A 94311-nucleotide genomic window follows, 5' to 3' on the forward strand; every position below is an offset into this window, starting at 1 on the left:
CCGCGTCCCGCGACCTGCGTCCCGGCAGGATCGTGGGCTTCGAGACGCTGGCCGACGCCGCCATCGCCCGCTCCGCCCGGATCGGCACAGGTGCGGGGGCGGGTCTCGGCGGGGGCGAACCGACGATGGCGCACCTCGCCAACCGGAGGGGCGACACTGTCCACATCGATGTCATCGACCGCTGGGGCACGATGGTCTCGGCCACTCCCTCGGGCGGCTGGCTCCAGTCGAACCCGGTCGTGCCGGGCCTCGGCGTGCCGCTGAACAGCCGGGCGCAGATGTTCTGGCTGGACGAGGGGCTGCCCACGACGCTTGCGCCCGGACGCAGGCCCCGCACGACGCTGTCGCCCTCGATGGCGCGCGCGCCGGACGGGACGCGGATGGCTTATGGCACGCCGGGCGGCGATCAGCAGGACCAGTGGCAGCTGACCTTCATCCTGCGGATGATCCACCACGGCATGACGCCGCAGCAGGCCATCGACGGGCCGCTGTTCCACACCGGTCACCTGCAGGCCAGCTTCTATCCGCGCGGACTGAAACCCGCGCACCTGATGATCGAGCCGGCCTTCGCCCAGGCCACCCTCGAGGCGCTGCGCGCGCGCGGCCACGCGGTCGAGGTCTCGGAACCCTGGGCGGTCGGCCGCCTGACCGCCGCGCTGCGCCGTCCGGACGGGGTGATCTCGGCCGCTGCCACGCCGCGGCTGATGCAGGCCTACGCCATTGGACGTTGACCTGTCGTTCCTCGGCAGTGCGATGGAGCTTTTCTCGGTGCCCGCGCTTCTTGGCATCGCGGCAGCAAGCTTCATCGGGTCCTTCATCACCGTGGCGCTCGGCATCGGAGGCGGCGCGCTGATGCTGGCCGCGCTGGCGAGCCTGATGCCGCCCGCGGCCCTGATCCCGGTCCACGGCGCGATCCAGATCGGGTCGAACCTGTTCCGCGCTGGCATCCTTCTCGGCCATGTCTACTGGCCACCGTTCCTCGCCTTCACCATAGGCTCGGTCATCGGCGCAGTGGCGGGCGGGTCGATCGTCGTCAACCTGCCGCCGCCCTACGTCCAGATCGGCGTCGGCGCCTTCGTCATCTGGAGCGTGCTGTCGAAACCGCCCGCCTGGCTGTCGCGCTGGCCGGGCCTGACCGGGGGCATCTCCAGCTTCCTGACGATGTTCTTCGGCGCGACGGGCCTTTTCGTCGCGAACTTCACCAAGTCGCTCAACCTCCCCCGCCAGAGCCACGTCGCAACCCATGCCTCGCTGATGACGCTGCAACACGTGCTGAAGGTGGCGATCTTCGCCATCCTCGGCTTCGCCTTCGGCCCGTGGCTTGGGTTCATCGTGGTGATGGTGCTCGCTGGTCTCGCGGGAACGCTGGCGGGGAAACTTCTGCTGAACCGGATGACCGACCACGGCTTCAAACGCGCGCTCGACGTGATCCTGATCCTCGTGTCGCTGCGGCTGATCTGGACCGGCGTCGCGGCGCTCTGAGCGTCAGACCGAGGCGCGTACGACCAGGGGGCAGTCGACCTTGACCTGGATCGGCACCGTGTTGTGGCCGCCCGCCATGTCGATCAGGATCTCTGCCGCGATCTCTCCCATTTCATAGTGCGGCAGGACCATGGTCGTCAGCGGCGGGTGCATGTCCTTGGCGATCTCGCGGTCGTCGAAGCCGATGACGGAGATGTCGTCGGGAATTTTCAGCCCCGCCTCGCGGATCGCCTCGTAGCAGCCGAAGGCCATGGGGTCGTTGGCGCAGAAGATCGCGTCGGGCCGGGTTTCGAGCGCCAGAAGCGCCTTCGTCTCCTCATAGCCCGAGCGCGCCTCCCAGTTGCCGTCGCGGACGAGAACGGGGTCGAACGGGATTTCGCGCGAGGCCAGCGCCTGGCGATAGCCCCGGGCGCGGTCCTGCGTCGCCTCGAGCCCCTCAAGCCCGTTGATGAGCGCGATCCGCGTCCGGCCCCTGTCCAGAAGATGTTCGACTGCAGTGCGGCCTCCAAGCGCGTCCCCGGGCACAACCGAATGAAGCGAACGATCCTTGTCCCAGCCGTTCAGAAGGACGGTCGGGTGCCGCGTGACCTGCGCGGATGGCCGGACCTGCCGCGTGAGGATGGTGCCGTAGATGATCCCCGCCAGCGGCGTCGACTGGAACTGCTCCATCACCACCGCTTCGTTCTCGGCGTCTGCGGCCACGGCGAGGACGGCGTTCAGCCCGAACTCCAGCGCCTTCTTCTGCGCGCCGTCGAAGGCGGCGGTCATCCAGGGATCCGAGGAAATCTCGTCGGCGAGGAACAGAAGCACGGGCTGGGTGTCGGGAAGCTTGCGCGACTTCCGCCGCGGCAGGCTGTAGCCCAGATCGCGCGCGGCCGTGCGCACCCTCTCGCGCGTTGTCTCGGCCAGCTTGACGTCGGGGCTGCCGTTCAGGACCAGGGACACCGTCGCCTGCGAGACGCCGGCAAGTTCGGCGACATCCATCATCGTTGCGCGCGACTTCTTCCGGCCTTTCGGCGTAGCGTCCATTCGTGTCCGTCCCATTCGGCGAAAGTTTCGCTAAAGATTTTCGCTCTCGGATGCAAGTCTTTGCATATGCGGCTCACATCTCAACATGAAGGGTTGAAAATGTTGTCATTTCGTCTCATCCCGAGCGCCCTTGCCGAGGCAGAGGCGCTTCTCATTCCCTATTCCGCGCGTTAGGTGACGTAGCGGAGGCGGCGCGGGGCAGCGCCCAGAAGAAGGCGGCGACCGTGACCACGACACTCGATCTCATCACCATCGGCCGGTCATCGGTGGACCTTTACGGCGGCCAGGTCGGCGGGCGGCTCGAGGACATGCGGTCCTTCGACAAGTACATCGGCGGCTCGCCCACCAACATCGCCTGCGGCACCGCGCGGCTGGGTCTGAAGTCGGCCGTCATCACGGGTGTGGGCGACGAGCACATGGGTCGCTTCATCCGCGAGGAGCTGGAGCGTGAGGGCGTCGACACGCGCGGCGTCAAGACCGACCCCGAGCGGCTGACGGCGCTGGTGCTTCTGGGCATCCGCGACCAGGAGCGGTTTCCGCTGATCTTCTACCGTGAGAACTGCGCCGACATGGGTCTGACCGAAGCCGACATCGACCCCGACTTCATCCTTGAGGCGCGCGCCGTCGTTGCCACGGGCACGCACCTGTCGCACCCCCGCGTCGAGGCCGCGACGCTGAAGGCGCTGAAGATCGCACGAGAGGCGGGGCGCAGGACGGCGCTCGACATCGACTATCGCCCGAACCTCTGGGGCGTCGCCGGGCATGGCGAGGGCGAAAGCCGCTTCGTCGAAAGCCAAGCGGTCACCGACAAGCTGCAATCGACGCTGCATCTCTTCGACCTGATCGTGGGCACCGAGGAAGAGTTCCACATCGCGGGCGGCTCGACCGATACGGTCGCGGCCCTTCGTGCGGTGCGGGAGGTGTCGGCGGCGACGCTCGTCTGCAAGCGCGGTGCGCGAGGCGCGGTGGCCTTCACCGGCGCCATCCCCGACAGCCTCGACGACGGCGAGGCGGGTCCCGGGTTCCCGATCGAGGTGTTCAACGTCCTCGGCGCGGGCGACGGCTTCATGTCCGGGCTGCTGAAGGGCTGGCTCGACGACGAGGACTGGCCGATTGCGCTGAAGTACGCCAACGCCTGCGGCGCTTTCGCCGTGTCACGACACGGCTGCACGCCGGCCTATCCGTCGTGGGAGGAGCTTCAGTTCTTCTTCCGCCGCGGGATCGAGCGGCCCGACCTTCGCAACGACGAGGAGCTGGAGCAGGTCCACTGGGCCACGAACCGCCACCCCGACTGGCCGGCGGTGCGCGTCTTCGCCTTCGATCACCGCGCGCAGATGGAGGCGCTGGAAGGTGCGACGGACGAGCGGATCGGGCGCTTCAAGGAGCTGTGCCTCGACGCCACGCTCGCGGTCGCGCAGGGTCAGCCGGGTTACGGGCTTCTCTGCGACGCTCGCCTGGGACGCGACGCGCTTTACCGCGCGGCGGGGCAGGGCCTGTGGATCGGGCGTCCGGTGGAATGGCCGGGGTCGCGTCCCCTGACGCTCGAGCCCGAGCTGGGGCCGGACTTCGGTGGGTTGGCGGAGTGGCCGCGCGAGCATGTCGTCAAGGTGCTGTGCTTCTGCCATCCGAACGACAAGGCCGCGACCTGGGCCGACCAGGAAGCGACGATCCTGAGGCTCTACCACGCCTGCCGCCGCAACCGGCTGGAGTTCCTGCTGGAAGTCATCCCGTCGAAGGTCGGACCCGTGGGCGACGACACCACGGCGTGGCTCGTCGAGCGCTTCTACGACCTGGGCGTGCGGCCGGACTGGTGGAAGCTCGAACCGATGCGCTCGGAAGCGGCGTGGGACGCGACGGTCGAGGCGATCGAGCGCAACGATCCGCACACGCGCGGCATCGTCATCCTCGGCCTCGGCGAAAGCGAGGAGGTGCTGGCGGAGAGCTTTCGCGTCGCCGCGAGCTATCCTCTGGTCAAGGGCTTCGCGGTCGGTCGCACCATCTTCGGCGATGCCGCGAGCGACTGGATGGCGGGCCGCATCGGCGACGACGAGGCTGTTCGCAGCATGACCGACACCTACGCGCGGCTCTGTTCCGTGTGGGACGACGCGCGCGCTGCAGCCCAGGCCCGCGCCTGACGAAAGGACGACACGATGCCCGATCTTCTCCTCCGCCCCTTTGGCACCCGCGGCAAGGTTCACGAGGTCACGCCCCAGACCGCCGGTTGGCGCTATGTGGGCTTCGGGCTCTATCGCCTGCGAGCAGGCGATACGGCGTCCGAGGTCACGGGCTCGAACGAGGTGATCCTCGTCGTGGTCGAGGGCAAGGTCCGGATCGAGGGTGGGGGACAGGACTGGGGTGTCCTCGGCGAGAGGATGGACGTCTTCGAGAAGACGCCGCCGCATTCGCTTTATCTCCCGAACGGCGCGGAGTGGACGGCCACGGCCGAGACCGACTGCGTTCTTGCCGTCTGCGCCGCCCCCGGCAAGGGCGGCCACGAGGCGCGGAAGATCGGGCCCGATGGCATCGACCTCGTCACGCGGGGCAAGGGCACCAACACGCGCCACATCAACAACGTGGCGATGGAGAACGAGGATTACGCCGACGCGCTCCTGGTCACCGAGGTGTTCACGCCTGCCGGCCACTGGTCGTCCTACCCGTCCCACCGGCATGACGAGGACGACTTCCCGCGCGTGACCTACCTGGAAGAGGTCTATTATCACCGCCTGAATCCTTCGTCGGGCTTCGGGGTTCAGCGCGTCTACACCGACGACGGCAAGCTCGACGAGACGATGGCGGTGTCGGACGGCGACGTGGTGCTGGTGCCGCGCGGGCATCATCCATGCGGTGCGCCCTACGGGTTCGAGATGTACTACCTCAACGTCATGGCGGGGCCGCTGCGCAAGTGGCGCTTCGTGCCCGCGCCCGAGGTCGAATGGATCATGGAGCGCGACAAGTAGGCCGGCGTCAGGCGAGCGTCGAGTCGTAGCCTGCGGACTTGATCGCCGCCGCGATTTCAGTGGCCGAACGCTCGGACGCGACCGTGACGGTGTTGGTCGCGAGGTCTGTCTGCACCGTCGCATTCGGATCGACGTCGGCAATGCCCTTGGTGATGGCAGCGGTGCAATGCCCGCAATCCATGCCCGGAACGTTGAATTTCATCTTGGACTCCCTGCTTATTCAAGTGTTTTGAGGCTTCCAGCGGGTGGAACGTCAAGATCTTTCGGAAGACCCCTTGAGCTTCCAGTGACTGGAAGCTCTATATCCTGTTCCGACTCGGAAATCGGGAGATTGCCATGACTGGCGCAGACAAGGTGACGTTGCACGTTGAGGGGATGAGTTGCGCGTCCTGCGTCGGGCGCGTCGACCGGACGCTCGCGGCGCTCGACGGCGTGACGGACGTCTCGGTGAACCTCGCCGCAGAGACGGCGAGCTTCCGCGTTTCAGACGTTTCGCGCGTGAGTGATGCGGCGCAGGCACTCGAAGTCGCGGGATATCCCGCGCGACGGACGCGCGTGACCTTCGACATCGAGGGCATGTCCTGCGCCTCCTGTGTCGGACGCGTTGACCGGACGCTGGCGGCAATGCCGGGCGTCCTGTCGGTGTCCGTGAACCTCGCCGCCGAGACGGCGACGGTGGAGTATCTGGAAGGGGCCACGACACCTTCCGATCTGGCTGCGGCCTCGTCCGCCATCGGCTACCCCGCGAGAGCGGCGCTGGCCGACGCGACGCAAGGCCGGGCCGAACGCAAGGCCGACGAGGCCCGCGCCTTCGCCCGCCGCGCCGCCGTGGCTGGGGCGCTGACCTTGCCGGTCTTCGTCTTGGAGATGGGTGCGCACATGGTGCCGGCCTTCCATCACCTCATCGCGCGGACCATCGGAACCGAGGCCTCCTGGATCATCCAGTTCCTGCTGGCGACGGCCGTTCTCTTCGGTCCCGGACGACAGTTTTTCGAAAAGGGCGTGCCTGCGCTTCTGAAGGGCGCGCCCGACATGAATAGCCTGGTGGCGGTCGGCACGGGTGCGGCGTGGGGCTATTCGGTGGTCGCGACGTTCCTGCCCGGCGTGCTGCCCGAGGGGCTGCGCGCCGTCTATTTCGAGGCGGCGGCGGTGATCGTCGTGCTGATCCTGATCGGCCGCTGGCTCGAAGCGCGCGCGAAGGGGCGCACGGGGGCGGCGATCCAGGCGCTTCTGGGGCTCCAGGCGCGGACGGCGCGCGTCCTGCGGGACGGTGAGATGGTCGATGTGGACGTCGAGCGGTTGTCCGTGGGGGACATGGTCCTTGTCCGGCCAGGCGAGCGCATCCCGACCGATGGCGAGGTCACGGAGGGATCGAGCAACGTCGACGAAAGCATGATTACCGGGGAGCCGCTGCCCGTCAGCAAAGGAGAGGGGGCCGCGGTCACGGGCGGCACCGTGAACGGCTCGGGCAGCCTGACCATCCGCGCGACCCGCGTCGGCGCCGATACCACGCTCGCACGCATCGTGCGCATGGTGGAGGAGGCGCAGGGCGCGAAGCTGCCGATCCAGGGCCTCGTCGACCGCGTGACGCTGTGGTTCGTGCCGGGTGTCATGGCGCTGGCCACGCTGACCGTCGTGGCCTGGCTGATCTTCGGGCCGGACCCCGCGCTGACCTTCGCACTGGTCGCGGGCGTATCGGTCCTGATCGTGGCCTGCCCCTGCGCCATGGGCCTCGCCACGCCGACCTCGATCATGGTCGGCACGGGGCGCGCGGCCGAGATGGGCGTCCTCTTTCGCAAGGGCGACGCCCTGCAAGGATTGTCCGGCGTGCAGGTCGTGGCGCTCGACAAGACCGGGACGGTGACCGAGGGCAAGCCGACATTGACCGACGTGGTCGTCGCCGAAGGCTTCGCGCGCGACGAGGTGCTGGCTTTCGTCGCCGCCGTCGAGGCGATGTCGGAACACCCGATCGCCGAAGCGATTCTGCGCGGCGCGCGGGCCGAAGGCGTCACGGTGCCCGTTGCGACTCAGTTCAGCTCGGTCACCGGATATGGCGTCGCCGCCCGTGTAGAGGGCCGCGAGGTCATGGTCGGCGCCGACCGCTACATGATCCGCGAGGGCGTCGAGATCGCGCCTCTGGCGCAGGTCGAGACCGATCTGGCCGCGCGGGGCCGAACGGCGGTCTACGCCGCCATCGACGGCAGGCTGGCGGCGGTCGTCGCCGTCGCAGACCCCGTCAAGCCGTCCAGCCGCGCCGCAATTGCAGCTCTGCGGGCGCGGGGCCTCGAGGTCGCGATGATCACGGGCGACAAGCGCGAGACGGCTGAGGCCATCGCACGCGAGACGGGCATCGACCGCGTCATCGCGGGCGTGCTGCCCGACGGAAAGGTGGCCGCGCTCGACGAGTTGCGCGCGGGCGGGCGGCGCGTGGCCTTCGTGGGCGACGGCATCAACGATGCGCCGGCGCTTGCCCACGCCGACGTGGGCATCGCCATCGGCACCGGCACCGACGTCGCCATCGAATCGGCCGACGTGGTGCTGATGTCGGGCGACCTGAAGGGTGTGGTGGACGCCGTCGAGGTCTCGCGCCGGACGATGGCGAACATCCGCGAGAACCTGGCCTGGGCCTTCGGTTACAACGTGGCTCTCATTCCCGTTGCCGCCGGTGTGCTTTACCCGGCCTATGGCATCCTCCTGTCGCCCGTCTTCGCGGCCGGCGCAATGGCGCTGTCGTCCGTGTCGGTCCTCGCCAACGCCTTGCGCCTGCGCCGCATTCGTCCGGCCATGAGCGCGACCCAGACCCCCGCGCCGACCCCGGTCCTGCGCAGCCAGCCAGCCGAATAGGAGAACGCTCATGAACATCGGAGAAGTCGCCGAACGCTCGGGCCTGCCGGCCAAGACGATCCGCTACTACGAGGACATCGGACTTGTTCGCCCTCAGCGCAGCAGGAACGGCTATCGCGCCTTCCGCGAGAGCGACCTGCACAAGCTCGCCTTCCTGGGCCGCGCACGGGCGCTTGGCTTCACCATCGAGGATTGCCGGACGCTTCTGAGCCTCTACGAGGACGAGAGCCGCGAGAGCGCGCAGGTCAAGACGCTCGCCGAGGAGCACCTGGCTGAAATCGACGCCAAGATCTCGCAGCTTCAGTCGATGCGCGCGCTCCTGTCGCGGCTGGTCGCCTCCTGCTGCGGCGACGACAGGCCCGATTGCCCCATCCTCGACGACCTCGCGGGAGAAATTCACTAGCCGGGGCGTGTTTATGCAACGGTGCCGTAAGGTGATTCCGGCATTTTGCGGGCACTGCTTGAATTTCGCCCCATTTTGACTCTAGCTGGGTGGCTGACCTGGGGACCTTACGGAGACGCTCGGAATGACTCTGACAAGACGGCACTTCATAGCGACATCGGCCACGCTGTTCTCGGCGGCGCTGCCCGTTCCGGTGTTCGCGCAGTCGGACGAGATGCAGGGCCCGCTGCTGCCGCCGTCGGGTCCTGCTGCGGCCGATCCGAACGCGACGCCGGTCGAAACCACCGTCGAGACTGCCGTGGACGCCCCGGCCGAGCCGCCGGCGCGCCAGCCCGTTTCGGACAGCAGCCGCTGGAACCAGTGGGACGCGCAGGTGACGCCGGCCAACTACAATCCCGCGACGACGAACCCCTGGGGCTTCCACGACCGCTTCCTGCCGAAGCGGGTCGAGGCCAACTCCGGGTTGCGTCCGGGCGACATCCACGTCGATGCCGTGGCGCGCTATCTCTACCACATCCAGCCGGACGGGACCGCGCTGCGCTTCGGGGTCGCCATCGCGAAGGGCAACCTCTACGAGCCCGGCGTTTATACCATCAAGGTCAAGAAGAAGTGGCCGACCTGGCGCCCGACCGAGGACATGATCGAGCGCGATCCCGGCGCCTACGAAAAATTCGCGGACGGCATGGACGGCGGCCCGAGCAACCCGCTCGGCTCGCGCGCGCTGTACCTCTTCTCAGGAGGCCGCGACACTTACCTGCGGATCCACGGTACGCCCTATCCGCGGTCCATCGGCGGCCGCGCCAGCTCTGGCTGCGTGCGCATGGTGATGGCGCACATCATCGGGCTCTACGATCAGGTGGCGCTCGGGTCGAGCGCGCATCTCTATCCGGCGGAAGGGATGTTGGCGGCGCGGTCCTGACGGACCGGGCCCCGGCTCAGGCTGCCGGGGCGGGTGCTGCGGCCGCCGACGATGCCGTGCAGAGGTGACGCTTGTTGACCGACAGAAGCGGCAGCATCGTCGTCTCGACCGGTCCGACGTGCCGGTACCAGTAGCAGCCGTCCTCGGGCATCAGCTTGACCGACCGAAGATCCTGGCCCGGCGCGGCGAGGGCCACCAGCTGATCGGGCAGGTTCGACGTTCCGCCTTCGATCGGCGCGCCGCTGGTGGTGACGCCAGTCGACGCGCAGGCGCCAAGCCAGAGCGTCGCGCTGACGATGAAGACAAGTCTGGTCATGGGTGTCCCGCTCAAGCCGATTTCAACGCGATTACGGTATCTTGGAAAGCACTTCATACGCAAGGGTCCGGGCGCCGTTTCGCGCGTTGGATACGCGCAATTGGGGCTTTTGACCCAGCCTGAAGCGGGCCTGCGGCTTTTGCCGTCCGGCCTTGCGTGAAAGGCTGCCGCGCGAGGGAGACAGCATGACCCGCGCCAAGACCGTCGCCTTTCTCGGAACGTCCAGATCCGGCCTTGGCCACCTGCGCCGGCTGTCCACGATCGCGCGGGCGATCCACACGGCGGACCCGTCGGTTCGGGCGCATCTTTTCACCAACGCGCCGCCGGAGGGCCTTTTGCCCGAAGATCGCGCGGTCTTTCAAGACATCAAGGTCGTCGCGCGCCAGCATATGGGGCGGGCGGTCGGGCAGGGTAGCTTCGACCTGGCGGTGGTGGATACGCTCAAGCTGCCGGGATCGGCGCACCTGGGCTGTCCTGCGGTCCTGGTCCTGCGCGAGACGCCCGACAGTCTGCTGACCGGGTTCCGGCGCGACGACGGGCGCCCCTGGGATCGGGTCATCGTCCCGAACCCTCCAGGACATTGGTGTCCTTCCCTCGGCGCAGGCTTCGCGCATTCGGTCGATTGCTGCGGGTGGATCCTGCGGCCGACAGGCGCGCGTCGTCCCGAGGACGGCACTGCGGGCATCGTCGTCGCCACGGGCGGTGGCGGCACCGCCGAGACCCGCGCCGGTCTCTATCCGCTGCTCGACGCGGTGATCGCAGAGACGCGGAGGCTTGCGGCAGGCCCCTTTCGGGTCCGCCACGCGCTCGGCCCTCGCGCTTCGGGAGAGGCGCTGCCAGAGGCCGGCGAGGTGTTCGATCCCAGTGGAGATCTGAACGCCGTCTTCCGTGCGGCGGACGTGGTGATCTCGACGGCAGGCTACAATTCGGTGCTCGAACTGGCCAGCACCGACACGCCGACGCTTCTTGCCGCCATTCCCCGCAGCCTCGACGATCAGGCGGCGCGGGTCCGCCTGTGGGGGCCGAGGCTGGGCTGCGCACTTCGTCCTGACCGCCTCGGCACGGCATCCGCCTGGCTTGCCGACCGCATCGACCATCCGCGCCGGCGACGCCCCGTCGACCTCGGTCCGGACGGCGCGACGGTCGCGGCCAGACTGATCCTCGAGATGACGTGTCCCGTTTCCTGAAGACGCACCGGGACGAGGCGACGGCGGCCGAGGCGCTTCGGCGCGCCTCGATCCTTCGCCGTGCAGGGCTGCCTACGCCCCATGCGATGGCCGGCGCGGACGCACGGCAGGTCTCGTTCGCGCGGATCGAGGGTGAAACGGGCTTGCCCTTGCTTGCCAGCGGCTTGGCCGGCCTTCTTGAGCTGGTCGCCCTGCTTCACGAATGTCCGGTAGCTGGCCTTCCTCCCCTCGATCCATTCCGTCGTATCCGTCCGCGAGAGGCGCTGCTGCGGAATGAGGAGATCCGGTCCGTTCTGGACGAGACCGTCCCGAGCGGCACCGCCACGTTGCACGGCGATCTTCACGCGGGACAGTTCATCCGCGATGGCGGCGGAACGGTATGGATCGTCGACCTCGACGATCTGACGCTTGGACCTCCCGAAGCGGACCTCGCCAACTTCGCAGCCCATTCTGCGACCTCGCTTCAAGGCGGCGTGGAGCTTTGGGCCGACCGGGTGCGCGCCGCGTGGCGCGACATCGGGCGACCCTGCGACGACGACGTCTTCCGCCGCCTCCTGCGCATCGCGCTGGTCCGCCGGCACCTGAAACTGCGCGAGACGGGACGGCCGGACCACGAAGCGATGGTGGCGACCTACCTGCGCGAGAGCTCGAATTTCTCCATCCTGTAGCGCAGGGTGTCGCGGCTGATGCCCAGAAGCTCGGCTGCGCGCGAGACGTTGCCGCCCGTGCGGGTCAGCGCCGTCGTGATGGCGCCGAGTTCGATGTCGCGAAGCGTCGGCAGCTCGCCCGACTGCCTGGCGCCGATGGCACGGATATGCGGGCCGTCGATCTGGCCGTCGGTCTGCTCTAGCATCGCGCGGGCGATGCAATTCTCAAGCTCGGCCACGTTGCCCGGCCAGTCATGCTCCAGCAGCCTGGCGCGGGCGGCGGAGGTGAAGCGCGGGCGCGCCTCGCCCCGGTCGCGGGCAATCCGGCGGGCGAAGATGTCGGCGATGGGCAGGACGTCGGCGGCCCGCTCGGCCAAGGGCGGCATGTCGATCCAGCCGACCTGGATGCGGTACAGAAGGTCGGGCAGGAAGCCGGGTCCCGGCGAAAGGTGGCGAACGGACGTGGCGATGAGGCAGGGCGGCCGGTCGTCCTGCTGGAGCCGCTGGAGGATCCGTGCCTGCCCGCCGAGGGACAACTCCGACACATGGCGCAGGATCAGCGTTCCGCCCGACGCGCGGCGCATCCGGTCGTCCATGTCGTCCTCGCGGTCGACGGCGCAGTCGAAGGTCTCGAGCGGCGTTTCGGGGGCTGCGGTCTCGTGCAGGGCCACGGCCGCCAGCGACTTGCCGCTGCCCTCGGGGCCCATGATGAGGATGCCCGGCCGGGTGTCGCCCGGCTTGCCGAGCTTGCGGATGGTGGCGCGAAGGGCGTTCGCCGCCGAAGAGCGACCGACGATCCTGTCCGCCCCGGTGCGTTCGAGGCCGCCCTGCATCTCGTCCAGCATCAGTTCGCCCGCGATGGAGGCGATGGCCGACAGGGGCGTCGGCTTGACGAGAAAGTCGCGGGCGCCGCCCTTCATCGCGCGGACGGCCACGTCGATGTCGCCGTGGCCCGTCATCATCACCACCTGCGTGCGCGGCGAGGCTGCGCGGATGCGCTCCAGAAGCTCGAGGCCGTCGTCCTCGTTCAGCTTGTAGTCGAGGATCACGAGGCGGGGGGCGTCGCGTTCGATCATCGCGCGCGCCGATGCGGCGTCGACGGCATAGCTGGCCGAGAAGCCGCGCCGTTCGAGGAAGCTGACGATGGACCGCGCGAGCACCACCTCGTCCTCGACGATCAGGATATCGCTCATCTCAGGCCCTCGCCGGTACGGTCAGTGTGACTTCTACGCCCGTCTCGGGGCGGTTCTTCAGATCGAGCGAGCCGCCGAGACGCTCGGCGATGCGACGCCCGAGCGCCAGACCGACGCCGAGGCCCGACGACTTGGAGGTCTGGAACGGCACGAAGAGCCGCGCCATCTGCTCGTCGCTGAGGCCCGGGCCGGTGTCGGCGACCTCGATTGCGATGCGGCCGCCGGGGGCCGCGTGCCAGCCGATCCGCAGGACGCCGCCCGCCTTCATCGCCTCGATGGCGTTCGACAGGATGGTGTTCAGCACCTGTTCGAGTTCCGCCGAGCCAGCCGAGGCGACCGGACTGCCCTGGCTTTGTGCCAGCTCGACCGCGATGCCACGCTTGCGCAACTGGGGTTCGAAGCCCGCAAGACAGCGCTGGATGATGACGTCGACATGCGCAATGTCGCCGGCGCTGTCCGGCGCCGCGCGGGTCCGGGTGAGGAACGAGCGGATCCAGGTTTCCAGCCGGTCGACCTGATCCATGATGTCGTGGATCGCGGTGCGGCTGTCGCCCGGAATGTCGTCCTCCGCCACCAGTTCGGCGCAGGAGCGTATGGCCGCCAGTGGATTTCGCAGTCCGTGGGCCACGGCGGAGGCCATTTCGCCCACGACGGCCAGGCGCTCGGTCTCGACCAGCCGCTGCTCCTGGCGCCGCAGGATGCGGGTTGCGTAGACCACGACGGCGAGAAGCGCCGTAAAAAGGACGGTCCCCGCCATCAGAGCGCCAACCCAGGCCAGCGTGACGACGCCGTGGATGGTGTCGAGAAGGGCTTCGGGGGCCTTGTAGACCTCGACCGCGCCGATGACGGTGCTGTCGTCGTCGGACCAGATCGGAATGTAGAACTCGATGAACTCCTGGACGTCGGTCGGGAAGCCGACATGTTCTTCCTTGCCCTCGCGGTCGACGACCACGATCTCGGGGTCGAGCTTGCCCACGAGCGCGGCTTCAAGCTCGTCGTTGTCCTCGAACGTGCGTCCGATCAATTCGGGGTCGCTCGACCACAGGACCTCGCCCGAGGCGGAATAGATGTTTGCGCGGAAGACGTCGGGAAGGCGCGAGACGTGCGTGAAGAATTCGCGTGTCTCGGCGTCGCCTGCAGGGTCCGAGATGCGCGACATGCCGAAGGAGTTTGGATCGGCCTCCTCGACGCGCACGATGGAGTTGAGGAACTCCATCGAGACGACGGCGTCCCGCATCATCATGTTCGTGGTCATGTAGTTTGCGAGGTACTGGCTGAGCACGCTCGTGGTCGTGAAGATCGCAACGAAGCTCGTCACCACGAAGATCGCGAGAACCTGCATGTAGTGCGGAGAGTCGCGCAGCGACAAGAGTTTCGGCACCGGTTGGGCTCCCATGGAATCACGTCCGCATTGGTTACAATCTCTCCGATCTTGCCCGATCGCCTGGCAATCAACCGAGGTTATAGGCGTCGGATTCGGGGCATATCCCCCTAAAGATGACGGCGGAGGTCTGCCGGGCGCCGTCCTGGCCTGACGACCTCCTGGGGGATTTCGCCCAAACCCGGCGGGCGCTTTGCCCCAGTCGCGGGGCTTGCCGCTCTCCTGCCGCGGGTCGCCCGCTGCCATCCTGTCCGCGAAACACACGAGGTCGGGATGACACGCATACTTCTTGCCGAGGACGAACCGGTGCTGGCGCGGAACATCGCGCTCTCGCTCAGAAAGACCGGGGCCGAGGTCATTCATGCGCCCTCCGCCGCCACGGCGCGCGAGGCGCTTCGCCGGGGCGGGTTCGACCTCGTGATCGCCGACATCTCTCTCGGCGACGGCGATGGCCTCGACGTGCTGGGCGAGGCGTCCGAGATCCTGCACGGGACGCCCGTGATCGTCATGACGGGACAAGACAGCGTCGCGAACCGCGCCCGTGCCGAAGGCCTGACGGTCGCGGCGTTCCTGTCGAAGCCCTTCGCGCTGTCGCGTCTGCGCGAGCTCGTGGGCGCCTTGACGCGGCCTGCGGCGCCCGGCGGGTCGGCGTCCGCCGGGCCATCGGTGGTGATGTATTCGCACGACACCATCGGGCTCGGCCATATGCGCCGCAACTCGGCCATCGCGCGCGAACTGGTGGCGCAGGTACCCGGCGTATCGGTCCTGATGTTGGTCGGTTGCCCGGCGGGCATGGTCTTCGAGCCGCATCCCGGCATCGACTACGTCAAGCTTCCCTCGCTCGCCAAGCTGGGGCGGGGAGCCTACCAGGCCGGATCGCTGCGAATCGACCCCGAGACGACGCGCGCCATGCGGTCGCGGATCATCGAGGGCGTGCTGACCACCATCGAGCTCGACCTCTTTCTCGTCGACCACGAGCCCGCCGGTGCGATGGAGGAGCTGGTGCCGATCCTGGGCGCGCTTCGGGAGCGCGGCCGGGTCCGGACGGTGCTCGGGTTGCGCGACATCCTCGACGATCCCGCCCGCACCAGGTCGGGCTGGGCGCAATCCGGCACGGATCGCCTGATTTCAGAGAGTTACGATCACGTCCTCGTCTATGGCGACCGGCGCTTTTTCCCAAGTGCCGAAGCCTATGGCCTGGACCTGCTCAAACCGGGGGCCGTCACCGAATGCGGTGTCGTCACCACGGTCCGCACGCGTGTCCGCCCCGCCTTCCCCGCGGCACCGTCGAGGATCGTCGTCTCCGGTGGCGGCGGACGGGATGCGTATCCCCTCATAGAGGCCGCGATCAAGGCGGTCCGCACGCTACCTGTCCGCCGCCGACCCCATCTCATCGTCGTGACCGGCCCCCTGATGGACGAGGAGTTGAAGTCCGAGGCGAGGCGGCTCGGCACCGTCACCGGCGTGACGGTGCTCGAGCATGTCCCGGACCTGCCCGGCATGATGGAGGGCGCCGACCTTCTGGTCACGATGACCGGCTACAATTCGATCAACGAGGCGCTGGCGCTCGATTGCCCGATCGTCACCGTGCCTCGGCTGGGACCTTCGTCCGAGCAGCGTCTGCGCGCCGAGGCGCTGGAGCGGCAGGGCCTCGCCCGTTACCTGAGGCGCGAGGACCTGACACCCGAAGCTCTCGCGCGGCTCATGTCCGAGCCGCCCCCCCGCGTGCCTCCTCATCGTCTCAAGTCGGACGGGGTGACGACCGCCGCGCGCGTCCTCGCCGCCATGATCGCAGACGTCCGCACCCCCCTCACCGAGGAACGCGCCCATGCCTGAGCCACGCATCGCCTATGTGCTGAAGCGCTTCCCGCGTTTCAGCGAGACCTTCATCCTGAACGAGCTCCTCGCCCATGAGGCGGCAGGGGCCGAGGTCCATGTCTTCAGCCTGCTGTCCCCGCCGGACGAGCCGCGGCACGCGCGACTGTTGGACCTCAAGGCGCGGGTCCATGTGCTGAAATCGGTGGGCAAGGGCTGCGACGCCTCACCCGCTCCGGGCGACGCGGCTCTTTTTTCGGGCCGGTCGGCAGCGGAGGTCGGCGCGCTCATGGCCAAGGCGGAGGTCGTGGCGGGAGAGGCTGCGCGGCTAGGCATCTCGCATCTGCACGCGCATTTCGGGTCTGACGCGACCACCGTGGCCTGTCTCGCGGCGCGCCGGATGGGTGGCACCTTCTCGTTCACCGCACATGCACGCGACATCTTCCACACCTATGTCACGCCGGAGGCAGACGCGGCCATGCGGCGCGCGAAACTGCGCGCAGCCGCTTTCGTCGCCACCGTGTCGGACTACAACGCGCGCTACCTGACGTCGCTTTGTCCCGAGGCGCGGGTCGTGCGGCTCTACAACGGTATCGACCTGTCGGCCTTCCGGCCCGTATCTGCCGCGACGCAGGTGCCCGGACGAATGATCGCCGTAGGGCGTTTGGTGCCGAAGAAGGGCTTCGACGTTCTGGTCGAGGCCTGCCGCAGGCTTCGCGACCGTGGCCGGGCCTTCGATCTGTCTATCGTGGGATCGGGCCCCCTGGAGTCCTCCCTTCGCTCGACGATAGAACGCCTTGAGTTGTCAAAAGAAATCCGGCTTGAGGGTGCCCTGCCACAGGAGGAGTTGATCCGCCTGATGGCCGAGGCAGAGGTTGCGGTTCTGCCCTGCGTGGTGACGGACTCGGGCGACCGCGACGGGCTGCCGACGGTGCTTCTCGAAGCGATGGCACGCGGGCTTCCCGTGGTGACGACGACCGTTTCGGGCGGGCCCGAGATCGTCGAAGACGGCGTGACCGGAAGGCTCTGCGCGCCGAACGATCCCGGCGCGTTGGCCGAGGCACTCGATGATGTCCTGTCCGACCGCGAGACCGCGCGCCGCATGGGACGGGCCGGGCGTCTGCGGGCCGAGCGTCTGTTCGATCTGACCGCCAACGCGGCGCGGCTGCGGGAGTTGCTTCTCGACCCGGCGCGGCCCTCGCGGGAGGCGGCGTGATGCGGATCGCCTATGTCTCGGCCGATCGCGGCATCCCCGTCTTCGGCGAAAAGGGCGCGTCGATCCACATCCAGGAGATGATGCGCGCCTTCGTCACCGTCGGCCACGATGTCCGCGCGCTGACGGCGCGGCGCGGCGACGGCGATGGGCAGGGTCTTTGGGTCGAGGAGGTGCCGCAGACCGGGTCGGGCGCTGACCGGGCCGACAAGGAGCGCGCGGCGATGCGTCAGGCCGAGGCGATCGAGGCGCGCCTGATGTCGCTTTACCGCGAATGGCCCTTCGACATGATCTATGAGCGCTATTCGCTCTGGTCCGCCGCAGGCGTCCGCGCCGCCCGGCGTCTGGGTCTGCCGGTGGTGACAGAGGTCAACGCGCCTCTCGTGATGGAACAGGCCGCGTTCCGCAGCCTCGTGTGCGACGCCGAGGCCCGCGCCCTCGAGGCCGAGGTGCTGGCGGGATCGACGGCCCTTGCGGCGGTGTCGTCCCAGGTCGCGGAATATCTTGTCTGTGCAGGAGCGGCGTCGGGGCGCGTCCACGTCATCGGCAACGCGGTCGACACCCGGCACTTCCGACCCGACGTGCCGCCGGCCGAGGTGGCGGGGATACCGGACAACGCCTTCGTCGTGGGGTTCACCGGCTCGCTCAAGATGTGGCACGGGGTCGATACCCTGCTCGAGGCCTTCCGCCTGTTCCGGGCGGTCGAGCCGAGGGCGCATCTGCTGATCTGCGGCGACGGGCCGAAAGCGGGTTGGATCGAGGGGTTCGTCGCGGGCGCGACCCTCGGCGAGGCGGTGACGCTGGCGGGGTGGGTCGACCATGCAAGGTTGCCGTCGCTCATCGCCCGGATGGACGTCGCGACCGCGCCCTACCCGGTGTCCGACACGCACTACTTCTCGCCCCTCAAGCTCTATGAATACCTCGCCGTCGGAAGCCCGGTGCTGGCCAGCGACATCGGCCAGACGGCAGAGCTTCTGGCCGGGTCCGAGGCGGCGATCCTTCTTCCGCCCGGCGACGCCGGGGCTTTGGCGCGCGGCATGGCGGACCTCTGCGCCGACCCCGTGCGGCGACGCGTCATGTCGATGGCGGCGGCGGACCTTGGGAGACGGCACGACTGGACCGACAACGCACGGCGTGTGGTCGCCCTCGCCGGACTGCGGACGGTGGCCGCATGAGCCGGGATCCGCTGCGATCAGACGCGCTCTGGCGTCTTGTCCGACGCATGGCGCCGCAGTTGCGGCCGCACCGCCGGAGGCTGGTCCTGGGAGGTCTGGCGCTCATCGGCGTCGCGGCGTCCGAGGTGGCGCGGCCCTGGCCCCTGAAGGTCGTCTTCGACGGAATCCTGATGCCGCGACCCGACACCGATCCGGTGACCGGCTGGATGACCGCGACATTCGGTACCGGCGATGGCCTGCTGGCCGCCACCGCGTTCGCCATTCTCGCCATAGCGCTGGTCGGCGGTGCGGCGGGCTTTGCGCAGGCCTACCTGATCGCGTCGGTCGGGCAGAAGGTCGTGGCCCAGATCCGGCTCGACCTCTATCGCCACGTCCAGCGGCTATCGCATTCGTTCCACGACACCGCCTCGTCTGGCGACATCATCGCCCGGCTGACGGGTGACGTGCGGATGATGCGCGATCTTCTGATCGACGCGGTGGTGTTCTTCGCGGCGCGCGTCCTCGTCATCGGGGCGACGGTGGGCGTCATGGCGTGGATGGACTGGCGACTGACCCTGTCGGCGCTGGCGATCCTGCCGGCGCTCTGGCTGGTCACGCGCCACTTCGGCGGCCGGATCAGGGGGGCGGCTCGCAGGCAGCGCCGGAAGGAAGGCAAGATCGCCGTGGTGATGACCGAGGGCATCTCGTCCATCGACGTGGTGAAGGGGTTCGCCCGCGAGGCCTATGAGGAAAGCCGCTTCGCCAAGCAGAACAACTCGTCCGCCGAGGCGGGCGTCGTGACCACGCGTCTGGCGGCGAACATGGACCGGGTGACGCAGGTGATCCTGGCGCTCGGGACGGCGCTCGTTCTCTGGTACGGCGTCGTCCGGGTGCGTAGCGGGGCCATCAGCCCGGGTGACCTTCTCGTCTTCACCGCCTATCTTTCGACGCTCTACAAGCCCGTACGGAAGATGGCGGCGATGACGGCGCGCGTGGCCAAGGCCACCGCGTCGGGCGAGCGGCTTCTCGAGATCTTCGACCTGTCGCCCGAGGTCGCCGAACGGCCCGGCGCGGTCGATGCCGGTCTTCTGGCCGGGCGGGTCGGCTTTGCGAACGTCACCTTCGCCTATCCGGGATCGCCGCCGGTTCTCCGGAACGCCTATCTGAACCTCAATCCGGGCGAGATCGTCGCCATCGTCGGCACGTCGGGGATCGGCAAGTCGTCGGCGACGCGCCTCATCATGCGGTTCTACGATCCGCAGGAGGGTTCGGTCCGGATCGACGGACACGACATCCGCGAGTTCACGCTGGACACACTGCGCGGAAACATCTCGGTCGTGCTTCAGGACAGCGTTCTTTTCGGGACGACAGTACGCGACAGCATCGCCTACGGCCGCCTGGATGCCACCGAGGACGAGATCGTCGCGGCGGCGCGCGAGGCCGAGGCGGACGGGTTCATCAGGCTCCTGCCCGAGGGCTATGACACCGTTCTGGGCGAGAGGGGCGAGACCCTGTCGGGCGGGCAGCGCCAGCGCATCACCATCGCGCGGGCGGTGCTGCGCGACGCGCCGATCCTGATCCTCGACGAACCGTTGACGGGTCTTGACCCTGCGACCGCGCGAAGCCTTCTGGGCGGCCTGCGACGGGCGGCGGCGGGGCGGACGACATTCCTCATCGCGCACGACGCGCTGACGCTGTCGCTGGCCAGCCGCGTGGTGCGGATCGAGGACGGGCAGTTCGTCGAGTATCCCCGCAACAGCCGGATCCTGTCGGCATGAGCGCGGTGCTGGAGCGTCCGGTCGAACGGATCGAGGCATGGCGAAGCGTGCCGCCCCAAGACGTCGCGCCGCTTCTGGGCGAGGTTCCGGCCGGGCTGCGGCTGGACCGCGTTCATTTCCCCTCGCGTCGCCCGGTGCAGTTGACCTATGCGGCGACGCTCAGGTCGGGCGAAACGCGCACGCTCTTCGCCGAGGACTGCGGCACGGGAACGATGCTTCATGCCTCCGAGGTCGCGGCGAGCCTTCGGAAGTCGCGGCACGGTCAGCGGGCCGGACTGACGCGCGCGGCCATTCTCGCCGATGAGGTGCTGGGGCTGGTCTGGAGGCAGCCGGGCCTCGACGAGCGGCTGTCTGGTCTGCGGCTTCTCTACGACGCCGAGGGTGCGCGCCGGGTGGTTGCAGAGCTGACCGGATGCGATCCGGGACAGGTCACGGTCGACCTCGTGGCGCACCGTCTGGGCAAGCGCGCCGTCCTGCGGATCGGGACCGGGCAGGGCGACCTCTACGCTCGTCTGTCCGTCGTCAAGGGCGGCGAAGGCGGCGGTCGGCTGGCCCGCCATGCCGCCCTCTGGCGCGCGCTCGGACCCGATGCGGCGCTGCGTATACCCCAGCCGCTCGGGGCGTCGCCCGACCTGGGCGTCGCGCTTTTCAGCGCGCTTCCCGGACAGCCTGCCGCCTTCGGGCGCAACGGTGCAGAGGCCATCGCCCGTGCCCTCGAGACGCTGCGCGGTCTCGGCGTCGAGGATTTGCCCAAGCACGGCGGCAGCGACGAGGCGAAGCTTCTGGAAGAGTGGTTGGGCCGGTGCCGGGTCTATTTGCCCGATCTGGCGGAGAGGCTGGAGACGCCGGTGGCGAAGGCATGCGACGCACTTGCGCGCAGCGACACAGAGTTTGTCCTGTGTCACAGGGACCTGCACGAGAAACAGATTCTGCTGGCCGGCGGGGTCGCGGGCATCCTCGATTTCGACACGCTCTCGCGCGCCCACCCGGCCCTCGACCCCGGCAACCTGCTCGCGCACCTCTGCCTGGCCGGGGTGGACGAGCGTCCGCTCCGCGCGGCGCTCGACCTGCGAGGGATCGGCCTCTGGCGCTCCGCGGCCCTTTTGCGGCTTGCGATGATCCGCGCCTTTACCTCCGCACCGGCTGCGGCCGTGCGTCGCCTGATCGACGAGGCGGCGGCGTGATCGCAATCGCGGATGCCGGGCTTCCGGGGCTTTCCGCCCTTGGAGCCGATGCGCTCAAGCGCATCGCCGGGACGGACGAGGCGTCGCTTGTGCGGCTTCGCTATCGCGCGGGAAAGCGCGCGGTCCTCCACCTCGCCACCGGGCCGTCCGGCACGGGGCAGGGGTCGGCCTGGTTCTTCGAAGGCGACAAGGCGCGGCGTCTGGCGGCGCGCACGGAAGCCGCGACCTATGACGAGGTGTCGGGCGCATTGTACGAGGCCTTTCCGAACGATCACCGACTGCCGCAGGTGCGTCTCTTTCTGAAGGACTACGGGGCCCGCGCACCCGCACTGATCGGCGGGACACCCGCCGGCGCGCCCCGCGTCGTCCGCTATCGCCCCGGCCTCTCCTGCACCTTCCGCTGCGAACGGGCGGGAGGCGGCGCTGTCTACGTCAAGATCCTCGCGGACGCCGACCCCCAACTTCTCGCCCCGGCGAACCGCCGGATTGCCGAGGCCCTTGCCGGCGGACCGCTATCGGTCGCGCCCGTGGTCGCGACGGACGCGTCGCTGTCGGCCATCGCCTATGGCGAGGCACGAGGCGCGCCGCTCGATATCCTTCTGGCGCGGGGCGGCGTCGAACCTGTGCTTCAGAGCCTCGATGCGCTGCGGCGCTTTCAGACCCTCGCGCCGACGCCCGAGCGGCACATGACACGGAAGGTCATCCTGGAAAGGTCGGCCGATTGCGTGGACCTTGTTGCGGCGACCGTGCCCGCCTGCCTTGCCGCCGCCGCGCGGATCCTCGCGCGTCTGGCGGAGGGGCGGCCCCGCCTTGGCTCACGCCCGATCCACGCAGACGTCAAGCTCGAGCACATCTTCCTCGACGGCGGCCGAACGACCCTGATCGACACCGAGAGCGTGTCCCTGGGGCCGCCCGACTACGACCTCGCGCAGCTCTACGGCCGCCTGTGGCAGGCCGAGGCCGAGGGTCTGGTTGCGACCGCCACGGTCGAGGCGGCCACGCGTGAGATCGTCCTGTCTGCGGGTCCCGCGTTCGGCTGGTGCCTCGACGCTGTCGCCCTGCGCCTCGCCCGGTTCCACGCGCAGCGGCCCTGCGCCGAGGCCGCCTCGCGCATCGAGGCGATATTCGAGCGCCTCGCCGGGGCCTGAGGTCGAAGCGCGGCGAGACACGGGCGCCTCGCCAGGTCCCGTTGACAGGACAAGCCCGACGTTGATGCGGTCGGGGCCTTCTGAAATCATGGGGGGGTGCGTCGGTTCTCATATCCGGCAGACAGTCAACTAATCTGACCAAAGGATGACAAACCGCGTGGAACCTCTCCAATTGTTTCGTTTTTCGATCCGCCATCGCACCGAAGCCCCAACCTCACCTGTGCAGCCGTGAGCGCGCGCATCGTCTTCGACCTCGACGGCACGCTGATCGACAGCGCGCGGGACATCCAGGGGATCGCCAATGCCGCGCTGAAGAGCGTAGGTGCAGCGCCCGTCACGCTTGAAGAAACGCATGGGTTCATCGGCGAGGGCATCCATGTCTTTGTCGCAAAGATGCGCGCCGCGCGTGGCATCCCTGACAGCGAACAGGAGCGCCTGCTGGCGGACGTCGTCTCGCGCTACGACGACGCCGTGACGCTGACGGAAGTCTATCCGGGCGTGAGGGACATGCTTGCCACACTCTCGTCGCACCACCAGCTCGGGATATGCACCAACAAGCTGCGCAGCCCCTGCATGGCCGTGCTGGCACACCTCGGGATGGGGGAGCTGTTCGGCACCGTCTGGGGTGGCGACAACCCCCTCGGGCGCAAGCCCGATCCCGCGCCGCTTCTCGCCGCCTTCGCCGACCTGGGCGAGGGCCCGTGCCTTTACGTCGGCGACAGCGAGGTGGATGCCGAGACGGCGCAAAGGGCCGGCGTTCCCTTCCTTCTGTTCACGGGCGGATATCGTCGCACGCCCGTCGAGAGCATTCCGCATGCGGCGGCCTTCGACCACCACGCCGAGCTTCCCGCCATCGTCGAGGGTCTCCTCGCCTCTGCCTGAGCCGTGACATGCACGGCCTTCGCCGCGCGCTCCCATTCACGGATGTTTAACGAAACCTGAGGACGCGACGGAAATATACCGCCAGCGCCTGATCGCTTCGTGCTAGTGTTTCCTTGCCTCAGATAGTCCGGCGAAGGAGTGGTGGTCATGATCCGCTTCGCGAACGTATTGTTATGTTTCATTTTTTTAATTATCGCGAGTCCTGCCCAGGCGGCGGACGCAGAGTTGGACTTTTGCGACACTCTGCCTGCAAGTGCCAAAGTCGAAGGCTTCGAGCGACGGCTTGTCTGCGCCGATGTTGCGGCCTTCGAGCAGGTGATCGTCTACAACCGCTTCGGCTCCTACAATCCCTTCGGAATGTTGTTCGCCCTGCGCCGCGATCTGATCCCCGCCGACACGGTGCCTGTGCGGATCACTGCGGCGGATTGCGCAGAAGACACCGGAACCGACAGGGCGCTCTCGCCCCTCGACGCGGGAGCTGTCCGCTTGCGTGACTGCAAGCGGCCGCGCCCGCTGGTCCTGCGGGCGAACGAAGGCGACCTCCTCGCCCTTCAGGTCACGAACCTTCTGCGACCGGGGCAGCCGGGACATTCCGAAACCTTCTGCCGCGGGGCGCACCTTCAAGAGGGAAGTCTTGCAAAGAACGTCCGCGACGCCGTCAGCGCCGGGCCGGACGACCGGCTGGCGCATCACGAAGCGGCCTGCCTCGACGGAACGGCGGGTGCCGATCCGGAGGATGCGGCGCCGGGGTCCGCCGACTGGCCGGTCACGCGCGGCATGAGTTTCGCCATAGAGGGGCTGATCGCTGTCGCGCCGGACGGGCTCGATCCGACGAACCTCGCCGTCTGCCGGGGTCTCGCGGCGGTCGCGCCGGGCGAAGCTGTGACCTGCTACTACGAGATCGATCGGGTTGGGCCCTACTTCTTTTCGAGCAACGCCGCACCCGCGGGCGGGGAAGGCGATGGCGGGTCGATCACGCACGGTCTGTTCGGCGCGGTCGTCGTGGAAGAGCGCGGCAGCCGGTGGTTCCGCAGCCAGGTCTCGCAGGCGGCGTTCGACGCGGCCTGGACGCTGACGGAAAGCGATGCGTCCCTGCGCCGGGCGACGGGCGATCACCGCCGGACGGGCGAGGTGGATTACGACGCCGAGGTGGACGGCATCCCGGTCCTGTCGATGACCCGGCTCGCTGGCGGCGGAGCGCAGGAGATCGTTCACACCGATCTGAACGCCGTCGTCCACGAGCCGGATGCGAACCGCAGTTTCCGGGAATTCTCGGTCTTCTTCCATGACGAGCTGAAGACCTTCTACACGCAGGCTTTCGAGGAACTTGAGCGCTACGGGCAGCTTGCCGGGGTCCGCGACGGCTTTGCCATCAACTATGGGTCAAGCGGCATGGGGTCGATCCTGCTGGCCAACCGCAAGGGGATCGGACCGGCGACCGAGTGCGTCGAGTGCCTCTACGAGGAGTTCTTCCTGACGAGTTGGGCGAACGGCGATCCCGCCCTTCTGGAGCGCTATGCGGACGACCCGTCGAACGTGCATCATTCCTATCTGAACGACGAGATCCTCTTCCGCAACTTCCATGCCGGGCCGAAGGAGACGCACGTCTTTCACCTCCACGCGCACCAGTGGTTCGGCGGGAACGACGGGAACCGGGGCGCCTATCTCGACAGCCAGACGGTCGCGCCCCAGCAGGGGTTCACCTACAACATCTATTCCGGCGGCCTTGGGTACTATGACGAGGGGCCGGAGGACGACTGGTTGCAGAACGACGGCAGCGGCAACCGCAATCGCACCGTGGGCGATTCCATCTTCCACTGTCACCTCTACCCGCACTTCGCCCAAGGCATGTGGGAGCTCTGGCGGGTGCACGACGTCCTCGAGGACGGGACGCGTCTTCTTCCGGACGGCCAGCCCGAGGCAGGCCTTTCGGTCGAGGCGATGGTGGGCGACCCCCGCGTCGGTTCGGTCGATCCCGAGACGGGGCGCTGGATCGCCGACGCCGAGGGCACGCCGGTGCCTGCACTTGTGCCGCTTCCGACCCGTCCCCTTCCCGTGCTGCCGACCTATGCCGCGCCGGACGAGGAGCCCTACCTGACCGCCGAGTCGTCTGCGGCTTTCCCGGGGTATCCGTTCTTCGTTGGCGGCAAGCCGGGTCACCGTCCGCCGCAGGCACCGCTCGATCTCGCGGTCGCGACCCGCGACGTAGGCGATGTCACGAGCGGCGACATTTTGGACGGCGGCCTGTCGCGCCACGTCGTCGCCGGTGGCACGCGGCGCTTCGGGGTCGAGGATGCGGGCGATCCGCCACCAGCGAACGGCGCGCAGGCCTCGCAGCTCGTGGCGAAGATGCTGGCTCTGGGCGACATGTCGGCCGAGTTCGAGACGATCACGCTCGAGCCGCGCGCGCAGGACGGCACGCCGCTGGAGCGGGCCGCGATGGGCTTTCACTACGACGGCACCGTCTGGTCGACCGGCGAGACGATCGACGTGCGCGCCCCCGACGGGACGCCCGCGGCCTTCGATCCCGCAGGCGGCTACCGGACCGGCGCCGGGCTGTTCACGGTCAATGGATCCGCGCCGAAACCCGGCGCGCCCTTCGCCGATCCTTGCGGCGCACCTCCGGGGCTCGCGCGCGGCAGCGAGACCGACGATCCGTTCCTGCAGTGGCCGGGCGAGCCGTTCCGGACCGATCCAGCCGTGGGCGGCTTCCGCCGGTACGAGGCCTCGGCGGTCCAGCTCGACCTCGTCACGAACCGAGCCGGCTGGCACGATCCGCAGGCCCGCATCAACGTGCTGACGTCGACGTCGGACGACTACAAGACGAACAACTCCGGCCTCGCCGATCCCATCTCGCCTTTCGTATCGGCCCGGGAGGAACCGTTCTTCTTCCGCGCGTTCAGCTCGGAATGCATCGAGTTCCGGCATACGAACGAGCTGCCGAAGGAGCTGGAGCTTGACGATTTCCAGGTGAAGACGCCGACCGACACAATCGGGCAGCACATCCACCTCGTGAAGTTCGACGTCACCTCGTCCGACGGGTCGGGCAACGGGTTCAACTATGAAGACGGCACCTTCGCGCCCGATGAGGTCGCGGCGCGGATCTGCACCTCGGGACAGGACGACCCGAGGTGCGCCTTGCCGGAGTTCGCGGACCACAAGCTGTGGACGCTGAAGCGAAGCGATCATCCCGACTGGTTCCAGACGACGGTCCAGCGGTGGTTCGCCGATCCGATCCTGTCCAACCTCGGACCCGAGGATGCCGACGGCATGGGCGACAGGACGCTGCGCACGGTGTTCTCGCACGATCACTTCGGCCCGTCCTCGATCCAGCAGCACGGGTTCTACACCGCGCTCGTCATCGAGCCGCGCGACAACGACGTCTGCCGGCCGGGCTTCGTGTCTGCCGGAGCGCCGTCGGAGTGCCGCTCGTTCGCGGGCGATCTCGGCACGCTCGAGACGGACAACGACGTAATGGTGGGCGTGCATCGCGTCCTTCTGGCCGACGACGTGCCCGGCATGGGCGACGACTGGCCGGGGCCCGATCCGATTCATCCGGACGTTCGGGAATACGCGATTTCCATCGCCGACTTCGCGCTGCTCTATGATCCGCGCGACTACGACACCGACGCCGAGGCCGTGATCGACGACGCGAGTGCCGCCGGGATCGCCAAGCTCGCCTGCGAGGCGCGTCACTGGACCGAAGCGGAGGCCGTGGATGGCACTTGCGGCAGCGCTCTTGCGTCCGATGCCGAAGGACGGTTCGACGGCGCGGACCCGATCCCGGCGTGGAATGCGGCAGGACGTCCGGGCGATTCCGCCACGCACATCGCCGATCTTGCCGACATGATGGACGGGGCCGACGCCGACAAGCTTGCGTTCCATCTCGAGGACTACCGCTCCAGGGCCTCGCTTCGGGACGACGGGCGGCTGGCCAGCCCCGTCGCAGCGCCTGCGCGCCCCGAGTCGATCTCGGTCGACCACCACGACCCGTACCTCGTCAACTACCGGGGCGAGCCGATCCCGCTTCGGATCGGAACGAAGGAAAGCGGCAGCCACGACGACTGCGCGCTCGCGACGCTTCCCGTGCAGGGGCATGAGGCGGTCAACGACGACGCCACCTTCGTCCGCGACGTGGACGAGTGCAGCTATGCCGTCCAGCGCGGCGGCGAGGAAGGCGACATGGCAAACGTCTTCCTGTCCTCGCTTCATGGCGATCCGGCGACGCTGCCGATCGAGACCTATTCGGGTGAGACGACCTACATCCGCATGATCCAGGGCGCGCAGGAGGTGCAGCACACCTTCGGCATCGCAGGACACGCCTGGAAGCGGAACCTCGACCAGCCGTTTCCGCAGGCATCCCCCGTCATCGGCGCGCCGCCCGCGAGCGAGACGGCGAAACAGGCGTGCAACCGGCTTGAGGCGCTGCACAGGGGATACCCGGAGTTCTACCGCGCCTGGTTCGAGGGGCGGCTGCCCGACGACGGCATGGCGCCAGAAGCGCCGTCCGACGTGACGCTCTTCTTCGCTTCTCTGGACGAGGCCCTTGCGACGTGCATGAACGCCGAAGGCTATGTCGCGGCGCAGGAGATCGGGATCTCGGAGCATTTCGAGGTGTCGGGCACGTTCCGCCAGCTTCTCTCGACCAGCGGATTGAGCGGTGAAGGATTGGAGCTCTTGGGAAGTTGCTCAGTCGCGGAAGAGCGGACGGGCCGTTGCGTGAGACCGCGGGATGGCACCATTGAGCGCCAAAGCACCGACTACCTCTACGACTTCGGGACGCAGGACGCTTTGTGGAATGGTGCCTGGGGTCTTCTGCGTGTCTTCAGGAATGGAAACAGCCCCGACCTCACCACCTGCATGCGGAAGGACGAGGCTGAGTTCGACGAATGCGCCAAAGAAGTATTTTGGCGCCTTCGCGAGATCCGCGAGATGCGGCACTCCCGAGGCGCGCCGATGCTGTCCTTCGAGGAGGACGAAGCGCTGTTCCTCGAGTGTCCCGAGGATGCGCCGCGCTTGAACGCCGCAGTGGCCGCCATCGAGGCGCGGAAGGTCTACGGCGCGGACGGCATGACCTACGGACGCGACACCTTCGATCCGGACGGCCTGATGATGGTCGCTCTCGATCCCAATCTCGTAACGGAGGGCGCGTCACGCGCGGACATCGAAGCCGCAATCGCAGCGATGTACGCAGACCGGCCGGCGGAACCCTACGTGCTTCCCGTCCGGGCAGGCGACTGCGTGACGCTGGAGGTCGTGAACCTTCTCGAGCCAGCGGGTGACGAGGACGACGTTGTCGCCGTGTCAGGCGGTGGATACGAGACGGCGGCCGACGCTGTGACGGGTCTGCGCGACGGGCCGGGCGATGCCCTCATGCCGCCCATAACGCCGCTCAACACCGATCCGGCGGTCCATGTCGGCGAGGAGACCGCCTCGCCGATCTACGAACTCGACGCCGAAAGCACCGACCCGCGGAAGCACGACGTGACGCCCTCGGCGCGGCTGGCGATCCGCTTCCCGCTGCCGACGCTGTCGCACACGCAACGCATAGCCCTTCCCTTCGGCTGGAACGCGACGGGCGCGCTGCAGCCGGCGGGGGACACGGTGTCCTTCTCGGACGAGACCGACGAGACGGAAAGCGTCACCGGCTTTCTCCCCCGTGTCGCGAACGCCGAGCGGATCACCTTCTACGCAGGCAAGCTTTCGGCCGATCCGCGCGCGGTCCTCGGCGACGAGACCGCGAGCGAGATCGTCCACTGGATGCCCTACGCCTTCGGCCCCGTGCCGATCGAGCCGTTCGGGGACGTGATCGGCCACGGCGGCCACGGGCTGATCGGGTCGGTCCTTGTCCTGCCTCAGGATCACACCTTCGGCGATGGCTCGGAGTCCTGGCAACTGCCCGGCGCCTCCTACGACGTGATGCCCGCGCCCATTGCAGCCGGGCATGGGCTTGCGACGACGCAGGCGAAGGGTGCCGAGGGAGGATCTCGTCGCCATCGCTCGTTCGTCCTGTTCTTCCAGGATGGCCTCAACCTTCACGACAAGCGGAGCGGGATCGAATGGCGGTTCAGCGACGGGGTGGCCGTGGCGAGCAAGGCCACGCCGGACTGCATGATCTGCGACGACAGCTACGACAGGGGCGACCAGGGGGTCAGCTATCACAGCGCCCCGTTCCAAGCCCGTCTGCGCGACATCGGCACGCCCGCCGTGCCCGGGATGGCGCTGGAGGCCGACAGCGATCTGAACGCCGTGGCCTTCCCGTCGGACTTCTGGATGCTTCAGCCGGACGAGGAGGCGGCTGGCGCGGGCGGCTGGGGTCCCTCCAAGGTGGCGACCTCGATGCCCGTCCTGCGGGCCGAGGCGGGGGAGGAAGTCACGATGAACGTCCTCGAGCCGTCGGGGCGCGCGCGGCAGCACGCCTTCGTCACGATCTCGCAGGACTACGACGACCTGTTCCCCGGCTTCGGTTTCCCGCATTCGGCGCTGATCGCGCCCGGCAAGGCCATCGCCGCGCCGCTGACGCGGCCGGTGCAGGAGGGGTGCTATCTCTGGCACGACGGCCCGACGCACCTGCGGGCGGGCGGCATCTGGGGGCTGCTCGACGTGGTTCCGCAAGGCAGTCTGGCCGATGCGGGCGTGACGTCGTGCAGGCTCGAATGACATGCGCCTTGCCGGGACGATCTTCCCTGTCATCGCCGTCATCGCGGGACCTGCGTTCGCGGCCGACCTTGCCGCGCCCCTGACCGCGGAGGTCGTGCTCACGGATGTCGCCGGCGGGACGACCGACACGGTCTTGCCCGGCCAGCCCTTTGGGATCGACGTGACGCTGACGGATGCGGCCACGGGTGGCGCCTTGAAGGGCTTCGTGCTGGAAGGCTGGATCCGTCCGGTGTCCGAGACCGATGCGCCCTGCGTCGAGGCGGCTCGCGCCTTCCGTGCCACGCGCCGCATCCCGACGGGCGGGATCGATCTGAACGGGATCGTGCTGGCCGGGTTCAACGAAGACGGGAGTTTCGGTCTTGCCGACCCCCGTCTCGACCTCGCCACTGCCAACATGCTGGCGGCGGGGACGCTCAGCGCGACGCCGGACCTTGTCGTCGCCGACCGCGCCACCCAGAGGCTGATCGCCCATCTCCCCGGACAAGACGGGCTCGTCTCGGTCGGCCTGACCGGAGATGTCTCCGAAATCGCCTTGCCGGCGGTCGGCGGCACTCTCGCGGCGCTGCACGTCTCGGACGACGGGGTGATCTGGCTGGGAGGCACAGGCCCGGAAGGGCGAGGGGTGATGTTCCACGCTCCCGGCGGAGACGAAGGAACTCCGGTCCGCTTTGGGACAAGGGTCGGTGGAATGGCAGACGCGGGCGAAGGCGAAGTCTTCGCCTGGGCCGAGAATGGGTTCGCATTTCTCGATGCGTCCTCCGGGCGAGTGACCGCTTCAGGGATCCATGCGTCCGCATCGAATGCCGCCGGGATTGCCTTGCCGGACGGTCGTGGCGGTGTCGTGCGCCTTGTCGCCTCGCTGGCGCCGGGCGGAGCATCGGCGCACATCGTCTTCGCGGACACTCCGACGGACGGTGTCTCGGTAGAGCTTGCCGCGCCCGCTGACCGGATCGGCATTTCGCCCGAAACGGGAATGATCCTGGTCTGGAACGCGGACGGCGCGGTGTCCTTCATCGATCCCGCCACAACGGCGCTTGCGGGTGCCGTCGCCCTGAACCAGGGCATCGGCGACGCCGTTTTCGCAGGCGAGGCCGCGTTCCTTGCAACGGCGGACCAGTCGGGCGTGACCGTCATCGACCTCGGGACCGTGGCCGTGGGGCAGGCGCCGACGCTGCGTGAAGTCCGGCTTGCCCCGCGCGACGCCGAGGTGACGACCCGACCCGGAGCGCTTCTCGTGCCGCTTGCCCCGTCGCCGCAGGTGCTGGCGGTTCACGCGGCAAGCTACACCGGCTTCGTCATCGACGAGACGAGCAGCATGGGAGACGCGCCGCCGATGACCGCCGTCCGCCTGCGGGGCGGTCGCCCCTCCGCCGTCGCCGTCCTCGACCGGAGCTTTCGCGAAACCGCACCGGGCCGGTTCAATACCCGCGCCGTCGTGAACGAGGGTGGACCGCACGAACTGGTCCTGACGACAGGCATCGGCGGGATGTCACGATGCTTTCGCTTCGACGCGCAAGGCTCTGCAAAATCAGCATTTTCCATTCCTGTCCTGACCGTCGATCTTGGTGTGCCGTCGCTGTCCGCACGGGCCGGGCAGGTCCTGAACGTCCGCCTTCTGGACGAGAACGGAGCCTCCGTGGCGCTCACGGACCCTGTCCTCGAGATGACGCACATTCAATTCGGATGGCGGGCGACGCTTTCGGCGGACGGCCTCGACGCAGGCGGCGCAAGGTTCATCGTCGCCCCGCCGGTTCCGGGTCACTACGCGGTGACGCTCGCGGACGCGACGCTCAAGGGCGTCGAGATCAGGGCGACAACGATAGAGGCGAAGCAATGAGACAGCATCTTCTGATCGCCCTGGCGCTTTTCGCAGCCAGCGTCCCGGCGCAGGCACACGATCCGAACGCCGGTCACAAGATGCCGGTTGCCGGAAAATCCGAGACGGCGCCCGGCCTCGAGACCATCCACATCGCCGATGCGCGCGTCATCGACCAGAACGGCGCCGAGCGGCGCTTCGGCGAGGTCGTCGGGGACGGCCCGGTGGTGGTCACCTTCATCTACACGAGCTGCACGACAATCTGCCCGGTGGCGAACGGCATATTCCAGATCGTGCAGGAAGACCTCGACGCGGCGGGAGACGACCGCACCCGGCTCGTCTCGGTCAGCATCGACCCGGTCCGGGACTCGCCTGCGGCCCTGCACCGGACGGCCGATGCCTTCGAGGCGAAGGATCGCTGGACCTTCGTCACGGGAAGCGTGCCCGAGATCGCCGACGTTCTGCGGTCGTTCGGTCTATCCCTCGGCTCGGTCGAGGACCACGATCCCATGTTTCTTGTGGGATCCGGAAACGGCCGCTTCGTCCGCATCGCAGGCCTGCCGGCGCCTGAGACCCTTCTCGGCACGCTTGCGCGCGTTGAGGGCCGCTGAGATGCGGCTCGTGCTTCTGACAGCCCTGCTGTGCGCATCCCCGGCGGTCGCCGCTGACGATCATGCCGCAGCGCTGTTCTACGGCACGGGCGATGTGGGGGCGACGGTCCGGCTGGCGGGCGGAGAGGCTGAACTGTCGGCACGCCTGTTTCCCTGCGCCAACTGTCACGGTGCGGACGGCCAAGGCAGCGTCGAAGGCGCGCTGGTCGTGCCCCCGATCGCCGGACGCGGGCTTTCGGTCGACGACCTTGTGCGCGCGGCCGAGCATGGGATGGGGCCGGACGGAGAGGCATTGGACCCGGCGATGCCGCGCTATGCCTTCGCCGACGGCGGGATCGCCGAACTTGTTCGTTTTCTCGACGCCTTGCCGCACCGTGAGCGGGCAGGGGTCTCGGGCTCGACGGTGCGGATTGCCGTCGTGGGTGACCACGCGGAGACCTTCCTTCGCGGACTGAGTGCCTCGGTCGACGGGGAACGCGCCTGGGGGCGCAGCATCGTGGTCGACACGGGTGCGGGGGACGACGCATTCCTTGGCGCAGGCCTAGATGGCGGCGAGCAGCCCGGGCTTCCGATCCTGTCGCTTTCAGACGAGGCGCGGCTGTCGCCCGAAGCAGCGGGCCATGCGACCGGGCAGGCGCTCATCGCCGCCCTGCGCGCGACGGGCCGCAACCTGACGCGGAGCCGTGCGATCGCGGCGTTCCGGGAGATGGGCGGGAGGACGGTCAATTGAGCCTCCGCATCGCCCTCGCGTGGTTGGCTACCGCCGTCACCTGCTACGCTCAGGACTTGCCGACGCGCGACCTGCCGCAGTTCAACCGCGACCGCCTGTTCGAGGGGATCGAACCCGTCACGCCGGCGATCCGCGACGTCCTGCGTCCCGGAGTTCCCAGCATCGGTCTCGACAGGATCCGCCGCCTCGATGCCGAGAACCTTCTCCTGCGCGACCGCGCCGCGCTTCTTGCGGCACCGGATGCGCTTCGCCAGATCGAGGCGTTCCGACGCGCACCTACACGACAGTCGGACGAAGGCGTCGTCTCGGTGATCGAGTTCGGGCGGCGGTTCGATGCGGACGAAAAGGCGCGCCTCGCCGAGGCGGGGGTGACGCTCGAGGGCTTCGTCGGCGGCAGCACCTACGTCGTGCGGTTCGCTGGTGACGCGACGCTGCCGGTCCTGGCGTCGGGGCAGATCCGCGCTGGGGCGACGCTTCGGATCGAAGACAAGATCGGGCGCTCGCTCGTTCTCGCCCCCGCGCTCGCGCCTGACGCCGTGGGGAGACGGCGTGTCCTCCTCAGTGCCGCGACCGGAGGCCGCGACGCGGTGCAGCGAAGCCTCGAGGCTCTTGGCGCTACGGCCATCGAAGAGCCGACGCGGGGGACGTTCATCTTCGAGGTGCCGGACAACCGCCTCATTGACGTGGCGGGTCTGGCGGACGTTCTCAGCATCGACGCGGGGCCGCCGCCCTTCCTGCCGCTGACGAGCGTCGCGCGGCAGGTGGCGAACGTCGACGGGGCGCAGGGCTTCACCCTTGAAAGCGACCTGGCGGTTCTGGAGGGTGTCGCGGGCCGCTCTGTCCGCGTCGGGATCTTCGATACGCCTATCAATGCGGAGAACGGGGACTTCATGGCGCTTGAAGGCGATCAGGAGCGGTTCTTCCGCCGGGTAGGCCTTGCAACCAGTTGCGGCGGCGAGCCGGATGGCGTCCTTGCGCAGCGCCACGGGACGCTCGTGTCGGGCATCCTCCTCGGCAGCGGCCGGAATTCGGTCGTGAACTCGACGCTCGAGGGGGTCGACGGCACGCCCTTCGGGATGCGGGGCATCGCACCCGAGGCGGACATCGGCGTCTTCGAATACACGGACGAGGGCGAAGGCAGCCGGCGCCTCGCGCTGCTGACGAGCGCGCTGGTCGACTGCGGGGTCGCCGTCAGCAACCACTCCTATATCGAGACCCTGTACGGCTACGAAGGAGCGTCGAGGCTGATCGACGAGATGATCGCCGGGCGGGCGCGCGTGTCGGACGGCGAGACGGAAGGTGAGGTCATCCCGCCGCGTCCGCAGGTCTGGGCTGCCGGAAACAACGGGCTTCGCCCGAAGGACGGGCGCCGCGCCGCCTATGTCTCGGTCTTCACGCAGGCGAAGAACTCGATCAGCGTCGGCGCCTACGATACCGCGCACCAGACCGTCTGGCCGCATTCAAGCCTCGGCCCGACCTTCGACGGCCGGATCAAGCCCGACATCGTGGCTCCAGGCTGCCACGACTTCGAAGTCTCGACGTCCCAGGGCGGCATCCTCGGGCCGTCGCCGAATGCCGAGGGCTATGTGCGCGACTGCGGCTCGTCGATGGCCGCACCCGTCGTCACCGGGGCAATCGCGCTGATGCGGGAGGCCGCGGGCGACGTCGAGCCGCTTCCTTCGACCTACAAGGCGGCTCTCGTGGCGACGGCTCAGGACCTGGTGGCAGAGAGAGGGCGGCCCGATCTCGCAGCCATGCTCGACCCGGAGGATCTCGATGATCTGAAGAACATCGACATCCGCGAACCGACCTTCTACGGGCCCGGTCCCGATTTCGCCTCGGGCTTCGGACTGATCGACGTCTCCACCGCGGTCCGGGTGATGACGGACCTTGCGGGCATCGAGGAGGGGGCCTTCGATGTCGAAGGCGCCACGTCGGACATGTGCTTCGACGTATCCGAGGGCGCGGAGCGCTTGAAGGTCGCGCTGGCGTGGGACGATGCGCCCGCCAACGCGCCGGCGGACCTGGTGCTGGCGCTTCTGGTGAACGACCTCGACCTAACTCTCATCGCACCGGACGGCGCAACGCACCTGCCGTGGAAGCTGACGCCTCCTCCGCTGACGGGGTCAGACCAGCTTGCGGAACTGGCGCGGAACGAATTCGACGTCGAGGACATTCACATGGCCGAGCGTGGCCGGGACGTCCTCAACAATGTCGAGCTTGCCGAGGTGGAGGCACCAACGCCCGGGCTGTGGCGCGCCCGAGTGACGGCCTCGACCCTCGGCGACGGGCCGCAGACCTTCAGCGTCGCTGGCGACATCGTGAAGCGACCATGCCCGGATCCCGAGTAGGATGGCGATCATGTCGAGACTTGCAGCACTCCTGATCGTGGTCGCCTTCCCCGCCGTTGGGCAGGACCGGGCGTCCGTTCTCGTCACCGTCGATGCACCGCTCGACAAAGGCGCCGTCGCGCGCCTGTCGGAATCGGAGATCCTCATCGGCCAGTACGCCGGCGACGGAACCTACCTTGGGTCGATCCCGCTCGACGCCGATGCCTCTGCCCTGATGGAAGCGTCGGGCGTGCAGGCGATCGAACCGGTGTCGGTCGACTTCAAGACCCAGCTTCTGCCCGAGGGGGCCAAGTCGGGTCCGGCGACGATCACCGTCATGATAACGCCTGCCGTCGGCCAGGACGAGGCAAGCTTCGAGGCCGCACTTCGCGAGATGTCGCTCGACATCGTCGATGCGAACGAGGAGGACGGCTGGGTCGTTTCGGCCCCGGCGGAGGATATCGCGCGCCTCGCCGAGCGGCCCTTCGTGGAAAGTCTTCAACTGGTTGACGAAGCCCCGCTTCTCAAACGCTGAGGCGGATCGGCTGACGGCTCGCGTGGACCCCGCATGGCGTGCCCTCGGTTCCGCCAAGTCTTGCGGAACCGACGGTCACTTAGCACATAGGCTTTTCTATGCACCCTTGGCCGTTCATTCGGGCATGGTCTAAACTGGCGATCGACCCTAACCAAGGCTCGGATCAACAGCGAGCCTCAGCTTTGCCCCCGTCGGTACGAAACAAGAAAGAAATGACGTTGAACCAAAGCGCCAGACTGTCCGTCGCCCCCATGATGGACTGGACCGACCGCCACTGCCGGTATCTCCACCGGCTGATGTCGCGGCGCACGCTTCTTTATACCGAGATGGTCACCTCGCCCGCCCTCGTCCGGGGCGGAGCGCGGCACCTCCTGCGTTTCGATCGCTCGGAACACCCCGTAGCGCTTCAACTCGGCGGCTCCGACCCCGCCGAACTGGCCGAGGCGGCTCGCATGGGGGCTGACGAGGGATACGACGAGATCAACCTGAACGTCGGGTGCCCCTCGGACCGCGTGCAGTCCGGCACCTTCGGGGCGGTCCTGATGAAGACGCCGGGCCTCGTCGCGGACTGTGCGCGCGCGATGGCGGCGGCGGTCGAGGTTCCCGTGACCGTCAAATGCCGGATCGGCGTCGACGATCAGGACCCGGCCACGGTCCTGCCCGACTTCCTGTCCCGGATGCGCGACGCCGGTGTCCGCCGGATCGCGATCCATGCGCGGAAGGCCTGGCTCCAGGGTCTGTCGCCGAAGGAGAACCGGGACATCCCGCCGCTCGACCACGATCTCGTCTTCAGGATGAAAGAGCGCTTTCCCGACCTCCACCTGTCGATCAACGGGGGGATCGAAAGCCTCGAGCAGGCGAAGGGTTTCCTCGACCGGGGGATCGACGGCGTGATGATCGGCCGTGCCGCCTATCATGCGCCCTGGGACATCCTCGGCACCGCCGATGGCGAGATCTGGGGCGAGGCGCCGCCCTTCTCCGATGCGTCCCAGGTCGTCGTCGCGATGCTGCCGCACATCGAGGAACATCTGGCCAGCGGCGGACGGCTGAACGCGGTCACCCGCCACATGATGGGTCTCTTCGCGGGCCGTCCCGGCGCGCGGGCGTGGCGGCGCCTTTTGTCCGAAGAAGCGCACCGCGACGGGGCCGGCACCGAGGTCGTCGAAAGGGCGCTCGATACCGTCGGCGCAAGGATGGCCGCCGAATGATCTAGCCCGGACGGTAGTCGCGCTTGGCTTCCGGATCCGTCGTCTCGAAGGGCAGCGCGGCAATGTCGTCCCAAAGGGCGTCCGGCAATTGCGCCTGCGCCCAGTCCAGCGTCTCGGCAACGCGCTCGGGCTTCGAGACGCCGATGACGGTCGAGGTCACGCGCGGGTCGCGCATCGAGAACTGCAGCGCAACAGCTCCCATGGGTACGCCGTGACGGGCGCAGATCGCCTCGATCCGCCGCACAGGCGCCAGGTCCGCCTCGTCCGCGGGGGTATAGGAGATCATGGGCGAGGCGTCTGCCCCCTTGGCCAGTACGCCCGAGGCATAGGGCGCCGCGTTCAGGATGGCGATGCCGCGCGCGTGCGCCTCGTCGAACATCGCATCGGCGCTGCGGTTCAGAAGCGTCCAGCGGTTGTGATTGATGAGCGTGTCGAAGGGGAAGTCGCGCAGGATCGGCTCCATGACGTCGAGCCGGCCCATGGCGAGGCCCACGGCATCGCACAGGCCCTCCTCCTTCATCCGGAACAGCTCGTCCAGCGCCCCGCCGGTCGCCGTGATCTCGGACAGGTCGCGGCAATGCTCGGGGTCGTGCAGGTGCAGGATCTGCACGCGGTCTAGGCCGAGCCGCTCGAGGCTCTCCTCCAGCGACCGCCGCGCGCGGTCGGCGTCTAGGCGTCCCGTCTCCATGTCGCGGTCGAGCTTGGTCGAGATGACGAAACCGGGCGGCAGGCCTCCCGCGGCGCGGAGGGCGTCGCCGACGCGGGCCTCGCTGCGGCCGAAGCCATAGTTGTTCGACGCATCGAGGCAGTTCACCGGGCTCTCGAAGATCGCCTCCAGCGTCGCGCGCGCCCGCGCCTCGTCCACGTCATAGCCATAGGTGTCGGGCATCCCGCCCAGGGCAGAGGTGCCGAAGATGATCGGCGTGACGCCGACCCCTGTGCCGCCTATCGGTCTCGTATCCATCGCTCAGCCCTTCTTCTGTCGGAAAATACTCCGGGGGTGCGGGGCTGCGCCCCCGCCCGGCCCGCAAAGAATCGGCGGCGCCCGAAGACGCCGCCGACCGTTCTGTCAGCCGATCACTGCGCGATGCAGGTGTCGGCGGTCTCGGGCGTGCAGACGTCGAGACCCGTGTAAGTCGGGTCCGCCGGGGGCTCGCCGCCGGCCGCCATCTTGGCGAAGGCGTTCATCACCTCGTAGCCCATCTGGAACGGACGCTGGCCGACCTGTCCGGCCGAGAAGCCTTCCTTCATCTGGTCGATCTGGACCGGCAGGGTGTCTGCCACGACGAGGGCAAGCTCGCCTGAAGCGATCTGGTCCTTGTAGGGTTCGACCGCCGCGCGGTTCGCGTCGGGCACGAACTGCGGGAAGCCGCCCGTCGGCAGGAAGGCGTCGACGTCAGGGTTCGCGGCCATGAAGTCCTCGAACTGCTGCACCGACTTCGGGAAGTCGTCGTCGGTGTAAAGCGGGCAGCCGTCGGCCTCGGTCCAGCCGTTCTGGCCCGTCAGTCGCTCGCCCGGCGAGGTGGTGCCGGACATGGCGCCAAGCGTGTCTCGGATGCCCTGCATCCGCTCGTTGTGGTTGGCCGCCGCGGCGCCGCCCGACTGGATGCAGACCGTGCCGCCGTCCGGCTTGATCTCCATCGCCAGCTTGGCGAGGTTCACGCCGATCTCGTAGTTGTGGGTGCCGATGTAGGCGGTCCGCAGGGTCGGGTCGAGAAGGTCGGAGTCCCAGGTGATGAAGGGAATTCCGGCATCCTTGGCCGCCTGAGCCGCAACCGCCATGGCGGCCGCGTTCGAGGGCGACACGCCCAGGCCCTTCACGTCGCCGCGCGCGATCAGGTCCATGACGATCTGGACCTGCTCGTCGCCGCCGCCGTGCTCGCCCGGTCCGATGTATTCGCAGACGAAGGCGCCGTTCGATTCCGCTTCGGCCTTCTTGCAGCCGTCACGGGCCTGGTCGAAGAACGGGTTGTTCATGTTCTTCGGCACCAGCGCGAAGATGTCCTGGGCGAAGGCGCCCGTGCCGACCGTCATGGCCGACATGGCGAGCGCCGAAGTGATCAAGAGTTTTTTCATGCTTTCCTCCCTGAATGTGCCGTCCCGCCACGCGGGCCGGCGATACTAACGATCCTTCCGCCGGGGCGGCAGGATCGTATCCCTGAGTTGCGCGATATAGCTTCGGCCGCCTTCCGTCTGGAGGCCGATGAACACCGCGAGAATGATGAAGATGCCGACGAAGGCGCCTTGCCAGTTCGAGTCGATCCCCGCCATGAGAAGCGCGTTGCGGATCACCTCGAGAAGGGCCGCGCCGATGATCGCGCCATAGGCCGTGCCATAGCCTCCCAGCAGGTTCGCGCCGCCGATCACCGTGGCCGCGATGACCCGCAGCTCATAGCTCTGGCCCAGCGCGTTGATCGCCGATCCGGTGTAGCCAAGGATCAGAAGCGACGAGACCGCCGCGCAGAAGGCCGAGAAGACATAGGCCTGGAACTTGATGAGCTTGACGTTCACGCCGGTCAGCCGCGCCGCCTGCTCGTTGCCGCCGATGGCGAACAGGTGCTTGCCCCAGGCCTTGTACTTGAAGACATAGCCCACGATCAGCGCCATGAAGACCATGACCCAGAAGTGCGACGAGAAGGCGGGGATCCAGTCGGGCCACATGTCGCCCTCGACGTTGGGCGGGAACTTGGCCTGACCGATGGCCTTCACGATCGGCGCGTCGGGGCCGAACTGGTACAGCATCTGGTTGCCCGAGATCACCACGGCCAGCGACCGCGCGATGGACATCATTCCAAGCGTGACGACGAACGGCGACAACCCCACGTAAGCGATGAGAAATCCGTTGACGGCGCCGCAGGCCAGGCCCGCGAGCATTCCCAGGGCGAACGAGACGTACCACGAGTACTCCGCCGTCAGGTAGATGCCCGCCACGATGGCGACGAGGCCCATGATGGAGCCTACCGAGAGGTCGATGCCGGCCGTGATGATGACGCAGGTCATGCCCAGCGCCATGATCCCGAAGATCGCGAAGTTGCGCGTGATGTTGGCGATGTTCTGCGCCGTGAAGAAGGCCGGCTGATAGAAGCCGATGCCGAGGCAGACCACGATCAGCGCGACGGTGACCCAGAACGGCTGGCTCGTGAGCATCTTCTGGAGAAGCGTCCGCTCCTCGATCCCGGCCACGTCGCCGATGGCGGCATGATCCGTGGTGCGGGGGACGTCAGGCTGCATGGATCGCTCCCGTGATCAGCCCGGTGATTTCCTCGGGCGAGGTGTCGCGGGTCGCCTTGTCGGCGACCTTCGTGCCCCGGCGCAGGACCGCGATGCGGTCGCAGACCTCGAAGACGTCGGGCATCCGGTGCGAGATCAGGATGACGGCGTGGCCTGTGGCTTTGAGCCGCTTGATGAGGTTCAGGACCTCGGCCACCTGGCGGACCGAAATGGCGGCGGTCGGCTCGTCCATCAGCACGAGCTTCGGATCCGAAAGCCGCGTCCGTGCGATGGCGACGGCCTGGCGCTGGCCGCCCGACATCTTCTGGACCAGGTCGCGGGGACGGGTCTCGGACTTCAACTCCGCGAACAGCTCGGAGGATCGTTCGATCATCGCTTCCTTGTCGAGCGTGCGGAACGGCCCCCAGCCCTTTTTCAGCTCCCGTCCCAGAAAGACGTTCTCGGCCGCCGTCAGGTTGTTGGCCAGCGCGAGGTCCTGATAGACCACCTCGATCCCGGCAGCGCGAGCATCGATGGGTCGGTCGAAGACCACCTCGCGCCCCTCGACGGCGATATGCCCCGAGGTCGGCGGGAAGTTCCCGGCGATGATCTTGACGAGCGTGGACTTGCCCGCGCCGTTGTCGCCCATGAGGCCCACGGCTTCGCCCGGCTGAATCTCCAGATCCACGCCTTGAAGGGCATGAATGGCGCCGAAGCTCTTCGTGATCCTGTCGAGTGCCAGCAGACTCATGCGGCCGTCTCCGGTCGCACGGACAAACCTGTCCTCCCCATCAGGGTCCTCCCTTCCCTTTCCCTGTCGCGTCAACGGCTTGACGCCGTTTTATCATGCCGGCGATTGATAGTATTTTTGCCGTGCCGTCCGATAGTGGGGGAAAAAGGGAAGCCGCGTCAACACGCGGCTCCGTGAAGGGTCAAAACGTATCAAATCCGCTCATTCATGGATCTTGTCGGCGGTGTAGGCGCCCCCGATCCACAGGACCTCGGGCGCGTCCTTGGCCGGCTTGGACTTGGCCGCGTCGACCTCGGCGCGATAGTCTTCGGCGTTGTCCTTCGGCTGCCAGCCCATCCACTTGACCTGCCGGTTGTCCCAGAAGGACGCGGTGTTGTTGGACACGCCGTAGATGATCGGACAGCCCAGGCGGGGCACGTCGAAGATACGCCCGATCAGTCCGGCAAGGTCGTCGTAGGACAGCCAGGTCGACAGCATCCTGTGGTCCGTCGGCTTCGGGAAGCACGAGCCGATGCGCACGATGGCCGTCTCGATGCCGAACTTGGAGTGATAGGCGTTGGCCAGCGCCTCGCCAAAGACCTTGGACACGCCGTAAAGCCCGTCCGGCTGCGGATAGACGGTGTTGTCGATCACCTTGTTCTGCGGATGGAAGCCCACGGCATGGTTCGACGAGGCGAACATGATCCGGGGGTGGCCGTGTTTGCGAGCCGCTTCATAGAGATAGACGAGCCCGCTGATGTTGGCGTTGCAGATCGGATCCCAGGGATGCTCGGTCGCGACGCCGCCGAAGTGGACGATGCCGTCGCAGCCTTTCACAAGCTCCTCGACGGCGTCCTTGTCGCCCAGGTCGCAGGTCACGACCTCTTCGTGCGCCTGGGGGTCCGTCACCTCGACGATGTCGGAGAGACGGATAGTGGGGGCGAGGTGCTTGAGGCGGGTGCGCATCTGGGTGCCCAGTCCGCCGGCGGCGCCGGTCATCAGCAGTCGGTTCATCATGTGTCAGGTCCTCGTTCTTGTCAGGCGGCGAAAAAGGCGCCCCGCGACGCGGCGCGGGACAGGAAATCCAGGACGGCGACGCGCATGGCGGCCGACTCGACGTGACCGGCGGCGGGGTCCGTCATCGTGTGCAGCGTGTTGCGTCCGGTCGCGTCGCGGCGCCGGTCATAGGCGGCGCGAAGGGCGGCGAGGGCCGCGTCCCGGGCGTGGGGCGGTGTCAGCGGGTCGGCCTCTCCGTGGCAAACGATCTGCGGGCGAGGGGCGATGAGCCCCGCGACCTCTCCCATGTCGGCCACGTCCAGAAGGCCCGGCACGGTCAGGCAGACTCCGTGGCGGTCGTGGTCGCCGGTCTCGATCAGCCGCGCCACGTCCGCCAGGATGCAGGCATGGGCGCACCCGGCGATGCGGTCGTCGAGCGCGGCGAGCCAAAGCGCTTGGGCGGCGCCCATCGACAGCCCGTAGCTGTAGATGCGGTCAGGCCGCACATCCTCGCGCCCGGTCAGATAACCGAGCGCCAGCCCGAGGTCGGCCAGCATCAGTCCGAACAGGCTTTTCCCTTTCCAGGACAAGGCTTTCGACAACGCGGCTTCACTGCCCTCGCGCCGCCGGTCGCCAAAGCCCGGCATGTCGATGCAGAGCGCTGCAAACCCCATCGCGGCCAGCGCCGCGCCATAGCCCGGACCTTCGAAGTAGACGCTGCCGTCCAGCAGCTCGCGCCGCCCCAGCACGTAGTCCCCGCCGTGGGCGTGACAGTAGAGTACAGCGGGATGACGCCCGCCCATCTCGGGCCGGGTCAGGGTTGCGGGGAACGGCGTGGGGCCCTCCAGCACAAGCTCCTCGACCACCATGCCCTCCTCGACGCGGGGCGGGGCGGCGGCCCGCGCGCGGGTGGTCCGGCCGGGCACATAGCCCGTCAGCCGGCACAGCTCCGCCCGCAGGCCCTCGCTCATCCCGCGAACCGCGGCTGGGGCAGGCCGGTGATGCCGAGGCCGGTGATCGCGTGGAGCGATCCCGCTTCGGGCTGGGGCCGGTCGCCCGTCAGCCCGATGCCGAGCGAGGTGAAGAACAGCACGTCCAGACCCACACCGCCGAACATCGGCTTGGACGGCCGCTCGACGGGCACATCGATCGTCATGTCGATGCGGCCCTCTGGCGTGATGCGGTAAAGCTGCCAGCCGTCGATGCCCGCCTGCCAGTAGCAGCCGTCGGCGTCGACCGTCCCGCCGTCGGGACGTCCCGCGACCTCGCGCGTGTCGAAGAAGACCTCCGGCTCGCCCGGCGTGCCGGTCTCGGTGTCGTAGGCGGCCTTCCAGATGGTGCGGACAAGCTTGTTGCTGTCCGAAAAGTACATCGTGCGGCCATCGGGCGAGAAGGCCATGCCGTTCGTGGTGTAGATACCGCCCTTCCAGGGGGTTACCGACAGATCCGGATCCAGGCGATAGAACCGCCCCAGAGCCTCCGGCTCGCCTCCATCCTTCATGGTGCCGGCCCAGAACCGGCCCTGAGCATCGGTCGCCCCGTCGTTGAACCGATTGTCGGGCATCCCGGCCTCGGGGTTTTGGATTGCCTCGCGGACGCCGGTGTCGGGGTCGAAGAGGTGAAAGCCCGACTTGGTCGCCAGGACCAGACCGCCCTTTTCGCGCACGGTAAGGCAGCCCACGGGCTCGCCCCAGTCGAAGCTGTCGTTCACGCCGGACGAGGGGTCATAGCGGTGGATCAGCCCGGCGGGAATGTCGACCCACCACAGGACGCCCGCCCGGTCGTCCCAGACCGCACCCTCGCCGATGCGGCTCCGGCTCGGCACGACGCATTCGATCTCCATGTTTTCCTCCCTCGTGGTTTTGCCCCTGTTTGACAAGGTCCGGGGCCCGAGTCACGCTCCGCCGCCGGAAAACTCGTCTGGCGCAGGGGAGAAAGCAGAGATGGCGATGACGCGCGGGCCCTGGGGCTGGGCGGAGGGAATGGAGCGGGTCCACGAGATCTCCGAGACCTTCGCGGACGACGCCGAGGCGGCGGCGTACTGGGTCGAGGGCGCAGACGGGGTCCATTCCGTCGAGGACATGACCTACACCGGCGCCGCCGGGCAGCGGCAGCGTCTGAGGCTCTACCGCGCGGGTGCGGACGACGCGCCGGTGCTCGTCTACATCCACGGCGGCGGCTGGGTCGGCGGGACCATCGACCTGAACGACCGCGCCTGCCGCAGGCTCGCCGGTGCGGGCTGGCACGTCGCCTCGGTCTCCTATCGCCTCGCGCCCGCGAACCCTTTCCCAGCCGGGCTGGACGACGTGATCGCCTCGGTCGGCTGGCTGCAGAGCGCAGGCCTGACCGGCCTCGACACGACGCGCCTCGCCATCGGCGGCGCCTCCGCCGGGGCGAACCTCGCGCTCGCCGCGGCCCTCAGCCTTCCGCGCGAAACCTTCCGCGCGCTCGTCCTGTTCTACGGTGTCTTCGGAAATGCGACCGACACCGAAAGCCACCGCGCCTACGCCGACGCCCCGGTCCTGACCGGCGCGCGAGTGGACGAGATCTACGACCTCTACGACCCAGGCGCGCGCTTCCGCGACGATCCGCGTTTCGCGCCACTGCTCGGCGATCTCAAGGGTTTGCCGCCAGTTCTGAACCTCATGGCCGAACACGATGTCCTGCGGTCCGAGGGCGAGGCGCTGACCCTTCGCCTGCACGACGCAGGTGTCGAGGTCGAGGCTTGGACAGAGCCGGGCGTCAGCCACGGCTTCATCAATCGCGGACGACTTGCGCCTTCTGCCGACGCGGCGCTCGCCCGGTCCCGCGACTGGCTCGCGCGGCAGGCCTGATCACTCGGCGGGCAGGAAGCCGGTTATGAGCTGCCTCAGCCCGACCGCCGCGCCCGCGAAGATCGCCGCCGCCGTCACGGGCGCCGAATAGGCGAGGAGCGAGAACGCGGACAGCCCCTGTCCCACGGTGCAGCCGACGGCCACCACCGCGCCCGCGCCCATCAGCACCGCGCCTCCGATCTGGCGGCGCAGCTCGCGCGGGTCCTCGCAGGCCTCCCACCGGAAGTGCCCGCGCGCGAGGCTGCCCGCGAAGGCGCCCAGCAAGACACCCGCGACCGATCCCACCCCGAAGGACACGGACCGTCCCGAGGCGGTCATCAGGTAAAGCATCGTCTCGCCCAAGGGTGCCGCATAGGTGTGGGACACGATGGGCGTCGCCGCGAAACCGTGGCGCGCGACCCAGGCCGACCCCAGCCAGCCCGAGACGATGGCGACCGCCACGGCGGCGGACCAGAAGACGGTGCGGGGCGATCCGCGAAAGCCGCGGTCTGCAAGCGCCAGCGCCATCAGTGCGACACCGGCGGCAAAGGCGGGCAGGGCAGGCGACAGGCCTGTCACAGACGCGACGGCATGGGCAAGGCCCTGGGGCGACGTCGCTCGGCTGTCGGGGAAAAGCGCCACGCGCCACTCTGCAAACGGTCCCGAGAGCGTCGCATAGGCCGCGAGCCCCACGGTGATGACGATGACGAAGGACCGGAAGTCGCCGCCGCCCACGCGGGCCAGCGCGCCGAAGCCGCAGTTGCCCGCCAGGGCCATGCCATAGCCGAAGGCGAGCCCGCCCAGGATCGACGCCCAGGGGTTCCAGTCCTGCGCGAGATAGACGGTGCGCCCGATCTCAGCGAGTCCAAGGGACTGCGCGCCGAAGGTGCCAAGGATGGACAGCCCGATGGCGAAGCTCCACATCCGCATCCGCGTCCAGTCGCCGCCGTAGAGCCCGTCCTCGATGGCGCCGAGCGAGCAGAACCGGCCCATCCGCGCCGCGAGGCCCAGAAGCACGCCTCCGACGAGGCCGATCAGGGCAAGTGCGATCGGTTCTCCGATGGTGTCCAGCATCGACAGCGCCTCCCCACGCCGCCTGCGCCGACCGCGCTCAGGTCTGGCGGTTCTTGCCGCAGAACAGGTTGTAGACCACCTCGATGATCTTGGTCGAACGGTCGTCGGTCAGGCTGTAATAGATCGCCTTGCCGTCCCGGCGGGGCTGCACGAGCCCTTCGAGACGCAGGCGGGACAACTGCTGCGAGACGGCGGCCTGCCGGGCGGAGAGAAGCTCCTCCAGCTCGGTCACCGATTTCTCGCCCGAGGCGAGGTGGCACAGGATCATCAGCCGTCCCTCGTGGCTGATCGCCTTGAGGAAGTTCGACGCCTCCTGCGCGTTCTTCATCATCTCGTCGAGTTCGGCCGCACAGGTGTCGCTGCCAAAGACGGGAAGCCCGCCGTTCGATCGTGTCTGGGTGTCGTGCGCTGCGTCCATCTCAGCCCTCGGCTCCGTAATCCAGTCCTGCCTTCGTCAGCATCATCTGCAAGAGACCCCAGAAGAAATCCTCGCCCGGATAGCCCTCGATCCGGGACAGCTCCTGCCCGTTCTGCACGAGGACGAAGGTAGGCGTAAAGCGCACCGGCCGCTCGAAGGTCAGATCCTCGGGGACCGGTGCATGAAGGTCGATCCGCCGCAGCGGCGCGGCGCGGCCCTCGCCGGTCAGGGCATATTCGGGCGAGACGTCGCGGTTCCACTGGGCGCACCACATGCAACCGTCTTCCTCGACCATGACAAGTTCGACCGCCTCGGTGGCGGAGGCGGGAAGGGCGGCAAGCGCCATCGCCACGGCTGCGAGGCCGGCGCGGATCAGGGGAAGTGTCTTGCGCAAGAGGTCCATATTCGACAAACGTAATATGTTTGATTGAACCGATCAAGGAAAGGCCGCTTCGTGTTCGACGTGTCATACCTGGGCGCTCTCGTCGCCGGCCTCCTGTCGTTCCTGTCGCCCTGCATCCTTCCCATCGTGCCGTTCTACCTGTCCTACCTCGCAGGTGCCGGCATGGCCGCGATCCAGGGCGACGAGCCGTTGCCGCCCGACGTGCAGCGCCGCGCGATCATCGCCTCGATCCTCTTCGCGCTCGGCGTGGCGACGATCTTCGTGGCCCTCGGCGCTGCGGCGACGACGCTCGGCGGTCTCGTCAGCGAATACTTCGACATCCTGCGATGGGTCGCGGCGGCCATCATCATCACGATGGGCCTGCATTTCCTCGGCGTGATCCGCATCGGCCTTCTCTATCGCCAGTTCGGGACCGGCGTGGGCGACACCTCGCGGACGAGCCTTTTGGGCGCCTACGTCATCGGTCTCGCCTTCGCCTTCGGCTGGACGCCCTGCGTCGGACCCGTGCTGGCCGCCATCCTCTTCATGGCGGGCGGGCAGAGCGATATCTCGCACGGGATGGGCCTTCTGCTGGTCTACGCCGTCGGCATGACCGCGCCGTTCATCCTTGCGGCGGTCTTCATAAAGCCGTTCCTGCGCTGGATGCGCGGCTTCCGAAAGCACCTCGGGCGGATCGAAAAGGCGATGGGCGTCCTGCTGATCGTCTTCGGCATCCTGATCGCGACGGAACGGATCAACGAGTTGGCGAACTGGCTGGTGATGTTCTGGCCCCGGATCGGGTGAGCCAGATTAATTCAGTTACTTGAATTTGTTGTTGCGAGCCTTGCCGGCCGTGCGCTACGGTACACGAAAGTTTGGGAGGACTCATGAAAAGAACTTGCGTGATTCTCGCGGTCACCGCCCTTGGCGCTGGCTCTGCATTCGCACAGGCGATCGCTCCGGGCGAGGTCGCCTACGAGGACGGGGCGGTCTCGGCGTCGCTGACCGGCGCGCCGGGCGATCCGGCCGAGGGCCGGAAAGTGATGAACCGCGGCGCGGGCAACTGCGTCGCCTGTCACCAGGTCACCGACCTGACCGAGTATCCTTTCCAGGGCGAGGTCGGGCCGACGCTCGACGGCGTCGCGGACCGCTGGGACGAGGCGCAGTTGCGCGGCATCGTCGCCAACGCGAAGATGATGTTTCCCGACACGATGATGCCGTCCTTCTACAAGGTCGACGGCTTCATCCGGCCGGGTGACGGCTACACCGGCAAGGCGGCGACCGAGATCCACCCGCTTCTGACGCCCGAGCAGATCGAAAATGTCGTGGCCTATCTCCTTACGCTCAAGGAATGACGGCCCGAGAACTGGAGGACATCCAATGGAACTGACAAGACGCCAGACGCTGATCGCCGGCATCGGGGCCGCGGCCGCGATGGTTCTGCCGATCCGCGCCTTCGCGCAGGACGCGCCGATGGTCGGCGAGCTGGCCGAGTTCACCGGCGGCGCCGAGCCCGGCACCGGCGACATCACCCTCACGGCGCCCGAGATCGCCGAGAACGGCAACACCGTTCCGATCGAGGTCTCGGCCCCCGGCGCGGCCGAGATCCGCGTCTATGCGCTCGGCAACCCCGTGCCCGGCGTCGCAGCCTTCACCTTCGGCCCGCTCGCGGCGTCGCAGGCGGCTTCGACCCGCATCCGTCTCGCGACCACGCAGGAAGTGCTGGCGGTCGCAAAGCTTCAGGACGGCAGCTTCATCGCCGACCGCAAGGAAGTGAAGGTCACCATCGGCGGCTGCGGCGGCTGAGGCATTCAGGAAAGGACCACGACTATGGCAGAAGGTGTTAAACCCCGCGTCAAGGTACCGAAATCCGCATCGGCAGGCGAAGCGGTCACCATCAAGACGCTCATCAGCCACCAGATGGAATCCGGTCAGCGCAAGGACTCGGACGGCAACGTCATCCCGCGCTCGATCATCAATCGCTTCACCTGCGACTTCAACGGACAGAACGTCATCGACGTCGTTCTCGCTCCCGCGATCTCGACAAACCCGTACTTCGAGTTCGATGCGACGGTGCCCGAGTCGGGCGAATTCACCTTCACCTGGTACGACGACGACGGTTCGACCTACACCGACACCCAGTCGATCGAAGTCAGCTGATCGCGTGCCAAAGGGGAGGATAACGATGAACAAGACCAAAGCTCTCGCGACGGGAGGGGCGATCCTTGCCCTTCTCGCCGTGCCGGCCTTCGCCGGACCCGACGAGGACAGCCTCGTCATCAACGGCGAGACCGAGATCGTGACCGAGGCTCCGGCTCCGGCGCATCTTGAGGGGGTGCTGGACACCATCTACTCCGGCTGGCGCTTCCGGTCGGACGACACCCAGGCGCTCGAGATGGACGACTTCGACAACCCGGCGATGCTGGCGGTCGACGCGGCGGCCGCGACGTTCGAGACCGTCGACGGGGCTGCGGGCAAGAGCTGCGCCTCCTGTCACGAGGGCGGGCCGGAAAGCTTCGCGGGCCTTGGCGCGGTGATGCCGAAGGTGCGCGAATCCGACGGCAAGCTCGTGGTGATGGAAGACATCATCAACGAGTGCCGGACCGAACGGATGCAGGCCGAAGAGTGGAAGTGGAGCAGCCAGACCATGCAGGGCATGGTCGCGCTCATCCGTCTCCAGTCGCGCGGCATGCCGGTAGACGTGGCCATCGACGGCCCCGCCCAGAGCTTCTGGGATCAGGGGAAAGAGATGTACTACACCCGCTTCGGCCAGCTCGAGCTGTCCTGCGCCAATTGTCACGAGGACAACTGGGGCAACATGATCCGGGCCGACCACCTGAGCCAGGGCCAGATCAACGGCTTCCCGACGTATCGCTTCAACACGACGGGACTCGTCTCGGTGCACAACCGCTTCCGCGGCTGCATTCGCGACACCATGGCCGAGACCTTCGCCGAAGGCTCGGACGAGTTCCGGGCGCTCGAGCTCTACGTCGCCTCGCGCGGCAACGGTCTCTCGGTCGAATCCCCGGCGGTTCGTCAGTAATCCATCGGCCCGCGCGGGGGTGACCTCGCGCGGGCCTTTTTCTACCTGAATTCATTCAGGTATCTGCATATGTATCGGAAAGGACGACCGCTCCCATGATCTCGCGCCGCGATTTCCTCCAGGCCGCCATGGCGACCTCGGCCATCTACGGAGCCTCGGGCTTCGGCAACTGGGGCCGGCTCGCCGCGCAGCAGGTGCTGACCCAGGATCAGCTTCTGGAGTTCGAGACCTTCGGGAACGTCTCCCTGATCCACCTGACCGACATCCACGCGCAGCTTGTGCCCATCTATTTCCGCGAGCCCGAAATCAACATCGGCGTCGGCGCGAACAAGGGCGAGGTGCCGCACATCACCGGCGCCGACTTCCGCCGCCTCTACGGCATCGAGGACGGCTCGCCCTCGCACTATGCGCTCACCTACGACGACTTCGCGGCGCTCGGCAAAACCTACGGCCGCATGGGCGGGCTCGACCGCATCGCCACCGTGGTCAAGGCGATCCGCGCCGCACGCCCCGACGCCCTTCTCCTCGACGGCGGCGACACCTGGCACGGCTCCTACGGCTGCTACCACACGGCGGGGCAGGACGTGGTCAACGCCATGAGCCTCCTGAAGCCCGACGCCATGACCTTCCACTGGGAATTCACTCTCGGCACCGAGCGCCTGCTCGAGCTTGTGGGGCAGGTGCCCTTCGCCTCGCTCGGGCAGAACATCTTCGACGCCGAGTGGGACGAGCCCGCCGAGGCCTTCAAACCCTACGAGTGGTTCGAGGCCGGCGGCCAGAAGATCGCCGTCATCGGCCAGGCCTTTCCCTACATGCCGATCGCAAACCCCGGCTGGATGTTCCCCGAATACTCCTTCGGCATCCGCGAGGAGACGATGCAGGAGACCGTCGACACCGTCCGGGGCGAGGGTGCCGACCTCGTCGTCCTCCTCAGCCACAACGGCTTCGACGTCGACAAGCAGATGGCGGGCCGCGTCACCGGCATCGACGTCATCCTTTCGGGCCACACCCATGACGCGCTGCCCGAGCCTTACGTGGTGGGCGACACGATCATCATCGCCACCGGGTCCAACGGCAAGTTCGTCTCCCGCGTCGACCTCGACGTCCGCGACGGCAAGATGATGGGCTTCCGCCACAAGCTGATCCCGATCTTCTCGGACGTGATCGAGCCCGACGCCGAGATGGCGGCGCAGGTCGCCGCCGACCGCGAGCCCTACAAGGCCGAGCTGGAAGAGGTGCTGGGGACCGCTGACGGCCTTCTCTACCGGCGCGGCAACTTCAACGGCACCTGGGACGACCTGATCTGCGACGCGCTTCTGGAAGAGCGCGACGCGGAGATCGCGCTGTCGCCCGGCGTCCGCTGGGGTCCCTCGATCCTTCCGGGCCAGCCGATCACGCGCGAGGACGTCTGGAACGTCACCTCGATGACCTACCCGAACGCCTACCGCACCGAGATGTCGGGCGAGTTCCTGAAGATCGTCATGGAGGACGTGGCCGACAACATCTTCAATCCGAACCCCTATTACCAGCAGGGCGGCGACATGGTCCGCGTCGGCGGCATGGGCTACCGGATCGAGCTGTCGAAGCCGCAGGGCCAGCGCATTTCCGACATGACGCTTCTCAAGACGGGCGAGGCCATCGACCCGGCAAGGAACTACGTCGTCGCGGGCTGGGCCAGCGTCAACGAGGGCACCGAAGGCCCGCCGATCTGGGACGTGGTCGAGGCCTGGCTGAAGCGCAACGGCACCGTGACGGTCGGCCAGAACACCTCGGTCGAGGTGATCGAATGACGTTCCCCAATCCAGGAGACCTGGCATGACAACGCGCCGCGATATCCTCAGGGGCGGACTGGCCGCGACCGCCGGTCTAGCCGCCGGCACCGCCGCCCGCGCCGAGGGCGATCCTCTCATCACAGAGCTTCAGGATTGGAATCACGTCCTGGGCGACGGCGTCGACGCCAATCCCTACGGGATGCCGTCGCGCCACGAGGCCCACGTCAAGCGCCGGTCGGTAGAATGGCTGACCGCCGACCCCGTATCCTCGGTCAACTTCACGCCGCTGCACGAACTTGACGGGATCATCACGCCGAACGGTCTCTGCTTCGAGCGTCACCACGGCGGCGTGGCCGACATCGAGCCCGCCAAGCACCGGCTGATGATAAACGGCCTCGTCGACACGCCGCTCGTGTTCACGATGCAGGACCTGATGCGCTTCCCGCGCGAGAACCGGGTCTACTTCCTGGAATGCGCCGCGAACTCCGGCATGGAGTGGCGCGGCGCGCAGCTCAACGGCTGCCAATTCACCCACGGCATGATCCACAACGTCATGTACACCGGCGTGCCGCTGCGGCTGATCCTCGAGGAAGCCGGTGTCAAGACCAACGGCAAATGGATCATGCCGGAAGGCGCCGACGCCGCCGCCATGACGCGGTCGATCCCGATCGAAAAGGCGATGGACGACTGCCTCGTCGCTTTCAAGATGAACGGCGAGGCGCTTCGCCCCGAGCAGGGCTATCCTCTCCGCCTCGTCGTGCCGGGCTGGGAAGGCAACATGTGGATCAAGTGGCTGCGCCGCATCGAGGTCGGCGACCAGCCCTGGCATCATCGCGAAGAGACGTCGAAGTACACCGACCTTCTCGAGAACGGCACCGCGCGCCGCTTCACCTGGGAGATGGACGCGAAGTCCGTCATCACCAACCCCAGCCCGCAGGCGCCCATCCTCCACTCGAAGGGGCCGACCGTCCTGACCGGCGTCGCCTGGTCCGGCCGCGGCACCATCCCGCGCGTCGACGTCACCATCGACGGCGGCAAGAACTGGCACGAAGCGCGGATGTCCGGCCCGTCCTTCGACAAGTCGATGCACCGCTTCTATTACGACTTCGACTGGGACGGCACGCCCTTGCTGCTGCAAAGCCGGGCGCACGACTCCACGGGCTACGTCCAGCCCACCAAGGAAGAGCTGCGCCAATTCCGGGGCGTCAACTCGATCTATCACAACAACGGAATCCAGACCTGGTATGTCAACGAGAAGGGGATCGCGGAAAATGTCGAGATTTCTTGAAGCAGGTGCCGCCGCCCTCGCCCTCGCCCTGATCGCCGGTCCGGCCTCCGCCGCGACCTTCGGACTGGGCCGCCCCGCCACGGCGGACGAGATCGCGGCCTGGGACATCGACGTGCGCCCCGACGGGGTCGGCCTGCCCGAAGGCTCGGGCGACGTGACCACGGGCGAGGAGATCTTCACCGACCGCTGCGCCGTCTGCCACGGCGACTTCGGCGAGGCCGTGGGCCGCTGGCCCGTCCTCGCGGGCGGGCAGGGCACGCTGTCCGACGACCGCCCGAACAAGACCATCGGCAGCTTCTGGCCCTACCTCTCGACCGTCTACGACTATGTCCACCGCGCCATGCCCTTCGGCGACGCGCAGTCGCTGACGGCCGACGAGACCTACGCGATCACGGCCTATCTCCTCTACCTGAACGACATCGTCGACGACGAGGAGTTCGTGCTGTCGCGCGACAACTTCCTCGAGGTCGAGATGCCGAACGCCGAGGGCTTCATGCCCGACGACCGGATGGAGACCGAGTTTCCCGTCTTCGTGAAGGCCGACGTCTGCATGGAAAACTGTAAGGACGCGGTCGAGATCACCGGCCGCGCCGCCATCCTCGACGTCACGCCCGAGGAAACCCGCGCGCGTCAGTTGAAAGAGGCCGTCGACAAGGCCAAGTCCGGCACCGCCGCCGACGCGGTCACGGTCGACAGCGCGCCGCCCGTCTCGCTCGAGGGCGGGCCAGCGGGCACCGCGGCTCCAACCGAGCAGGTCGCCGCGACCGAGACCGCTCCCGCCGCGCCCACCGCAGACGCCGCCCCCGCCGAGACGGCCGCACCCGACCCGCAGCTCGTCGCCGCCGGCGAGAAAGTCTTCAAGAAGTGCCAGGCCTGCCACCAGGTCGGCGAGGACGCGAAGAACCGCGCCGGACCGCAGCTCAACGGCATCGTCGGACGCACCGCAGGCACGGTCGAGGGCTTCAAGTATTCGAAACCGATGGCCGAGGCCGGCGCGAATGGCCTCGTCTGGGACCATGCCGAACTGTCGGGCTTCCTGACCAAGCCCCGCGACTACCTGAAGGGCACCAAGATGTCCTTCGCGGGTCTCAAGGACCAGGCCGACATCGACGCGGTCGTGGCCTACCTGTCGACCTTCGCCGCCGACTGACCATGCGCGCGCCGCTCCTCGCCCTCGCCGTCTCCGCCCTTGCGGCGGCGGCCGGGGCTGCGGAGACCGGCGACTCCGAATATGGCGCCTACCTGTCCGGCGAATGCACGACCTGCCACCGGGCCGACGGTGCGGACGAAGGCATTCCGCCCATCGTGGGCTGGCACGAGGAGGCCTTCGTCGCCGCCCTGCAGGCCTACAGGTCGAAGACGCGGCTGCACCCGGTGATGAACATGGTGGCCGGACGGCTGAACGACGACGAGATCGAGGCTCTTGCCGCATACTTCGCGACGCTGGCAGACTAGCGGCGCGGACACCAAAAGGGGGGAGGACCGGCATGACACTCGACAGACGCACCTTCATCGGCTCGGCGGCAGCTACCGTGCTATCTGCACCCATGGTTCGGGGGGCAGCCCACGGGAGGCCGAAGGTCGTGGTGATCGGCGGCGGCGCGGGCGGCGCCACGGCGGCCCGCTATATCGCGAAGGACAGCGAGGGACAGATCGACGTCACGCTCGTCGAGCCCACGCGCACCTACTACACCTGCTTCTTCTCGAACCTCTACCTGGGCGGCTTCAAGGAGTTCGACGATCTGGGCCACACCTACGGGTCGCTTGCCGCCTCCGGCGTCAACGTCGTCCACGACTGGGCCGTCGGCGTCGACCGCGACGCGAAGACCGTCACGCTCGGCAGCGGCGCGGTGCTGTCCTACGACAAGCTGATCCTGTCGCCCGGCATCGACTTCATCGAAGGCTCGGTCCCCGGTTGGGACATCTCGGCGCAGAACAGGATGCCCCATGCCTACAAGGGCGGGTCGCAGACCCAGCTTCTGAAGGCGCAGATCGAGGCCATGCCGCAGGGCGGGCTGTTCGTCATGGTCGCCCCGCCCAACCCCTATCGCTGCCCGCCCGGACCCTACGAGCGCGTGTCGATGGTGGCCTGGCATCTCAAGCAGACCAATCCGACCGCCAAGATCCTGATCGTCGATCCCAAGGAAAGCTATTCCAAGCAGGCCCTCTTCGAGGAAGGCTGGCAGGCCCACTACGGAGGCATGATCGACCGTCTCGGCCCCGACTTCGGCGCCGCGAACGTCAGCGTGAACCCGGCCGAGATGACCGTCGACATCGACGGGCAGGTCGAGACGGCGGACGTCGTCAACGTCATTCCCGCTCAGAAGGCGGGCCACATCGCCGAGGTCGCAGGCGTGACAGACGGCAACTGGGCGCCGGTCAACGCGGCCGACATGTCGTCAAAGGCCGACCCCGACATCCACGTCCTCGGCGATGCCGCGGCGCAGGGCGATATGCCCAAGTCGGGCTTCTCGGCCAATAGCCAGGCCAAGGTCGCGGCGAATGCCATCCGGGGCGCGCTGACCGAAAGCCGTGTCTTCCCGGCGAAGTACTCCAACACCTGCTGGTCGCTCATCGCCGAGAACGACGGCGTCAAGGTCGGCGCCAGCTATGAACCGACGCCCGAAAAGATCGCCTCGACCGACAGCTTCATCAGCCAGACCGGCGAGGATGCGGCGCTGCGAAAGGCGACCTACGAGGAATCGGAAGGCTGGTACGCCGGAATCACCGCCGACATCTTCGGCGGCTGAACCTCGCCCGGCCTTGATCCCGATCATGGCCGGGTCACGCCATCGCGCTAGGGTCGATGCGACAGGAGGACGACATGAGACACACAGCACTCGCCATCGCACTGGCTTTCGCCGCCGCGCCCGCTCTCGCGCAGGAGGCCATCGTCACCGACTTCGACGGACCTTTCGAGGACGCGACCTTCGCAGTCGAGTCCGCCATCGTGAACCAGGGCCTCGTGATCGATTCCACGAGCCACGTCGGTGACATGCTCAACCGCACGGGGCAGGACGTGGGCAGCGACGTGACGCTGTTCGAGAACGCCGACATCTACAACTTCTGCTCGGCCGTGGTGTCGCGCGAGGTGATGGAGGCCGACCCTATGAACATCCAGTATTGCCCCTACGGCATCTTCGTGACTGAGCGCGAGGGCAAGGTTCAGATCGGCTACCGCGACTATCCCGAGGGCCCGATGCAGAAGGTCGAGGACATGCTCGGCGCCATCGTGGCGGAAGCGGCAGGCGGCTAGGCGCGCGCCCGGTTTACCACCGGCTTTTGCGGTATCGCGCACCGACGCGATACCGACGTGATACCGACGCGATACCGAACCCTGAAAATCGCCTGGTTTCCAAGCCTTAACCTACGATTCGGCGTGCGCGCCTCACTCCCACTCCATCTGCTCGAAGACGCGCCCCGCGTTCTTCGTGGCCAGTTCCTCGAAGGTGTCGAGGTGCGCATAGGGCGATTGATCGACGTAATAGGCATCGACCAGCGTGCCGCCGTTGTCGATGTGCTCGCCGATCTTCTCGCGCAAATACACAAGGTAATCATGGGTATAGCGCCTGACCTGTGCCATGTTGGTCGGATGCCCGTGCCCCGGAATGACATAGGTCGCGCCCAAGGGCTCGAACGCCGTCTCCCAGGTCTCGACCCAATCCGCCGTGATCGTGTCCTCGAAGATCGGCAGCATCCGCTCGTGGAAGGCCATGTCGCCCGAGATCACAAGGCTCTGCTCGGGCAGCCAGACCACGATGTCGCCCGGTGAATGCGCCGGACCCAAGTGCTTGGCTTCAATACGAAAATCCCCCAACTCGACGATATACTCGTCGGCGAAGGTCTCGTCCGGCTCGACCACGGTCGTGCCCTCGGCCTTGTCCTTGTTGTAGGCGCGCATCCCCACCAGGATCTGGTCGCCATGCGCCGCGATCTCGGCCGCCGCATCCTCGTGCATGACGATCTTCACGCCCTGCTCGCGCCAGTAGGAATTGCCCAGGATCGCATGACCCTGGCCGTTCTCGTTCAGGACAAGCACGACGGGTTCGTCAGTCACCGCCTTGATCTCGTCATGCAGCGCCTTCGCCAGAACGTAGGCCGCGCCGCCGTTCACGACGACCACGCCCTCGCCGGTGACGATGAAGCTCAGGTTGTTGTTATGTCCGGTGTTTTCGTAGGTCGGAGGCGCGGTCGCCCCGATCGCCGACCAGACGTGCGGGATGACCTCGACGGGCTTCTCGTAAAGGTCCGACTGCGGATACTGGTCCGCGATATCCTCACTTGCTTGAGCCGGAAAGGCGGCAAGGGTCAGGGCGATTGCAATGCGTTTCATCCCGGTCACTCCACAATGAACCGATAGCCGGTCTCGGCGCGGGCCACCCGGCCCAGACCCCCGTCCGGCAGGTGATAGCCGACCATCCGCGTCTCGCTCCCGACCAGCCGCTCCATCAGCGCCGACCGCGTCGCGGCGGCGGTGGCCGGGTCCTGGTCGCTGCCAAGCTCCCAGGACGGGTCGCGGAACGAGACGTGCCCGTTGCTGATCGCGTCGCCGATCACGAAGACAGGGTCATCCGTTCCCACCTGGAACGACATGTGCCCCGGCGTGTGGCCGTAGGTCGCCAGCGCCGCGATGCCCGCCAGAACCTCGTCGCCGTCGTTGAAAAAGGTCATCTTTTCCTCAGCGATCTCCAGCCTCCGCTGCGCACCGACCACGAAGGCCTGCCGCGCCTCGTCGATGGTTTCGATGGTCGCGGGGTCCATCCAGTAGTCCCATTCCGCTTGCCCGATCATCAGCGCCGCCTCGGGGAACGCCGGGTCACCGAAGTCGTCGAGATACCCCCACAGGTGGTCCGGGTGAGCATGGGTGAAGAGGATGTGCGTCACGTCCTCTGGCGCCACGCCCGCCGCCTCCAGTCCCTCGAGCAGGTCGCCTGCTGTCGGCATGAACTCCGACCCCGAGCCGCAGTCGAACAGGACCGTCCGCGTCTTGTCGCGGAAAAGCGTCACGTTGCAGGGCGAGGCGACCATTTCCCCGGTGATCCCCGCCTCATCGAGGATCGGTCCGGCCTCGGCTTCGGTCAGCGATCCAAGGACATAGGAACGCGGCAGCGACAGGTAGCCATCGGACACGGTAATCAGTGAGCCTCCGGCGGCGCTCGTCTCCGCGACCGCGAATCGAGGAACCAGAAGCGAGGCCCCAAGGGCCGCCCCCCGGCGAAGAACACTGCGTCTGCTGAGGGTCATGGCGCATCTCCAAGTATTCGCACATTTGAATTTGAACGGTGACGCGCCTGTTTTCAAGACGAATCTTGCCCAAGTGCCAACCGCGTCGGCAAGATCCGGTCGAAGCGGCAGCGTGACGCGCCGCTGCGCCTTGCGTCCGTCTCTCTCAAGGGGTCTAGCTGGGCCCGGGACGTGGGGAGTCTGACCGATGAAACAACAAGAAGCGACACGGATCGCCGAGCTCTTCCAGCAAGATCTCGAGGTCTATCTCAGCCAGCAACTGCGCCAGCGCACGCTGCACCAGGTCGTGTCCGACCTGAACGAGGCCGCGCTGTCGAAGACCAATCCGAATTCGAAGACCGCGAAGGCCGCGCTGCGCCGCCTGGGCTTTGCCGACTGATCAGCGCCGGTCGCCGATGACCTCGGCCAGCATCCCGCGCTCGTCCTCCGTCAGGTCGGTCAGGGGCGGGCGCACGGGCCCGGTCTCGAAGCCCCTGAGCGCGACGCCTGCCTTGATCGCCGAGACGGCATAGCCCGTCTTTCGGTCGCGCACCGTCGCGAAGGGATAGTAAAACTCGCGCAGAAGTGCCTCGCAGCCCGCGTCGTCTCCGGCTGTGAAGGCATCGAAGAAGGCCAGCGCGGTTTCGGGCACGAAGTTGAATACGGCCGAGGAGTAGGTGTCGACGCCAGCGCCGCGATAGGCCTGCGCGAAAAGCTCGTGGGTGGGCATTCCGCCGATATAGGCCAGCCGGTCGCCTAGCCCGATGGTGATGCGCCGGACCGTGTCGATGTCGCCGGTGCCGTCCTTGAAACCGATCAGGTTCGGACAGTCGTCCGCCAGCCGTTGCAGGGTCTCGGCCGAGCAGACGGACTGGCCGCGGTTGTAGACGATGACGCTCATGGTCGTGGCCCGACACACCGCGCGAATATGCGCCTCGATCCCGTCCTGCGGCGCGCGGATCAGATAGTGAGGCAGAAGCAGGATGCCGTCCCCTCCCGCCGCCTCGATGCCCCGCGCGAGGTCGCAGGCCATGCGCGTGCCATAGCCGCAGCCCGCAATCACGGGCTCCCCGGGCTGTGCTGCGCGCGCCGCTTTAACCACTTCGACGATCTCGTCGGGCATAAGCGAGAACATCTCACCGGTGCCGCCCGCCACGATCAGCCCCGCGACCTTGTGCGGTGACAGCCATTCGAGGTGAGCGCGGAAGGCGGTGGGGTTGAAGCGGTCGTCCGCGTCGAAAGGTGTGACGGGAAACGACAGGAGGCCGGAGCGGATAATTCCGCGAAGGTCGGTCGGTGCGATCATGGGGGCTTGTCCGGCAAGGGAGGGCGGCGCAAGGCCGCCCTCGGGGTTTCAGGAACGCAGGTCGTCGGGCAGGATCGCGTCCGGCATGTTCTGGAAGCACACCGGCCGCAGGAAGCGCCGGATCGACAGGGTGCCCACGCTCGTCGCGCCGAAGTTGGTCGAGGCGGGGTAGGGTCCGCCGTGGACCATCGCATCGGCCACCTCGACCCCGGTCGGGAAGCCGTTCACAAGAATGCGGCCCGCCTTCCGCTCGAGAACGGGCACCAGCGTGCGGGCGCGGTCGGTGTCGCCCTCGTCCATGTGGAGGGTGGCCGTAAGCTGACCCTCGAAGCCCTTCGCAAGCTCTAGCATCTCGTCGGAGCCCAAGACGCGGACGACAAGGCCGAGCGGCCCGAAGACCTCCTCGCCAAGCGCGTGGTCCTGGAGGTAGTTCGCGGCATCGGTCTCATAGAGGTTGGGGCTGGCGTTGCGGCCTTCGCTGTCGGTCGTCAGCACCGGCTTCACCGCGTTGCGCCCGTCGAAGCGCGACTTGCCGTCCTTGTAGGCGTTCGCAATCCCGTCGGTCAGCATGCACTGGGTCTGAACGCCTTTCAGCGCCTCGGCCGCCGCCTTGACGAAGGCGTCGCCGTCCGGGCCGGTCTCGACCACCGCGATGCCGGGATTGGTGCAGAACTGGCCCGCGCCCATGGTCAGCGACCCGGCCCAGCCTTCGCCGATGGCCTTGCCGCGCGCCTTGGCTGCCTCGGGCAGCAGGAACATCGGGTTGACCGAGCCCAGCTCACCGAAGAACGGAATCGGCTCGTCCCGCTGCGCGCAAAGGTCGAACAGCGCGCGACCCCCGCCGAGCGAGCCGGTGAAGCCCACGGCCTTGATGCGCGGGTGCTGGACGAGGGCAGTGCCCACATCACGCTTGCCGCCCTGGATCAGGGAGAAGACGCCGGCGGGCATCCCGCAGGACTGGATCGCCGCGTGGATCGCCTCGGCCACGATCTCGCCCGTGCCGGGGTGGGCCGAGTGGCCCTTGACGACCACGGGACATCCCGCAGCCAGCGCCGCCGCCGTGTCGCCGCCCGCCGTCGAGAACGCCAGCGGGAAGTTCGACGCGCCGAAGACCGCCACAGGCCCAATGGGGCGCTGCACCATCTTCAGGTCGGGACGGGGCAGGGGCTTGCGGTCGGGCAGAGCCTTGTCATGCCGCCGGTCGAGGTAGTCGCCCTTCAGGATGTGCTCGGCGAAAAGGCGAAGCTGCCCCGTCGTCCGACCGCGTTCGCCCTGAAGTCGTGCCTCGGGCAAGCCGGTCTCTTGCGTGCCGATCTCGGTGATCGCTTCGGCCCGTGCCTCGATTTCGTCGGCGATGGCGTTCAGGAACTTCGCGCGGTCATCCCTCGAGGAATAGGCGTAGGTCCAGAAGGCGTCTTCCGCCGCCTCGCAGGCGCGATCGACAAGCGCAGGGGTGCCGACGGAAAAGTCATGCGCCGGACCATGCGCGGGCTCGGACGAGAAGGTCGTCTCGCCTGCGACCCACTCGCCCGCGATCAGGTGCTTACCGTGAGGGGTGAATGTGCTTTTATCCAGCATTGTCAAATCCTTGTCATAGAAGGTTGCGGCCCGCGAGATTGCGCATCAGGTCGGCCAGGCCGAAGGTCCATTGCGGGCAGTCGGTCGACAGCCGCACGGTGTTCTCCAGCCGACCTAGCCCGTCCGACGCAATCGTCACGCGGTCGCCGATCTTGTGGGTGAAGCCCTGGCCTGGGTGGTCGCGGTCTTCGATCGGCGCAAAGAGCGTGCCAAGGAACAGCATGAAGCCGTCCGGGTACTGGTGATGCAGGCCCACGACGTGTTTTACCAGATCGAGCGGATCGCGGCTGATCTCGGACATCAGGGAGCGCCCGGCCAGCACATAGCCATCCTCGCCCTCGACCGTCAGGTCCAGCACCGCGGCGCGGGCGTCGTCGAGGCTGTAGGTTTCGTCGAACAGGCGGATCATCGGCCCGATGGCGCATGAGGCGTTGTTGTCCTTCGCCATCGGCAGAAGCAGCGCCGAGCGTCCTTCGATGTCGCGCAAATTGACGTCGTTCCCGAGGGTTACGCCGGGAACCTCGCCCCGAGAGTTCACCGCCAGAACGATCTCCGGCTCCGGGTTGTTCCAGGTCGAGACGGGGTGCAGGCCGATCTCCGCCCCGGTTCCGACCGACGACAGGGGTTGCGCCTTCGAGAAGACCTCGGCGTCCGGCCCGATGCCGACTTCCAGGTACTGCGACCAGATGCCGACACGGATCAGCTCGGCCTTGACCTCGGCCGCCTTCTCGGACCCGGCGACGAGGCTCTGGAGGCTGTCGCCGATGATCTCGGTCACGCGCTTGCGGATCGCGTCGGCCTTCGACGGATCGCCAGCCGCCTTTTCCTCGATCACCCGCTCGACCATCGACTGTGCGAAGGTCACTCCGCAGGCCTTGACCGCCTGAAGGTCGCAGGGCGCCAGCCAGTGCAGGCTGTCCTTGGCGTCCGTCAGACCGGAGATGTCGGATGCGGTCCCCAGGCTTTCACCCGAGGCGTCGCGCACATGGGCAGCCGGATCCTCCAGCTCCAGCACGTCGCGGACGGTCGGTGCGGTCTTCGACGTGATGTCGACCGCCACGCCGTCGCGCAGCGTCACCACGGAAGGTCCGATGCCCGGACGCCAGACCCGGCCCAGCCAGAGCCCCTTCAGTTCCTCGTCCGAAAGTCTCACCGGCCCTTCTCCTTGCGCCATGCCGCGAATTTCTCCAGCGTCTCGTCCTTCGTCGCCGGGTAAAGGCCGATGATCGTCTCGCCCGCGCGCACCTGTTCGACCACGAAATCCTCGAAGGCCGTCATCTCGGTCGCCTCGTCCGCCACCTCGGCCGCGATATGCGCGGGGATCACGATGACGCTGTCGTCGTCGCCGACGATGATGTCGCCGGGAAATACGGGCGCGTCGCCACAGCCGATAGGTCCGTTGATCTCGATGGCCTCGTTGATCGTCAGGTTCGTCGGGCTGGCCGGGCGCGCGTGATAGGACCGCATGTCCAGGTCGGCGATCCGCATCGAGTCGCGGAAGCCTCCGTCGGTCACGATGCCCTCGCCGCCGCGCATCATCAGGCGCGTCACCAGGATATCGCCCGCACTCGCGGCGCGCGCATCCTTGCGGCTGTCGATGACCATGACATGTCCCTTGGGACAGGTCTCGATGGCGTGGCGCTGCGGGTGCTGCGGATTGCGGAACTCGCTCAACTGGTTGCGGTCCTCGCGCGCGGGGATGTAGCGCAGCGTGAAGGCCGGGCCGACCATGTTCCGGCCCTTGTGCGACAGGGGCCGCACGTCCTGGATGGTCTGGTTCCGAAGGCCGCGCTTGAAGAGCGCCGTCGCGAGGGTCGCCACCGAGACGTGGCGCAGTTTTTCGATGGTCTCGGGAGATACGTCGGTCATGCCACCTTGTCCGTCAGAAGTCCGTTGTCCGCAAGAAAGCCCCTCAGCCGTCTCGACTGGTCGTCCGTCAGGGGCCAGGCCGAGGGCGGGCGCGTCGGGCCGCAGTCGTGGCCCATCATCGCCAGAGCGGATTTCACGCCGGTGACGTTGGTGCCGTTCATTTCCTCGGCGCGAATGTCCTCGAAGACGCGCATCCCCCGGATCAGTCGGTTCGCCTCGTCATAGTCGCCGCCGTCGAGGGCCGCGTGGATCGCGACCGACCGTTCGGGCCAGACGTTGATGAGGCCGCTCGTGAAGCCCCGCGCGCCAACGGCATATAGCGGCGGCGCCCAGACCTCGGCCAGACCGCCGACCCAGATGACATCCTCCGGCGAATTGTCGATGGCATCGGCCAGCTTCAGAGGGTTCGGCGTCGCCCACTTGACGCCCGCCACGCCCTCGACCTGGCAGAGCTTGACGATGTTGTCCGTGCCGATGGCGTCATTGCGGAGGTAGAGGACTAGCGGCAGCCCGTCGCCTGCCTCGGCCACGCGCGCGACATAGTCGCGGAAACCGCGCGGCGCCACGAAGGGATCGGGCGTCTGGTGGACCATCAGCCCCGCGACGCCCGCCGTCTTCGACGCCTTCGCCAGCGCGCAGGCCTCATGGACCGACCGCCCCACGCCGCCGATCACCGGCACGCGGCCCGCGACCGTCTCGCAGGCGGCATGAACCATGCGCTCGGCCTCGTCGGCGGTCAGGCCATAGTATTCGCCCGTGTTGCCGTTCGCGGTCAGGATATGAACGCCGGCCTTGATCGCGCGATCCACCACCGGCTTCAGGCCCTTGGGTGCAATGCGGTCATCGGCGTCGAACGGCGTCACGAGGATGCCCGAGATGCCGGTCAGTTTCTGGGTCAGGTCGGTCATTGCAACACCTCGAAGGATCGTTTGCCCAGTCCCTTCTGGACCTCGTAGATCGAGCCCTGGGACGGCGGGTCGGGATAGGCGATGCGCATCGGGCAGGGCACGACGCGCGGCTCGAGCGTGGACGTGCCGCAGAGCATCCGGGCGTCGAACTCCTCCAGCCCCTCCCACTTGCCGCGTCCGCCGTGGACCGGGAAGGCGTCGGCGGCCATCATCTCGTAGAAGATCACGCGCCGGTCCTGCGTCGAACGGTTCAAGGCCGAGCCGTGGACGATGCGCGCGTGGTGGATCGAGATCGACCCCGCCGGCCCCATCAGCGGCACGGCGTCTTTCATGTCGAGTCCCGAGGCGGCAAGGTCCATGGCACCCACGAACCGGCCATCATGGTGATGGTCATAGGCCCGTCCACGATGCGTGCCGGGGAAGACCATCAGGGGGCCGTTCGCAGGCGTGAAGTCGTCGATCATCACGCCCACCGCCAGCACATCGTCGTTGGTATAGGGATAGAAGCCCCAGTCCTGGTGCCACTCGACAGCTGCCCCGAAGCCCGCCGATTTCATGTTCAGCTTGGTGGTCTGAAGTCGCAGGTTCGACCCGATCAGGTCGCGGACCGGGGCGAGGATCAAATCCGACCGCATCAACTCGTCGATCGGCCGCGACTGGGTGTGCGGCAGCTTCACCCGGCGCACCCGCGGCGCATCGGGGGTGTGGCTGTCCTCGAGGTCCAGCCGGTCGTCCGAGGCCGTCATCCCCCGCGCCATCTCGGTGAAGCGCGCGATCTCGGCCCGGATGCTGTCCATCACCGGGGCGGGGATCCGCCGCTCCAGCACCAGATAGCCTTCCTCGCGATAGAAGGCGATCTGCTCCGGCGTCAGCACCTCGGGCATCAGTTGATCTCCGGTTCCGGGACGGGGCCGCCGAATTCGGTCTTGAGGAAGTCGAAGTCGCAGCCCTTGTCGGCCTGCTCGACGTGCTTGGTGAACATGTAGCCATAGCCGCGTTCGTAACGGGCCTCGGGCGGCGTCCAGGCCGCGCGGCGCTCCTCGAGTTCCTCGGCAGACAGCTTCACGTTCAGCGTCCGGTTCGGGATGTTCATCTCGATGATGTCGCCGGTCTTTATCAGCGCCAGCGGCCCGCCGATGAAGGCCTCGGGCGCGACGTGCAGGATGCAGGCCCCGTAGGAGGTTCCCGACATGCGCGCGTCCGACAGCCGCATCATGTCGCGGTGGCCCTGCTTCAGCAGCGCCTTCGGCATCGGGATCATGCCCCATTCCGGCATCCCCGGCCCGCCCTGGGGACCGGCATTGCGCAGCACCAGGACATGGTCCGGCGTCATCGGATAGTTCTCGTCGTTGATGATCTTCTTCAGGTCGGCATAGTTGTCGGCGACGATGGCCGGGCCGGAGTGGACCTGGAAGCGCGAGTCCATCGCGGCGGGCTTGATGACCGCGCCATCGGGGGCGAGGTTGCCGCGCAGGACGGCAAGAGACCCCTCATGATAGAGCGGGTTCGACATCGGCCGGATCACGTCGTCGTTGTAGTTGACGGCGCCCTCGATGCACTCGCCCAGGGTGCGGCCCGTGACGGTGGTGACCGAAAGGTCCAGCTTGCCCGACATCTCCTTCATCAGCGCGGGCAGGCCGCCGGCGTAGAAGAAGTCCTCCATCAGGTATTCCTTGCCCGACGGACGCAGGTTCGCCAGCACCGGCACTTCGCGCCCGATCCGGTCGAGGTCGTCGAGGCCCCACTCGACCCCGGCGCGGCGCGCCATGGCGATCAGGTGGATGATGGCGTTGGTCGAGCAGCCCGTGGCCATCGCGACCGCGGTGGCGTTGCGCGTCGAGGCGGCGGTGATGATGCGGTCGGGCGTCAGGTCCTCCCACACCATGTCGACGATGCGCCGCCCGCAGGCGGCCGCCATCCGCTTGTGGCCCGCATCGGGGGCGGGGATGGACGACGCGCCGGGCAGCGTCAGGCCCCAGCCTTCGGCGATCGACATCATGGTCGAAGCCGTCCCCATGGTCATGCAGGTGCCGTAGGATCGCGCGATCCCGCCCTGCACGCCCATCCACTCTTCCTTGCCGATGGTGCCCGCGCGGCGCTCGTCCCAGTACTTCCAGACATCTGTGCCGGAGCCCAGCTTCTGGCCCGCATAGTTGCCGCGAAGCATGGCGCCCGCCGGCATGAAGATGAACGGGATGCCCATGGAGATAGCGCCCATGATGAGCGCGGGCGTGGACTTGTCGCAGCCGCCCAGGAGGACCGCGCCGTCGACGGGGTGCGAGCGCAGCGTCTCCTCGACCTCCATCGCGCCCATGTTGCGGTAGAGCATCGAGGTGGGCTTCAGGAACTGTTCGCTGAAGGAATGAACCGGAAGCTCGGCCGGCATCCCGCCTGCCTGGAGGATGCCGCGCTTCACCTGCTCGGCACGGTCGCGCAGGTGGTGGTGACAGGGCGATAGATCGGACCATGTATTGATGACCGCGATGACCGGCTTGCCCTCCCAGTCCTCTTCCGAGAGCCCCATCTGCATCGCGCGGCTTCGATGGCCCATCGAGCGCAGGTCGTCGGGTGCGAACCAGCGGGCAGATCGAAGATCCTCGGGGCGTTTGTGGGTCATGCGGTCCTCCTGATGAGCCCGGCTCTCTGGCCGGTGTGTCGCGCGGACGGCCTGTGCGGCAAGCACGCAGGATGGTCAAACGCGACTGATCGAACTAATATATCAGCCACGGGACCGGCACAACCGATCGGTTTCACTCTGGCGGAGAGTTGCGGGATGGGCGGAACGCTGGATTTCGGGGGTGCGGGGACCGCGCGCAGCAGCGCCGCGGGCGAACGCGTCTACGACGCCCTCCGCTCCGAGATCCTAGACCTTGCCCTGCCGCCCGACGCGACCCTGTCGCGCGCCGAGCTTGCCGCCCGCTTCGGCGTCAGCCAGACGCCGGTGCGCGAAGCGCTCCAGGCGCTCGAGATGGACGGCCTCGTGATGATCTTCCCGCAATCCCGTACGGTCGTGACGCGCATCGATGAAGTCGCCCTCCACGAGACGCATTTCCTGCGCGTGTCGGTCGAATGCGAAGTCGTCCGGCGGCTGGCGCGGATCGAGGGCGGCGAGGCGCCAGCGCGTGCGCGGCGCATCCTTGCAATGCAGAACACGCTGGTCGGCGATACGGGCCAGATGGACATGTTCCAGGATCTCGACCGATCGTTCCACCGCAGCCTTTTCGAGGGTGTCGGCATGGGTCTTGTCCACGCGATGGTCGAACGTCGCCAGGGCGCGCTTGCGCGGTGCCAGAGGCTCGACCTTCCGGCGAAGGGCAAGATGGAGACGATCGTGCGCTTCCACGGCGAAATCCTCGACCGGATCGAGGCGCGCGACCCGGACGGGGCGGCGGGTGCCATGCGCGCGCATCTGTCGGGCTCGGTGGGGCGGGTGGCCGAATTGAAGGCGCAGCACCCGGCCTTCTTCACCCAGACCTGAGATTTCAGCAGGCACGGTGCCGTTCGATGACGGTCTTCAGCACCTCGTCGATGTCGCGCGTCCACCAGTCCTGCGCCGAGAAGATCTCGCATTCGTGGAAACCGTCGTAGCCCTGTGCCTCGACCCAGCCGCGCACCTGCGCGATGTCGATGACGCCGTCCCCCATCATCCCCCGGTCGAGAAGGAGGTCCTTCGTCACGCGCAGCCAGTCGCAGATGTGGAAGGCGTGCAGCCGCGCCTTGCCCGCCCGCGCGATCTGGCGTTCCAGGTCCGGATCCCACCAGACGTGGTAGACGTCGCAGGCCACGCCGACCTCGCCACCGATCTCGTCGCAGATGTCGAGAGCCTGCGCCATGGTGTTCACCACCGCCCGATCGGCGCAGTACATCGGGTGCAGCGGCTCGATGGCGAGCTTCACCCCAAGGGGCGTGGCGTAGTCCTGCAAGGCAGCGATCCCGTCCCGGACCTGCGAGCGCGCCCCGGCGAGGTCCTTCGATCCCTCAGGCAGGCCACCCACCACCAGCACCAGACAATCGGCGTTCAGCTCCGCCGCCTCGTCGGCGGCGCGGCGGTTGTCGTCGAGGTTGCTCTCGAAACCGCCCCTGTCATTGGCGGGAAACATTCCACCCCGGCACAGGCCCGACACCTTCAGCCCAAGGTCGCGGATACGCCGCGCCGTCTCGGCCAGCCCCAGCTCAGCGATCTGGTCGCGCCAGGGCGAGACGGCGGGGATGCCGTGCCGCGCGACTGCGGCCAGGATCTCGTCCAGCCTGTAGCGGCCCCTGACGGTGGCCGTGTTGATCGACAACTGCGATATGTCCGGCATCAGTCGACGCCCCGCACCGCCATAAGAGTGGCCATCCGGGCGGCCGCCCGGTCAGGGTCGGAGAGAAGTCCGGCACGGTCAGCGAGCCGGAACAACTCGGCCAGGTGCAGGGTCGAGCGCGTGGATTCCTGCCCCCCGATCATCGTGAAATGCGACTGGTGGCCATTGAGCCAGGCCAGGAACACGACGCCCGTCTTGTAGAACCGCGTGGGCGCCTTGAAGATGTGCCGCGACAGAGGGACGGTCGGCGCGAGGATAGCATCGAACCGGGCCGTGTCCCCGGCCGCAAGGTGCTTCATCGCAGCCGACGCGGCAGGGGCGATGGCGTCGAAAATGCCCAGAAGCGCGTCCGAATGGCCGTGCTCGTCGCCCTCGATCAGCTCGGCGTAGTTGAAGTCGTCGCCGGTATACATGCGGATGCCCTGCGGCAGGCGGCGGCGCATGTCGATTTCGGCTTGTTTGGACAAAAGGCTGATCTTGATTCCATCAATCTTGTCCGCGTTCTGCGTAAGGATGCTGAGGCACGTATCCATCGCTGTCGGCACGTCGTCCGAGCCCCAGTAACCCGCGAGGGCGGGATCGAACATGTCGCCGAGCCAGTGAATGATTACCGGCTCCGAGGCCTGGGAGAGAACCTCGCCGTAGACACGGGCATAGTCGTCCGCGGCCCCGGCGCCTGCGGCAAGAGCGCGCGACGCCATGAGGATCACGCGACCGCCCGCACCCTCGACTGCCTCGAGCTGTTCCAGATACGCGTCGCGTATCTGGTCGAGCGTCAGGTCGGGGGACGGGGCGACATGATCGGTGCCGACGCCGGAAAAGACGACGGCACCAGGAACGGTTTTTGCTTCGGCGACCGAGCGCTCGATCAACTCCAGCGCTTCCGCCCAGCCAAGGCCCATGCCGCGCTGCGCGGTGTCCATCGCCTCGGCGACGGCCATGCCATGACTCCAGAGATGGTGGCGGAAGGCAAGCGTCGCCTCCCAGTCGATAGCGGGAGACAGCCAGGGGTCGTTGTCGGCGAAGGGGTCGGCCACCACATGCGCGGCGGCGAAGGCGATGCGTGTGAGCGGCACGTCGGGTGCCGCGTCGAAGTCGCCGGGGGCGCCGGTTTCGTAGACGTCCGTTCCCGATCCCTTTGGAAGAGTGACGCGGGCCATGGCTCAACCCTCCAGCGGGGGCACGTCGAGCCAACGCCGTTCGGCCCAGCTTTTCAGGCCCAGTTCGGCCAGTTGGACCCCTCGCGCCCCGGCCATCAGGTCGTAGGTCCAGGGCGTGTCCTCGACGAGATGGCGCAGGAACATCTCCCACTGGACGCGGAACCCGTTCGGATAGTCCTGGACGTCCGGCACCTCCTCCCACTGGGCGTGGAAGTCGTGCGGGTTCGGCTCGTCCGGGTTCCACACGGGCTTCGGCGTGTTCACCCGGTGCTGGGTCTTGCATCCCGTCAGCCCCGCCACCGCCGAACCGTGCGTGCCGTCGACGTGGAAGGTGACGAGGTCGTCGCGCTGCACGCGGGTACACCAGGACGAGTTGATCTGCGCAATGATCCCGCCGTCCAGTTCGAAGGTCGCATAGGCCGCGTCGTCGGCGTCCGCGTCATAGCGCTGGCCAGCCTCGTCCCACCTCTCGGGAATGTGCGTCGCGCCGAGGCAGGAGACGGCCTTCACCTCGCCGAAGATGTTGTCGAGGACATAGCGCCAGTGGCAGAGCATATCGAGGATGATGCCGCCGCCGTCGCCCTTGCGGTAATTCCACGAGGGCCGCTGCGCCGCACGCCAGTCGCCTTCGAAGACCCAATAGCCGAACTCGCCCCGGACCGAGAGGATGCGGCCGAAGAACCCGCTGTCGATCAGCGCCTTCAGCTTGACGAGGCCCGGAAGGAAGAGCTTGTCCTGCACGACGCCGTTCTTGATGCCCTTCTCGCGGGCGAGCCGCGCAATGGCGAGGGCGTCGTCGAGATTGTCGGCGGTCGGCTTTTCGCAATAGACCGCCTTGCCCGCGTTGATCGCCTTCGCCAGCAGCGCGCACCGCATCTGCGTCGTGCCCGCGTCGAAGAACAACTCGTCGTTCGGATCGGCGAGGCAGGCGTCGAGGTCGCCGGACCAGCGGGACAGCCCCTCGGCCTTGGCCATCGCCTCGATCTTCCGGGCAGCGCGTCCCACGATGATCGGGTCCGGCATCAGCCTGTCGCCGTTGGACAGCTTCACGCCGCCATCCGCCATGATCGCCTTGACCGACCGGACGAGGTGCTGGTTATAGCCCATCCGTCCCGTGACGCCGTGCATGATGATGCCGATACGCTTCTCAGCCATGATCCATTCCTGTTCTTGCCGACGCCTCAGGTGCGCCGGATGACCTTCTCGTCGCTACCGAAGATGTGGAACTTGCCGTCCTCGAAGGCGAGGTGCAGGCGGTCGCCCGGCCTGACGCGGGCTTGCCCCTTGATCTCGACCGTCGCGCTCTGCCCGTCGGGCAAGGTGACGTAGACATAGGTCTCGCCGCCGAGCTGCTCGGCGATGGTGACCTCGCCAATGAGCACGGCGTCGGTCTCGGGCACCGGCACAAGGTCCTCGGGCCGCACGCCGATGGTCACGGCCTCGCCCGCCTTCGGCGGAGCCGAGAACTCGGTCGTCAGACGTTGGCCGCCGGCCAGCAGGATCTCGCCCCGGTGGCCCTCGACACGGTCGACCGTGCCGGGCAGGAAATTCATCCGGGGGCTGCCAAGGAAGCCCGCGACGAAGATGTTGTCGGGCTTATTGTAGAGTTCGAGAGGGGAGCCGACCTGCTCGACCCGTCCGGCGCGCAGGACGACGATGCGGTCGGCCAGCGTCATCGCTTCGACCTGGTCATGGGTGACGAAGACCATGGTCGAGCCGAGGCGGCGGTGCAGCCGGTTGATCTCGACCCGCATCTGCATACGCAACTCGGCATCGAGGTTTGACAGCGGCTCGTCGAAGAGAAAGATGCGCGGCTCGCGGACAATGGCGCGTCCGATGGCGACGCGCTGGCGCTGCCCGCCGGACAACTGGCCGGGCTTTCGGTCCAGAAGCTCGTTGATCTGGAGGATGTCGGCGGCCTGCTTGACCTGCCTTTCGATCTCCGGCTTCGGCACCTTCATGGTCTCGAGCCCGAACGCCAGGTTCTTCCGCACGCTCATGTGGGGGTAGAGCGCGTAGGACTGGAAGACCATCGCCAGCTCGCGCCTGGCGGCCGGCATGTCGTTCACGACCTGCCCGTCGATCATCACATCGCCGCCCGAGATCTCTTCCAGCCCGGCGATCATGCGCAGAAGCGTGGACTTGCCGCAGCCCGACGGGCCGACGAAGACGATGAACTCGCCGTGGTCTATCTTGAGGTCGATGCCGTGGATGACGCGCAGGTTGCCGAAATCCTTGACCACCTGGCGGAGTTCGAGATCAGCCATGGGGCGCGTCCTTCTTCATCGTTTCGACCCAGCCGCCGTAGAAGGGGTGGTCGTCGGACAGGGGCAGGGCGACCGTCTCTCCGGTCCGCGCCGACCAGTAGGCGGCCGTGAGAAGCTCGATCGAGCGGCGCGAGTCCGCGAGCGTGACGGGAAGGTCGGTGCCGGTCGAGAAGGCCTCGTGCATCCGGACGAACTGGCCCGGGAAACGCTCCGGCAAGGGCTCGAAGTCCGCCAGCGCCTCCTGCGTGGCCCGCGCGCGCTCGGCGTCGTCGTCGGGAAAGGTCCAGGGTTCGTGGCCGGGGTTGTAGGGGTCGAGGCCACTCTCGGCCACGAGGTCGCGGAACACGAACCGCAGGCGCGAGGTCTGCTGGCGCGAGGCCAGCGTGACGTTGGACGAGGCCATGGCGCCCGACGAGAAGACGAGCGACAGGATGCCTTGATCCTCGGTCTCGTTGCCGTTGACCTGCCGAGTGGTGCGGGCGTGGACCGAAACGGGCTCGCCCAGGACCTCGCAGAGGATGTCGTGGATGTGGATGGCGTGGGTCGTGAAGCAGCCGCCGAGTTCGCCGTCCCAGGTTCCGCGCCATGCCGCCCGATTGTAATACACCTCGTCGCGGAACCAGTGCGTCTCGGCGGTGGCCATCAGGGGCTGGCCGGCGCGACCCTTGGCGATCAGGTGCTTGAGCTTGGCGAGCCCGTGGCCAAAGCGGTATTGGAAGATCGGGCAGATGCGCTTGCCGCTCGCCCGCTCGGCCTCGGACAGCAGGTCCAGTTCGGCCAGCGACTGCGCGACGGGCTTTTCGGCGACCACGTCGAAGCCTGCCTCGAGCGCCGCCTTGGTCTGGGCGAAGTGGAGGCCCGAGGGCGTACATATGTCGACGATGTCGAGATCGAGGTCGAAGAGAGCGTCGAGGCTGTCGACCTGTCGCGGGATGCGCTCGTTCTCTGCCAGTTCGGCGCGTCGCGCGGGGTCGATGTCGCAGAGCGCCGCGATCTCGTAGAGATCGGGCAGGGCGTTGTAGGCCATCGCGTGACTGGCGCCGATGCCGGAACCCACGATGCCGACCTTCAGTCGTCTCATGTCCTGACCTCCGGCCGTTCGCCGCCGTCTAGCCCCGTGGCCATCTCGTGCGCTTGAAGGGCCAGGTCCATCGCGAGGAAACACCGCGCCTGCGGCATCGCCGTCTCGGTCCGGTTCAACACGTCGTCGCGCAGGCGCGGACCAAAGGGCAGGGGCGTGTCCGTGCAGTCGATGTGCCGCGTGCCTTTGCCGTCGGTCAGGAAAAGGTGGTCTCCGCCGGGTCGGCCCTCGGTGTCCATGTACTTCCTCAGTTCGATGGTGCCTTCGGTGCCGATGATGAAGAGCCGTCCATCGCCCCAGACAGGCGAGCCCTCCGGTGTAAACCAGTCGACGCGGTGGAAACCCGTCGCGCCACCGCCTGTGACCACGGCGTGGCCATAGTCCAGGAAAGCGGGACGGTCCGGGTGGTCGACGCTCGCCTCGACCGAATGGAGGACGCGCGCCTCGGTGGCGCGGGTCAGCGCCAGGAACTGCTCGAACTGGTGCGACGCGATGTCGGTCAGGATCGCGCCGTTCCGCTCAGGCTCCCAGAACCAGTCCGGACGCTCCGCCGGATCAAGAATCCGGTGCGGTCCAAAGCCCGCGACATGGATCACGCGCCCTACCGCGCCGCTGGCGACCATCTCGACGGCGCGGACCGTGGACTTCTGCCGGTGATGCTCGGAATAGAGCACGGACCAGATGCGCCCGGTCTCGGCCTGTACGCGCTTCAACTCGTCGAGTTGCGCGCGCGTGGTGCAGCCGGGCTTGTCGACCATCACGTCCTTGCCCGCGCGCATCGCACGGATCGCCATGTCCGCGCGGGTCGAGGGGATGCCCGCACCCACCACCAGCCGCACCGACGGATCGGACAGGATCGCCTCGTCCTCCGTCACCCGCCGGGCCTGCGGATAGCGGGCGGCGAAATCGCGGGCGAGGTCGTCCTCGGGCGCATGAAACGCCGTCAGCCGGCAGCCCGCGCCGAGCATGGCGTCGACCTGGCCGTGGATATGACCGTGGTTGATGCCGATGACGGCGAAGTCGAAACCCTCTGTCATTACCTCACCTCTTCAGCGCACCGAGGGCGACGCCCCGGATGATGAGTTTCTGGAACGCGAGGAAGACGATGAAGACGGGCACCAGCGACAGCGTCGACATCGCGAAAAGCGGACCGTAAAGCGACTGCCCGCCGCCGCCGTCGACGAAGGCCCTCAGCGCCAGAGGCACGGTGTAGAGGTTGATGTCGTTCAGGTAGATCAGCGGCCCGAGGAAGTCGTCGTAGGTCCAGATGAACGAGAAGATGGCGGCGGTGGCCAACACCGGCGTCGACAGCGGCAGCATGATCTTCCAGTAGATTCGCCAGGGTCCGCAGCCGTCCATGATCGCCGCTTCGTCGATCTCGCGCGGGATGCCACGGAAGAACTGGACCATCAGGAAGATGAAGAAGGCGTCCACCGCGAGGTACTTCGGCACGATCAGCGGATAGAAGGTGTTCACCCAGCCGAACTTCTGGAATAGCACGTACTGCGGCACGAGCGTGACGTGGTAGGGCAGCATGAGCGTCGCCATCATCAGCGCAAAGAAGATCTTGCGGCCCCTGAACTCGAGCCGCGCGAAGGCGAAGGCGGTCAGCGAACAGGCCATCAGGTTCCCGATGACCGCGAAGATCGAGATCAGGAACGAGTTGGCGTAGAAGGTCGTGAAACTGACGCGAAGCGCGGTCCATCCCTCGCGGTAGTTCGACAGATCGAAGGTGCGCGGCAGGGCGGTCGGGTCCGAGAAGATCACCGCGTCGTCCTTGAAGGACGACATGATCATCCACAGAAGCGGGTAGATCATGCACATGGCGGCGATGAAGAGGATCGAGTGGCGCGCGACCTGGGTGCGCATTCCGGTGGGTTTGTGCCTGCTCATCGGCCCTCGTCCTCGTAATAGACCCAGTACTTCGACGTGGCGAAGGCAATGGCAGTGAAGATGGCGATGATGACGAGCAGAAGCCAGGCCAGCGCGCTCGCATAGCCCATACGGAAGTTGGCGAAGGCCTCCTCGTAGAGGTAGAGCGAATAGAAGAGCGTGGAATCGACCGGCCCGCCCTGTCCGCCAGAGACGATGTAGGCCTGGGTAAAGGCCTTGAAGGCCTCGATGGTCTGGAACACCAGGTTGAAGAAGATCACCGGCGCAAGCAGCGGCAGCGTGATCTTGCGGAACTGACGCCAGCCCGACGCCCCGTCCATCGACGCGGCCTCGTAGAGGTCCTGGGGCACCTGTCGCAGGCCGGCGAGGAAGATGATCATGGGCGAGCCGAACTGCCAGATCGCCAGCACGATCAGCGTCGTCAGCGCATAGTCCGGATGCGCGACCCAGGCCGGGCCCTTCATGCCCGTCAGCAGGAACAGCATCTGGTTGACCAGCCCCTGCGCCCCGAAGATCTGCCGCCACAGGACGGCGATGGCGACGGACGCGCCGAGAAGCGAGGGCAGGTAGAAGGTCGCGCGGTAGAAGGCGACACCTCGCACGGAACGGTCCAGCACCATCGCGAGGAGGAGCGCCACGGTCAGCTTCAGCGGCACGGACCACAGCACGTAGGTGAAGGTCACGCTCAGGGCGTTGCCGAGACGGCGGTCGTGGAAGAAGGCGTATTCATAGTTCTCGAGCCCCGACCAGCGCGGCGAGGTCAGGAGGTCGTAATCGGTAAAGGACAGGTAAAGCGACGCGAGCGTCGGACCGAGCGTCAGCCCGAAAAAGCCGATGAGCCATGGCAGCAGGAACATGTATCCCGCTCCGTTCCTGGCCCAGGCCCGGGCAATCCAGCCCTGGCGGGAGGGCGCGGCGCGCCCTCCCGTGGTGTCGGCGATCGCCGTCAAGGCTTCAGGCCCGTTCCAGCGAGCGGATCGAGTTCTCGTAGAAATCCTTCGCGGCGGCTTCCAGATCGACCTGGCCGAAGGCGACGGACTCCCACGCAGGACGCAGCGCGCGGTCGATCTCGCCAGCGTTGGCGGGCGGCGGGGGCGGCAACGGGCTGACGTGGGTTCCTACGATGTCGAGATAGTTGATGATCTTCTGCTCGGTCTCGGTCAGGCCCGGCGTGATCCTCTCGCGGATCGAAGCGTCGCCAGTCACGCCGCGCTCGATCAGGAGGATGTCGTTTGCGTCGGGATCGGTGATGAAGAAGTTCATCAGCTGCGCCGCCGCCGCCTTGTCGGCCGCCGTCTCGGACATCGAGAGGAACATCGAGGGCTTCATGTACTGCCCGGCGTTCGGACCCGAGTTCGGGATCATCACCATGTCGATCTCGTCCTCGACGAGGTTCTGCATGGCGACAAGCTGGTTCGAGTGCAGGAAGTTGAAGACGCCCTGCTTGGTCGCCATCATCGACTCTTCCATCTTGCCCGAGTCCTGCGCCTGTACGTCGGCGGGCGGGGTCAGGCCCTCGTCCTGCATCATCTTCCAGAACTCGAAGTAGGCGACGAGGTCTTCAAGATCATAGCCGATCTTGCCCTCGGGCGTGTAGAGGTCCTTGCCGGCCGAGCGCACCCAGGTCTGAAGGCGCGGCTCGAGGATGCCCATGTTTTCCGAGAAATACATGCCGTCGGGCAGCTTGTCCTTGATGTCCTTGCCGATCGCCACCCAGTCGTCCGTCGTCCAGGACGTGCTGTCGGGAAGGGTCACGCCCAGGCCATCCAGCACCGTCTTGTTGTAGACGTGGCTCATCGAGTTGGCGCCCATGGAGATGCCGTAGGTCTTTCCGTCGACGACACCCGAGGCGAGCTGGTTCGCGTCGTAGTCGGCAAGCTCCAGCTCGCTCCCGATGAACTCGTCGAGGGCGGCCAACTGGTTCCGGCGCGCGTATTCGAAGATATAGCGGTAATCCATCTGGATCACGTCGGGCAGGCTCTTGCCCGCGGCCTGCGTCGCCAGCTTCTGCCAGTAGTCGCCCCAGGCATATGTCTCGGGCGATACAGTGGACCCGGTCTTGGTCTGGTAGAGGTCGACGACGGCGTTGGTGCGCTTGTCGCGCTCGGGGTTGCCCCACCAGATCAGCCGGACGGCGCCGGCCTGCGCAAAGGCCGCGGTGCCGGAAAGGGCGGTCGCCGACAGTGCTGCGCCCAGGATGCCGCCGAACTGGCGGCGGGAATATGTCGTAGTCATCATTTCCTCCCTTGTGAGGCGACAAAGATCGCCACTGCCGACTTTCGCCGTGCATGGAGCAAAAGTAACTCGATAGTTATTTGTGTGGCAAGACTTTTGGCGCGAGGTAGCTGAGCACGACGTCAATGGCATGGGCGCGGCGTGTTGCCTGACCCGCCTCGCTGGCGAGATCATCTTGAAAAACAACGGACAACGTGTGGATGTTCGAGAAGTAGAAATAGCTGAGACCGGCGATGGTTATGTAAAGCTGAATTGGGTCGACGCCGGTCCGGAAGACGCCTTCGGCCTCTCCCGCCGACAGAACCTCGCGAATCTGTCGGATGATGGGAGAGTGCAACTCGCGCAGGTCAGGCATCTCCTTCACGAAGGCCGCGCGCTGGATGTTCTCGGTCTGAAGCAGGCGGATGAACCAGGGATGTTCGGCGAAGTGATCGAAGGTGAAGCCCACGAGTTTTGCCATCGCTTCGCGCGGGGCGAGGCGGGCCAGGTTCAACTCATGCTCGCCTGCACGGATGTCGCGGTAGGCGTCCAGAAGGACGCGGGCGTAGAGCGCTTCCTTGTTGCCGACGTAGTGGTAAAGCAGGCGCTTGTTCGCCCCGGCGCGCGTGGCGATCCTGTCGACGCGAGCGCCCTCAAGGCCGTGTTCGACGAATTCCTCGCGCGCGGCGAGAAGGATATCCCGTGTCGTGCGCTCGGGATTGCGCTCACGGGGGCGCGGAGGTCTGGCGTCGTCTGGAAGAGCTTGGTCCATGGCTTGACACCCGTAGAAGCTGGCTCATAGTAACCAAACTGTTACTTCTGCGGCAATGGAATTCCAGATGGCAACGAACAAGCGGCGCATCGCGGTTGTGGGCACCGGTCACAGGGGCACGGGGACCTGGGCCGGGGACGCACCAGCCACCTGCGCGGACGAGGTCGAGCTTGTAGGGTTGTCGGACGTCAACGTAGCACGGTTGGCCGTCGCGCAGCGCAGGCTGGGGCCGGGCCTCGTCGCATCGACCGATCTGAGTGAGATGGTGGCGGAGGCGAAGCCCCACACGCTGGTCGTCTGCACCCGCGACGATACCCATGCCGATATCATCGTGAAGGCGCTGGAAGACGGCATGGACGTCGTCACCGAAAAGCCGATGGCCGTCACGGCCGAGCAGGTGCGCCGGATCCTCGACGCCGAAGCGCGGACAGGTCGGCGCGTGGACGTCGCCTTCAACTATCGCTTCGCGCCGACCAGCCGGAAAATCCGCGAGCTTCTCGCGTCGGGGCGCATCGGGCGGATCACGTCGTGCGACTTCCACTGGTATCTCGACACCACCCACGGCGCCGACTACTTCCGCCGCTGGCACGCCTACAAACGGTTCTCCGGCAGCCTCTTCGTTCACAAGGCGACGCACCACTTCGACCTCCTGAACTGGTGGATCGACGCCGATCCGGTACGCGTCTTCGGGCAGGGAAGCCTCGAGAAATACGGAAGGAACGGACCCTTCCGCAGCAGACGCTGCAAGGGGTGCCCGCATGCGGACGAATGCGAATTCTATCTCGACATGTCGACGTCCGACTGGCTGGAAGACCTCTACGAAGGTCCGTCAGCCGAGGACGGCTACTTCCGCGACGCCTGCGTCTATCGCGAGGACATCGACATCTACGACACGATGACGGCGGCGATCCTCTACGACAACGGCGTGCAGGTCAGCTATTCGCTCAACGCCTACATGCCGATCGAGGGGTCTCACCTGGCCTTCAACGGCACCCACGGGCGGATCGAATGCCGCATGTACGAGAAGCAGGCCTTCGACGCGCCGAAGGGCGTCGACGAGATCCTCGTTCTCGGCACGGACCGCTCGGTCGAACGCATCCGGGTGGAGCATGGCCCCGGCGGTCACTTCGGAGGCGACCCGCTGCTGCACAAGGCGCTTTTCACGCCCGAAGTCGACGATCCTGCGGGCCAGCGGGCCGGAGCCCGCGCCGGAGCGATGTCCGTGCTGACGGGCGTTGCCGCGACGCAAAGCGCCGAGACGGGGCGGGCCGTGATGATCGCGGACCTGCTGAAGGGCTAGGGCCGAAGCCAGTCGGGCAGGGTGACGCGCACCTTGCGTCCGAAGAGAACGGACAGGACGAAGCGTGTGGGATCGAGTTCTGTCATCGGGCTGCTCTTTTGTTCGTTACGCGATCCCTTACCGGATTCGCGCAACGGATCCATGACGTCTCAGAGCATCCCGGCGTCGATCACGTAGGATTGCTTCGTGATCATCCGCGAGTCGTCCGAGGCGAGGAACAGGACCAGTCGCGCCACGTCGTCGCCGGTCAGGACCTGCTTGATGCGTTGGCGCTGGACCAGCGCCTGAACCGCCTCGTCGGTCTGGTACCACAGTTCGCGCTGCCGCGCCGTGATGACCGCGCCGGGTTCTATGGCGTTGACGCGGATGGCGTCGTCGCCGAAGGCGTCGGCAAGGGAATGGGTCAGGCCGACGATGGCCGCCTTCGCCGCGGAGTAGGACGCCAATTCGCGCATCCCGAGCCGCCAGGCGATGGACGAGAAGTTGACGATGGAGCCGCCGCCCGCGTCCCTCATGCCCTGCCGCACAGCTTGAGCGGCGAAGAAGTGCGGGCGCAGGTTGACGGCCTGAGCGTGGTCCCAGCCCTCGACGGTCACGCCGTCCACGTCCTCGCGCCGGTCGTTGGCCGCGTTGTTCACAAGAACGCGGATGGGGCCGAGCCTGTGGGCGGCTTCTTCTATCGCTGCCCGCAGGGCCGGAATGTCGGTCACGTCGGCGTGGAGATAGAGCGCGCGCCCGCCAAGCTCCTCGGCCAGCGCCCGCCCGGCATCGTCCTGGATGTCCAGAAAGGCGACCCGCGCGTCCTGTGCGTCGAAGGCGCGCACGATATCGGCGCCGATGCCGGAGGCGCCGCCCGTGACGAGAACGGCGCGGCCGCGAAGGGAGGGATAGCTCGCGAAGTCGGTCATGCCGCCGTTCTATGACGGCGCGTGCGTCGCGTCCATCACAGCGGATCCGCGTCGAATGCCGCCTGTATCGCGGGGTCGGTCGGCACGTCGTAGGTCAACAGGATGGTGCCGAGGATGCCGTAGAAGCCCACCATCGCGATCAGGTCGAAAACCGCACGGCGTCCGAGCGCTTGCTCGAGGTCGGCTTCGAGGTCGGGCGGCAGCCGGTGGTGATCGATCACGGCGTCCACCGCGCGGACGATCGTTCCGTCCTCGCCGTCGGGCATTTCCCGCACCGCCGCGATCCGGTGGTCCGGCAGTCCGATGGCGCGCGCGCGGGCAACGTGGTGAACCCATTCATACTCCGATCCGAGACGAAGGGCGGTGCGCAGGATGACGATCTCGCTTTTATCGGGGCCGAGCGCGCTGTCCTTCACCAAATGCTGGCGCAGGGGTGCCCAGGCCCTGAGAAGCTCGGGATGGTGCGCCATCGTGCGATAGACGTTCAAGGCGCCGGCGAAGCCATCCTTCATGTCGGCGATGCTCTCGGGCCAGTCGGCATCGGAAAGAGGAGCGATTGTGGGCATCTCGACCTCCGGATGAAGAAAGGGCGGCCCGAAGGCCGCCCCGCTCGGATCACTCGGCCGGAGCCGGCTTCGGTGTGCCGCCCTTGGCGTTGAACATCTTGCCGACGACCCAGGACACGGCGGCCGCGAAGAACGACAGGAGCGCGCCCATCTTGGCCGCGTCCTGCACCTCGCCCGGCGGGAAGGCGACCGAGGCCACGAAGAGCGAGACGGTGAAGCCGATGGCCGCGACGCAGCCGAGGACGAAGAGGTCCGAGGTCTTCATGCCGTCGGGCAGACCGAACTTGAGGACGTGGGCCCCAAGATAACCCATGGCGAAGATGCCGAGAGGCTTCCCGATCAGAAGGCCCGCCAGCACCAGCGTCGTCGCCGCCCCCACGGACGAGAACTCGACGCCCGCGTTCATCAGGCCGAAGAAGAAGAGCACAACTTCGACGGGACGTTTCAGCACATGCTCGGTGTGGTTGAGAAGGTCGGTCTGGTGAACCTCCTCTTCGGCGAAGATGCCGTAGTCGATGTCGCCGTGCGGGAAGGCGGGCACGATGGGCAGAAGACCCAGGGCCGGGTGGATGCCGGCCTGGTGGAAGGCATACCAGGAAATCGCACCGGCGATCAGGTAGGGCCAGAACGACAGGGTCTTGCGGAAGAAGGTCGAGTTCGGACGCTCCTGGTTGCCCCGGTCGAGCCGCCTCGGCATCCAGTTGAAGAGGATATAAGCTCCCACGGCCGCAGCGAGCGAGACGAGAAGCCATGCGGGCGCGAGGTCGCCCGAGGGATAGAAGATCGCGAGAATGATGAGACCCGCCGCGTCGTCCGCGATGGCGAGGAGGAGGAGGAACCCGACCGCCGGGTGGCCCGCGCCGAAGACGATTCGGCCGACGAGGTACGAAAACGCGATGTCGGTCGCCGTCGGGATGGCCCAGCCGTTCGCCAGTGTCGCGAACTTGCCCAGCATCAGCGCGCCGATCAGATAGACCGCCGCCGGGCCGATCATGCCGCCCGCCGTGGCGATGAGCGGGGTCACCGCCTTCTTGCCGCGCAGCGATCCCTCCCGCAGCGCGACGGCTTCCCAGACTTCCTTGCCCGCCAGAGCGAAGAAGAAGGCCATCAGGATGTCGTTGACGAGGAAGTGGAGCGTCAGGACACGCCCGACATGGCCCTGTCCGTCATCGTGCATGGCGCCGATCGGGCCGCCTTCCATCAGGGGATACTCGACGACGTGGTGATAGCTGTCCGGCGCCAGGTTGGCCCAGACCAGCGCGGCGATCGCGCCGAGAATGAGAAGCGCCGAGTATTCCTCGACGAAGTTCCACACCTTTCTCACGTCTCTCTCCCTGTCTCTTGTTATCGTTGTGTTTTTATGGCGTCAGAAGGATCTTGCCCGCGTGTCTTGCGGACTCCATCAGGCGATGTGCGTCGGCCGCTTTTTCGAGGGGAAGCACCTCGTGGGTGACGGGGCGCAGCTTGCCTTTTGCAAAGAGTGGCCAGACCTTGTCCTGCAACTCGGCGGCGACGGCAGCCTTGAAGGCGTCTGGTCGCGAGCGAAGCGTGGACCCGGTATAGCTGAGGCGCTTCAGCATGACAGGCATCAGGTCGATCTCGACCTTGGAGCCGGCGTTGAAGGCAAGCTGGATGATCCGGGCGTCGGGGCGGCAGGCCTTGATGTTCCGCGCGACGTAGTCGCCCCCGATGATGTCGAGAACGATGTCCGCGCCGCCCGCCTCGCGAACGACCTCGACAAAGTCCTCATCGTTGAAGTTGATCGCCCGGTCGGCGCCGAGGCCAGTGACGAAGTCGGCCGCCGCGGCGTCCGGCACCGTCGTCAGCACCTTCAGCCCGAAGGCATGGCCAAGCTGCACCGCCGTCGACCCGATCCCGCCCGCGCCGCCGTGGACGAGGAAGGAACCTCCCGTCGGAATATCGTGACCGTGGAAGACGTTGGACCAGACAGTGAAATAGGTTTCCGGCAGACCCGCCGCGTCGATCTCGGCGACGTTCCCTGGCACCGTCAGGCAATGCGACGCGTCGACGGCCACGAATTCGGCGTAGCCGCCGCCATTCGTCAGCGCCACGACCCGGTCGCCGACGCTCCAGCGCGTCACCTCCGACCCGAGGGCCACGACCTCGCCCGAGACCTCGAGGCCCAGGTGCGGGGAGGCGCCTTTCGGCGGCGGATAGTGCCCGCGACGCTGCACGAGGTCGGGGCCGTTCACCCCTGCGGCCGTCACCCGGATCAGCACCTCGTGCGGTCGGGTGTCGGGTGTCTCGATCTCGGCGATCTCCAGGACGTCGGGCGCGCCGGGTTCGCGCATGACGATGGCGCGCATGGTCGAGGGCAGGGCTTGGGGCATCGGCGGTCCTACTTGCGGTCGAGAGCGGTCAGGACCGTATCGACTACATGATCGGCGTTCTTCGCAACCAGAACGCCCGCCGATTTCAGTCGCGAGATCTTGTGTTCCGCCGACAGGGCCCCGAGCACGGAAAGCGTGCCCGCGTGTCCCATGCGGCGGCCTTCGGGCGCATGACGACCGACGACCAGCGCGATCACGGGCTTGCCGTAGTCGGTGCCGCAAAGGTACTCCGCCGCCTTCTCCTCTTCGCGCCCGCCGATCTCGCCGATCAGAACGACGGCTTCGGTCTCGGGATCATCGCGGAAGAGCTTCAGGCACTCCACGAAGCCGACGCCGTGCAGGGCATCGCCGCCCACGCCCACCGTCGTCGACTGGCCCAACCTCGCCGCGGAACACCGCGCCAGGATCTCGGAGGTCAGCGAGGCAGAGCGCGAGACGATGCCGACCCCGCCGGCGGTCGCATCCTTGGTGGGCATCACGCCGATCTTGCACTGGCCGGGGGTCAGGATGCCCTGGCTGTTCGGGCCGATCAGCACGGTCTTCGAACCCTGAAGGGCGCGCTTCACCCGGCCCATGTCATGCTGGGGCACGCGTTCGGTGACGCAGACGATCGTGCCGATCCCTGCCTCGATCGCCTCGATGATGGCATCGGCCGCCTTGGGCGCGGGTACGATCACGAGCGAGGCATTGGCTCCCGTCTCGCGCACGGCGTCCTTCACCGTGTCGTAGATCGGCAGGCCCAGGTGCCGGGTGGCACCCCGGCCCGGTCGGACGCCGGCAACGACGTTCGTGCCGTAGCGCATGGTCTGATCGGCGTAGAAGGTGCCGGCCCGGCCGGTCATCCCCTGGATCAGGACCTTGGTGTCGGCGTTCACGAGAATGGCCATCAGCGCGCTCCTTGCGCCAGAGCGACCGCGCGTTTTACCGCTCCCGTCATGTCGCTCACGACTTCGGCGGGGACCTTGCGGTCCTTGAGGATGCGCAGGCCCCAGTCGGCGTTGGTTCCTGCCAGCCGCGCCACGCAGGGCAGCTTGCGCTCGGCCCGGCTGTAGGCGAAGGCCACGCCCTCGGCCACCGTGTCGCAGACTGTCATGCCGCCGCCATGGACGTTCAGGAGGATCACTTTCACCTTCGGGTCCTTCAGCAGAAGCTCGACTCCCTTGGCGATGTCGAAGCTGGTCGCGGTGGTGCGTATGTCCATGAAGTTGGCCGCTTTTCCCCCCGCGTCGGCGATCATGTCGTTGGTGGCGAGGCCAAGCCCCGCGCCGTTCACCACGACGCCCATGTCGCCGTCCAACTTCACGAAGTTGATGTTGCTCTTCGCGGCCTCGGCCTCGACCCCCGGGATGGCCTGTTCGGCCAGCATCGTCTCGAACTCGGGGTGACGGAAAGCGGCGGAGGCGTCGAGCGTGATCTTGGCGTCGATAGCGACCCAGTCGCCCTCGGCGGTTTTCGCGAAGGGGTTGATCTCGAGAAGAGTCATGTCGTTGTCGAGAAAGGCGCGCCGTGCGGCCAGGATGGGGTCCGCCGCAGCCTCGTCGACACCAAGGTCCGAGAGGAAGGCGGTAAGGGCGACGCGATCCTCATCGGGAATGACGAGGGTATGTACGGTGTCCGAATCCATTCGCGCTTTCTGCTCGAACTCGACGCCGCCGTCCGAGGAGGCGAGAAGCATCGGTGCGCCGCTGTCGAGGTCGAGAGCGAAGGCCACGAAATACTGCGCTTTCAGGTCGAGAGCGGCCTCGACGTACACGCTGGCGACCGTCTCGCCCTCAGGCCCGGTCTGCTGGGTGACGAGGTTGCGTCCCAGCATCCGCGCCGCTTCGTCACGGACGGACGATGGGGTCGCGGCGAAGCGCACGCCGCCTGCAAGCCCGCGGCCGCCGGCGGCGATCTGGGCCTTTACCGCGTATTTCTTGGAGGCAATTCCGGGGTACGAGCCTGACAGGATGCCGGCACAGGCGGCCTCGGCCTCGTCAGCGGTACGCGCGATCCGGCCCGACGGCACCTTCAAGCCGTATTGGTGCAGCAATTCCTTGGACTTGTATTCAGAAAGCAGCATGTCGCGGCCTCCCCTCCGTGTTCACGCGTACGTGGTGTGTGGTATACCAGCGGGATCAGACCTGTCAACTTGTGTGCGCCCGTTCCGCTGTGCGAGATGGGGAGCAAAGGAGCCGCGATGTTGGATCTCAGAGACCTCGAATGTCTGGTGGCGCTGACGCGTCAGAGGCACTTCGCCAAGGCGGCCGAGACCTGCGGTATGTCGCAGCCCGCGTTTTCGATGCGGATCCGCAACCTCGAGGAGCGTCTCGACACCCAGATCGTCAAGCGCGGCAACCGCTTCCAGGGGCTGACGGCCGAGGGCCAGACCATCGTGAACCATGCGCTCGGCATTCTCGACCAGGTGCGCACGCTGGAAGAAGAGGTTCGCGCCGCGAAAGGCGAGGTCGTGGGGCGGCTGGTCCTTGCCGCCATTCCCACGGCGACCGCCTTTGCCGCCCATGTCGCGCATCGTCTGCGCGAAGGGAATCCCGGCATCCGCACGCGCATCGAGTCGACGACGTCTCTCGCCATCCAGCAAGGGATCGAGGACGGCCGCTTCGACGCAGGCCTGACCTACGCCGATGCCGCGTCGGCCGATTTTCTGAGGATCGACGAGTTGTACCGCGAGAAGTACGTCCTTCTCGTCCCCGACAGCCTCAATCCCGGCAAATCCGCCAGCATGACTTGGGCCAAAGCGGCCGAGTTGCCGCTGATCCTTCTCGAACCCGAGATGCAGAACCGCCGCATCCTCGACCGGATCTTCGAGGAAGCCGGCGTCGAACCGGACGTGGTGGCCGAGACGAACGGTTTCATGGCTGCCGTCGTCATGGCCATGCAGGGAATGGGCGCTACAGTTCTACCCCAGGTGCTGGTCGAGGCGCTTGGCACGTTCGACCGCGCCGCGCTCGTGTCCCTGACCGATCCGGCAGTCGAGCGCGCCGTTTGCCTCGTGACCCCCAGGCGGGGTCAGGGCATCCCGGTGGTCGAGGCGCTGAGGCGCACCGTTCTGCCGGGACGATAACGCCCACTTATCGGGCCTTAGCGTAATCGCATTTGACCATATGAATTCCTGAAGGCACTTTGACCGTTCAAAAGGAGAACCGCATGGCGCCGCTCGACGATCAGAAAGGTGTTTGGAAGCAGAAAGGCACGGGGCGCAGCCGCCGTACCCCCAAGGGACGGCAGGCCGATGACGCCGCGCTGAACGAGGTTCGGGCACTTCTGGGCGACCGCCCGCGGCGGCGCGATCTGCTCATCGAATTCCTCCACCTGATCCAGGACGAATACGGCCAGTTGTCGGCCCGCCATGTCGTGGCCCTGGCCGAAGAGATGCGCCTCCCGCAGGCTGAAATCTATGAGGTCGCGACCTTCTACGCCCACTTCGACGTGGTCCGCGAAGGCGAGGCTTCGCCGCCGGCGCTGACAATCCGCGTGTGCGATTCGCTGTCCTGCGAACTGGCCGGCGCGCAGGCGCTGAAGAAGGCGCTGGAAGACGGGCTCGACCCGGCCGAGGTGCGTGTCCTGCGCGCGCCCTGCATGGGACGCTGCGACACCGCGCCGGTCCTCGAACTTGGCCATCATCACATCGACCACGCGACGCCCGAGAAGGTGCGCGAGGCCATCGCGCACGGCCATACCCACGCCGACATGCCGGATTATGAGACGCTGGAAACCTACCGCGGGGCAGGGGGTTACAAGACACTCCTCGACCTGCGCGAGGTCGGCCACTGGGAGAAGGTCCAGGAGACCATCCTCGCCTCCGGCCTTCGCGGTCTTGGCGGGGCGGGCTTTCCCTCGGGCAAGAAGTGGGGCTTCGTTCGCGCCAATCCGGGACCGCGCTACCTCGCCGTGAACGGCGACGAGGGCGAGCCGGGGACCTTCAAGGACCGCTACTTCCTCGAGCGGACGCCGCACCTGTTCCTGGAAGGGATGCTGATCGCCGCATGGGCCGTGGAGGCCGAGCGCGCCTTCATCTACATGCGCGACGAATATCCTGCCGTGCTGGAAATCCTTCGCCGCGAAATCGCGGCGCTGGAGGATGCAGGCATCGCCAGGAAAGGCTTCATCGACCTCCGCAGGGGCGCGGGCGCCTATATCTGCGGCGAGGAATCGGCGATGATCGAGTCGATCGAGGGCAAGCGCGGCCTGCCGCGCCACCGCCCGCCCTTCGTGGCGCAGGTCGGCATCTTCGGCCGTCCGACGCTCGTCCACAACGTCGAGACGCTTCACTGGGTCGCCAAGATTTGCCGCGAGGGTCCCGAGTGCCTGAGCGCCACGGAAAAAAACGGCCGCAAGGGGCTGCGGAGTTATTCGGTCTCGGGCCGCGTGAAGAACCCTGGCGTGCATCTGCTTCCTGCGGGCTCGACCATCACCGACATCATCGAGGCTTCGGGCGGAATGCTCGACGGCCACAGCTTCAAGGCCTACCAGCCGGGCGGTCCGTCCTCGGGTCTGCTGCCGGCCCACATGAACGACATCCCGCTCGACTTCGACACGCTTCAGCCCCACGGATCGTTCATCGGGTCCGCCGCCGTCGTCGTCCTGTCGGACCGCGACAGCGCCAAGGCCGCCGCGCTCAACATGCTTCGCTTCTTCGAGGATGAAAGCTGCGGCCAGTGCACCCCCTGCCGCGTCGGCTGCGAGAAGGCGGTCAAGCTGATGGAGAAGGAGGTCTGGGACGTCGACCTTCTCGAGGACCTCTGCACCGTTTTGGCCGATGCCTCGATCTGCGGTCTGGGACAGGCCGCGCCTAACCCGATCCGCCTGACCATCAAGCACTTCATGGACGAGTCCGAGTACGTGCCGCCCGAAGACGGCTACGACACGACGGGCTCTCTCGAGAACAGGAACTGACGCCATGCCGGATGGAACACAAATCCAACAGGTCACCTTCACGCTCGACGGGCGCGAGGTCACCGTTCCCGAGGGCACTACCATATGGGAGGCCGCCTTCGGGCAGGGTCTTCGGATCCCCCACCTCTGCCACAAGCCGGCACCGGGCTATCGCCCCGACGGCAACTGCCGCGCCTGCATGGTCGAGGTCGAGGGCGAGCGTGTCCTCGTCGCCTCGTGCATCCGGCCCGCCGCCGACGGCATGGTGGTGAAGTCCGCCACGGAACGCGCTGAGAAGGCGCGCAAACTCGTCACCGAGCTTCTGGTCGCCGACCAGCCCAAGCGCGACGTCGCGCATGACAAGTCCTCGCACTTCTGGGACATGGCGGACCTGAACGGTGTCACCGAAAGCCGCTTCCCCCCGATGGAAGAGGTCCGCGTCCCGCTTCTCGACGCCAGCCACGTCGCCATGCGCGTCAACCTCGACGCCTGCATCCAGTGCAATCTCTGCGTCCGCGCCTGTCGCGACGTGCAGGTCAACGACGTGATCGGCATGGCCTATCGCGGGCACGATTCGAAGATCGTCTTCGACCAGGACGACCCCATGGGCGCCTCGACCTGCGTCGCCTGCGGTGAATGCGTCCAGGCCTGTCCGACGGGCGCACTGATGCCCGCGACCGTGGTGGACGATGCCCAGGTTGGCGACAGTGCCGACTTCGACAGCGAGGTGGATTCCGTCTGCCCCTATTGTGGCGTCGGCTGCCAGATCTCTTTCAAGGTCAAGGACGGCAAGATCAAGTACGTCGAGGGTATCGATGGCCCGGCGAACGAGAACCGGCTGTGCGTCAAGGGCCGCTTCGGCTTCGACTATATCCAGCACCCGCATCGCCTGAAGAAACCCCTGATCCGGCGCGAGGACGCGCCCGAGAAGGGGCTGAACGTCGATCCGGCGAACATCCTGACCCACTTCCGCGAGGCGACCTGGGACGAGGCGCTGGACGCCGCGGCGAACGGCCTTGCGAAGCTGCGTGAGGATACCGGACGCCGGGTGGCGGGCTTCGGTTCGGCAAAGTGTTCGAACGAAGAGGCCTATCTCTTCCAGAAGCTGATCCGGCAGGGGTTCGGCCACAACAACGTCGACCACTGCACCCGTCTCTGCCACGCCTCGTCTGTGGCGGCATTGATGGAGAACGTCGGCAGCGCAGCGGTGACGGCGACCTTCAACGAGATCGAGAATGCGGACGTGGCCATCGCCATCGGCTGCAACCCGACCGAGAACCACCCGGTCGCGGCGACCTACTTCAAGCAGTTCGCCAAGCGCGGCGGCAAGCTGATCGTGATGGATCCGCGCGCCAACGGGCTGAAGCGCTATGCCTCGCACATGCTCCAGTTCAAGCCGGGCGCCGATGTCTCGATGCTGAACGCGATAATGCACGTCATCGTCGAGGAAGGGCTCTACGACGAGCAGTACATCCAGGGCTACACCGAGAACTGGGAGGCGATGAAGGAGCATCTGAAGGGCTTCTCGCCCGAGAAGATGTCCGCGATCTGCGGCATCGACGCCGAAGTCCTTCGCGACGTGGCCCGCACCTTCGCGGGCGCCAAGGCGGGGATGATCTTCTGGGGCATGGGCATCTCGCAGCACATCCACGGCACCGACAACTCGCGCTGCCTCATCAGCCTCGCGCTGATGACGGGGCAGGTCGGGCGTCCGGGCACGGGCCTCCATCCGCTCCGTGGCCAGAACAACGTCCAGGGCGCGTCGGATGCGGGCCTCATTCCGATGTTCCTGCCGGACTATCAGCCGGTGACGGACGACGGCGTGCGCTCGGCCTTCACCGATGTCTGGAAGTCCAGCGACTTCTCGTCCGAGAAGGGTCTGACCGTGGTCGAGATCATGGACGCGATCCATGCCGGCGACATTCGGGGCATGTATATCCTGGGCGAGAACCCGGCGATGTCCGACCCCGACGCAAGCCACGCCCGCGATGCTCTGGCGAAGCTCGAGCACCTCGTCGTCCAGGACATCTTCCTGACCGAGACGGCGAATTATGCAGACGTGATCCTGCCGTCCTCGGCCTGGTACGAGAAGACCGGGACCGTCACCAACACAAACCGGCAGGTCCAGATGGGCCGTCCGGTGATGCCGCCGCCGGGCGAGGCGAAGGAAGACTGGTGGATCGAGGTCGAACTGGCCAAGCGGCTGGGCCTCGACTGGGACTATACGCATCCGCGCCAGGTCTTTGCCGAGATGAAGATCAACATGAAGTCGCTCGACAACATCACCTGGGAGCGTCTCGAAAGATCGGCGGTGACCTATCCGTCGCTTTCGCCCGAGGACCCGGGTCAGGCGATCGTCTTCGGCGACGGCTTCCCTCGTGCCGACGGTCGGGCGAAATTCACCCCGGCCAGCGTCATCCAGCCGGACGAGCTGCCGGACGCCGAATACCCGATGGTCCTCATCACCGGCCGCCAGCTCGAGCACTGGCACACGGGCTCGATGACGCGGCGCTCGAAGGTGCTGGATGCGATGGAGCCGGAGGCCAATTGTTCGATGCATCCGCGGACCTTGCGTGCGCTTGGCGTCGAGGCGGGCGACTACGTTCAACTCACCACGCGGCGCGGGACGGTTTCGGTCATGGCGAGGTCGGACCGCGCAATCGGCGAGGGTCAGGTCTTCCTGCCCTTCGCCTATGTCGAGGCGGCTGCGAACATTCTGACGAACCCCGCTCTCGATCCCTTCGGCAAGATCCCCGAGTTCAAGTTCTCGGCGGTTCGGGTCGAGAAGGCGAAAGACGCCGTCGCGGCCGAGTAACCTCGGGCGACAGATGTGAAAAGGGCCGGCTCTCATGGCCGGCCCTTTTCGCTCGCACGGGGGAAGAAACGTTGTACGCCTCTTCATCGGCGAACAATAAGGCAGGAATTTGCCCTATCGTTGCTGACTTAGTGACAATTGCCTTTTCCGGGCCTGAATGAACGGCTCGAGGCATGCGCTGCAGCGCGGCGGGCAGTTGGGGCTATCGCCTGTGCATGGACCGCGCTAGGACAGGCCGAAACAGGGAGGCATACATGCGTATACTGATCCTCGGGGCGTCCTACGGTTCGCTCCTGTCGACGAAGCTTCTGATGGCCGGGCACGATGTGACGCTCGTCTGCATGCCCGCCGAGGCGGAACTCATCAACGCCACCGGCACGACGGTGCGCATGACGTTGCGGGGCGAGGACGAACCGCGACTTCTCAGGTCGGGCGACTTTCCCGGCACTCTGGACGCGGTGACGCCGGGGGATGCGGATCCCGCCGCCTATGACCTCGTCGCGATGGCGATGCAGGAACCGCAGTACAGCGCGCCCGAAATCCGCGATCTCTTGAAGCGGATCGGCGAGGCCCGCGTTCCCTGCATGTCGATCATGAACATGCCGCCGCTCTCCTACCTCCGCCGGATCCCTGTCATCGATGGCGACAGCCTGACGGACTGCTTCGCCGACGCCTCGGTCTGGGATGCAATCGAGCCGTCGCTGATGACGCTCTGCTCGCCCGATCCGCAGGCCTTCCGCCCGCCGGAAGAGGGGCTGAACTTCCTCCACGTCGGGCTGCCGACCAACTTCAAGGCCGCCGCCTTCGACGATCCGGCGCATACCGCCATCCTCAAGACGCTTGAAGCCGACATCGCGGCGGTGACGCTCGACGGCAAGGACGTGCCGGTGAAGCTGCGCGTCCACGACAGCCCCTTCGTGCCCTTCGCCAAGTGGTCGATGCTGCTGACAGGCAACTACCGCTGCATAGAGGCCGATGGCATCCGGCCGATCCGGGAGGCTGTGCATTCGGACATCGACGCCTCGCGCGAGGTCTATGAGTGGGTCGACGCGCTGGTTCGCAAGTTGGGGGCGGGGAATGAGGACGCGGTGCCCTTCGAGAAGTATGCCAACGCGGCGAGGTCGCTTCTGAAGCCGTCTTCGGCGGCGCGCGCCATCGATGCGGGCGCGCCCGCCATCGAGAGGGTGGACCGGCTGGTGCAGACGCTTGGCCGCGCGCAGGGGATGCAGTCCGACACGGTGGACCAGACGGTGAAAGTCGTGGATGCCCGGCTTCAGGAGAACCGGGCGAAGGCGAAGACCTAGCCGGTATTCCTCAGCCCCGATGCGACGCCATTGATCGACAAGAGCAGACCGCGCATCGACTTCTCGTCGTCCTGACCTGCCCGAACCCGGCGCAGCATCTCGACCTGCATGTGATTGAGGGGGTCGAGGTAGGGGCTGCGTCTCCTCAAGGCGGCCGCCCGCTCGGTCGATCCGGCTTCGCCCACGGGGTGGCCGGTGATGGTCTCCAGAGCCTCGATGGCCAGGGCCCATTCCGCGCGGATGCGTCCGAAGATGCTCTCGGCCAGAGCGCGGTCCTCGACGAGATCGACGTAAGAGGCGGCGATGGAGAGGTCGGCGCGTTCCGAGATGAACTCGATCTTCGAGATCAGCATTCGGAAGAAGGGCCAGTCGGCGTAGAGACCGCGCAGCGTTTCGGTGCCTTTGGGACCCGCGTCCGTCAGCCACTCCGACACGGCGGTGCCGAAGCCGTACCAGCCCGGCAGCATGATCCGGCATTGGGCCCAGGAGAAGACCCAGGGGATCGCGCGCAGCGCGGTGATCTCGCGCGTCTTGGCCCGCGAGGCTGGGCGCGAACCGATGTTCAGCGATGCGATCTCGTTGATGATGGTGCAGGACCAGAAGAAATCCTCGAACCCTTCCGTGCCGTAGACGAGGTCCCGGTATGTCTCGAAGGCGGTCTGGCTGAGGGTTTCCATGATCCGTTCGCCCGCCGAGGATCGTTCCGAGGTGCGGGCGAAGAAGGACGCCTCCACCGCAGCCGCAACGACGGTTTCGAGGTGTGCGTGACCGATGTCGCGCTGCGTATAGTGGGAGGAGATGACCTCGCCCTGTTCCGTCAGGCGCACCTGACCATCCACGGCGCCCGCAGGCTGGGCCAGGATCGCCTCGCGCACCGACCCGCCGCCGCGGCCGACCGATCCGCCGCGACCGTGGAACAGCCTCAGCCGCACGCCGTGCTTCCGGAACAGCGCCACCAGCTCCCGCTCGGCCTTGTAGAGTTCCCAGTTCGAGGTGACGAAGCCGCCGTCCTTGTTCGAGTCGGAATAGCCTAGCATCACCTCCTGCACGTTCTCCTGCCATTTGAGCGTGCGCAGGTACTCGGGCATCTCGAGCAGCGACTTCATCACCGAAGCGCCGTTGCGGAGATCCTCGATGGTCTCGAAAAGCGGCACCACACGCAGGCCCTTGTCGGCGTCCGAGGCGGCGAGGCCGGTTTCCTTCAGCAGCACCATCAGCTCCAGCAGATCCGAGGCGGAGGTGCAGTTCGAGATGATGGCGCAGGTGATGGCGCGCGGCCCGAAGGTGTCGCGGGTGCGGCGCGCCTCGGTGAGGACCGCAAGCTCGCTGCGGGTCTCGTCCGTATAGGCGTGGAACGGCCGCATCAGGTGGCGGCGGGACCCCAGTTCCTCGCGCAGGATGGCCACGCGCGACATCTCGTCGAGGTCGGCGTAGCCCGGTCGGCCTGCCGCTTCCAGAAGCTCGGCCACGGTCCGGAGGTGGACGGCCGAATTCTGGCGCAGATCGACGGTGGCGAGGTGGAAGCCGAAGGAGCGCACCTTGCGGCGCAGTCGCAGAAGCCGGCCCTTCGCCGTCGCCTCGGCCTGGTTCGCTCGGAGCGAGGCGTCGATCAGGTCGAGGTCGGCCAGGAAGTCCGACGGCGCGGCATAGGGGAGGGCGGCTGCGGTCTTGCGGGGGACGCCCGCGTTCGGCACCAGCTCGCGCAGGGTCGCGGCGAGGCGGGCGTAGAGCGCGATCAGCACCCTGCGATAGGGTTCGTCCTGCCGATGCGGCGAGGTGTCGGGCGATGCGTCGGACAGGGCCGCGATTGCGGGGCTGCGTGACAGTTCGTGCAGCGCGCGGGCGATGGCGAATTCGGCGCGCATGGTGGCCTGCCGCCGGATCTCGGTCGGGTGAGCGGTCATCACGGGGCTGACGAGGGCGGTCCGGAAGAAGTCGGCGAGGGCGGCCTCCGATCCCGACGCCTCGATGGCGCGGGACAGGATCGCGTCCAGTGACGGCGCCTCGGTCTTTTCCTCGGCGTGGAGCAGCGCCTCGTCCTCGGTGATGTTCAGAAGGTGCAGGTAATAGGTGAAGGCCCGGAGCGCCTGGATCATGCGCTCGACGGGCAGGGCGGAGATGATCTCGCGCACGCGTCCGAGGTCGTCGGCGGAGGCGCTGTCGTGGAACCGGATCGATCCCTTGCGGATGTCCTCGACCATGTCGAAGGCCTGTCCGCCCTCCTGCACGCGCAGGACGTCGCCGAGGACGCGGCCCAGGAAGCGGATGCCGTCGTCGGTCGCGGTCTTTCCGGTGTCGGCCATGTGTCGTCCTCCAAAGGAAAAGGGCCCCGTCGGGGGCCCTTCGTTGTTAGCGGTAACTTTTGAGAAAGGTAAGCCTCACCCGATGGCTTCCAGCATGGCCTCGCCCAGTCCGGCGGGGCTTTCGGCGACGGTGATGCCGGCGGAGCGCATGGCTTCGATCTTGTCC

Annotated in this window: 83 protein-coding genes (1 of these 83 running past the window's edge); 42 read left to right on the forward strand and 41 right to left on the reverse strand. The window is 67.2% G+C overall.

Annotated features, from left to right (window positions below; translation table 11 throughout):
• Positions 1 to 731, forward strand: partial view of a gamma-glutamyltransferase family protein gene (locus C8D95_RS18690; protein ID WP_109760725.1) — the final stretch only. 1063 nt of this gene lie to the left of the window's left edge; only the last 731 of its 1794 coding nucleotides appear in the window; its start codon lies beyond the left edge, outside the window; it ends in the stop codon at positions 729 to 731.
• On the forward strand, positions 721 to 1482 hold the full coding sequence (locus tag C8D95_RS18695; RefSeq protein ID WP_241239680.1) for a sulfite exporter TauE/SafE family protein: 762 nt from the start codon (positions 721 to 723) through the stop codon (positions 1480 to 1482). Before C8D95_RS18690 ends, C8D95_RS18695 begins: the two co-directional genes overlap by 11 nt.
• Positions 1483 to 1485: 3 nt before the next feature.
• Here C8D95_RS18695 and C8D95_RS18700 read toward each other — a convergent pair whose 3' ends face one another.
• The gene (locus C8D95_RS18700) at positions 1486 to 2511 is read right to left on the reverse strand and encodes a LacI family DNA-binding transcriptional regulator (protein ID WP_241239679.1); all 1026 of its coding nucleotides are present in this window, start codon (positions 2509 to 2511) and stop codon (positions 1486 to 1488) included.
• A gap of 224 nt (positions 2512 to 2735) precedes the next feature.
• On the opposite strand from C8D95_RS18700, the gene C8D95_RS18705 reads away from it, so the two are divergent.
• Together C8D95_RS18705 and iolB are read left to right on the forward strand one after the other, a co-directional pair.
• Positions 2736 to 4646 carry a bifunctional 5-dehydro-2-deoxygluconokinase/5-dehydro-2-deoxyphosphogluconate aldolase gene (locus C8D95_RS18705; protein WP_109760726.1) on the forward strand — a complete coding sequence of 637 codons (1911 nt, stop codon included), beginning with the start codon at positions 2736 to 2738 and terminating at the stop codon, positions 4644 to 4646.
• Positions 4647 to 4661: 15 nt separating this feature from the next.
• Positions 4662 to 5468 (forward strand): 5-deoxy-glucuronate isomerase, encoded by an 807-nt coding sequence (gene iolB / locus C8D95_RS18710; protein ID WP_109760727.1) that lies wholly within the window; start codon positions 4662 to 4664, stop codon positions 5466 to 5468.
• Between the two features lie 7 nt (positions 5469 to 5475).
• On the opposite strand, the gene C8D95_RS18715 is transcribed toward iolB, so the two are convergent.
• Entirely contained in the window at positions 5476 to 5670 is a 195-nt protein-coding gene (locus C8D95_RS18715) for a heavy-metal-associated domain-containing protein (RefSeq protein ID WP_109760728.1), read from the reverse strand.
• Between the two features lie 134 nt (positions 5671 to 5804).
• On the opposite strand from C8D95_RS18715, the gene C8D95_RS18720 reads away from it, so the two are divergent.
• The 3 genes from C8D95_RS18720 to C8D95_RS18730 all read left to right on the forward strand — a co-directional run bounded on the left by C8D95_RS18720 (position 5805) and on the right by C8D95_RS18730 (position 9634).
• Complete coding sequence (locus C8D95_RS18720; protein WP_109760729.1) at positions 5805 to 8312, forward strand: heavy metal translocating P-type ATPase; 2508 nt, start codon at positions 5805 to 5807, stop codon at positions 8310 to 8312.
• A 10-nt stretch (positions 8313 to 8322) separates the two neighbouring features.
• The gene (gene cueR / locus C8D95_RS18725; protein WP_109760730.1) at positions 8323 to 8715 is read left to right on the forward strand and encodes a Cu(I)-responsive transcriptional regulator; all 393 of its coding nucleotides are present in this window, start codon (positions 8323 to 8325) and stop codon (positions 8713 to 8715) included.
• A gap of 124 nt (positions 8716 to 8839) precedes the next feature.
• Positions 8840 to 9634, forward strand: coding sequence for a L,D-transpeptidase (locus tag C8D95_RS18730; RefSeq protein ID WP_109760731.1), 795 nt, complete (start codon positions 8840 to 8842; stop codon positions 9632 to 9634).
• A 16-nt stretch (positions 9635 to 9650) separates the two neighbouring features.
• Here C8D95_RS18730 and C8D95_RS18735 read toward each other — a convergent pair whose 3' ends face one another.
• Complete coding sequence (locus C8D95_RS18735; protein ID WP_109760732.1) at positions 9651 to 9950, reverse strand: hypothetical protein; 300 nt, start codon at positions 9948 to 9950, stop codon at positions 9651 to 9653.
• Between the two features lie 185 nt (positions 9951 to 10135).
• Between C8D95_RS18735 and C8D95_RS18740 the strand changes: the two genes are divergently transcribed.
• Positions 10136 to 11137 carry a glycosyltransferase gene (locus tag C8D95_RS18740; RefSeq protein WP_109760733.1) on the forward strand — a complete coding sequence of 334 codons (1002 nt, stop codon included), beginning with the start codon at positions 10136 to 10138 and terminating at the stop codon, positions 11135 to 11137.
• Positions 11122 to 11805, forward strand: a complete 684-nt coding sequence (locus C8D95_RS18745) for a phosphotransferase (protein WP_164721708.1) — start codon at positions 11122 to 11124, stop codon at positions 11803 to 11805. The genes C8D95_RS18740 and C8D95_RS18745 overlap by 16 nt, the downstream gene beginning before the upstream one ends.
• Here the strand turns inward: C8D95_RS18745 and C8D95_RS18750 are convergent.
• Positions 11769 to 12977, reverse strand: coding sequence for a sigma-54-dependent transcriptional regulator (locus C8D95_RS18750; protein ID WP_109760735.1), 1209 nt, complete (start codon positions 12975 to 12977; stop codon positions 11769 to 11771). The genes C8D95_RS18745 and C8D95_RS18750 overlap by 37 nt on opposite strands.
• Position 12978: 1 nt before the next feature.
• Positions 12979 to 14373 (reverse strand): sensor histidine kinase, encoded by a 1395-nt coding sequence (locus tag C8D95_RS18755; protein ID WP_170121494.1) that lies wholly within the window; start codon positions 14371 to 14373, stop codon positions 12979 to 12981.
• A gap of 258 nt (positions 14374 to 14631) precedes the next feature.
• On the opposite strand from C8D95_RS18755, the gene C8D95_RS18760 reads away from it, so the two are divergent.
• The 14 genes from C8D95_RS18760 (at position 14632) to dusA (ending at position 37422) form a co-directional block, all read left to right on the forward strand.
• Positions 14632 to 16194 (forward strand): response regulator, encoded by a 1563-nt coding sequence (locus C8D95_RS18760; protein ID WP_126918583.1) that lies wholly within the window; start codon positions 14632 to 14634, stop codon positions 16192 to 16194.
• Complete coding sequence (locus C8D95_RS18765; protein ID WP_109760737.1) at positions 16187 to 17389, forward strand: glycosyltransferase family 4 protein; 1203 nt, start codon at positions 16187 to 16189, stop codon at positions 17387 to 17389. The genes C8D95_RS18760 and C8D95_RS18765 overlap by 8 nt, the downstream gene beginning before the upstream one ends.
• Positions 17389 to 18561, forward strand: coding sequence for a glycosyltransferase family 4 protein (locus C8D95_RS18770; protein ID WP_109760738.1), 1173 nt, complete (start codon positions 17389 to 17391; stop codon positions 18559 to 18561). Before C8D95_RS18765 ends, C8D95_RS18770 begins: the two co-directional genes overlap by 1 nt.
• On the forward strand, positions 18558 to 20318 hold the full coding sequence (locus C8D95_RS18775; RefSeq protein WP_109760739.1) for an ABC transporter ATP-binding protein: 1761 nt from the start codon (positions 18558 to 18560) through the stop codon (positions 20316 to 20318). Before C8D95_RS18770 ends, C8D95_RS18775 begins: the two co-directional genes overlap by 4 nt.
• Positions 20315 to 21502: an aminoglycoside phosphotransferase family protein gene (locus C8D95_RS18780; protein WP_109760740.1), complete on the forward strand. Its 1188-nt coding sequence runs from the start codon at positions 20315 to 20317 to the stop codon at positions 21500 to 21502. Before C8D95_RS18775 ends, C8D95_RS18780 begins: the two co-directional genes overlap by 4 nt.
• The gene (locus C8D95_RS18785; protein WP_109760741.1) at positions 21499 to 22650 is read left to right on the forward strand and encodes a phosphotransferase; all 1152 of its coding nucleotides are present in this window, start codon (positions 21499 to 21501) and stop codon (positions 22648 to 22650) included. The genes C8D95_RS18780 and C8D95_RS18785 overlap by 4 nt, the downstream gene beginning before the upstream one ends.
• A 228-nt stretch (positions 22651 to 22878) precedes the next feature.
• On the forward strand, positions 22879 to 23532 hold the full coding sequence (locus tag C8D95_RS18790; RefSeq protein ID WP_109760742.1) for an HAD-IA family hydrolase: 654 nt from the start codon (positions 22879 to 22881) through the stop codon (positions 23530 to 23532).
• A 225-nt stretch (positions 23533 to 23757) separates the two neighbouring features.
• On the forward strand, positions 23758 to 30192 hold the full coding sequence (locus C8D95_RS18795; RefSeq protein ID WP_109760743.1) for a cupredoxin domain-containing protein: 6435 nt from the start codon (positions 23758 to 23760) through the stop codon (positions 30190 to 30192).
• Position 30193: 1 nt separating this feature from the next.
• A complete protein-coding gene (locus C8D95_RS22125) occupies positions 30194 to 32029 on the forward strand; it encodes a hypothetical protein (protein ID WP_164721706.1) in 1836 nt (611 codons plus the stop codon).
• Positions 32026 to 32619 carry an SCO family protein gene (locus C8D95_RS22130; RefSeq protein WP_164721705.1) on the forward strand — a complete coding sequence of 198 codons (594 nt, stop codon included), beginning with the start codon at positions 32026 to 32028 and terminating at the stop codon, positions 32617 to 32619. Before C8D95_RS22125 ends, C8D95_RS22130 begins: the two co-directional genes overlap by 4 nt.
• Position 32620: 1 nt before the next feature.
• A complete protein-coding gene (locus C8D95_RS22135; RefSeq protein ID WP_164721704.1) occupies positions 32621 to 33349 on the forward strand; it encodes a c-type cytochrome in 729 nt (242 codons plus the stop codon).
• Positions 33346 to 35700: a S8 family serine peptidase gene (locus tag C8D95_RS18805; RefSeq protein ID WP_164721703.1), complete on the forward strand. Its 2355-nt coding sequence runs from the start codon at positions 33346 to 33348 to the stop codon at positions 35698 to 35700. The genes C8D95_RS22135 and C8D95_RS18805 overlap by 4 nt, the downstream gene beginning before the upstream one ends.
• A 10-nt stretch (positions 35701 to 35710) precedes the next feature.
• Positions 35711 to 36214, forward strand: a complete 504-nt coding sequence (locus C8D95_RS18810; RefSeq protein ID WP_126918582.1) for a hypothetical protein — start codon at positions 35711 to 35713, stop codon at positions 36212 to 36214.
• Between the two features lie 212 nt (positions 36215 to 36426).
• Positions 36427 to 37422: a tRNA dihydrouridine(20/20a) synthase DusA gene (dusA, locus tag C8D95_RS18815; protein ID WP_241239678.1), complete on the forward strand. Its 996-nt coding sequence runs from the start codon at positions 36427 to 36429 to the stop codon at positions 37420 to 37422.
• A gap of 1 nt (position 37423) precedes the next feature.
• Here the strand turns inward: dusA and C8D95_RS18820 are convergent, their stop codons facing one another.
• The 7 genes from C8D95_RS18820 to C8D95_RS18850 all read right to left on the reverse strand — a co-directional run bounded on the left by C8D95_RS18820 (position 37424) and on the right by C8D95_RS18850 (position 44201).
• On the reverse strand, positions 37424 to 38386 hold the full coding sequence (locus C8D95_RS18820; RefSeq protein WP_109760748.1) for an aldo/keto reductase: 963 nt from the start codon (positions 38384 to 38386) through the stop codon (positions 37424 to 37426).
• A 113-nt stretch (positions 38387 to 38499) separates the two neighbouring features.
• Complete coding sequence (locus C8D95_RS18825) at positions 38500 to 39498, reverse strand: substrate-binding domain-containing protein (protein ID WP_109760749.1); 999 nt, start codon at positions 39496 to 39498, stop codon at positions 38500 to 38502.
• Between the two features lie 45 nt (positions 39499 to 39543).
• On the reverse strand, positions 39544 to 40653 hold the full coding sequence (locus C8D95_RS18830) for an ABC transporter permease (RefSeq protein WP_109760750.1): 1110 nt from the start codon (positions 40651 to 40653) through the stop codon (positions 39544 to 39546).
• Positions 40643 to 41383 carry an ATP-binding cassette domain-containing protein gene (locus tag C8D95_RS18835; RefSeq protein WP_109760751.1) on the reverse strand — a complete coding sequence of 247 codons (741 nt, stop codon included), beginning with the start codon at positions 41381 to 41383 and terminating at the stop codon, positions 40643 to 40645. Before C8D95_RS18835 ends, C8D95_RS18830 begins: the two co-directional genes overlap by 11 nt.
• A gap of 201 nt (positions 41384 to 41584) precedes the next feature.
• Entirely contained in the window at positions 41585 to 42379 is a 795-nt protein-coding gene (locus C8D95_RS18840; protein WP_206508322.1) for an NAD-dependent epimerase/dehydratase family protein, read from the reverse strand.
• A gap of 20 nt (positions 42380 to 42399) precedes the next feature.
• Positions 42400 to 43329 (reverse strand): alpha/beta hydrolase family protein, encoded by a 930-nt coding sequence (locus C8D95_RS18845; RefSeq protein ID WP_109760752.1) that lies wholly within the window; start codon positions 43327 to 43329, stop codon positions 42400 to 42402.
• Complete coding sequence (locus C8D95_RS18850; protein ID WP_109760753.1) at positions 43326 to 44201, reverse strand: SMP-30/gluconolactonase/LRE family protein; 876 nt, start codon at positions 44199 to 44201, stop codon at positions 43326 to 43328. Before C8D95_RS18850 ends, C8D95_RS18845 begins: the two co-directional genes overlap by 4 nt.
• Before the next feature lie 100 nt (positions 44202 to 44301).
• Between C8D95_RS18850 and C8D95_RS18855 the strand changes: the two genes are divergently transcribed.
• Positions 44302 to 45192: an alpha/beta hydrolase gene (locus C8D95_RS18855; RefSeq protein ID WP_164721702.1), complete on the forward strand. Its 891-nt coding sequence runs from the start codon at positions 44302 to 44304 to the stop codon at positions 45190 to 45192.
• Here the strand turns inward: C8D95_RS18855 and C8D95_RS18860 are convergent, their stop codons facing one another.
• From C8D95_RS18860 to C8D95_RS18870, 3 genes are read right to left on the reverse strand one after another with little or no spacing between them, the layout of a single operon-like run.
• On the reverse strand, positions 45193 to 46245 hold the full coding sequence (locus C8D95_RS18860) for a YeeE/YedE family protein (protein ID WP_109760755.1): 1053 nt from the start codon (positions 46243 to 46245) through the stop codon (positions 45193 to 45195).
• 37 nt (positions 46246 to 46282) lie between these two features.
• The gene (locus C8D95_RS18865) at positions 46283 to 46663 is read right to left on the reverse strand and encodes an ArsR/SmtB family transcription factor (RefSeq protein WP_109760756.1); all 381 of its coding nucleotides are present in this window, start codon (positions 46661 to 46663) and stop codon (positions 46283 to 46285) included.
• Position 46664: 1 nt separating this feature from the next.
• On the reverse strand, positions 46665 to 47066 hold the full coding sequence (locus tag C8D95_RS18870; RefSeq protein ID WP_420902631.1) for a thioredoxin fold domain-containing protein: 402 nt from the start codon (positions 47064 to 47066) through the stop codon (positions 46665 to 46667).
• 51 nt (positions 47067 to 47117) lie between these two features.
• On the opposite strand from C8D95_RS18870, the gene C8D95_RS18875 reads away from it, so the two are divergent.
• The 11 genes from C8D95_RS18875 to C8D95_RS18925 all read left to right on the forward strand — a co-directional run bounded on the left by C8D95_RS18875 (position 47118) and on the right by C8D95_RS18925 (position 56404).
• Positions 47118 to 47849: a cytochrome c biogenesis CcdA family protein gene (locus C8D95_RS18875; RefSeq protein ID WP_109760757.1), complete on the forward strand. Its 732-nt coding sequence runs from the start codon at positions 47118 to 47120 to the stop codon at positions 47847 to 47849.
• Between the two features lie 83 nt (positions 47850 to 47932).
• On the forward strand, positions 47933 to 48400 hold the full coding sequence (soxX, locus tag C8D95_RS18880) for a sulfur oxidation c-type cytochrome SoxX (protein ID WP_109760758.1): 468 nt from the start codon (positions 47933 to 47935) through the stop codon (positions 48398 to 48400).
• Between the two features lie 25 nt (positions 48401 to 48425).
• Positions 48426 to 48851, forward strand: coding sequence for a thiosulfate oxidation carrier protein SoxY (soxY, locus tag C8D95_RS18885; protein WP_109760759.1), 426 nt, complete (start codon positions 48426 to 48428; stop codon positions 48849 to 48851).
• Between the two features lie 24 nt (positions 48852 to 48875).
• On the forward strand, positions 48876 to 49205 hold the full coding sequence (gene soxZ / locus C8D95_RS18890; protein ID WP_109760760.1) for a thiosulfate oxidation carrier complex protein SoxZ: 330 nt from the start codon (positions 48876 to 48878) through the stop codon (positions 49203 to 49205).
• Between the two features lie 25 nt (positions 49206 to 49230).
• Positions 49231 to 50088 carry a sulfur oxidation c-type cytochrome SoxA gene (soxA, locus tag C8D95_RS18895; protein WP_109760761.1) on the forward strand — a complete coding sequence of 286 codons (858 nt, stop codon included), beginning with the start codon at positions 49231 to 49233 and terminating at the stop codon, positions 50086 to 50088.
• A 95-nt stretch (positions 50089 to 50183) separates the two neighbouring features.
• Positions 50184 to 51878, forward strand: a complete 1695-nt coding sequence (soxB, locus tag C8D95_RS18900) for a thiosulfohydrolase SoxB (protein ID WP_109760762.1) — start codon at positions 50184 to 50186, stop codon at positions 51876 to 51878.
• Positions 51879 to 51903: 25 nt separating this feature from the next.
• A complete protein-coding gene (gene soxC / locus C8D95_RS18905) occupies positions 51904 to 53148 on the forward strand; it encodes a sulfite dehydrogenase (protein WP_109760763.1) in 1245 nt (414 codons plus the stop codon).
• Positions 53132 to 54298 (forward strand): c-type cytochrome, encoded by a 1167-nt coding sequence (locus C8D95_RS18910; RefSeq protein ID WP_109760764.1) that lies wholly within the window; start codon positions 53132 to 53134, stop codon positions 54296 to 54298. Before soxC ends, C8D95_RS18910 begins: the two co-directional genes overlap by 17 nt.
• A gap of 2 nt (positions 54299 to 54300) precedes the next feature.
• The gene (locus C8D95_RS18915; protein WP_109760765.1) at positions 54301 to 54603 is read left to right on the forward strand and encodes a c-type cytochrome; all 303 of its coding nucleotides are present in this window, start codon (positions 54301 to 54303) and stop codon (positions 54601 to 54603) included.
• A gap of 32 nt (positions 54604 to 54635) precedes the next feature.
• Complete coding sequence (locus C8D95_RS18920) at positions 54636 to 55898, forward strand: NAD(P)/FAD-dependent oxidoreductase (RefSeq protein ID WP_109760766.1); 1263 nt, start codon at positions 54636 to 54638, stop codon at positions 55896 to 55898.
• 74 nt (positions 55899 to 55972) lie between these two features.
• Positions 55973 to 56404, forward strand: coding sequence for a DUF302 domain-containing protein (locus C8D95_RS18925; protein ID WP_109760767.1), 432 nt, complete (start codon positions 55973 to 55975; stop codon positions 56402 to 56404).
• Between the two features lie 132 nt (positions 56405 to 56536).
• On the opposite strand, the gene C8D95_RS18930 is transcribed toward C8D95_RS18925, so the two are convergent.
• On the reverse strand, positions 56537 to 57481 hold the full coding sequence (locus C8D95_RS18930; protein ID WP_109760768.1) for an MBL fold metallo-hydrolase: 945 nt from the start codon (positions 57479 to 57481) through the stop codon (positions 56537 to 56539).
• A 5-nt stretch (positions 57482 to 57486) separates the two neighbouring features.
• On the reverse strand, positions 57487 to 58392 hold the full coding sequence (locus tag C8D95_RS18935) for an MBL fold metallo-hydrolase (protein WP_109760769.1): 906 nt from the start codon (positions 58390 to 58392) through the stop codon (positions 57487 to 57489).
• A gap of 187 nt (positions 58393 to 58579) precedes the next feature.
• On the opposite strand from C8D95_RS18935, the gene C8D95_RS18940 reads away from it, so the two are divergent.
• Positions 58580 to 58771: a hypothetical protein gene (locus C8D95_RS18940; protein ID WP_109760770.1), complete on the forward strand. Its 192-nt coding sequence runs from the start codon at positions 58580 to 58582 to the stop codon at positions 58769 to 58771.
• Here C8D95_RS18940 and C8D95_RS18945 read toward each other — a convergent pair whose 3' ends face one another.
• Genes C8D95_RS18945 through araD form a run of 7 tightly spaced genes read right to left on the reverse strand, consistent with a single transcriptional unit; the run spans position 58772 to position 66649 of the window.
• On the reverse strand, positions 58772 to 59674 hold the full coding sequence (locus tag C8D95_RS18945) for a 5-dehydro-4-deoxyglucarate dehydratase (RefSeq protein WP_206508527.1): 903 nt from the start codon (positions 59672 to 59674) through the stop codon (positions 58772 to 58774).
• 51 nt (positions 59675 to 59725) lie between these two features.
• Positions 59726 to 61255 (reverse strand): aldehyde dehydrogenase (NADP(+)), encoded by a 1530-nt coding sequence (locus C8D95_RS18950; RefSeq protein ID WP_109760772.1) that lies wholly within the window; start codon positions 61253 to 61255, stop codon positions 59726 to 59728.
• A gap of 13 nt (positions 61256 to 61268) precedes the next feature.
• Complete coding sequence (locus tag C8D95_RS18955; RefSeq protein WP_249033331.1) at positions 61269 to 62408, reverse strand: fumarylacetoacetate hydrolase family protein; 1140 nt, start codon at positions 62406 to 62408, stop codon at positions 61269 to 61271.
• On the reverse strand, positions 62405 to 63124 hold the full coding sequence (locus tag C8D95_RS18960; protein WP_109760774.1) for a ribonuclease activity regulator RraA: 720 nt from the start codon (positions 63122 to 63124) through the stop codon (positions 62405 to 62407). The genes C8D95_RS18955 and C8D95_RS18960 overlap by 4 nt, the downstream gene beginning before the upstream one ends.
• The gene (locus C8D95_RS18965; RefSeq protein WP_109760775.1) at positions 63121 to 64032 is read right to left on the reverse strand and encodes a dihydrodipicolinate synthase family protein; all 912 of its coding nucleotides are present in this window, start codon (positions 64030 to 64032) and stop codon (positions 63121 to 63123) included. Before C8D95_RS18965 ends, C8D95_RS18960 begins: the two co-directional genes overlap by 4 nt.
• A complete protein-coding gene (locus C8D95_RS18970) occupies positions 64029 to 64916 on the reverse strand; it encodes a phytanoyl-CoA dioxygenase family protein (protein WP_109760776.1) in 888 nt (295 codons plus the stop codon). Before C8D95_RS18970 ends, C8D95_RS18965 begins: the two co-directional genes overlap by 4 nt.
• Positions 64916 to 66649 carry an L-arabinonate dehydratase gene (araD, locus tag C8D95_RS18975; protein ID WP_109760777.1) on the reverse strand — a complete coding sequence of 578 codons (1734 nt, stop codon included), beginning with the start codon at positions 66647 to 66649 and terminating at the stop codon, positions 64916 to 64918. Before araD ends, C8D95_RS18970 begins: the two co-directional genes overlap by 1 nt.
• A gap of 156 nt (positions 66650 to 66805) precedes the next feature.
• Between araD and C8D95_RS18980 the strand changes: the two genes are divergently transcribed.
• Entirely contained in the window at positions 66806 to 67510 is a 705-nt protein-coding gene (locus C8D95_RS18980) for a GntR family transcriptional regulator (protein WP_164721701.1), read from the forward strand.
• 4 nt (positions 67511 to 67514) lie between these two features.
• On the opposite strand, the gene C8D95_RS18985 is transcribed toward C8D95_RS18980, so the two are convergent.
• The 10 genes from C8D95_RS18985 to C8D95_RS19030 form a co-directional block, all read right to left on the reverse strand.
• On the reverse strand, positions 67515 to 68336 hold the full coding sequence (locus tag C8D95_RS18985) for a sugar phosphate isomerase/epimerase family protein (protein ID WP_109760779.1): 822 nt from the start codon (positions 68334 to 68336) through the stop codon (positions 67515 to 67517).
• Positions 68336 to 69496 (reverse strand): dihydrodipicolinate synthase family protein, encoded by a 1161-nt coding sequence (locus tag C8D95_RS18990; protein ID WP_109760780.1) that lies wholly within the window; start codon positions 69494 to 69496, stop codon positions 68336 to 68338. Before C8D95_RS18990 ends, C8D95_RS18985 begins: the two co-directional genes overlap by 1 nt.
• A gap of 3 nt (positions 69497 to 69499) precedes the next feature.
• Positions 69500 to 70651 carry a Gfo/Idh/MocA family protein gene (locus C8D95_RS18995; RefSeq protein WP_109760781.1) on the reverse strand — a complete coding sequence of 384 codons (1152 nt, stop codon included), beginning with the start codon at positions 70649 to 70651 and terminating at the stop codon, positions 69500 to 69502.
• 26 nt (positions 70652 to 70677) lie between these two features.
• The gene (locus tag C8D95_RS19000; protein ID WP_109760782.1) at positions 70678 to 71763 is read right to left on the reverse strand and encodes an ABC transporter ATP-binding protein; all 1086 of its coding nucleotides are present in this window, start codon (positions 71761 to 71763) and stop codon (positions 70678 to 70680) included.
• Complete coding sequence (locus tag C8D95_RS19005; protein ID WP_164721700.1) at positions 71756 to 72844, reverse strand: Gfo/Idh/MocA family protein; 1089 nt, start codon at positions 72842 to 72844, stop codon at positions 71756 to 71758. The genes C8D95_RS19000 and C8D95_RS19005 overlap by 8 nt, the downstream gene beginning before the upstream one ends.
• On the reverse strand, positions 72841 to 73881 hold the full coding sequence (locus C8D95_RS19010; protein ID WP_109760783.1) for a Gfo/Idh/MocA family protein: 1041 nt from the start codon (positions 73879 to 73881) through the stop codon (positions 72841 to 72843). The genes C8D95_RS19005 and C8D95_RS19010 overlap by 4 nt, the downstream gene beginning before the upstream one ends.
• A gap of 4 nt (positions 73882 to 73885) precedes the next feature.
• Complete coding sequence (locus tag C8D95_RS19015; protein WP_109760784.1) at positions 73886 to 74737, reverse strand: carbohydrate ABC transporter permease; 852 nt, start codon at positions 74735 to 74737, stop codon at positions 73886 to 73888.
• A complete protein-coding gene (locus C8D95_RS19020) occupies positions 74734 to 75687 on the reverse strand; it encodes a carbohydrate ABC transporter permease (protein ID WP_241239677.1) in 954 nt (317 codons plus the stop codon). Before C8D95_RS19020 ends, C8D95_RS19015 begins: the two co-directional genes overlap by 4 nt.
• A gap of 4 nt (positions 75688 to 75691) precedes the next feature.
• The gene (locus tag C8D95_RS19025) at positions 75692 to 76972 is read right to left on the reverse strand and encodes an ABC transporter substrate-binding protein (protein ID WP_164721699.1); all 1281 of its coding nucleotides are present in this window, start codon (positions 76970 to 76972) and stop codon (positions 75692 to 75694) included.
• 76 nt (positions 76973 to 77048) lie between these two features.
• Positions 77049 to 77723 (reverse strand): TetR/AcrR family transcriptional regulator, encoded by a 675-nt coding sequence (locus C8D95_RS19030; RefSeq protein ID WP_109760787.1) that lies wholly within the window; start codon positions 77721 to 77723, stop codon positions 77049 to 77051.
• 67 nt (positions 77724 to 77790) lie between these two features.
• Between C8D95_RS19030 and C8D95_RS19035 the strand changes: the two genes are divergently transcribed.
• Entirely contained in the window at positions 77791 to 79023 is a 1233-nt protein-coding gene (locus tag C8D95_RS19035) for a Gfo/Idh/MocA family protein (protein ID WP_109760788.1), read from the forward strand.
• Between the two features lie 149 nt (positions 79024 to 79172).
• Here C8D95_RS19035 and C8D95_RS19040 read toward each other — a convergent pair whose 3' ends face one another.
• Genes C8D95_RS19040 through C8D95_RS19065 form a run of 6 tightly spaced genes read right to left on the reverse strand, consistent with a single transcriptional unit; the run spans position 79173 to position 84910 of the window.
• On the reverse strand, positions 79173 to 79931 hold the full coding sequence (locus tag C8D95_RS19040; protein ID WP_109760789.1) for an SDR family NAD(P)-dependent oxidoreductase: 759 nt from the start codon (positions 79929 to 79931) through the stop codon (positions 79173 to 79175).
• Positions 79932 to 79966: 35 nt separating this feature from the next.
• On the reverse strand, positions 79967 to 80497 hold the full coding sequence (locus tag C8D95_RS19045; protein ID WP_109760790.1) for a carboxymuconolactone decarboxylase family protein: 531 nt from the start codon (positions 80495 to 80497) through the stop codon (positions 79967 to 79969).
• 49 nt (positions 80498 to 80546) lie between these two features.
• The gene (locus C8D95_RS19050) at positions 80547 to 81821 is read right to left on the reverse strand and encodes a Na+/H+ antiporter NhaA (protein WP_109760791.1); all 1275 of its coding nucleotides are present in this window, start codon (positions 81819 to 81821) and stop codon (positions 80547 to 80549) included.
• Between the two features lie 34 nt (positions 81822 to 81855).
• Complete coding sequence (locus C8D95_RS19055) at positions 81856 to 82848, reverse strand: NAD(P)H-quinone oxidoreductase (protein WP_109760792.1); 993 nt, start codon at positions 82846 to 82848, stop codon at positions 81856 to 81858.
• 8 nt (positions 82849 to 82856) lie between these two features.
• On the reverse strand, positions 82857 to 83735 hold the full coding sequence (gene sucD / locus C8D95_RS19060; RefSeq protein ID WP_109760793.1) for a succinate--CoA ligase subunit alpha: 879 nt from the start codon (positions 83733 to 83735) through the stop codon (positions 82857 to 82859).
• Positions 83735 to 84910, reverse strand: coding sequence for a succinate--CoA ligase subunit beta (locus tag C8D95_RS19065; protein ID WP_109760794.1), 1176 nt, complete (start codon positions 84908 to 84910; stop codon positions 83735 to 83737). Before C8D95_RS19065 ends, sucD begins: the two co-directional genes overlap by 1 nt.
• A gap of 117 nt (positions 84911 to 85027) precedes the next feature.
• Here C8D95_RS19065 and C8D95_RS19070 point away from each other — a divergent pair, with 117 nt between their 5' ends.
• From C8D95_RS19070 to C8D95_RS19085, 4 genes are all read left to right on the forward strand, one after another.
• Positions 85028 to 85912 carry a LysR family transcriptional regulator gene (locus C8D95_RS19070; protein WP_109760795.1) on the forward strand — a complete coding sequence of 295 codons (885 nt, stop codon included), beginning with the start codon at positions 85028 to 85030 and terminating at the stop codon, positions 85910 to 85912.
• A gap of 83 nt (positions 85913 to 85995) precedes the next feature.
• Positions 85996 to 87744 carry an NAD(P)H-dependent oxidoreductase subunit E gene (locus C8D95_RS19075; protein ID WP_109760796.1) on the forward strand — a complete coding sequence of 583 codons (1749 nt, stop codon included), beginning with the start codon at positions 85996 to 85998 and terminating at the stop codon, positions 87742 to 87744.
• Positions 87745 to 87748: 4 nt separating this feature from the next.
• Positions 87749 to 90538, forward strand: a complete 2790-nt coding sequence (fdhF, locus tag C8D95_RS19080; RefSeq protein WP_109760797.1) for a formate dehydrogenase subunit alpha — start codon at positions 87749 to 87751, stop codon at positions 90536 to 90538.
• 254 nt (positions 90539 to 90792) lie between these two features.
• On the forward strand, positions 90793 to 91842 hold the full coding sequence (locus tag C8D95_RS19085; protein WP_206508320.1) for a ketopantoate reductase family protein: 1050 nt from the start codon (positions 90793 to 90795) through the stop codon (positions 91840 to 91842).
• Here C8D95_RS19085 and C8D95_RS19090 read toward each other — a convergent pair.
• Positions 91839 to 94145: a phosphoenolpyruvate carboxylase gene (locus tag C8D95_RS19090; RefSeq protein WP_109760798.1), complete on the reverse strand. Its 2307-nt coding sequence runs from the start codon at positions 94143 to 94145 to the stop codon at positions 91839 to 91841. The two genes, C8D95_RS19085 and C8D95_RS19090, sit on opposite strands and share 4 nt — an antisense overlap.
• Positions 94146 to 94311 lie beyond the last annotated feature (166 nt).

It is taken from the genome of Silicimonas algicola, from assembly GCF_003148765.1.
Lineage (GTDB): Bacteria > Pseudomonadota > Alphaproteobacteria > Rhodobacterales > Rhodobacteraceae > Silicimonas > Silicimonas algicola.

Excerpts from the sequence above, each read along its gene's own strand:
- C8D95_RS18700 (WP_241239679.1), bottom strand. The coding sequence starts at position 2,511 with ATGGACGCTACGCCGAAAGGCCGGAAGAAGTCGCGCGCAACGATGATG.
- iolB (WP_109760727.1), top strand. The coding sequence starts at position 4,662 with ATGCCCGATCTTCTCCTCCGCCCCTTTGGCACCCGCGGCAAGGTTCAC.
- C8D95_RS18715 (WP_109760728.1), bottom strand. The coding sequence starts at position 5,670 with ATGAAATTCAACGTTCCGGGCATGGATTGCGGGCATTGCACCGCTGCC.
- C8D95_RS18720 (WP_109760729.1), top strand. The coding sequence starts at position 5,805 with ATGACTGGCGCAGACAAGGTGACGTTGCACGTTGAGGGGATGAGTTGC.
- cueR (WP_109760730.1), top strand. The coding sequence starts at position 8,323 with ATGAACATCGGAGAAGTCGCCGAACGCTCGGGCCTGCCGGCCAAGACG.
- C8D95_RS18730 (WP_109760731.1), top strand. The coding sequence starts at position 8,840 with ATGACTCTGACAAGACGGCACTTCATAGCGACATCGGCCACGCTGTTC.
- C8D95_RS18735 (WP_109760732.1), bottom strand. The coding sequence starts at position 9,950 with ATGACCAGACTTGTCTTCATCGTCAGCGCGACGCTCTGGCTTGGCGCC.
- C8D95_RS18740 (WP_109760733.1), top strand. The coding sequence starts at position 10,136 with ATGACCCGCGCCAAGACCGTCGCCTTTCTCGGAACGTCCAGATCCGGC.
- C8D95_RS18750 (WP_109760735.1), bottom strand. The coding sequence starts at position 12,977 with ATGAGCGATATCCTGATCGTCGAGGACGAGGTGGTGCTCGCGCGGTCC.
- C8D95_RS18755 (WP_170121494.1), bottom strand. The coding sequence starts at position 14,373 with ATGGGAGCCCAACCGGTGCCGAAACTCTTGTCGCTGCGCGACTCTCCG.
- C8D95_RS18760 (WP_126918583.1), top strand. The coding sequence starts at position 14,632 with ATGACACGCATACTTCTTGCCGAGGACGAACCGGTGCTGGCGCGGAAC.
- C8D95_RS18765 (WP_109760737.1), top strand. The coding sequence starts at position 16,187 with ATGCCTGAGCCACGCATCGCCTATGTGCTGAAGCGCTTCCCGCGTTTC.
- C8D95_RS18770 (WP_109760738.1), top strand. The coding sequence starts at position 17,389 with ATGCGGATCGCCTATGTCTCGGCCGATCGCGGCATCCCCGTCTTCGGC.
- C8D95_RS18775 (WP_109760739.1), top strand. The coding sequence starts at position 18,558 with ATGAGCCGGGATCCGCTGCGATCAGACGCGCTCTGGCGTCTTGTCCGA.
- C8D95_RS18780 (WP_109760740.1), top strand. The coding sequence starts at position 20,315 with ATGAGCGCGGTGCTGGAGCGTCCGGTCGAACGGATCGAGGCATGGCGA.
- C8D95_RS22125 (WP_164721706.1), top strand. The coding sequence starts at position 30,194 with ATGCGCCTTGCCGGGACGATCTTCCCTGTCATCGCCGTCATCGCGGGA.
- C8D95_RS22130 (WP_164721705.1), top strand. The coding sequence starts at position 32,026 with ATGAGACAGCATCTTCTGATCGCCCTGGCGCTTTTCGCAGCCAGCGTC.
- C8D95_RS22135 (WP_164721704.1), top strand. The coding sequence starts at position 32,621 with ATGCGGCTCGTGCTTCTGACAGCCCTGCTGTGCGCATCCCCGGCGGTC.
- C8D95_RS18810 (WP_126918582.1), top strand. The coding sequence starts at position 35,711 with ATGTCGAGACTTGCAGCACTCCTGATCGTGGTCGCCTTCCCCGCCGTT.
- dusA (WP_241239678.1), top strand. The coding sequence starts at position 36,427 with ATGACGTTGAACCAAAGCGCCAGACTGTCCGTCGCCCCCATGATGGAC.
- C8D95_RS18820 (WP_109760748.1), bottom strand. The coding sequence starts at position 38,386 with ATGGATACGAGACCGATAGGCGGCACAGGGGTCGGCGTCACGCCGATC.
- C8D95_RS18825 (WP_109760749.1), bottom strand. The coding sequence starts at position 39,498 with ATGAAAAAACTCTTGATCACTTCGGCGCTCGCCATGTCGGCCATGACG.
- C8D95_RS18830 (WP_109760750.1), bottom strand. The coding sequence starts at position 40,653 with ATGCAGCCTGACGTCCCCCGCACCACGGATCATGCCGCCATCGGCGAC.
- C8D95_RS18835 (WP_109760751.1), bottom strand. The coding sequence starts at position 41,383 with ATGAGTCTGCTGGCACTCGACAGGATCACGAAGAGCTTCGGCGCCATT.
- C8D95_RS18840 (WP_206508322.1), bottom strand. The coding sequence starts at position 42,379 with ATGATGAACCGACTGCTGATGACCGGCGCCGCCGGCGGACTGGGCACC.
- C8D95_RS18845 (WP_109760752.1), bottom strand. The coding sequence starts at position 43,329 with ATGAGCGAGGGCCTGCGGGCGGAGCTGTGCCGGCTGACGGGCTATGTG.
- C8D95_RS18850 (WP_109760753.1), bottom strand. The coding sequence starts at position 44,201 with ATGGAGATCGAATGCGTCGTGCCGAGCCGGAGCCGCATCGGCGAGGGT.
- C8D95_RS18855 (WP_164721702.1), top strand. The coding sequence starts at position 44,302 with ATGGCGATGACGCGCGGGCCCTGGGGCTGGGCGGAGGGAATGGAGCGG.
- C8D95_RS18860 (WP_109760755.1), bottom strand. The coding sequence starts at position 46,245 with ATGCTGGACACCATCGGAGAACCGATCGCACTTGCCCTGATCGGCCTC.
- C8D95_RS18865 (WP_109760756.1), bottom strand. The coding sequence starts at position 46,663 with ATGGACGCAGCGCACGACACCCAGACACGATCGAACGGCGGGCTTCCC.
- C8D95_RS18870 (WP_420902631.1), bottom strand. The coding sequence starts at position 47,066 with ATGGACCTCTTGCGCAAGACACTTCCCCTGATCCGCGCCGGCCTCGCA.
- soxX (WP_109760758.1), top strand. The coding sequence starts at position 47,933 with ATGAAAAGAACTTGCGTGATTCTCGCGGTCACCGCCCTTGGCGCTGGC.
- soxY (WP_109760759.1), top strand. The coding sequence starts at position 48,426 with ATGGAACTGACAAGACGCCAGACGCTGATCGCCGGCATCGGGGCCGCG.
- soxZ (WP_109760760.1), top strand. The coding sequence starts at position 48,876 with ATGGCAGAAGGTGTTAAACCCCGCGTCAAGGTACCGAAATCCGCATCG.
- soxA (WP_109760761.1), top strand. The coding sequence starts at position 49,231 with ATGAACAAGACCAAAGCTCTCGCGACGGGAGGGGCGATCCTTGCCCTT.
- soxB (WP_109760762.1), top strand. The coding sequence starts at position 50,184 with ATGATCTCGCGCCGCGATTTCCTCCAGGCCGCCATGGCGACCTCGGCC.
- soxC (WP_109760763.1), top strand. The coding sequence starts at position 51,904 with ATGACAACGCGCCGCGATATCCTCAGGGGCGGACTGGCCGCGACCGCC.
- C8D95_RS18910 (WP_109760764.1), top strand. The coding sequence starts at position 53,132 with ATGTCGAGATTTCTTGAAGCAGGTGCCGCCGCCCTCGCCCTCGCCCTG.
- C8D95_RS18915 (WP_109760765.1), top strand. The coding sequence starts at position 54,301 with ATGCGCGCGCCGCTCCTCGCCCTCGCCGTCTCCGCCCTTGCGGCGGCG.
- C8D95_RS18920 (WP_109760766.1), top strand. The coding sequence starts at position 54,636 with ATGACACTCGACAGACGCACCTTCATCGGCTCGGCGGCAGCTACCGTG.
- C8D95_RS18925 (WP_109760767.1), top strand. The coding sequence starts at position 55,973 with ATGAGACACACAGCACTCGCCATCGCACTGGCTTTCGCCGCCGCGCCC.
- C8D95_RS18930 (WP_109760768.1), bottom strand. The coding sequence starts at position 57,481 with ATGAAACGCATTGCAATCGCCCTGACCCTTGCCGCCTTTCCGGCTCAA.
- C8D95_RS18935 (WP_109760769.1), bottom strand. The coding sequence starts at position 58,392 with ATGACCCTCAGCAGACGCAGTGTTCTTCGCCGGGGGGCGGCCCTTGGG.
- C8D95_RS18940 (WP_109760770.1), top strand. The coding sequence starts at position 58,580 with ATGAAACAACAAGAAGCGACACGGATCGCCGAGCTCTTCCAGCAAGAT.
- C8D95_RS18950 (WP_109760772.1), bottom strand. The coding sequence starts at position 61,255 with ATGCTGGATAAAAGCACATTCACCCCTCACGGTAAGCACCTGATCGCG.
- C8D95_RS18960 (WP_109760774.1), bottom strand. The coding sequence starts at position 63,124 with ATGACCGACGTATCTCCCGAGACCATCGAAAAACTGCGCCACGTCTCG.
- C8D95_RS18965 (WP_109760775.1), bottom strand. The coding sequence starts at position 64,032 with ATGACCGACCTGACCCAGAAACTGACCGGCATCTCGGGCATCCTCGTG.
- C8D95_RS18970 (WP_109760776.1), bottom strand. The coding sequence starts at position 64,916 with ATGCCCGAGGTGCTGACGCCGGAGCAGATCGCCTTCTATCGCGAGGAA.
- araD (WP_109760777.1), bottom strand. The coding sequence starts at position 66,649 with ATGACCCACAAACGCCCCGAGGATCTTCGATCTGCCCGCTGGTTCGCA.
- C8D95_RS18980 (WP_164721701.1), top strand. The coding sequence starts at position 66,806 with ATGGGCGGAACGCTGGATTTCGGGGGTGCGGGGACCGCGCGCAGCAGC.
- C8D95_RS18985 (WP_109760779.1), bottom strand. The coding sequence starts at position 68,336 with ATGCCGGACATATCGCAGTTGTCGATCAACACGGCCACCGTCAGGGGC.
- C8D95_RS18990 (WP_109760780.1), bottom strand. The coding sequence starts at position 69,496 with ATGGCCCGCGTCACTCTTCCAAAGGGATCGGGAACGGACGTCTACGAA.
- C8D95_RS18995 (WP_109760781.1), bottom strand. The coding sequence starts at position 70,651 with ATGGCTGAGAAGCGTATCGGCATCATCATGCACGGCGTCACGGGACGG.
- C8D95_RS19000 (WP_109760782.1), bottom strand. The coding sequence starts at position 71,763 with ATGGCTGATCTCGAACTCCGCCAGGTGGTCAAGGATTTCGGCAACCTG.
- C8D95_RS19005 (WP_164721700.1), bottom strand. The coding sequence starts at position 72,844 with ATGAGACGACTGAAGGTCGGCATCGTGGGTTCCGGCATCGGCGCCAGT.
- C8D95_RS19010 (WP_109760783.1), bottom strand. The coding sequence starts at position 73,881 with ATGACAGAGGGTTTCGACTTCGCCGTCATCGGCATCAACCACGGTCAT.
- C8D95_RS19015 (WP_109760784.1), bottom strand. The coding sequence starts at position 74,737 with ATGAGCAGGCACAAACCCACCGGAATGCGCACCCAGGTCGCGCGCCAC.
- C8D95_RS19025 (WP_164721699.1), bottom strand. The coding sequence starts at position 76,972 with ATGACTACGACATATTCCCGCCGCCAGTTCGGCGGCATCCTGGGCGCA.
- C8D95_RS19030 (WP_109760787.1), bottom strand. The coding sequence starts at position 77,723 with ATGGACCAAGCTCTTCCAGACGACGCCAGACCTCCGCGCCCCCGTGAG.
- C8D95_RS19035 (WP_109760788.1), top strand. The coding sequence starts at position 77,791 with ATGGCAACGAACAAGCGGCGCATCGCGGTTGTGGGCACCGGTCACAGG.
- C8D95_RS19040 (WP_109760789.1), bottom strand. The coding sequence starts at position 79,931 with ATGACCGACTTCGCGAGCTATCCCTCCCTTCGCGGCCGCGCCGTTCTC.
- C8D95_RS19045 (WP_109760790.1), bottom strand. The coding sequence starts at position 80,497 with ATGCCCACAATCGCTCCTCTTTCCGATGCCGACTGGCCCGAGAGCATC.
- C8D95_RS19055 (WP_109760792.1), bottom strand. The coding sequence starts at position 82,848 with ATGCCCCAAGCCCTGCCCTCGACCATGCGCGCCATCGTCATGCGCGAA.
- sucD (WP_109760793.1), bottom strand. The coding sequence starts at position 83,735 with ATGGCCATTCTCGTGAACGCCGACACCAAGGTCCTGATCCAGGGGATG.
- C8D95_RS19065 (WP_109760794.1), bottom strand. The coding sequence starts at position 84,910 with ATGCTGCTTTCTGAATACAAGTCCAAGGAATTGCTGCACCAATACGGC.
- C8D95_RS19070 (WP_109760795.1), top strand. The coding sequence starts at position 85,028 with ATGTTGGATCTCAGAGACCTCGAATGTCTGGTGGCGCTGACGCGTCAG.
- C8D95_RS19075 (WP_109760796.1), top strand. The coding sequence starts at position 85,996 with ATGGCGCCGCTCGACGATCAGAAAGGTGTTTGGAAGCAGAAAGGCACG.
- fdhF (WP_109760797.1), top strand. The coding sequence starts at position 87,749 with ATGCCGGATGGAACACAAATCCAACAGGTCACCTTCACGCTCGACGGG.
- C8D95_RS19085 (WP_206508320.1), top strand. The coding sequence starts at position 90,793 with ATGCGTATACTGATCCTCGGGGCGTCCTACGGTTCGCTCCTGTCGACG.
- C8D95_RS19090 (WP_109760798.1), bottom strand. The coding sequence starts at position 94,145 with ATGGCCGACACCGGAAAGACCGCGACCGACGACGGCATCCGCTTCCTG.